At 44.2% G+C, this 115,343-nt stretch carries 109 protein-coding genes, 1 tRNA gene and 1 pseudogene; 92 read left to right on the top strand and 19 right to left on the bottom strand.

Translation table 11 applies throughout. The annotated features are described in order from the left end of the window. Positions 1-127: 127 nt before the first annotated feature. The 36 genes from VB077_RS12690 (at position 128) to VB077_RS12515 (ending at position 34,644) form a co-directional block, all read left to right on the top strand. On the top strand, positions 128-979 hold the full coding sequence (locus VB077_RS12690; protein WP_323415617.1) for a bifunctional 5,10-methylenetetrahydrofolate dehydrogenase/5,10-methenyltetrahydrofolate cyclohydrolase: 852 nt from the start codon (positions 128-130) through the stop codon (positions 977-979). Continuing rightward, complete coding sequence (locus VB077_RS12685) at positions 979-1,614, top strand: cyclodeaminase/cyclohydrolase family protein (RefSeq protein ID WP_323415616.1); 636 nt, start codon at positions 979-981, stop codon at positions 1,612-1,614. Before VB077_RS12690 ends, VB077_RS12685 begins: the two co-directional genes overlap by 1 nt. Positions 1,615-1,860: 246 nt before the next feature. Continuing rightward, positions 1,861-2,088 carry a chaperone NapD gene (locus VB077_RS12680; protein WP_323415615.1) on the top strand — a complete coding sequence of 76 codons (228 nt, stop codon included), beginning with the start codon at positions 1,861-1,863 and terminating at the stop codon, positions 2,086-2,088. 37 nt (positions 2,089-2,125) lie between these two features. Next, positions 2,126-2,674, top strand: coding sequence for a 4Fe-4S dicluster domain-containing protein (locus VB077_RS12675; protein ID WP_323415614.1), 549 nt, complete (start codon positions 2,126-2,128; stop codon positions 2,672-2,674). Between the two features lie 33 nt (positions 2,675-2,707). Next, complete coding sequence (locus tag VB077_RS12670) at positions 2,708-3,010, top strand: hypothetical protein (RefSeq protein WP_323415613.1); 303 nt, start codon at positions 2,708-2,710, stop codon at positions 3,008-3,010. Positions 3,011-3,035: 25 nt separating this feature from the next. After that, positions 3,036-5,297: a nitrate reductase gene (locus VB077_RS12665; protein ID WP_323415612.1), complete on the top strand. Its 2,262-nt coding sequence runs from the start codon at positions 3,036-3,038 to the stop codon at positions 5,295-5,297. A 4-nt stretch (positions 5,298-5,301) separates the two neighbouring features. After that, a complete protein-coding gene (locus VB077_RS12660) occupies positions 5,302-6,684 on the top strand; it encodes a 4Fe-4S binding protein (protein WP_416337060.1) in 1,383 nt (460 codons plus the stop codon). Between the two features lie 115 nt (positions 6,685-6,799). Next, complete coding sequence (locus tag VB077_RS12655) at positions 6,800-8,473, top strand: c-type heme family protein (protein ID WP_323415610.1); 1,674 nt, start codon at positions 6,800-6,802, stop codon at positions 8,471-8,473. After that, positions 8,470-9,171: a response regulator transcription factor gene (locus VB077_RS12650; RefSeq protein ID WP_323415609.1), complete on the top strand. Its 702-nt coding sequence runs from the start codon at positions 8,470-8,472 to the stop codon at positions 9,169-9,171. Before VB077_RS12655 ends, VB077_RS12650 begins: the two co-directional genes overlap by 4 nt. A 181-nt stretch (positions 9,172-9,352) precedes the next feature. Further along, entirely contained in the window at positions 9,353-9,892 is a 540-nt protein-coding gene (locus VB077_RS12645) for a cytochrome c3 family protein (protein ID WP_323415608.1), read from the top strand. Next, complete coding sequence (locus tag VB077_RS12640; protein ID WP_323415607.1) at positions 9,889-11,097, top strand: ammonia-forming cytochrome c nitrite reductase subunit c552; 1,209 nt, start codon at positions 9,889-9,891, stop codon at positions 11,095-11,097. Before VB077_RS12645 ends, VB077_RS12640 begins: the two co-directional genes overlap by 4 nt. A gap of 171 nt (positions 11,098-11,268) precedes the next feature. Beyond that, on the top strand, positions 11,269-12,219 hold the full coding sequence (locus VB077_RS12635; protein WP_323415606.1) for a magnesium transporter CorA family protein: 951 nt from the start codon (positions 11,269-11,271) through the stop codon (positions 12,217-12,219). 45 nt (positions 12,220-12,264) lie between these two features. Continuing rightward, a complete protein-coding gene (gene xseA / locus VB077_RS12630) occupies positions 12,265-13,473 on the top strand; it encodes an exodeoxyribonuclease VII large subunit (RefSeq protein WP_323415626.1) in 1,209 nt (402 codons plus the stop codon). A gap of 17 nt (positions 13,474-13,490) precedes the next feature. Continuing rightward, positions 13,491-13,751: an exodeoxyribonuclease VII small subunit gene (xseB, locus tag VB077_RS12625; RefSeq protein ID WP_323415605.1), complete on the top strand. Its 261-nt coding sequence runs from the start codon at positions 13,491-13,493 to the stop codon at positions 13,749-13,751. A 6-nt stretch (positions 13,752-13,757) separates the two neighbouring features. After that, positions 13,758-14,621, top strand: coding sequence for a farnesyl diphosphate synthase (locus VB077_RS12620; RefSeq protein ID WP_323415604.1), 864 nt, complete (start codon positions 13,758-13,760; stop codon positions 14,619-14,621). 8 nt (positions 14,622-14,629) lie between these two features. Then, on the top strand, positions 14,630-15,073 hold the full coding sequence (locus VB077_RS12615; RefSeq protein WP_323415603.1) for a divergent PAP2 family protein: 444 nt from the start codon (positions 14,630-14,632) through the stop codon (positions 15,071-15,073). A gap of 33 nt (positions 15,074-15,106) precedes the next feature. Then, positions 15,107-15,703: a hypothetical protein gene (locus VB077_RS12610; protein ID WP_323415602.1), complete on the top strand. Its 597-nt coding sequence runs from the start codon at positions 15,107-15,109 to the stop codon at positions 15,701-15,703. Then, the gene (dxs, locus tag VB077_RS12605) at positions 15,690-17,585 is read left to right on the top strand and encodes a 1-deoxy-D-xylulose-5-phosphate synthase (protein ID WP_323415601.1); all 1,896 of its coding nucleotides are present in this window, start codon (positions 15,690-15,692) and stop codon (positions 17,583-17,585) included. Before VB077_RS12610 ends, dxs begins: the two co-directional genes overlap by 14 nt. Then, positions 17,578-18,387 carry a TlyA family RNA methyltransferase gene (locus VB077_RS12600; protein ID WP_323415600.1) on the top strand — a complete coding sequence of 270 codons (810 nt, stop codon included), beginning with the start codon at positions 17,578-17,580 and terminating at the stop codon, positions 18,385-18,387. The genes dxs and VB077_RS12600 overlap by 8 nt, the downstream gene beginning before the upstream one ends. A gap of 5 nt (positions 18,388-18,392) precedes the next feature. After that, positions 18,393-19,208 carry an NAD(+)/NADH kinase gene (locus VB077_RS12595; RefSeq protein WP_323415599.1) on the top strand — a complete coding sequence of 272 codons (816 nt, stop codon included), beginning with the start codon at positions 18,393-18,395 and terminating at the stop codon, positions 19,206-19,208. Next, positions 19,201-19,782, top strand: a complete 582-nt coding sequence (locus tag VB077_RS12590; RefSeq protein ID WP_323415598.1) for a class I SAM-dependent methyltransferase — start codon at positions 19,201-19,203, stop codon at positions 19,780-19,782. Before VB077_RS12595 ends, VB077_RS12590 begins: the two co-directional genes overlap by 8 nt. Beyond that, positions 19,779-20,231 (top strand): arginine repressor, encoded by a 453-nt coding sequence (argR, locus tag VB077_RS12585; protein WP_323415597.1) that lies wholly within the window; start codon positions 19,779-19,781, stop codon positions 20,229-20,231. The genes VB077_RS12590 and argR overlap by 4 nt, the downstream gene beginning before the upstream one ends. Before the next feature lie 29 nt (positions 20,232-20,260). Further along, entirely contained in the window at positions 20,261-21,928 is a 1,668-nt protein-coding gene (gene recN / locus VB077_RS12580) for a DNA repair protein RecN (RefSeq protein ID WP_323415596.1), read from the top strand. Between the two features lie 270 nt (positions 21,929-22,198). Then, positions 22,199-23,452 (top strand): SpoIVB peptidase, encoded by a 1,254-nt coding sequence (gene spoIVB, locus VB077_RS12575; RefSeq protein ID WP_323415595.1) that lies wholly within the window; start codon positions 22,199-22,201, stop codon positions 23,450-23,452. A 142-nt stretch (positions 23,453-23,594) separates the two neighbouring features. Next, entirely contained in the window at positions 23,595-24,419 is an 825-nt protein-coding gene (gene spo0A, locus VB077_RS12570) for a sporulation transcription factor Spo0A (protein ID WP_323415594.1), read from the top strand. A gap of 189 nt (positions 24,420-24,608) precedes the next feature. Continuing rightward, entirely contained in the window at positions 24,609-24,983 is a 375-nt protein-coding gene (locus tag VB077_RS12565; protein WP_323415593.1) for a nitrite reductase, read from the top strand. Positions 24,984-25,046: 63 nt separating this feature from the next. Beyond that, on the top strand, positions 25,047-26,825 hold the full coding sequence (locus tag VB077_RS12560; RefSeq protein ID WP_323415592.1) for an aminopeptidase P family protein: 1,779 nt from the start codon (positions 25,047-25,049) through the stop codon (positions 26,823-26,825). A 20-nt stretch (positions 26,826-26,845) separates the two neighbouring features. Continuing rightward, a complete protein-coding gene (locus VB077_RS12555; RefSeq protein ID WP_323415591.1) occupies positions 26,846-27,400 on the top strand; it encodes an NUDIX hydrolase in 555 nt (184 codons plus the stop codon). Beyond that, positions 27,393-28,559: an endonuclease Q family protein gene (locus tag VB077_RS12550; RefSeq protein ID WP_323415590.1), complete on the top strand. Its 1,167-nt coding sequence runs from the start codon at positions 27,393-27,395 to the stop codon at positions 28,557-28,559. The genes VB077_RS12555 and VB077_RS12550 overlap by 8 nt, the downstream gene beginning before the upstream one ends. Before the next feature lie 74 nt (positions 28,560-28,633). Beyond that, positions 28,634-29,233 carry a stage II sporulation protein M gene (locus VB077_RS12545; protein ID WP_323415589.1) on the top strand — a complete coding sequence of 200 codons (600 nt, stop codon included), beginning with the start codon at positions 28,634-28,636 and terminating at the stop codon, positions 29,231-29,233. 59 nt (positions 29,234-29,292) lie between these two features. Then, positions 29,293-29,478 (top strand): hypothetical protein, encoded by a 186-nt coding sequence (locus VB077_RS12540; RefSeq protein ID WP_323415588.1) that lies wholly within the window; start codon positions 29,293-29,295, stop codon positions 29,476-29,478. 226 nt (positions 29,479-29,704) lie between these two features. Beyond that, positions 29,705-30,661, top strand: coding sequence for a site-specific tyrosine recombinase XerD (gene xerD, locus VB077_RS12535; protein ID WP_323415587.1), 957 nt, complete (start codon positions 29,705-29,707; stop codon positions 30,659-30,661). A 35-nt stretch (positions 30,662-30,696) separates the two neighbouring features. Continuing rightward, positions 30,697-31,869 carry a phosphopentomutase gene (locus VB077_RS12530; protein WP_323415586.1) on the top strand — a complete coding sequence of 391 codons (1,173 nt, stop codon included), beginning with the start codon at positions 30,697-30,699 and terminating at the stop codon, positions 31,867-31,869. Between the two features lie 42 nt (positions 31,870-31,911). Further along, the gene (locus VB077_RS12525) at positions 31,912-32,748 is read left to right on the top strand and encodes a purine-nucleoside phosphorylase (protein WP_323415585.1); all 837 of its coding nucleotides are present in this window, start codon (positions 31,912-31,914) and stop codon (positions 32,746-32,748) included. Between the two features lie 58 nt (positions 32,749-32,806). Beyond that, positions 32,807-34,108 (top strand): pyrimidine-nucleoside phosphorylase, encoded by a 1,302-nt coding sequence (locus tag VB077_RS12520; RefSeq protein ID WP_323415584.1) that lies wholly within the window; start codon positions 32,807-32,809, stop codon positions 34,106-34,108. A 59-nt stretch (positions 34,109-34,167) separates the two neighbouring features. Further along, on the top strand, positions 34,168-34,644 hold the full coding sequence (locus VB077_RS12515; protein WP_323415583.1) for a CoA-binding protein: 477 nt from the start codon (positions 34,168-34,170) through the stop codon (positions 34,642-34,644). Positions 34,645-34,650: 6 nt separating this feature from the next. Here the strand turns inward: VB077_RS12515 and VB077_RS12510 are convergent, their stop codons facing one another. Together VB077_RS12510 and VB077_RS12505 are read right to left on the bottom strand one after the other, a co-directional pair. Next, positions 34,651-35,421, bottom strand: a complete 771-nt coding sequence (locus tag VB077_RS12510; RefSeq protein ID WP_323415582.1) for a YdcF family protein — start codon at positions 35,419-35,421, stop codon at positions 34,651-34,653. A 45-nt stretch (positions 35,422-35,466) separates the two neighbouring features. Further along, entirely contained in the window at positions 35,467-36,006 is a 540-nt protein-coding gene (locus VB077_RS12505) for a DUF2284 domain-containing protein (protein ID WP_323415581.1), read from the bottom strand. A 135-nt stretch (positions 36,007-36,141) separates the two neighbouring features. Between VB077_RS12505 and VB077_RS12500 the strand changes: the two genes are divergently transcribed. After that, a complete protein-coding gene (locus VB077_RS12500) occupies positions 36,142-37,560 on the top strand; it encodes a B12-binding domain-containing radical SAM protein (protein WP_323415580.1) in 1,419 nt (472 codons plus the stop codon). Between the two features lie 3 nt (positions 37,561-37,563). Here VB077_RS12500 and VB077_RS12495 read toward each other — a convergent pair whose 3' ends face one another. Continuing rightward, a complete protein-coding gene (locus tag VB077_RS12495) occupies positions 37,564-38,994 on the bottom strand; it encodes an NAD(P)/FAD-dependent oxidoreductase (RefSeq protein WP_323415579.1) in 1,431 nt (476 codons plus the stop codon). Positions 38,995-39,186: 192 nt separating this feature from the next. Between VB077_RS12495 and VB077_RS12490 the strand changes: the two genes are divergently transcribed. Next, positions 39,187-40,359: a D-alanyl-D-alanine carboxypeptidase family protein gene (locus tag VB077_RS12490; RefSeq protein ID WP_323415578.1), complete on the top strand. Its 1,173-nt coding sequence runs from the start codon at positions 39,187-39,189 to the stop codon at positions 40,357-40,359. Here the strand turns inward: VB077_RS12490 and sigF are convergent. The 3 genes from sigF to VB077_RS12475 are packed head-to-tail and all read right to left on the bottom strand — an operon-like array spanning position 40,336 to position 41,918. Next, positions 40,336-41,133, bottom strand: coding sequence for an RNA polymerase sporulation sigma factor SigF (gene sigF / locus VB077_RS12485; protein WP_323415577.1), 798 nt, complete (start codon positions 41,131-41,133; stop codon positions 40,336-40,338). The genes VB077_RS12490 and sigF overlap by 24 nt on opposite strands. Positions 41,134-41,145: 12 nt before the next feature. Then, positions 41,146-41,583 (bottom strand): anti-sigma F factor, encoded by a 438-nt coding sequence (gene spoIIAB, locus VB077_RS12480; RefSeq protein ID WP_323415576.1) that lies wholly within the window; start codon positions 41,581-41,583, stop codon positions 41,146-41,148. Further along, complete coding sequence (locus tag VB077_RS12475) at positions 41,580-41,918, bottom strand: STAS domain-containing protein (RefSeq protein ID WP_416337059.1); 339 nt, start codon at positions 41,916-41,918, stop codon at positions 41,580-41,582. The genes spoIIAB and VB077_RS12475 overlap by 4 nt, the downstream gene beginning before the upstream one ends. Positions 41,919-42,112: 194 nt before the next feature. Between VB077_RS12475 and spoVAC the strand changes: the two genes are divergently transcribed. The 7 genes from spoVAC to VB077_RS12440 are packed head-to-tail and all read left to right on the top strand — an operon-like array spanning position 42,113 to position 48,688. Continuing rightward, positions 42,113-42,583 (top strand): stage V sporulation protein AC, encoded by a 471-nt coding sequence (gene spoVAC / locus VB077_RS12470; RefSeq protein ID WP_323415574.1) that lies wholly within the window; start codon positions 42,113-42,115, stop codon positions 42,581-42,583. A 27-nt stretch (positions 42,584-42,610) separates the two neighbouring features. Continuing rightward, a complete protein-coding gene (spoVAD, locus tag VB077_RS12465; RefSeq protein ID WP_323415573.1) occupies positions 42,611-43,618 on the top strand; it encodes a stage V sporulation protein AD in 1,008 nt (335 codons plus the stop codon). 16 nt (positions 43,619-43,634) lie between these two features. Continuing rightward, positions 43,635-43,997, top strand: coding sequence for a stage V sporulation protein AE (spoVAE, locus tag VB077_RS12460; protein WP_323415572.1), 363 nt, complete (start codon positions 43,635-43,637; stop codon positions 43,995-43,997). Between the two features lie 41 nt (positions 43,998-44,038). Next, complete coding sequence (locus VB077_RS12455; RefSeq protein ID WP_323415625.1) at positions 44,039-45,520, top strand: spore germination protein; 1,482 nt, start codon at positions 44,039-44,041, stop codon at positions 45,518-45,520. A gap of 13 nt (positions 45,521-45,533) precedes the next feature. Next, positions 45,534-46,598, top strand: coding sequence for an acyl-CoA dehydratase activase-related protein (locus VB077_RS12450; protein ID WP_323415571.1), 1,065 nt, complete (start codon positions 45,534-45,536; stop codon positions 46,596-46,598). Continuing rightward, positions 46,540-47,679 (top strand): CoA protein activase, encoded by a 1,140-nt coding sequence (locus VB077_RS12445; RefSeq protein WP_323415570.1) that lies wholly within the window; start codon positions 46,540-46,542, stop codon positions 47,677-47,679. The genes VB077_RS12450 and VB077_RS12445 overlap by 59 nt, the downstream gene beginning before the upstream one ends. Next, on the top strand, positions 47,666-48,688 hold the full coding sequence (locus tag VB077_RS12440) for an acyl-CoA dehydratase activase (protein WP_323415569.1): 1,023 nt from the start codon (positions 47,666-47,668) through the stop codon (positions 48,686-48,688). Before VB077_RS12445 ends, VB077_RS12440 begins: the two co-directional genes overlap by 14 nt. Position 48,689: 1 nt before the next feature. Here VB077_RS12440 and VB077_RS12435 read toward each other — a convergent pair whose 3' ends face one another. Both VB077_RS12435 and VB077_RS12430 read right to left on the bottom strand, forming a co-directional pair. Beyond that, positions 48,690-49,115 carry a hypothetical protein gene (locus VB077_RS12435; protein ID WP_323415568.1) on the bottom strand — a complete coding sequence of 142 codons (426 nt, stop codon included), beginning with the start codon at positions 49,113-49,115 and terminating at the stop codon, positions 48,690-48,692. A gap of 86 nt (positions 49,116-49,201) precedes the next feature. After that, complete coding sequence (locus VB077_RS12430) at positions 49,202-49,522, bottom strand: hypothetical protein (RefSeq protein ID WP_323415567.1); 321 nt, start codon at positions 49,520-49,522, stop codon at positions 49,202-49,204. Between the two features lie 169 nt (positions 49,523-49,691). Here VB077_RS12430 and VB077_RS12425 point away from each other — a divergent pair, with 169 nt between their 5' ends. From VB077_RS12425 to VB077_RS12385, 9 genes are all read left to right on the top strand, one after another. Then, positions 49,692-50,990, top strand: coding sequence for an LCP family protein (locus tag VB077_RS12425; protein WP_323415566.1), 1,299 nt, complete (start codon positions 49,692-49,694; stop codon positions 50,988-50,990). Positions 50,991-51,293: 303 nt separating this feature from the next. Further along, positions 51,294-52,328: a DUF1646 family protein gene (locus tag VB077_RS12420; protein ID WP_323415565.1), complete on the top strand. Its 1,035-nt coding sequence runs from the start codon at positions 51,294-51,296 to the stop codon at positions 52,326-52,328. Between the two features lie 140 nt (positions 52,329-52,468). Beyond that, complete coding sequence (locus tag VB077_RS12415; protein WP_323415564.1) at positions 52,469-52,810, top strand: hypothetical protein; 342 nt, start codon at positions 52,469-52,471, stop codon at positions 52,808-52,810. A 167-nt stretch (positions 52,811-52,977) separates the two neighbouring features. Next, on the top strand, positions 52,978-55,533 hold the full coding sequence (locus tag VB077_RS12410) for a CBS domain-containing protein (RefSeq protein ID WP_323415563.1): 2,556 nt from the start codon (positions 52,978-52,980) through the stop codon (positions 55,531-55,533). After that, a complete protein-coding gene (locus VB077_RS12405; RefSeq protein ID WP_323415562.1) occupies positions 55,534-56,187 on the top strand; it encodes a site-2 protease family protein in 654 nt (217 codons plus the stop codon). A gap of 1 nt (position 56,188) precedes the next feature. Beyond that, positions 56,189-56,965 carry a segregation and condensation protein A gene (locus VB077_RS12400; protein WP_323415561.1) on the top strand — a complete coding sequence of 259 codons (777 nt, stop codon included), beginning with the start codon at positions 56,189-56,191 and terminating at the stop codon, positions 56,963-56,965. A 3-nt stretch (positions 56,966-56,968) separates the two neighbouring features. Next, positions 56,969-57,532: an SMC-Scp complex subunit ScpB gene (gene scpB, locus VB077_RS12395; RefSeq protein ID WP_323415560.1), complete on the top strand. Its 564-nt coding sequence runs from the start codon at positions 56,969-56,971 to the stop codon at positions 57,530-57,532. Between the two features lie 65 nt (positions 57,533-57,597). Continuing rightward, entirely contained in the window at positions 57,598-58,401 is an 804-nt protein-coding gene (locus VB077_RS12390) for an MBL fold metallo-hydrolase (protein WP_323415624.1), read from the top strand. Between the two features lie 93 nt (positions 58,402-58,494). Further along, a complete protein-coding gene (locus VB077_RS12385) occupies positions 58,495-59,145 on the top strand; it encodes a DUF2953 domain-containing protein (RefSeq protein WP_323415559.1) in 651 nt (216 codons plus the stop codon). Positions 59,146-59,194: 49 nt separating this feature from the next. Here the strand turns inward: VB077_RS12385 and VB077_RS12380 are convergent, their stop codons facing one another. From VB077_RS12380 to VB077_RS12370, 3 genes are read right to left on the bottom strand one after another with little or no spacing between them, the layout of a single operon-like run. Further along, on the bottom strand, positions 59,195-60,061 hold the full coding sequence (locus VB077_RS12380) for a C-GCAxxG-C-C family protein (protein WP_323415558.1): 867 nt from the start codon (positions 60,059-60,061) through the stop codon (positions 59,195-59,197). A gap of 35 nt (positions 60,062-60,096) precedes the next feature. Further along, positions 60,097-61,650, bottom strand: coding sequence for a nickel-dependent hydrogenase large subunit (locus VB077_RS12375; RefSeq protein WP_323415557.1), 1,554 nt, complete (start codon positions 61,648-61,650; stop codon positions 60,097-60,099). Further along, positions 61,651-62,601: a hydrogenase small subunit gene (locus VB077_RS12370; protein WP_416337058.1), complete on the bottom strand. Its 951-nt coding sequence runs from the start codon at positions 62,599-62,601 to the stop codon at positions 61,651-61,653. Positions 62,602-62,901: 300 nt separating this feature from the next. Between VB077_RS12370 and ytfJ the strand changes: the two genes are divergently transcribed. The 6 genes from ytfJ to VB077_RS12340 all read left to right on the top strand — a co-directional run bounded on the left by ytfJ (position 62,902) and on the right by VB077_RS12340 (position 67,702). Beyond that, the gene (ytfJ, locus tag VB077_RS12365; RefSeq protein WP_323415555.1) at positions 62,902-63,363 is read left to right on the top strand and encodes a GerW family sporulation protein; all 462 of its coding nucleotides are present in this window, start codon (positions 62,902-62,904) and stop codon (positions 63,361-63,363) included. A 154-nt stretch (positions 63,364-63,517) separates the two neighbouring features. Beyond that, a complete protein-coding gene (locus VB077_RS12360; RefSeq protein ID WP_323415554.1) occupies positions 63,518-64,099 on the top strand; it encodes a nucleoside recognition domain-containing protein in 582 nt (193 codons plus the stop codon). Beyond that, entirely contained in the window at positions 64,096-64,635 is a 540-nt protein-coding gene (locus VB077_RS12355; RefSeq protein WP_323415553.1) for a spore maturation protein, read from the top strand. The genes VB077_RS12360 and VB077_RS12355 overlap by 4 nt, the downstream gene beginning before the upstream one ends. A gap of 48 nt (positions 64,636-64,683) precedes the next feature. Further along, complete coding sequence (locus tag VB077_RS12350; protein ID WP_323415552.1) at positions 64,684-65,451, top strand: glycosyltransferase family 2 protein; 768 nt, start codon at positions 64,684-64,686, stop codon at positions 65,449-65,451. Continuing rightward, positions 65,436-66,881, top strand: a complete 1,446-nt coding sequence (locus VB077_RS12345) for an ArnT family glycosyltransferase (RefSeq protein WP_323415551.1) — start codon at positions 65,436-65,438, stop codon at positions 66,879-66,881. Before VB077_RS12350 ends, VB077_RS12345 begins: the two co-directional genes overlap by 16 nt. A gap of 77 nt (positions 66,882-66,958) precedes the next feature. After that, positions 66,959-67,702 carry a pseudouridine synthase gene (locus VB077_RS12340; RefSeq protein WP_323415623.1) on the top strand — a complete coding sequence of 248 codons (744 nt, stop codon included), beginning with the start codon at positions 66,959-66,961 and terminating at the stop codon, positions 67,700-67,702. 16 nt (positions 67,703-67,718) lie between these two features. Here the strand turns inward: VB077_RS12340 and VB077_RS12335 are convergent, their stop codons facing one another. Beyond that, positions 67,719-68,234 carry a hypothetical protein gene (locus tag VB077_RS12335; protein WP_323415550.1) on the bottom strand — a complete coding sequence of 172 codons (516 nt, stop codon included), beginning with the start codon at positions 68,232-68,234 and terminating at the stop codon, positions 67,719-67,721. Positions 68,235-68,380: 146 nt separating this feature from the next. Here VB077_RS12335 and VB077_RS12330 point away from each other — a divergent pair, with 146 nt between their 5' ends. The 5 genes from VB077_RS12330 to VB077_RS12310 all read left to right on the top strand — a co-directional run bounded on the left by VB077_RS12330 (position 68,381) and on the right by VB077_RS12310 (position 73,634). Further along, the gene (locus VB077_RS12330; protein ID WP_323415549.1) at positions 68,381-68,845 is read left to right on the top strand and encodes a hypothetical protein; all 465 of its coding nucleotides are present in this window, start codon (positions 68,381-68,383) and stop codon (positions 68,843-68,845) included. Between the two features lie 378 nt (positions 68,846-69,223). After that, positions 69,224-70,876: a lactate permease LctP family transporter gene (locus VB077_RS12325; protein ID WP_323415548.1), complete on the top strand. Its 1,653-nt coding sequence runs from the start codon at positions 69,224-69,226 to the stop codon at positions 70,874-70,876. Between the two features lie 89 nt (positions 70,877-70,965). Next, on the top strand, positions 70,966-71,664 hold the full coding sequence (locus VB077_RS12320; protein ID WP_323415547.1) for a FadR/GntR family transcriptional regulator: 699 nt from the start codon (positions 70,966-70,968) through the stop codon (positions 71,662-71,664). A 165-nt stretch (positions 71,665-71,829) separates the two neighbouring features. Further along, on the top strand, positions 71,830-72,540 hold the full coding sequence (locus VB077_RS12315) for a FadR/GntR family transcriptional regulator (protein ID WP_323415546.1): 711 nt from the start codon (positions 71,830-71,832) through the stop codon (positions 72,538-72,540). A 68-nt stretch (positions 72,541-72,608) separates the two neighbouring features. Continuing rightward, entirely contained in the window at positions 72,609-73,634 is a 1,026-nt protein-coding gene (locus VB077_RS12310) for a 4Fe-4S dicluster domain-containing protein (protein WP_323415545.1), read from the top strand. A gap of 38 nt (positions 73,635-73,672) precedes the next feature. Here the strand turns inward: VB077_RS12310 and VB077_RS12305 are convergent, their stop codons facing one another. Then, the gene (locus tag VB077_RS12305) at positions 73,673-74,542 is read right to left on the bottom strand and encodes a phosphatase PAP2 family protein (protein WP_323415544.1); all 870 of its coding nucleotides are present in this window, start codon (positions 74,540-74,542) and stop codon (positions 73,673-73,675) included. 3 nt (positions 74,543-74,545) lie between these two features. Then, positions 74,546-74,830, bottom strand: coding sequence for a carboxymuconolactone decarboxylase family protein (locus VB077_RS12300; protein WP_323415543.1), 285 nt, complete (start codon positions 74,828-74,830; stop codon positions 74,546-74,548). Positions 74,831-74,981: 151 nt separating this feature from the next. Between VB077_RS12300 and VB077_RS12295 the strand changes: the two genes are divergently transcribed. The 9 genes from VB077_RS12295 (at position 74,982) to VB077_RS12255 (ending at position 85,664) form a co-directional block, all read left to right on the top strand. Next, the gene (locus VB077_RS12295; RefSeq protein ID WP_323415542.1) at positions 74,982-76,241 is read left to right on the top strand and encodes an NAD(P)/FAD-dependent oxidoreductase; all 1,260 of its coding nucleotides are present in this window, start codon (positions 74,982-74,984) and stop codon (positions 76,239-76,241) included. A gap of 42 nt (positions 76,242-76,283) precedes the next feature. After that, positions 76,284-76,757: a hypothetical protein gene (locus VB077_RS12290; protein ID WP_323415541.1), complete on the top strand. Its 474-nt coding sequence runs from the start codon at positions 76,284-76,286 to the stop codon at positions 76,755-76,757. A 197-nt stretch (positions 76,758-76,954) separates the two neighbouring features. Then, on the top strand, positions 76,955-77,395 hold the full coding sequence (locus VB077_RS12285; protein WP_323415540.1) for a HutP family protein: 441 nt from the start codon (positions 76,955-76,957) through the stop codon (positions 77,393-77,395). Beyond that, a complete protein-coding gene (gene aroH / locus VB077_RS12280) occupies positions 77,388-77,750 on the top strand; it encodes a chorismate mutase (RefSeq protein WP_323415539.1) in 363 nt (120 codons plus the stop codon). The genes VB077_RS12285 and aroH overlap by 8 nt, the downstream gene beginning before the upstream one ends. Positions 77,751-77,814: 64 nt before the next feature. Continuing rightward, complete coding sequence (gene aroF, locus VB077_RS12275; protein WP_323415538.1) at positions 77,815-78,843, top strand: 3-deoxy-7-phosphoheptulonate synthase; 1,029 nt, start codon at positions 77,815-77,817, stop codon at positions 78,841-78,843. Continuing rightward, the gene (locus tag VB077_RS12270; protein ID WP_323415537.1) at positions 78,843-79,724 is read left to right on the top strand and encodes a prephenate dehydrogenase; all 882 of its coding nucleotides are present in this window, start codon (positions 78,843-78,845) and stop codon (positions 79,722-79,724) included. The genes aroF and VB077_RS12270 overlap by 1 nt, the downstream gene beginning before the upstream one ends. An 8-nt stretch (positions 79,725-79,732) precedes the next feature. Continuing rightward, positions 79,733-81,025 (top strand): 3-phosphoshikimate 1-carboxyvinyltransferase, encoded by a 1,293-nt coding sequence (gene aroA, locus VB077_RS12265; RefSeq protein WP_323415536.1) that lies wholly within the window; start codon positions 79,733-79,735, stop codon positions 81,023-81,025. Positions 81,026-81,822: 797 nt separating this feature from the next. Then, a complete protein-coding gene (locus tag VB077_RS12260) occupies positions 81,823-83,538 on the top strand; it encodes an L-lactate permease (protein WP_323415535.1) in 1,716 nt (571 codons plus the stop codon). Between the two features lie 389 nt (positions 83,539-83,927). Continuing rightward, on the top strand, positions 83,928-85,664 hold the full coding sequence (locus tag VB077_RS12255; protein ID WP_323415534.1) for an L-lactate permease: 1,737 nt from the start codon (positions 83,928-83,930) through the stop codon (positions 85,662-85,664). 61 nt (positions 85,665-85,725) lie between these two features. Here the strand turns inward: VB077_RS12255 and VB077_RS12250 are convergent, their stop codons facing one another. Further along, positions 85,726-85,860 (bottom strand): hypothetical protein, encoded by a 135-nt coding sequence (locus tag VB077_RS12250; protein WP_323415533.1) that lies wholly within the window; start codon positions 85,858-85,860, stop codon positions 85,726-85,728. Between the two features lie 252 nt (positions 85,861-86,112). On the opposite strand from VB077_RS12250, the gene VB077_RS12245 reads away from it, so the two are divergent. The 13 genes from VB077_RS12245 (at position 86,113) to VB077_RS12185 (ending at position 98,914) form a co-directional block, all read left to right on the top strand. Next, a complete protein-coding gene (locus VB077_RS12245) occupies positions 86,113-86,799 on the top strand; it encodes a CPBP family intramembrane glutamic endopeptidase (protein ID WP_323415532.1) in 687 nt (228 codons plus the stop codon). 95 nt (positions 86,800-86,894) lie between these two features. Continuing rightward, positions 86,895-87,560, top strand: coding sequence for a (d)CMP kinase (cmk, locus tag VB077_RS12240; protein WP_323415531.1), 666 nt, complete (start codon positions 86,895-86,897; stop codon positions 87,558-87,560). A gap of 10 nt (positions 87,561-87,570) precedes the next feature. Next, positions 87,571-88,161: a lysophospholipid acyltransferase family protein gene (locus VB077_RS12235; protein WP_323415530.1), complete on the top strand. Its 591-nt coding sequence runs from the start codon at positions 87,571-87,573 to the stop codon at positions 88,159-88,161. 109 nt (positions 88,162-88,270) lie between these two features. Continuing rightward, on the top strand, positions 88,271-90,283 hold the full coding sequence (locus VB077_RS12230; protein ID WP_323415529.1) for a bifunctional 4-hydroxy-3-methylbut-2-enyl diphosphate reductase/30S ribosomal protein S1: 2,013 nt from the start codon (positions 88,271-88,273) through the stop codon (positions 90,281-90,283). A 116-nt stretch (positions 90,284-90,399) separates the two neighbouring features. Then, complete coding sequence (gene ftsW / locus VB077_RS12225; RefSeq protein ID WP_323415528.1) at positions 90,400-91,578, top strand: putative lipid II flippase FtsW; 1,179 nt, start codon at positions 90,400-90,402, stop codon at positions 91,576-91,578. A 13-nt stretch (positions 91,579-91,591) separates the two neighbouring features. Further along, the gene (locus VB077_RS12220; protein ID WP_323415527.1) at positions 91,592-92,173 is read left to right on the top strand and encodes a hypothetical protein; all 582 of its coding nucleotides are present in this window, start codon (positions 91,592-91,594) and stop codon (positions 92,171-92,173) included. After that, positions 92,170-93,507 carry a DUF512 domain-containing protein gene (locus tag VB077_RS12215; protein ID WP_323415526.1) on the top strand — a complete coding sequence of 446 codons (1,338 nt, stop codon included), beginning with the start codon at positions 92,170-92,172 and terminating at the stop codon, positions 93,505-93,507. The genes VB077_RS12220 and VB077_RS12215 overlap by 4 nt, the downstream gene beginning before the upstream one ends. Continuing rightward, entirely contained in the window at positions 93,500-94,825 is a 1,326-nt protein-coding gene (gene der, locus VB077_RS12210) for a ribosome biogenesis GTPase Der (protein ID WP_323415525.1), read from the top strand. The genes VB077_RS12215 and der overlap by 8 nt, the downstream gene beginning before the upstream one ends. Before the next feature lie 9 nt (positions 94,826-94,834). Continuing rightward, positions 94,835-95,422 (top strand): glycerol-3-phosphate 1-O-acyltransferase PlsY, encoded by a 588-nt coding sequence (gene plsY, locus VB077_RS12205; RefSeq protein ID WP_323415524.1) that lies wholly within the window; start codon positions 94,835-94,837, stop codon positions 95,420-95,422. Positions 95,423-95,438: 16 nt separating this feature from the next. Next, positions 95,439-96,470: an NAD(P)H-dependent glycerol-3-phosphate dehydrogenase gene (locus tag VB077_RS12200; RefSeq protein ID WP_323415523.1), complete on the top strand. Its 1,032-nt coding sequence runs from the start codon at positions 95,439-95,441 to the stop codon at positions 96,468-96,470. A 236-nt stretch (positions 96,471-96,706) separates the two neighbouring features. After that, entirely contained in the window at positions 96,707-98,191 is a 1,485-nt protein-coding gene (spoIVA, locus tag VB077_RS12195; protein ID WP_323415522.1) for a stage IV sporulation protein A, read from the top strand. A gap of 124 nt (positions 98,192-98,315) precedes the next feature. Continuing rightward, the gene (locus tag VB077_RS12190; protein WP_323415521.1) at positions 98,316-98,762 is read left to right on the top strand and encodes an ACT domain-containing protein; all 447 of its coding nucleotides are present in this window, start codon (positions 98,316-98,318) and stop codon (positions 98,760-98,762) included. Positions 98,763-98,837: 75 nt separating this feature from the next. Next, a tRNA-Pro gene (locus tag VB077_RS12185) sits at positions 98,838-98,914 on the top strand. On the opposite strand, the pseudogene VB077_RS16640 reads toward VB077_RS12185, so the two are convergent. From VB077_RS16640 to VB077_RS12170, 4 genes and pseudogenes are all read right to left on the bottom strand, one after another. Continuing rightward, a pseudogene (locus tag VB077_RS16640) lies at positions 98,893-99,297 on the bottom strand (tyrosine-type recombinase/integrase); the annotation flags it as partial. The gene VB077_RS12185 and the pseudogene VB077_RS16640 overlap by 22 nt on opposite strands. A gap of 723 nt (positions 99,298-100,020) precedes the next feature. Then, positions 100,021-100,977 (bottom strand): hypothetical protein, encoded by a 957-nt coding sequence (locus tag VB077_RS12180; RefSeq protein ID WP_323415520.1) that lies wholly within the window; start codon positions 100,975-100,977, stop codon positions 100,021-100,023. Between the two features lie 261 nt (positions 100,978-101,238). Continuing rightward, entirely contained in the window at positions 101,239-101,565 is a 327-nt protein-coding gene (locus tag VB077_RS12175) for a hypothetical protein (RefSeq protein ID WP_323415519.1), read from the bottom strand. Continuing rightward, positions 101,562-102,944 carry an AAA family ATPase gene (locus VB077_RS12170; protein ID WP_323415518.1) on the bottom strand — a complete coding sequence of 461 codons (1,383 nt, stop codon included), beginning with the start codon at positions 102,942-102,944 and terminating at the stop codon, positions 101,562-101,564. Before VB077_RS12170 ends, VB077_RS12175 begins: the two co-directional genes overlap by 4 nt. 542 nt (positions 102,945-103,486) lie before the next feature. On the opposite strand from VB077_RS12170, the gene VB077_RS12165 reads away from it, so the two are divergent. The 5 genes from VB077_RS12165 (at position 103,487) to VB077_RS12145 (ending at position 115,041) form a co-directional block, all read left to right on the top strand. Beyond that, positions 103,487-104,719: an IS110 family transposase gene (locus VB077_RS12165; RefSeq protein WP_323415517.1), complete on the top strand. Its 1,233-nt coding sequence runs from the start codon at positions 103,487-103,489 to the stop codon at positions 104,717-104,719. Positions 104,720-105,692: 973 nt separating this feature from the next. Then, complete coding sequence (locus VB077_RS12160; RefSeq protein ID WP_323415516.1) at positions 105,693-108,815, top strand: DUF499 domain-containing protein; 3,123 nt, start codon at positions 105,693-105,695, stop codon at positions 108,813-108,815. Beyond that, positions 108,812-109,360 (top strand): DUF3780 domain-containing protein, encoded by a 549-nt coding sequence (locus VB077_RS12155; RefSeq protein ID WP_323415515.1) that lies wholly within the window; start codon positions 108,812-108,814, stop codon positions 109,358-109,360. The genes VB077_RS12160 and VB077_RS12155 overlap by 4 nt, the downstream gene beginning before the upstream one ends. A gap of 13 nt (positions 109,361-109,373) precedes the next feature. Next, positions 109,374-112,253, top strand: coding sequence for an anti-phage-associated DUF1156 domain-containing protein (locus VB077_RS12150; RefSeq protein ID WP_323415514.1), 2,880 nt, complete (start codon positions 109,374-109,376; stop codon positions 112,251-112,253). Positions 112,254-112,272: 19 nt separating this feature from the next. Further along, the gene (locus VB077_RS12145) at positions 112,273-115,041 is read left to right on the top strand and encodes a phospholipase D-like domain-containing anti-phage protein (RefSeq protein ID WP_323415513.1); all 2,769 of its coding nucleotides are present in this window, start codon (positions 112,273-112,275) and stop codon (positions 115,039-115,041) included. The last annotated feature ends 302 nt before the right edge of the window (positions 115,042-115,343 follow it).

Here is a 115,343-nt window from a genome sequence, read left to right as displayed (position 1 = left end):
GGCAAGAGCATGATACACGATTTAACAGAATTTAGGAGACATTTAATCCTAAGCCTAAAGGATTTGTTTCTATAGATAGAGAATAAGAAACAAGCCACATTATCATGTTAAAAGGAGAGTGAAGGGATTGTCAGAGTTACTCGACGGGAAAGCGATCGCAAAGGTCTTAAAAGAAGAAATTAAGAATGAAGTCGCGGAGTGGAAAGCCCAAGGTGTAGATCCTAAACTGGCGGTAATTTTGGTTGGAGAAGATCCTGCATCAGTCGTTTATGCAAAGTCTAAGCAAAAGGTCAGCGAAAATCTGGGTATTGGGTTTGAACTCCATACGCTGCCTGGGGATAGCCCGGAAAAAGATGTTTTGGCCCTCATTGAGCAATTGAATACCAATGAAAAAATTCACGGAATTATGATTGAGCTGCCTTTACCGAAGCATATCTCCAAAGAAAGGGTAATGGCGGCTGTTCGCCCGGATAAAGATGTCGATGGCGTTCATCCGATTAACCGGGGTTATATTCTGAGCGGGGAAGAAGGACTATTCCCGGCAACCCCTCAGAGCTGTATTGAAATCCTGCTGCGCTCCGGTGTACAAATTGCAGGGAAACACGTTGTCATAGTGGGACGGGGAGAGACTGTGGGCAAGCCGCTCGTATTCTTGATCCTCAAACATAATGCAACCGTAACGATTTGTCATTCAAAAACTCCCGATCTTGGGGCTTTCACACGGCAGGCCGACATAGTGATAGCTGCGGTAGGCAAAGCAAAATTGATCAAGGGAGATATGATTAAACCCGGCGCGATTGTCGTCGATGCGGGAATCAATGAAACTCCGGACGGAATTTGCGGTGATGTTGACTTTGAAGCGGTTAAGGAAAAGGCCGGCTTAATTTCTCCGGTTCCGGGAGGAGTCGGGTCCTTAACAACGGCATTGATTATGCGGAACGTTCTCAAAGGAATTTCACTCCAAAGGGGGAAAAACTGATGTCGGAACAAGATGTTTGGCAATGGACGACTGCTGAATTTCTGGCTCAAGGGGCAAGCTCAGCACCTACTCCGGGCGGCGGAAGTGTATCCGCATATGTCGGCGCGTTAGCGGCTTCGATGGTCTGCATGGTCGCGAATCTGACCGTAGGTAAAGAAAAATACAAAGATGTAGAACCACAGGTTCAAGAGATATTGGCACAGGGACAGCGCCTTCTTGAAGATTTGAAAAAGGGGTTAAGCCGGGACATTACCGAGTTCTCAAAATTCATGGCCGTGCTTAAATTGCCGAAGGATACAGCGGAACAAAAAGCGGCCCGTGAGGAAAAAAGGCAAGCTGTGCTCGTTTCAGCAACGAATACACCGATTTCGATTGCCCAAAACTGTTTTGCGGTTTTAAAGCTTGCCCAAGAGCTTGCACCAATTGGCAATAAGGGCGCAATCAGTGATGTCGGTGTAGCCGCATATTTAGCGGAAAGTGCGCTCAAAGCAGCGATGTTTAGTGTCGATATCAATCTGCCCCAAGTTAAAAATGGGGATTACCAGTCGCAAGTAAAGGCTGAGCGGGAACGTCTCTTTAAGGAAGCCGGAAAAATTAAGGAGGAAACTGTTCAGGTTGTTCAAAGTAGATTGTAAAGTCATATCTTATATCTAACTATAGTGATTTAGGGGCTGTCGCAAAACGGCTCCTTTTTCGTGCGCAAAAGACCCGAAACGACACGATCATAAGTCCCGTTTTAGTGCACCACGCACGGCGATTCGGTTTTGATTAATAATTTGTTAATAACTGATTAACGAATTGATAAGTACTTATTAACTGGGTTTTAAGAACTCCTTGTTAAACTTATAACAAGTAAGATGTTAAATTTAGGGGGAAGTTTTGTGATTTCAAGTGTTATCGTTAAATGCTTGAATGGAGCAGAGAAGGTCTTGCCAACAGATTTAGCTCAAATTCAAGGAGTCTCAGTGGAAAAAATCTATAATGGCGATATTATCTTACTCCTTGAAAGCCCATCAGTGGAACATGCGACCCAGGTTCTCCAACAACAGATTGCCTTGTTGCCCGGGGTCTCGGGAGCGTATCCGGTGTATATCAGTATGGAGATGTAAATGACCAAAGTAGGTGTGAAAATTGGGGAAAGAAAATGTGCTTATCAGTCGCCGTGACTTTTTTGGAAGCCTATGGACAGATATGAAGTATTTTGCGGGAACGGCAATAAAAACTATAACGCCGGAGAGAACTCTGATCAGACCACCGGGGGCTATAGAAGAAATCGCCTTTCTTGCCGGTTGCCGACGCTGTGGTATGTGCAAAGAAGTTTGTCCGGAGAAGGCCATTAGAATCGCAGGTCCCCAAATGGGGAACTCCTTCGGGACACCATATCTCGAACCGTCGGAAGTCCCATGTTCATTCTGTCTTAAATGTGTCGAAGTATGTCCAAGCGAAGCTCTTTTAATTCAAAACGATGATGTCTCTCATGCAATCGGGGTAGCTTCCATAGATCCGGAACGATGCCTTGCTTATAATCAGCAGCTTTGCAGTTCATGTGTCTATGCGTGCCCCACAGATATAAAAGCCATACGTCTCGAGGATTTCCAGTATCCGAAAATTGATCAAGAAAAGTGCATTGGATGCGGACAATGTGCCAGGATCTGCCTTGCACCGGATTCAGCGATCAAAGTCGTACCTCGTTGACGATTAATATGAATGATAAAGGAGGGAAAATTCATGACTAATCCAAAGAAATTTTTAGACGGTAAACTTTTCCTTATCATGGTTCTTACTTTGAGCTTAGTCGGGATAACCGGCTGCGGAAGTCAATCAACAAGTGTTGGTACTTCTCAAAATACATCCGGGACTGTGACAGCCGGGGAAACAGTTCCCGTGGGTTATCCGCCGCAAATTCCTCATTCTCTTGAGGAGAGAAGTCAGTGCCTCGTATGTCATCAAGAAGGTGAGGCCGGTAATGCACCCAAAACCCCTCACCCGGAATTAACCAATTGTCGGCAATGCCACGTTTTAATAGAATAAATTAATTTTGTTGGGAGGTTAGATCATGGAATTAGGCCGTAGAAGCTTTCTAAAAGCCTGTGCAGTTTCTGCTGCAATGGTAACGGCAGGGTGTTCGAAGCAACCAAAATCCGCCCAAACCACCGGTGGCAATTCCCAACAGACCGATGCAGATGAGTGGGTTAAATCGGTTTGTAGATATTGCGGAACCGGATGCGGGGTGCTCATAGGGGTAAAAAAAGGTAAAGTGATCGCTGTCAAAGGGGATCCTGATAATGAAGGCAATAAGGGACTTCTTTGCGCAAAGGGATATTACCTACCACAGGTTATTACGCATAGTGAGCGTGTTACTAAACCGCTGATCCGTAAAGACGGTAAATTTGTCGCAAGTACCTGGGATGAGGCTATGGAGCTTATCACTTCAAAGTTTAAAGAGGCGATTGAACAATCGGGACCCGATTCTGTGGCGTTCTATGGTTCAGGTCAGGCTTTGGCCGAAGAAGAATATGTTGCCAACAAGTTGTTTAAAGGGGGAATTGGAACCAATAACGTTGATGGTAACCCCCGGCTTTGTATGGCTAGTGCCGTAGGCGGCTATCAAGCAACCTTTGGGGCTGATGAACCGATGGGTGCGTATGATGATTTTAACTATGCCGACGTATTTTTCTTTATCGGTTCGAATTTGGCGGAAGCCCACCCTGTTCTATTCGCTAAATTAACCGACAAGAAAAGAAAAGATCCCAATACAGTGATTATCATTGCCGATCCGAGGAAACACCGTTCCCACGAAATCGCCGACATCTCTCTGCAGTTCATTCCGGGCACGGATTTAGCCTTACTGAATGCAATGGCGAATATTATCGTTGAAGAAGGACTAACGGACGAAGAGTTTATAGCTCAACATACAAGCTTTTCGGATGGTACGAAACCCATAACGTATGAAGAATATAAAACCTTTCTGAAGAAATTTACCCCTGAATATGCTGAGAAGAAAACCGGAGTTCCTGCCGCAAAGCTTAGAGAGATGACTCGAATTTTTGCTGCAAAAGGGAAAAATACGATGTCCATGTGGACCATGGGTATTAACCAGCGTACTACCGGGGTCTGGGCCAATACTTTAATCCATAATCTGCACTTGTTAACAGGGAAGATCTGCAAACCGGGTTCAACTTCTTTTTCTTTAACAGGTCAGCCCAGTGCCTGTGGCAGTGTTCGGGAAACGGGGGCCTTGTCCCATCTTCTCCCGGCTCACCGTATGGTCGCAAACGCTAAACACAGGGGAGAAATCGCTAAGATTTGGGGAATACCTCCCGAGCATATGAGTGATAAAATCGGTCTGCATACCATGGAACTATTCAAAGCGTGCGGGGATGGCCGAGTAAAAGCTTTATGGGTTATGTGTACAAACCCCGCCCATTCCTTACCTAATGTCAGTGCATATCGGGAAGGATTCGATAAGGTATTCATGGTTGTTTCCGAGGTATTTCATCCGACAGCAACGACCCAATTTGCGGATGTTATTCTTCCTGCCGCCTTCTGGTGTGAAAAAGAAGGAGTATATGGGAATACGGAACGTCGTACTCAACATTTAGCTAAAGCTATCGATCCCCCAGGTGAGGCAAAACCGGATTTAGATATGCTTTTAGATTTTGCGCGCCGCTTAGGATATGGCGATCTTTTCCCCTTTAGGACACCGGAAGATGTCTGGAATGAATATCTCAAATGTACGGACGGTACCGATATGGAACTTGCCACTTATCCCGCCCTTAAAGAAGCGCATGGTATTCAGTGGCCGGTGAAAGGTCATGAAGGAACAGAAGGAACGGTTCGGCGTTACGTTGCGCCGGATGACCCTTATGTTAAAGAAGGAATTGACTTTTATGCCGCACCGAATCATAAAGCCGTGATTTTTGCACGGCCGGATAAGGGGCCTGCGGAAGTTCCCGATGCGGAATATCCTTTCTACTTAACGACAGGGCGGGTGCTTGAGCATTGGCACACAGCAACGATGACAGGAAAATGTGATGCCTTAATGCGGGCGGTTCCCGAACAATATGTTGAAATAAATCCGAAAGATGCAACTAAGTTAGGCATTAATGATGGGGATAAAGTTCGGCTCGTTTCCCGCAGAGGTAAGGTCGAGATACTTGCAAGAGTAGGCCATGCCGGTGTCCCGCAACCCGGTTTATTATTTGCGCTTTGGTTTCAGTCTAATCCCTTGGTGAATGAGGTGACCATTGATGCAGTTGATCCCGGTTCGAAGGAACCGGAGTTTAAGATCTGTGCGGTTAAGCTAGAGAAGGTGTAATGATATTGTGAAATTCTCATGGAGACTGCTGCGTCATTTTGTCCAGGCTGGGATGATTATCCTGTTTTTATTGCCTCTTGCCGGATGCTACCAAGTCATCGGAACGTTAAGCTCCAGCCGGATATTGGGAATAACATTCACAGATCCCTTGGCATTTTTGGAAGTTATGCTTGCTTCCAAAAGCCTGACTTTTAGTTTCCTCTTGGGGGCGCTTTTGATTGTTTTTCTTTATATCCTTTTAGGAAAGGCGTTTTGCAGCTGGATTTGTCCTGTGGGATTTTTGATTGAAGGAGTGGACAGCCTCAAAAAGAGTTGGAAAAAGGACGACCAAAAGCAATATTATTGGGCTTTGCCCCTTTGCCTAATCCTTAGCTTCACTCTGGGGATTCCCGTCTTTCAGGTAGTATCTCCCTTAGGAATCATCTACCGAAGTCTGCTCTTTGGCGTGGGACTTGAAATATTAATTTTTCTCTTCATTGTGGCAATGGAGTTCGCAGGACACAAAAGGGGATGGTGTCGGATCCTTTGTCCGATCGGAATATTTTATACCCTAATGGCACGCTGGAGTCCCCTAAAGATTCATTGCGATAAGGAAAAGTGCGTTAAATGCTTAAAATGTGTCAAGAAATGTGACTATACTTCGGAGGGGCTTAAAAAGACAGTTCTCGGGACCGACGAATATTTTTCTTCAAACTTATGCACGCGATGCGGACGTTGTATTGATGTCTGTCCGGCCAAGGCTCTCCAATTTTCTTGGAAGCATCGGATACCTCAAGAAAATAACAGGATTGATGTTAGTGAATCGGGAGCAATCTCTCGGCGGAAAGTCATAGAAGGTGCCGGAATCCTTGCCGTTGCAGGAATTATTTATCCGCATTCTCAAGCTTTGGCTGCGGTAACCCCGGGTGTCCTTCGCCCCCCCGGAGCGGTTCAAAAGGATGAATTTTTAGCCAAATGTATACGCTGTGGAAAATGCATTGAGATCTGCCCGGATAAGACCTTGTTAAACGCGCACCTTGACCAAGGGTTGAATTTAGGGACACCTTATTTTATCCCCAGACAAACTCCTTGTTCACTCTGCATGAAATGTCCGGAGGTTTGTCCGACGGGTGCTCTCAAGCCCTTGGACATGCGTGAAGTAAAAATTGGAGTCGCGGAAATCGATAAAGACCGTTGTTATGCTTATAAGGGGGACGTATGTCGATCGTGTTATAATAACTGTCCCCTGATCGATGAAGCTATTCAAATGGAATCATTTCAATATCCTGTAATCAATTCTCAGATCTGTACCGGGTGTGGAATTTGTGAGTATTACTGTGTAACCGATCCTCCGGCAATTCAGATTAAGCCACTGAAAGATAGTCCGCATGTCAATCTTATTGGGTAGGAACCTATATGATTAAACATGCGGACTATCCGCATGTTACACTTTCTTGCTATACGGAAATCGAAGGTTATGTTAAGATGAATTTGAATTTGAAATGCAAAAGTAGGTAGCTGAAATGAAGGATAGCCTAATTTATCGATTTATGTTCTTTACAACCATAGTGGTAGTGGTCATCATGTCCATGAACTTTATTTGGGATTATAAATCAAAGAAAACTCAAGCCATAGTAGAAATGCATGAGAAAGCGGAAGTCATAACCGAACAACTTATCGCTACCCGTGAAGTTATTGCCAAAAACCAAGATCTCATTAATTATGATTCGCAAGGGAATTTTGAATTTAAGCATTTAAATCCGGCAGCTGTCGGTATGGAGATTTGTGAAGTATTTGGGAAATCAACGAATTATTCCATTAAACAAACAAGGATAGATTATCGTAATGAAAAGAATGCACCGGATTCATACGAAATTCAAGGGCTGAAAACGTTTCAGAACGATCCGTCCCTAAGGGAAATCTGGGGCGAAGATGTAATAGAAGGAAAAAAAGTTTTCCGCTATATGGTTCCCCTTGAAATCAAAGAGGAATGTCTGGATTGTCATGGGGAGCCCGCAGGAACATTAGATATTTCCGGATATGAAAAAGAGGGCTATCAGGTAGGAAATCTAGGAGGGGCTATCAGCTTAGTTATGCCGACGGATATCTTCGTAGCGAATATCCGTACCAATGTTTATCGACATTTGGGATTTTCACTTTTACTTATTGCTGTAATTCTTATTTCAATGTATTTTCTGGTCACTCGACTTGTTCTGAGATCATTGGATCAATTGCAAGCGGCTACGGCACAAATCGGTCGGGGAAATCTTGATATTGACATGAGTCAAATCAAGGCCCAAGGTGAAATTAAGCAGCTTGCGGAGCATTTTCAGGTTATGGCAAGTCAGCTTAAAGATTTATACACGAACCTTGAATCCAAAGTTGAACAGCGAACAAAACAATTTGCGGAGGCTAATGAAGGTCTAAAGATTAAACAGCAGGAGTTGGAAGCCGCAAACATAAAGCTGAATGAAGTGAATAAGCATAAATCAGAGTTTCTGGCCATTATGAGCCATGAATTACGAACCCCTTTGACCTCGATCATGGCTTTCACTGAGCTATTATTGAATGATGTCCCTAAGGAAAGAAAACTTGAACGTCATAATCTGGAAGAAATTATGGCAAACAGCGAAAATCTCCTTAAATTGATTAACAATATTTTGGATTTGGCAAAGATTGAGGCAGGACGTCAAGAATTGATGCTGGAATATGTGGATATGGCCGATGTTCTGGGTTCGGTGGAAAGCGTCATCGCCCCGCTTGCGCAAAAGAAAGAATTAATTTTTAACACTCAGCTTGATCCCAATGTCCCCTTGATCCATGCAGACCCTGAAAAAATTAGAAGGGTAATCGAAAATCTTGCGGGAAACGCAGTTAAGTTTACTCCGCAAGGAGGGAGGGTTGAGATACTCGTAGATAATATTCCCGATGAAGAGTCTATTCTGATTCGGGTCATTGATACGGGAATTGGAATTCCCAAAGACGTTCAAAACGAAATCTTCGAGCGCTTTACCCAACTGGATAGTTCCAATTCGAGAAAATACGGGGGAACGGGTCTGGGATTAGCCTTAGCCAAGGAGCTAGTTCTTCTTCATCATGGAAAAATCAGTGTCAAAAGTGAAGTAAATGGAGGAAGTACATTTATGATACAATTACCGATTTGTCCTTTGAATAAAATGGAGGAGGGCAGGACATGAACCGTACTAGTAAGGTTTTGTTAGTCGATGATGAAGAAAGTATCCATATGGTTATAGAACAAGCCTTAAAGAAGGAAGCATATCAAATCCTTTATGCGGAAAATGGGGAAAAAGCTTTAGAGTATTTCCACAAAGAATCGCCGGACTTAGTGATTCTCGATATCATGCTGCCGATTATTGACGGTTATGAGGTTTGTCGTTTAATACGGGAAAAAAGTAATGTACCTATCCTGATGCTATCCGCTAAAGGGGATATTGTGGATAAGAGTATCGGGTTTAACTTTGGCGCAGATGATTATGTTGTCAAACCATTTAGCCCGGTTGAGCTCTCTTTGCGCGTCAAGGCTTTGCTGCGGCGATCGGGGGATCATGAACAGGATACCAAGCTTCCATGTTCACAATCAATCATAAAAGGCGAATTGGAGATTAACTGTGAAAGACATGAGGTATTTATTCGCGGCAAGATGATTTATCTTACCCCAAAGGAGTTTGAACTCCTTTGTTTTATGGCGGAGCATCCCGCCCGTGTATTTACCCGTGAACAGCTTTTTTCTCAGATGTGGGGAGAAGAATATATAAGTGATCCCAGTACGATAACTGTTTTTATTCGTAAATTAAGAGAAAAGATAGAAAGAAATCCCGCTAAGCCGGAATATATTCGAACAGTTTGGGGCGTTGGCTACAAGTTTTCTGATTAATAATTTGCTAATATCTTATTAAGAATATTAAAATGATTGACTAACTGTCTCTTAAGAAATACTTGCTATATTAAATTAGCAAGTATTTTTTGGTCTAACAGGAGGTGAATCAAATAAAGGATAAAAACACCGGGAGGTGAGATGCTTCAATATATTATTACGAAGGAAGGGAGGCAAGGATTTGAGTATCCAGCCAGTTAGAACTATGCCCCAATGGTTAAAAAAACCCTTTGGTTTATTGTTACCCCTTTGTGGTTTGGCAGCTGTGCTGTTTTTTGGGGGAAGTGCAATTCACTATACCTCTCAGACCGAATTTTGTATGTCTTGTCATGAGATGGACAGCGCTGTAGAAAGCTGGCAAACCTCATCTCACGGATCAAATGAAGTGGGTATTACTGCTGAATGTAAAGATTGCCATATTCCTCTTGGCGTTGCGGGAACATTGACGACTAAAGTTCAGAAATTAAAGGAACCTTACGTTCATTTTATAAAAGCTCCCACACAATTTCAATTTTCATTGATGCAACCTGACCTGTCTGCCAAGGCTAAGGCTGAGGTCAAAGATGAGAATTGTCTGCAATGCCATAATCTACAAGATATGAAACCAAAGAATCAGACTCAGATAATGGCTCACTCTACTGCAGTGGGTACTGCAAATTGTGCATCTTGTCACAGTACGGTTGGGCATAGTAAAGTTCAGAAGAAGGAGGGAAAAAATTGAAGAACAGAAAGGTTTTATGGGCTCTTGTAGGTGTGCTTATTATTGGCGGCGTTGTTCTATTATCAATGTCCAGTAAAAGCACCTATTTGCCCGATGGCATGAATAGTGCTCAAGCAAAGGAATTTGAAAAATTATATCAAGAGAAAACCCCGATGAAATATCAAATGTGGAAAGATAGCGCCCATGGACAAAATGGTGTTACCTGTGTGAACTGTCATGAAGACGGTAATATGGATGAGGAAGATCTTAAATATGAAAACTTTGCGAAGGTCAAACCGGAGACCTGTGCAAAATGCCATGAAAAAGAATTTGAAGGATGGAAAGATACTCGCCATGTTAAGGCCGTAAGCTTTTCGCAGAACAATGTTCGTTACAAGTTGTTAGATGGATGGCCGGCAATGCAAGAGCAAGGCTGTGATAATTGCCATGTTAAAGTCGGTGAAACGTGCACAAGTTGTCACCAAGGTCACACAACAGCCTTACCTAAACCTCAGACAGCTGCACATAATGGAGAAAAGGTTACAAACGATCCGGTCAACGGTTGTGGAAACTGTCACATGGGACCTGATCATCCGCAAAAAGAAGCTTATGAATCCAGTGTTCACTATCAGGTTGCTCAAGCCACCGGCGGACCGACTTGTGTGACTTGTCATACTGATCCTGATAATAACCATGAAATCATCCAGTTAAAAGATGAGAATTCGAAGGAAGGCCGAGACAAACTCTGGAGCAACTGTTTGCAATGTCATACCCAAGAATATACAGATAATGCCAGAGCAAATGTCGAAGCTATTAAGAAAGAAACTCTACGCGTAGAGGATGAAGCAAGGAAGATTATTAAGGATCTGTATCGAGACGGACTCCTTGAACCGAGCCCGGGATCCCTGTTAGACAAAGATGGGACACCGCTACTCAATGGTAAAGGCACAAGTTATAGTCAAGTCAGCCATATTGAAAGCTTGATGTTTGAACTCTTTAAGTACTCTGAAGCAACAACCATTAAGGGAGCACAGCACTTCTCGCCGGATTACACGCACTGGCATGGAGCGGCAGATCTTTGGAGTAAATATCAAGAGATTAAAGATGAAGCCGAAAAAATGAGGACAGAAGCCAAAATCCAAGAAAAGACCGGTGTTGTAGAAGAAAAATTGCCGATGTATCAATATGAAAAATCGACAGGAAAAGAGCTAGAAACGCTTAAATAGTGAATAATCGGAAGTAACAAGAAAACGTGTTTTAAAACCGTGCGGCTTATGTGGCCGCACGGTTTATTAAATTTATTCAATAAAAAATCGTGTGTGACGAAAGAATTGACTGTCTCTTGTGAATAGAGTATATTGGGCTTGCATCCAGTTTGTCCAAAGGGGGGAAACCCAATGTTGAAGGTTATAAAAAATGATGGGGAGAACTATCGCGAATTTGATTTAACGGATCTGATCAAAAATTCTTGGATAAAGCTTGTCAACCCAAACTCGGAAGAACTTATTGCTGTGTCCGGGGCAACCGGAGCACCGCTGGATTTTTTAAAGGCGCCCCTTGACGAAGAAGAACGTTCCCGGATTGAACTTGAAGAAGAACATATCCTCGTGCTCACAGATATTCCTGTAATGTATAATGAGACAAATTATGACACACTGCCTTTGGGAATTATCCTGACTCAGGACTATCTTATTACTGTATGTTTAAGAGATAATCCTGTCCTTACCGAATTTAGCCCTATCAGTTGTCGAAGTTTTAATACAGCAAAGAAAACCCGTTTTGTTTTTCAAATTCTTTATAAATCTGCAACTTACTTTCTGAAATACCTGCGGCAAATCAATCGGCGGACAGATCAAATCGAAGTTGATTTGCGTAAGTCTCTGAAGAACCAGGAGATTTTTCAACTCATGGATCTCCAGAAAGGCTTAACCTACTTTACATCTTCTTTGCGCTCCAATGGAGTGGTGATGGATCGTCTCCTGCGCTTGCGTTCTAATAGTCAAGCTCAACATTTAATTAAAATGTATGAAGAGGATGAAGATTTGCTGGAGGATGTCATTATTGAAAATAATCAGGCGATACAAATGGTAGAAATGTATACAAATATCCTCAGCAGTATGACCGATGCCTTTGCCTCAATTATCTCCAATAATTTGAACATGGTCATGAAATTTTTGGCGTCGATGACGATTATTTTGGCCGTCCCGACCATGATCGCGAGTTTCTGGGGGATGAATGTCAATGTCCCCTTCATGAATTATCCGTATGGTTTTCTCATTGTCTCACTTATGGCGGTCGGAGTTGCCGGCGTGAGCGCATTTCTTTTATGGAAGAAAAATATGTTTTAAGTCTCCTCTGCGATTAAGGGGGATGAAGGACCCGAGGTGAAGTTTGTGCCAAGAATTTGGACTGTGGCAGAATTGACGACAGAAATCAGCCGTACGCTGAGTGATAATGATGATCTGGCGAGCTGTTGGGTGAGCGGCGAAATATCCAACTATAAGAATCACCGCCCGTCAGGACATTGGTATTTTACTTTGAAGGATCACTCTTCAAGCATTAAAGCGGTAATGTTTCGCAGCCGTGCAGAGCGCGTACGCTTTATTCCCCAGGATGGGATGAAGGTCCTGATCAGGGGAAGTGTTAAAGTCTATGAACGGGATGGGAATGTTCAGCTCTATGTTGATGAAATGCAGCCGAGCGGTGTCGGTGCCCTTTATCTTGCTTTTGAACAATTAAAGCAGCGTTTGGCGGCAGAAGGTCTTTTTGATCAGGAACGTAAAAAGCTTATTCCCAGAATTCCGCGCCGCGTAGGGATTGTCACAAGTCCCACCGGAGCGGCTATTCGTGATATTTTAAAAGTAATGGGGCGCCGTGATCCCCATCTTTCGTGGATTTTAGCCCCGGCGGCGGTTCAAGGCGATCAGGCTCCTTACGAAGTGGCCCAGGCGATTGAACGCTTAAATCGTTACGGCAAGGTTGACGTTCTGATCGTCGGCCGGGGGGGCGGTTCCTTAGAAGAACTCTGGGCCTTTAATACCGAGGAAGTAGCGCGGGCAATTGCCAATTCGGCTATTCCGGTTATTTCAGCTGTCGGTCATGAAACAGATGTTACGATTGCTGATATGGTTGCCGATTTACGGGCGCCAACACCCTCTGCGGCCGCAGAACTAGCAGTACCGATTTTTCTTGAATTGCGCCACGATGTCGAGGATCTGGGTGCTCGGCTTCAGTCGGGAATGAAAGCCCAAATGGGTCGAAAAAGAGAGAAAATCAATAGCCTGGCAGCGAGCGGAGCGCTGCAAAACCCGATGTGGCGAATCGAGCAAAACCGCCAGCGCCTAGACAATGTCAGCACGGCCCTGGAACAAAAGATGACTAGATTTGTTTCGGATAAAAATGGTATACTAAAATTATTGGCAACTCAGCTCGATTTACTCAGTCCATTGGCGATTCTTGGCAGAGGCTACTCGCTGACCTATAACTCAGAGGGGCAACTTCTCCGTTCAAGTCGCGGAGCTAATCCGGGGGATCAAGTTAAGGTTCGTCTCCATGAAGGGGCACTGACCTGTCAGATCCTCACGACAGATAACGAGGGATAATCGTAAAGAGGGGATAAATGATGACTGCTGAAAGACAAGAGATGACCCAAGAGGTTACGTTTGAAGAAGGAATCGGCCGGCTTGAGCAGATTGTTCGGGAACTTGAACAAAAAGAGGTCCCCTTAGAAGAGGCCTTAAACTTATTCCAACAAGGAATTCAAATGGTTCAACAGTGTAACCGTTTACTCGATCATGCTGAAAAACAGATGGAGATTTTGCTGGAGGGACCGGATGGGGACCTCGAAGTTCGACCGGCTGATTTCGTTGCGGAAGGATGAGCGTAAATGTTTTGTACTTCTGAATCCTATGTAGAAAAAATTGAAGCTTTTTTGGAGAACCTGCCTTGGAATAAGGATACGATGGGGCAAAGCATGCGCTACTCGCTGATGGGGGGCGGAAAACGGATTCGCCCGGTGCTGGCTTTAGCTGCCGCCGATGCGGTGGGGGGCGAAGCAGATCAAATTCTCCCGGCTGCCTGTGCTTTAGAATTGATTCATACGTATTCTCTGATTCATGATGATCTGCCGGCAATGGATAATGATGATTATCGCCGGGGTCGTTTAGCTAACCACAAGGTATTTGGTGAAGGAAAAGCAATCCTTGCAGGGGATGGCCTCTTAACCTATGCTTTTGAACTGATTGCACGACCGCTACCCGTACCTGCGGAAAGACAATTGCGGGTTATTCGGGAAGTGGCTCAGGCAGCAGGCCCGGAAGGGATGGTCCTGGGGCAAGTTTTAGATCTCGAGGCTGAAGGAAAAATCTTAAACCTTGAGGAAATCGAACGAATTCATCGGCATAAAACCGGAGCGATGCTGGTTGTATCCGCGCGCATGGGAGGAATTCTGGGCGGGGGAACAGCAGAACAGATTGATGCCTTAACGCGTTATGCCCAGGCGTTGGGTCTCGCTTTTCAAATCAAAGATGATATTCTCGATATTGAGGGAGACAGTGCAACTTTAGGAAAACCCATCCGGAGTGATCTTGCTCAGGAAAAGTCGACTTATCCCTCCCTATTAGGGTTAGCCGGGGCGAAAGAACAGCTTGCAGCCAAGGTTAAAGAGGCCCATGAGGCGCTGGCCGTTTTTAATTATCCTGTGGATTTCCTGCATTCTTTAGCCGATTACATTGCTGACCGCAAGCATTGAGGTGGGCTATGACAATACTTTCCGAACTTTTTCAAAATACGATTTTGATTTCGGCGATCACTGCATGGTTAGCTGCTCAAATCATCAAGGTATTGATTAATTTCAGTATCCATCATACGTTCAATATCTATTTTCTGGTGAGCTCGGGGGGATTTCCCAGTTCCCATGCGGCTACGGTTAGCGCGTTAGCTGTTGGCATTGGTAAATACTATGGATGGAACTCTCCAATCTTCGCTGTTGCCGCAGTACTGGCGATGATCGTTATGTATGATGCGGCAGGTGTAAGGCGCGAGGCCGGAAAACAGGCCGAGGTTATCAATCGGCTTGTGGCAGGGTTATATCAACAGATGTCAGATCTATCTCAGGAGCGTTTGAAGGAATTGATTGGGCATACGCCCTTAGAAGTTTTGGCTGGGGCTATTGTTGGGATTATTGTCGGAATTATCGTTTAATGTTTTTATCTATTGAGGAGGTTTAAGGTCTCTTTGGCACGTAAACGGAAAAGTTGGAAACAAACTGCCTTTGTTTTCATACTGAGTTTTATGATTGCAATTGTCGCAGGTTTTGGTTCAGAACTTTTGATGAGAAATTCTACGATTGCGGTTTCTTGGATTCTACTTTTGGTTATTATCGTTATTAGTATTATCTTTGATATTATCGGTATAGCGGCAACCGCTGCTTCCGAAAAGCCCCTTCATGCGAAAGCGGCGAATAAGGTGCCCGGAGCAAAACAGGCTGTTTACCTGTTGCGTAATGCGGATTTTGTCGCCAATTTCTGTAATGATATCATCGGGGATGTAGCGGGAACCTTGAGCGGAGCGATGGCGGCCTCGATTCTGATCGATCTCATTCACTACTATCCTGCCTTGGGTGAACAAGAGATCATTTGGAATACACTTTTGCTGGCCCTTGTTGCTACATTGACGATTACAGGCAAAGCGTTAGGAAAGACAGTAGCGATTAACGAGGCTGATGAAATTATCAGTAAGGTTGGAATTCTGATCGCGAAGTTCGAGCAGATTACGGGTCACTCCTTCACGGATATGAAAAAGAAAGGGGGGAAGAGAAATGGGGATTCTTAATAGGATTAAACAGCCGCAGGATTTAAAGACACTAAACGCTCAGGAACTTAAACTTCTGGCCCGGGAAATCCGTGAAGAAATGATTGATGTCGTTTCTAAAAACGGAGGACATTTAGCTCCGAATCTAGGGGTGGTTGAACTGACCATTGCTCTTCACCGAGTTTTCGATACATCTGCGGATAAGATTGTCTGGGATGTGGGTCATCAGACGTATGTGCATAAACTCCTGACAGGGCGGCAGAAGGAATTCAAGACACTGCGTCTGCATCAGGGGCTTTCTGGGTTTCCCAAGCGTGCGGAAAGCATTCATGATTGTTTTGAAACAGGCCATTCTAGTACGTCGATTTCTGCTGCTGTGGGATTCGCCAAGGCGCGCGATCTTCGCGGCGAAAACAACTACTGCATTGCGGTAATCGGGGATGGTGCTATGACGGGTGGGATGGCCTTCGAGGCTTTAAATCACGCAGGACATAGTAAAACGAATTTAATCGTCGTTCTTAACGATAACGAAATGGCAATTTCAGCGAACGTAGGAGCCATGTCGTCCTATCTAACCCGCCTGCGGACTGATCCCCGCTATGCTCGGAGCAAAGAGGAAATCGAAGCGATCCTGAACCGCATTCCGAGAATTGGCAAAAGGATGGCCAGGGCCGCGGAAAAGGCAAAGGATGGCTTGAAATATCTGCTCGTTCAAGGTCTGCTCTTTGAAGAGCTGGGATTTACCTATTTGGGCCCCATTGATGGTCATGACGAACTGCTGATTGAGCAAACACTGGAACTGGCTAAGCAAAGGAAAGGGCCGGTGCTCGTCCATGTTATCACGAAGAAGGGTAAAGGCTATTTACCCGCTGAAGAGAATCCCGATATCTTTCATGGGGTAGGGCCTTTTGATAAAGAAACCGGCAAGGTTAAGAAAAAGTCCTCGATCCCAACGTTTACACAGGTGTTTGGAGAGACATTGTGCCGCCTGGGAGAAGAGAATTCGAATATCGTGGCCATTACCGCCGCAATGGCAAGTGGTACTGGGCTAAAAGGCTTTGGTGAGCGTTTCCCGGAGCGCTTCTTCGATGTGGGAATTGCGGAACAACATGCGGTTACCTTTGCCTCGGCCTTGGCTTTTGGCGGGATGAAACCGGTGGTTGCGATTTACTCAACCTTTTATCAACGGGCCTATGATCAAGTCCTTCACGATGTTTGCCTATCAAATTCAAATGTTGTTTTAGCGATTGACCGAGCCGGTGTGGTCGGCGATGACGGACCGACCCATCACGGTATTTTTGATATTTCCTTTTTACGGGTGATTCCTAATTTAACCTTTATGGCGCCTAAAGACGAAAATGAACTTCAGCACATGCTTTATACGGCGCTTTGCCTTGAAGGCCCGGTTGCTTTGCGTTATCCGCGTTCAGTGGGGCAAGGGGTTGAGCTTGATAAAGAATTGAAGGAATTGCCGCTGGGTAAAGCGGAGGTTCTCCGAGAGGGCAAAGATGTGACACTCATCGGCGTTGGGCCGATGGTTTATACCTGCCTGGAGGCCGCTCAAGTGCTGGCAAGCCGAGGGGTTGAAGCAAGCGTGATCAATCTGCGTTTTATCAATCCTCTGGATAAGGAGACTATTCTGCGTTTCGCCCATTTGACAAAGCGTATTGTGACGATTGAAGACCATATGTTAGATGGCGGTATGGGAAGCGCGGTTCTCGAAACGTTAGCTAACGCCGGGATGACCGATGTCGCTGTCGAACGTTTAGGATATGATAATTATGTCGAACAAGGTCCGATCCCTGTTCTCCAACAGGAAAACGGCTTATCGGTCGAAGGAATACTCGGGGCAGTGGAACGGCTCAATGTCCTGCAGCGGCTGGAAGGGAGAAACCATGGCTAAAGGGAAGGAACGCTTAGATATCCTGCTGGTGCAGCAGGGACTTTTCCCAAGCCGTGAAAAAGCCAAAGCAGCCATTATGGAAGGAATCGTTTTTGCGAACGACCAACGTGTGGATAAACCGGGCATGGATTTTCCGGAGAGCACTGTTTTTGAAATCCGGGGAAGTACGCTCCCTTACGTGTCTCGGGGGGGGTTAAAACTCGAAAAAGCCTTAAAGGTTTTTCCTATTGATCTGACACAGGGTGTGATCGCGGATTTTGGTGCCTCCACGGGTGGTTTTACGGATTGCGCCCTGCAACATGGAGCCCAACGCGTTTATGCTATCGATGTCGGTTACGGCCAGCTGGATTGGAAGCTAAGAACGGATTCTCGCGTCAATTCCATGGAACGGGTTAATGCCCGCTACCTTACTGCAGAAGATCTGCCGGAAAAAATGGATTGGGTTGTTTCTGATTTAGCGTTTATCTCGGTTACGAAAGTTTTTTCGGCAATGCGATCAATCCTTAAAGAAGACGGACAAGTGGTCGCCTTAATCAAACCTCAATTTGAAGCCGGTCGTGAACACGTCGGCAAAAAAGGGGTGGTGAGAGATCCCGAAGTTCATGCCCAAGTCATATATACAGTGCTTGGCGAGGCGGAGAAACAAGGTTTTACGGTGCGGGGTCTGGACTATTCGCCTATCCGCGGACCGGAAGGCAATATTGAATATCTGGTCTGGTTAGCCGTGCGCGGTGAGCAGGGTATTGATTGGCAGTCTAAGGTTATGGAACTCGTTAAACAAGCACAAATCGGAACGGAGTGAATCAGGTGGAGCGAGTCGGGTTATGGACCAATCACAGCAAACCGGAATCCCAGGCGTTGGCTTTACAACTGACGCATTGGTTTCGATCTCAGGGCTGGGAAGTTTTATGCGAGTGGGAGGAAATTAAGAATCAAGGGGTAGAATTTTTAATCTCGCTCGGAGGGGATGGAACGCTCCTGGAAGCGGCTCGTGAAGCAGCCCCCTATAAAATTCCTGTGCTCGGGGTAAATCTTGGCCGCTTAGGGTTTTTATGTGAGATCGAGCGTGCAGAGGTGTATGTTGCTTTAAGACGTGTCTTAAACAAAGAATACAGCGTTCAGGAACGGCTTATGCTGGAAGCACTGATTAAGCGAACCGATAAAACCGAATTAAAGTATACCGTTCTAAATGATGTCGTCTTTCATCGGCAAAAAGAGGATACCATGGTTACGCTGCAGGCAAACTTATCGGGGGAACCGTCGGTCAGCTATCCATCGGATGGTTTGATTATTTCTACGCCTACCGGATCAACGGCCTATGCCTTATCTGCAGGCGGACCGATCATAAGCCCTGATGTGCGGGCGATTTTGCTGACCCCCTTAGCGGCGCACTCCCTATCGGCACGTCCGATGGTGGTCTCAGACCGGGAATTGGTTGAAATTCTCTTAGCACGGGGAAAGGAATGCCAGATAACCTTTGATGGCCGAGATAATTTAACCTTGAGATCGGGCGAAATGGTACAGATCAAGACCGCTCCGCTGAAGGCCTTGCTCATACGGTTAGGAAGACGGAGCTTTCCGAGCGTTGTTCGTGAAAAGTTGAGGGATCGTTGGCATGAATGAAAGGCTTCAAGATATTCAGGGTTTTTTACGGGAAATTCTTGTTCCCCGGATAGAACGGGGCGATACTGTTTTAGATTTAACGTCCGGATTGGGCCGTGATACGCTGTTTCTGGCTCAAGCGGTCGGCCCCCATGGCAGAGTCCATGCCTTTGATATTCAAGTGGCAGCCCTGGCGGAAACCCGTCGCTTATTAGAAGAAGAGGGTGTTGCGGACAGGGTGGTACTGCATGAAGCAGATCATGCGCGGGTGCGGGAATTTGTCACTGAACCGGTTAAGGCTGCAATGTTTAATTTAGGGTATTTGCCGGGGTCGGATCATTCGGTGACAACGCAGGCGCGATCGACTGTACGGGCCCTTCAAGGGGTATTGGAGCTTCTAATGGAGAAGGGAGTCCTTGTTCTTACGGTTTATCGGGGTCATCCCGGCGGAGAAGAAGAAGCCGGCGCAGTGGAGAAATTTTTGACCGCCCTGCCGCGCAAGATATATAGTGTACTGGAAGGCCGGTATATCAATCAAGGAAATAATACGCCATATTGGATATTGATTCAAAAAAAGAGAGGAGAGCTCGGATGAAGGCCCGAAGGCAAATGAAAATTCAGGAGATTATCACTCAAGAAGCCATTCATACTCAGGAAGAATTGGCGGATCATTTACGGCAGGCAGGCTATGATGTAACCCAAGCGACTGTTTCGCGCGATATTAAGGAAATGGGACTGATTAAAATTCCCACTCCGGATGACGATTATCGTTATGCCAGCCCCGGAGCAGCCCAGCCTGCAAATTCTTCCGAACGTTTGAAACGCAGAATGCGGGAAACAGTTGTCACCGTTAATGATAGTGAGAATTTGATTGTGATTCGGACCATCTCCGGGAATGCTCAGGCTCTGGCTGATCTCATTGATAAAGCGAATTGGAAAGAAATTATCGGTACTGTTGCCGGAGATGATACGGTTTTACTGATTATTAAGCCGCTGAGTGCGGTCGCAGGGGTCCGCAAACGGATTGCCGACATTATGGGATAAGGCGTTTGAGGAGGAAAGAGGGGACTTAAATGCTAACGGAGATGCATGTCGAGAATTTTGCACTGATGGAGAATGTTCGCCTGAATTTCCATGCGGGGTTAACGGTCTTCACCGGAGAAACAGGAACAGGGAAATCGATGCTGATCGATGCCCTGGGTATTTTGCTCGGGGGAAGGGCCAGTACGGAGTTTATACGGCATGGTCTGGAAAAGGCACGCATCGAAGGTATTTTCGAAGATTTACCTTCAAATGTTATGGAGAGGCTGGAGGAAGCGGGATATCCTGCTGAAGATGGACAGCTTTTGCTTTATCGTGAAATCAATGCAAATGGGAAGAATGCTTGCCGGGTCCAAGGTCGGACTGTCCCGCTCAGCCTTTATAAAAGCCTTTGCCAAGGCTTAGTAGATATTCATGGGCAGATGGAACACCAGTCTTTGTTTCAGTCGGAAACTCATCGGGGTTTGCTGGATGCCTTTGGCGGTGAGGACCATTTACAGCTTGTCAAGCAGGTCAATGAGTCGGCTCACCAATACCGGGACTTACTTAATCAGGAGAAAGAGCTTCTGTTATCAGAGCGTGACCGCGTAAAGCGCGAGGAAATGCTGCGTTTTCAGATCGAGGAAATAGCGACCATCAATCCTCTTCCCGGCGAAGAAGAGGAATTGCAGGCGGATAAGAAACGACTGGGCAATCGTGAGAAGATTCTCAATCTTACTTCCCAGCTTTATGCTAACCTCTATCAAAGTCCTCAAGGACAATCCGCCTATGATCTCTTAGGGGGAAGCCTAAAAATCATTCAAGATCTGGCCCGTTTTGATGATCAGTTTCAGAATATGATTGAATCGTTTGAATCGGTATATTATGCCGTCGAGGACTTAGTAGAATGTGTTCGGTCTTACCAAGATACTTTAGAATTTGAACCGGGACGACTCGATCAGATCGAGGAGCGCTTAATACAACTCCATCGTTTACGTAAATATGGTTTTACTGTTGAAGAGGTTTTAGCGGCAAAAGACAAAATGAGTTTGGAATTGCAAAGAATTACGCATTTGCAGGAAGAACTCGAACACCTTCAAAAGAATAAAGAACGTGTTCTTACTGAATTTAACGGTCAAGCCGAGAAATTATCCCAGAAGCGGGCGATTGTGGCGAAAAAAATGGAAATGGGTCTTCATGAAGAACTGTCCGGCCTCGGCTTGGAAAAAAGTCGATTCGAGGTTCATTTTTCCCCGGTTAAAGAGCCGCATACCGGCGGCGCAGAAGAGATTGAATTTTATTTTACGGCGAATCCGGGAGAACCCCCGAAACCCTTAGTCAAAGTAGCATCCGGCGGGGAAATGTCACGCCTCATGCTTGCCTTAAAAAGCCTGCTCGCGAAGATCGAAAGTGTCGGAACTTTTGTTTTTGATGAAGTGGATAGCGGAGTCGGTGGGAGAACGATACAAAAGGTTGGGGAAAAGCTGGCTAAGATCGCTCAGACCAAACAGGTTTTTTGTATTACGCATTCGGCACCGGTAGCCGCTTTTGCGGATGAACATTTCGGAATCATTAAGGAAATCAAGGGTGAGAGAACCCGAACTCTGGTTAATTGTTTAAATGAGCCGGAGCGAATTGATGAGTTAGCTCGGATGCTGGGCGGCTCGGCGGAAATCTCGCACCAACATGCCGAAATGTTGTGGAATGCCCAAAAAAGATAATAAATAAATTGGAATAAATAAAATGGAATAAAAAATGAAAAGATAAGAAGGTTTTGTACCTTCTTTTTTCTTTGCAATGATTTGTAAAATCAATGATGTCAAGTTTACGACTTTTTTATATTGGAAATCATGGAACGTATTATACAGGATTGAAAGCATGTAAAATGGACAATTTAACATTAGATTTCGTTTAAATATTGTTTTTCGCCTAAAACGGTGAAAATAACGAAATTTAGGGGACAGAGTTAAAGACTGGAGGGTGATACGAGAGTGAAAACGAGAAGAACAGTAATCTTCACGAGTCTTCTACTCTGTACCTTCCTTGGAGCCCAACCTTTATTTCAGCAGCTTGCGGCGATTCCGGAGCTGAAAGAGCAAAGTGATGCTTCCATTTCTCAGGTTTCCGGGATTTTATCACATGTCGTCCAAGCTGAACCTCTTTTAGAAACAGATGCAGTAATGGCCTCGAACATGGAAACTTCCGATGTGATTCAGGTATCCTATAAGCTCTTCGGAATTTTTCCTCTCAAAACCAGTCAAATTGAGGTTATGCCCGACATCAAACTACTGCCCGGCGGGCAATCCATTGGAGTCAGTCTCCAAGCAAAAGGAGTTATGGTTGTCGGACAGGCTGCAGTCACAGGATCAGACGGCAAACAAAGTTTCCCGGCAAAAGAGGCGGGAATCGAGGTTGGGGATGTCATCTTAAAAATTGAAAACCAAGATGTAAAAACAGATCAGGATGTAGCCAATGCGATTCATCAAGCCGGACAAAAACAAGGATATGCGGACATTTTATGTTCGCGCAATGGACAATACCTTCAAAAACGGATTACAACCATTTATTGTCCGGAAACCCATCGTTATCGTGTTGGACTCTATGTTCGAAACGAAGCTGCCGGTGTCGGGACATTAACATTTTATGATCCCCAAACCGGGAAATACGGAGCATTAGGTCATGTGATCAACGATGCGGATACGAATCAAAAAATCGAAGTGGCCAATGGGAGTGTCATAGCTTCTTCTATCTATGCAATCGAAAAGGGTCGTCGGGGACATCCCGGAGAAAAAGTGGGTTCTTTTGTCAGCCAATCATTATTTACAGGAAACATTGAGAGAAATTCCATCTCAGGGATCTTTGGAACTATGCAAGGAAAAGTAACCAATCCTTACTTTAATGACGCTGTTTCAGTGGCCTGGGAAGCGGAGATTAAAGAAGGACCGGCAAAGATTTATACGGTGCTGGATGGTGAAAAAATCGAAGAATTTGATGTCCAAATTGAACGCGTCATGCACAATCGTACCGATAGTAAAAACATGGTTATCCGTGTTGTCGATCAGCGATTATTAGATAGAACCGGCGGGATTATCCAAGGAATGAGCGGAAGTCCCATTATCCAGGAGGGAAAAATTGTCGGAGCAGTAACTCATGTTTTTGTCAATGACGCAACTCGCGGCTATGGAGTGTTTATTCAAAACATGCTTAATGAGACAGGGTTAATCGGAAAAACGGAAGCAGCCTAATCAAAAAAGATATATTATGGAAGGTGGAAAACTCCCCACTTTCCTTTTTTTATAATATTCAAGCAGGAAGTTTATTATATATGTCGAAATAGTAAATATTTCCGGTGGAGGAAAAGTGAGAGAACTCAAGGGGGAGCAAAATATGCAAAGACCCATCCGCGTATTGGTCGCAGATGATAATCATGAACTCGTGGAAGTCCTGAAGGAGTATATTAATCGGCAAGAAGATATGCAGGTGGTTGGGGTTGCATATCATGGAAATGAGGCTTTGGAATTAATTTATCGTGATCAACCCGATGTTGTCGTTCTGGACATCATAATGCCCCATCTTGATGGTTTAGGGGTACTTGAAAGATTACAGAAAGATATTCAAAAACCTCGTGTGATCATTTTAACGGCCTTTGGACAGGAAAGTATGACCCAGCGGGCAGTTCAGTTAGGGGCTGATTACTTCGTCCTAAAACCCTTTGATTTGGATACCTTGGGCAAGAGAATACGCCAGCTTCAGGGCAGGGATCTATCCGGGTCCAATATGCCCAATGTAATACTGCCCAGCTCACCCAATCAAATACCCACTCCTTATTCCTCAACTGCTCCTTTAAGTGAAGTTGACGCGCGTAATTTGGAAGTTGAAGTAACGCGAATGATTCATCAAATGGGCGTGCCCGCACATGTTAAAGGGTATCAGTATTTGAGGGATGCCATTGTCAGCGTAGTCCAGGAAGTATCCCTCTTAGGAGCGGTTACCAAAGAATTATATCCGATGATTGCGGAGAAATACGGAACGACTGCAAGCCGAGTCGAAAGGGCGATCCGCCATGCCATTGAATTGGCTTGGGACCGGGGCAATATTGAATTTATGAATCATTTCTTTGGCTATACCATCAACGTTGATCGGGGAAAACCGACCAACTCCGAGTTTATAGCCATGGTCGCCGACAAATTACGGATGGGAAATTACCGCTAAGAATATTAAAAGATAAAAAGCAAAAAATAGAAAGCGAAATGCCTTCCTTTTGTCGCTTAGAGAGCATGACAGGAAGGCTTGCTTTCGTTTTTCTATGAGCACTTTCGAGAATATTCATAATGAACTATAAATTTATTTCTAAGTGAGTTCGCTGTATAATATATAAAAATATGTTAAGAGGTGTAACAATTGTCGCTGCTCGAAACGGATACCAAAGATAAGGATAAGATGATTGAAACCTGCCGGGCCATTTTGGAATCGTGTGATAAACCCTTTGTGTGGGAAGAGGAAGATTATAAAAAACCGTTTAATCTTTTGTTTCCGCATCCCCGGATTGAGGACGAATTGAATAAACTGTTCGAGAAATTCTCTAACAGTAAATATTTATTTGATCAAATTGAAGCAACGTGTACCTTGGATGCGGAATGGTTTGAAACGGGAACTTATGGTTTAGACCGAAATATAAATATGTATTTTAAGAGATATTCCCTTAAACCGGAATATGTTGCGGAAATCAAAACCTATTTTAATAAGCGGCTTGCCGAATTACAGGATTTATATTAATTGCGCTTTAACAGTGCAATTATTTTATTGTGGGGATTTTATTGTGGGGAGTGAATTGAAACTATGGATGTAAAAATGAGAATTGAAAACTTAAGACGATTAATGAAAGAAAATAAGATGGATGCTTATATTATTCCAACTGCAGACCCGCATCTCAGTGAGTATATCGCAGACCATTTTAAGAACAGAAAATGGATATCGGGCTTTACAGGTTCGGCAGGTACGGCCGTTATCACTCAGGAAGCGGCCGGGCTTTGGACCGATGGCCGTTACTATATTCAAGCTGAAAAAGAACTTGAGAACTCGGGAATTCGTTTGTTCAGAGCAGCCGATCTCGGCGTTCCTTCCTATACAGAATGGTTATTGACGGTTCTCAAGGAAGGAAGCTGTGTCGGCTTTGACGGCAGCGTTTTCGCAGCGAATTCGGTTAAGAAAATGGAAAGTGAGTTTAAAACTAAAGATATAACCTTAAAGATGGATCAGGACTTATGCGGAAGGCTGTGGCAAGATCGACCCGCGTTACCGGCTCAGCCGATTTTTATTCATGACGTTAAGTATGCGGGTAAGTCCAGAGTAGAAAAATTAAATCAGATCAGAGCGGAAATGAAGATTAAAGGTGCAAACTATTATCTGCTGACCACGTTAGATGATATTGCTTGGCTTCTCAATATACGGGGTGATGATATCCCGAATAATCCGGTGACCATCGCCAACGTTGCAGTGACCTTGGATAAGTGCTATCTATTCATCGAAGATTCAAAGGTTTCCAAGGCGGTTAAAGCCGAATTAATGGCGGATAAGATTATCTTTAAAGATTATCGGGAAACCGCCCAGTTTCTGCAAGAAATCGAAGACAGTGATTCGATCATGCTGGACCCTGACATGACGAATGCGTCACTTTACAATGCCATTAATCCCAAGGCATCAAAGATTGAATGTCCTAATCCTACGCAACTGCTCAAGGCTGTGAAGAATAAAACAGAGCTTGAGAATTTAAGAAACTGCGAAATTGTCGATGGCGTGGTTATGGTCAAATTTCTAAAGTGGCTGAAGAGTACTGTCGGGAAACAAAGGGTAACTGAGCTTTCAGTAGGAGAAAAGCTGGAAAAGCTGCGCAGGCAGAACGAACTTTGTGTGGGTTTAAGCTTCGATACGATTGCAGGGTATAAGGACCATGCGGCGATGATGCATTTCAAAGCAACCCCGGAAAATACCTATACTCTCAAAAACGAAGGGCTATTGCTGGTCGATTCAGGCGGGCAATACTACAATGGAACAACAGATATTACCCGGACGATTGTCCTCGGTCAGCTTACCCCGGAAGAGAAAAGAGATTATACTTTGGTGTTAAAAAGCCATATTACCCTAGCTACAGCCAAATTCCTCTATGGTACAACAGGTCCCGTCCTCGATGGATTAGCGCGGCAGCCGATTTGGAAATATGGATTGGATTATAAATGCGGAACAGGGCATGGTGTAGGATTCTTCCTAAATGTTCATGAAGGACCTCAACGACTGACCCAAAGGCCGTCGAATAGCATAGCGCTGGAGGAAGGGATGCTGATGACCAATGAGCCCGGCATCTACACCGAAGGAAAGCACGGCATTCGCACGGAAAATATGATGGCCGTTGTCAAGGATGAGGAAACGGAATACGGCCAATTCATGAAGTTTGAAACGATTACCTACTGTCCGATAGATCTTGCCGGAGTGGATGAGACATTGCTTACCGAAAGTGAATTAAAATGGCTAAATGAGTATAATAGAATGGTGTATACGAAACTTTCTCCTTATTTGAGTGCTGAAGAGAAAGAATGGCTGGTACGGGAGATCAATCTTTAAGATGCTGCTGGGAGGTTATTATGTCCGATCAAAAAAAAGATCACAAGGATTTGCGTGAGGAATGTGTACGTCAGGAGACCATTTTTCAAGGACGCTTGCTTCGATTGAATCGTGACAGCGTTCGCTTACCTAACGGCGTGGAAACAACACGGGAGGTTATTTACCATCCCGGGGCGGTAGCCATCGTAGCGCGGGAAGGAGACGAGCTGTTACTGGTGAGACAATACCGCTATGCACTTGAGCGGGAAACGTTAGAAATACCGGCCGGAAAACTTGAGCCGGGGGAAACACCTGAGGCGTGCGCCCAAAGAGAACTCCGTGAAGAGACGGGGTATCAAGGAAAATTGACTTACCTTGGGCGTTTCTATTCCACACCGGGCTTTTCGAATGAACTTATTTATCTGTTTGGGGCAGAGGATCTCGTTTGGGCTCCGCTCACCGCGGATGATGATGAGTTTTTAGGAGTGGAAAGGATGCCTTGGGAGGCAGCGATTCATAAGGCTCTGCAGGGTGAATTTCAGGATGCTAAAACAACTTTAGGTATTCTTATGCAGGCAGGTAAAACACGTGATTAAAGCTTTTGCAGATTTGCATATTCATATCGGGCAGAGTTTAGATGGGAAAGCGGTTAAAATCACGGCTTCACGTTCCTTAACGCTGCCCAATATCCTTCACTATGCACGAGAGGTGAAAGGGTTATCCATGGTAGGAATAATTGATGCCCATTCTCGCGGCGTACGCCAAGATTTTCAGACAATGATCAGTGGGGGACAGCTCAAACCCCTTGAGGGCGGGGGCTACCAATTCGCTAATCTTACGGTGATTCCGGGAATAGAGCAGGAATTAAGTCTAGGCGAAGGAAATGCCCATATGCTGGCCTATTTTCCAACGCTTGAACACATGGAGTGCTATATTCAAGCCATCAACCCCAAAGTTAAAAATTGGCAGCTGAGTTCTCAGAAGGCCTATGTCCAGGTCGAAGATTGGCTGAGTGCGGTGGCTCTGGGTGATGGAATTTGGCTGCCTGCACATGCCTTTACGCCCCATAAGGGGATCTATGGCAACTGCTGCAAATCTATGCTGGATGTCTTGCCGGGCTTGCCTCCTGCCCTGGAAATCGGCCTCAGCGCGGATCGGCAGATGGCGAAAAGCTTATCCGAACTAGAGCATGTTACGCTGTTCAGCAATTCGGATGCCCATTCATTGCCGAAAATTGCCCGTGAATACAATCTATTGGAGTTAACGGAAAGTTCGTTCACCGGATTGGCAAAATTGGTCTATCGAAAACAGGGTCAGGTCATAGCCAATTACGGACTTCCCCCCAGGGTGGGAAAATACCATCGAACCTATTGTTTGGTCTGTGAAAAAATTGTTTCCGGGGAGCCACCCTTGCTGAGCTGTCCTCAATGCGGAAGCTCAAAGGTTGTGACCGGTGTCCTGGACCGCTTGGCAAGTATCGCTGATCGTCCGCTTAGTTTTTCCTCCGATTCGCGGTATATTTACCAAGTTCCGCTCAGTGATTTACCCGGTGTTGGGCCGAAGCTGTATAAGCGTCTGCTTAACACTTTCGGTACCGAAATGGCAGTACTCCATGAGGCTAGCCGGGAGGAACTGGTGAGTCTTGCGGGCGAAAAAGTTGCCGAATGGATTTTGGGCTCGAGAACGGGAAAATTAATATTTCAGGCAGGTGGAGGAGGAGTTTATGGCCGGGTAGTGGACATACTTTCCCCCTGATGCGAATAAATCTTTACTAGGGTTGTACAAGGTTACAGCTTAGTAAAGATTTTTTTCAATTAGGGGGAAGCCATATGCGCAGGATTCTTAAGGAACATATCCGTCAATATTGGGTGATATACCTGACGTTGACGGCTGTCTATTTAGCGGGAATCGTTTTCGGAGCTATTGGAGTGAGTGCTTTGAGCGGCAAAGAAAGCAGTCAATTAACCCAATTCCTGGATACTTTGTTGGCGAATCAGCCCCAATCTTTGGATTCTGATTTTTTGATGCAGTTGGCACGTGAACAATTCATTATTATGGGCGGAATTTGGCTCTTAGGATTGACCGTAATCGGAACGCCGCTTATTTATCTGATCGTTTTTACCCGGGGATTTGTGTTTGGCTTTACGATTAGTTTTTTCATTGGGGTGAAAGGTCTTTGGGGGTTAGGTTTGATCATTATATCTGTTATACTTCCCGCTTTTGCCGGTATTCCGCTGCTTCTTTTAGGGGCCGGTTTAGCGACTATCTTTTCCTTCTTCTTGATCAAAGGAAAAATGACAGGGGAATCTTTGCGGCGCGAATTTTTTTATTATTCCCTGGCTACAATTCTGATTTCGTTAGGAGCAGTGGCTGTTGGGGTATCCCAGGGGTATTTTTCACTCCTGGGGGTAAAATTTTATAATCTTTAGTGACGCAAGAATTCATGGAGACAATCCCTAGGCGCATACGCTTTAGGGGAGGGAAGCGTATGTCGAAAAAAAGTTGGGGAGAATTTTTCTTCTATATTGCCCGTGTATTAATTCTGCTGGTCCTTCTCGCTATACTTTTACCCAAAGTTGTGAATGTCTGCAGCCTTTGGATTTCTTCGCATACTCAGGACGAACGTCTGCCCAGCGGGAACCCAATGCGAGTTGAAGATACGCTGCATCATTAAAGACAACTAAAAAAGCGCAGGAGAATCCCTTCTCAATGTAGAATGACTTAATTGATCCGATGACTAATTGCCACTAAGACGCCCACTTCCTATGTGGGAGATAAGTGGCGCTAAGTCCCTGGATAAGTCAACTAGACTTCAGAAACAAGTGCGATAGTTCCACTGGAACTATCGGGAGTCAAAACTCCACCTGAAGTAAGTTTCCTTTATAGGGGAGGGAGGCTTGATGAAAATCCAGGATTCAACTTGGATTCGCAGATATTTAACCTACCTTAATGTTGAACGCGGGCTGTCGCTTAATACGCGCCGCAGCTATGAACGGGATCTCAAAAAATTATACTCGTTTTTAAAGGTCAAATCTAAAAGTTTCGAAAACTGTGACGGTGACGATCTCTCCTTGTTCCTATTGGAAGAGAAGAAACAAGGAAGATCGGCACGGACGCTTGCCCGTTATCTTGCAACGATGAGGGGGTTTTTTTCTTTTCTCCTCTCAGAACGGGTGAGGTCAGACGATCCTACGGAGTACTTGTCAACGCCGAAGCTTGAACAAAATCTTCCGTATGTGTTGTCTGAGCAGGTAATGGACAAACTATTAGACAGTACTCCGCGAAGTATCACGCAAGATATCAAAAGAGAAAATGATATTGAGACCGGAAATAAAAGCAAAAGCCTTGCTTTAGAACTACGCGATCAGGCTATCCTCGAAATACTGTATAGCTGCGGATTGCGGGTATCCGAATTGACAGGGCTTTCCCTAAAAGACTTAACTTTAGACACGGGATACTTGCGCTGCCGCGGAAAAGGGGATAAGGAACGGATCGTTCCACTCGGGGAGCCTGCCGAACAAGCTTTGCAAAACTATCTCCATGAAGCAAGAGGACACCTTTTGGGCAGGCAAACTTCGGAGTTTCTCTTCCTCAACTCTCGCGGAGGGGAACTTTCGCGGCAAGGGGTCTGGGAAATTCTCAAAAAGCGGGCAAAAAGACAAGGCATTAAGAACAATGTCTATCCGCATTTGATGAGGCACAGCTTTGCCACGCATATGCTGGACCATGGAGCGGATCTGCGTTCTGTCCAAGAAATGCTGGGACACGTGGACATTTCAACGACTCAAATCTATACTCATGTATCACGTCAGCATTTGATTGATGTTTTTCGAAAGTCTCATCCGCGGGCAGAGTAACAGCTTAGGATAGTGAATAAAGGAGGTGAAGCTGTTTGGGAAAAAGAGCGATTATCATCGTCCTAGACAGCGTTGGTATCGGTGAAATGCCGGATGCCGCAGACTATGGCGATCAAGGGAGCAACACTCTGGGTAATATGGCCAAGGCAAGGGGAGGTTTGAATTTACCCCATTTGCAAACACTGGGATTGGGCAATATCGCTCCAATACTCGGTGTAGATCCGGTATCAGAACCTAAAGCCTGCTTCGGAAAAATGGCGGAGTTATCACCGGGCAAGGACACAACAACAGGACACTGGGAAATCGCAGGCGTTATCCTTGAAAAAGCCTTTCCTACCTTTCCGCAAGGGTTTCCGGAGACCTTTATTCAGGAGTTTGAAGGGAAAATCGGCCGCCGCGTTCTCGGAAATGAAGTAGCCTCAGGCACAGAAATTATCCAGCGCTTAGGTGAGGAACATGTGAAAACAGGTCGGCCGATCGTCTATACGTCTGCCGATTCGGTTTTTCAGATTGCCGCTCATGAAGAAGTTATTCCGCTTTCGGAACTGATGCAGATCTGTGAAACAGCTCGGAAAATGCTTGACGGTGATATGCGGGTGGGGCGTGTTATCGCTCGGCCGTTCTTGGGCGAACCCGGTCATTATTATCGGACGACGAACCGTCACGATTTGGCTATTGAGCCGCCTCATAAAATCCTTCTGGATTATGTCCAAGAGGCAGGCTTGCCGGTAATGGCGGTTGGTAAGATTAAGGATATATATTATGGGCATGGTGTCACTGATTTTGTCCTAACCAAGGGAAATCAAGAGGGGATCGATAAGACTCTCGATTATCTCAAGAAAAGTGAGCAAGGTCTTATTATGACGAATCTTGTAGACTTTGATATGTTATATGGCCACCGGAATAATGTTGAGGGGTATGCTAAGGCTTTAGAAGAATTTGATGCACGTCTGCCGGAGCTTCTGGAACAAATGCATCATGATGACCTGCTTGTGATCACAGCAGATCATGGATGTGATCCGACGACTCCGAGTACGGATCATTCTCGGGAATATGTTCCGCTTTTAGTTTGGGGTCATAATCTTAAGAGCAGCGTTAATTTAGAAATTCGGAAAAGCTTTGCAGATCTTGGACAAACGATTGCCGACTTTCTTGGAACGACTTCGCTGCCCCATGGACAGAGCTTTCTACAGGAGGTAATCCATTAACTCCATCCAAAACCTATAACTTATGTGAAGGAGGATGACAAAATGACACTAATTAAAGAATCCGAGTATACCCAAAGGCTTGCTTGGGTTCGGCATTATCTTAATGAAAATGTAAATATTCAACCGGAAATTGGAATTATCCTGGGTTCCGGGTTAGGTTCCTTTGCCGAGGTGATTGAAGAAAAAGTTATAATTCCTTATCGGGAAATTCCCCATTTCCCTATTTCTACAGTTGAAGGACATAAAGGACAACTCGTTTTTGGCAAAGTCATGGGAAAATCCATCGTGGCTATGCAGGGACGGTTCCATTATTATGAAGGCTACTCGATGCAAGAGGTGACTTTTCCGGTACGGGTTATGCAAGTTCTTGGGGTGAACGGGCTGATTGTTACAAATGCAGCCGGCGGAATTAATCCGTCCTATCGTCCCGGGGATCTGATCGTCATCAAGGATCATATCAATTTAATGGGTGCCAATCCTTTGCGGGGAGAAAATCTCACAAGCTTAGGACCGCGTTTTCCTGATCTGAGCGAAGGGTATGATTTGGAATGGCGGCAAAAGGCCTTGGCAGTGGCCGGAGAAATCGGAATTCATCCTCAAGAAGGCGTCTATGCGGCGATGAGTGGTCCAAGCTATGAGACTCCGGCTGAGATTCGCTTTCTGCGGACCATCGGAGCAGATCTTGTAGGGATGTCGACCGTTCCGGAAGTGATTATTGCGAACCAAGGCGGAATGCGAGTCCTGGGTATCTCTTGTGTGACAAACATGGCCGCGGGAATTTTGCCGCAGCGTCTCAGTCATGCCGAAGTTATGGAAACAGCGGAACGGATTGAAAAGCAGTTTGTTCGGTTTGTTCAGGCTCTCATCAGAATACTGTAGGGTGAGGTTTTCCCTTCGGCAGAATCGCATTCCTTTGTGAGAGGAGAAATAAAGTCAGATGCGGATGGTCGATCTTATCGAAAAAAAGAGAGATGGCGGAATACTGAGCCGTGAGGAGATTCGTTTCATTATTCAGGGATATGTCGAAGGACAAATCCCTGATTATCAGATGTCCGCTTGGGCTATGGCCATATACTTCCGGGGAATGGTGACAGAGGAAATTGCGGAATTAACACTTGCCATGGCTGAGAGCGGTGATGAAATAGACCTGTCGGTATTAGAAGGCCGATTTGTGGATAAACACAGTACAGGCGGTGTAGGAGACAAAACAACCCTTCTTTTGAGTCCGATGGTGGCTGCCTGTGGAGTACCTATTGCCAAAATGTCAGGCAGGGGCTTGGGTCATACCGGGGGAACGATTGATAAATTAAGCGCCATTCCCGGGTTTAAGGTCGAACTCGAGCGTGAAGAATTTTTGCGGCAAGTTAAGGATGTCGGTCTGGCTGTAATTGCGCAGTCCGGTAATATTGTTCCGGCTGACAAGATGCTTTACGCCTTAAGGGATGTTACCGGAACCGTTCCCTCTATCCCCTTGATTGCATCTTCTGTAATGAGCAAAAAAATTGCCGCAGGGGCCCAAGGCATTGTTCTTGATGTTAAATTCGGTTCGGGTGCGTTCATGTCAACTCTTGAAAATGCCCGCGAACTGGCAAAAACCATGGTGGGTATCGGCAAAACCTTAGGCCGGGATACGATTGCGGTCTTGAGCGCTATGGAACAACCTTTGGGCAACGCTATCGGCAATGCGATTGAGGTTCTTGAAGTGTGGAAGGCTCTGCAAGGGAAAGGCCCGCAGGATCTCGTTGGGCTTTGTATTGAATTGGGCGCATTGATGCTGATAGCCGGCAGAAAGGTTAATGACATCGATGAGGGCCGCGGGCAGGTTCTCGCAACGTTGGAAAACGGACAAGCCATGACCAAATTCCGTGAGTTTGTAAGGGCCCAGGGAGGAGATCTAACAGCTTTGGAACAAGGAAGCTTGCCGCTTGCGCCTCTTCGAGCAACGTATTGCGCCCCGATTTCCGGGTATGTTCAACAGATTGATGCCCGCAAGATAGGTCATCTTTCGATGGTACTGGGAGCAGGGCGTGCTGCTAAGAATAGCGAGATTGATTTGGGCGCGGGAATTTATCTGCATAAGAAACAGGGAAATTGGGTGGAAGCGGGAGAACCTGTGCTTGAGCTGTATACCTCAGCCGAGAATAAATTAGCGGAGGGTTGGAAGCTGGCCGAGAAATCTGTTTTGTTAGGCCCTGATAAACCTGTTTGTACACCGCTGATCGCCGAAGTCATTCGTTAAGTCATAGGACTGCACTTTCTTACGTATCTTTTAGGTAAGGAACCTAAGGAGTGGGAAAGATGCGTGAAAAAAAGATTTTTACATTAGCCGGGGAATTAAATACGGCGATGAGTTATGCAATTCTCGGTGATTCTGAGCGGTTTCTCAAGCATAAGCATGCCGGGAAAGCTTACCAAACGCTGAAAGAATTCGGCTGTATAACCTATCCGGTCGCCGAGGGAATAGGACGGCTTGAGGGGAGCAAAGTTTATCCGAACCTGTCAGCACTGCAGGATAAGGTGGATGTCGTTGTGCCATGCTTACGTCCTGAGAGACTGCCTGATCTTATGACAGAAGTTCAAGCGTGCGGCGCAAAAGCGGTTTGGTTCCAGGAACAAAATTGGACTCCCGAGTATCAGAAACAGGCTGATGATCTCGGTATACAAGTTGTGAGAGGATGTATTTTGAAGCACAAAATCTATCCTCGTCCCTTTGGCTTTTTTAATCCGTGCTACTGGCACGGGCTGCATTCCCCAAAAGTGCCGAAGAAAAGATAAAGGAAACTATCGGTCAAAGACGAGGGATTTCACGACTGCAAAGTACTCACGTAGGTAAACATTCGGCCGCAGATACCAAGGCGTCGGTGACGGAACCCCGACGGGATTGATGCCATTACGTCTGGCCAGAATTTTTGAACGAAACATATGGAAATCATTCGTAATCACCAGAACCGGCTCAGAAGGGTCATAACTCGGTTGTTGCTCAAGGAGCTTTCGCGAATACCTAAAATTCTCCATCGTGCTCGTCGATTTTTCTTCTTTAAGAATCCGTTCCGGTGCGATGCCATGTTCAACCAGATAACGCTGCATCGCTTCGGCTTCCGTAATCCATTCTCCCGGCCCCTGCCCGCCCGAGACGACGACCCGCATCTCTTGGTTATCCTGAAGAATCTTTAACCCCTTATCGACTCGTTCCCAAAGCGTCCATGAGAGTTGCTCCCCATTAAGGCCCGCCCCCAAAATGATCAGGTAATCGACTTGACTTGGTATGGGATCCCTAGTGTGATACAGAAGCAAACTCTCAATCACGATAAATGAAGCAAGAAGCAGCAAAACTCCTGCGCGGAGCAAGCGGCGGAGCCTTCGATAGCGATCCTTAAGGACATGCTGCTTAAGATAATTTCCCGCCAACCCCCAAAAAACCAGGGCTATTCCTAGGACTCCAGGCAGTAGAGTCCCTAGATTCAGACCTCCATTAAACCCTAAAACGCAGATCGTATCAAGAATTCCGATTATTCCTATTAAAATGCAAATCCTCGAGACGCGGTTGTTCATATGAAACGATCACCTCACCATCTCTTGGGCTTAAGTTGCTTTTTTTCAAAAGAAGATCATACTAAAATAAGTGACGGTATTAGGACCATTGTTGTATTGGAGATGACAATAAGGTGCTTGTTGGAGCACCATAATGCCATACCCCTCTGTAGCAGGAAACATCCGCTGAGGGAATCGGCAAAGGTTTTCCGGGTACGTACAATGGGAGCAAAGCGTACATCCTTCAGCGGAAAGAATGAGAGCTTTCGGAAATTCCGCCCGGAATATCTGGGCTGTTTTCTCTGTTATAGACTCATGAACAATACGTGCTTCGCGCCATCCCGCAATATCATACTTTTTCTTCAGTTGAGAAACGGAACTGAAAATAAACGCATTATCATAGGCAGCACATCTTTTTTGACATTCTTCAACCGTTCCTACGGCAGGAGGACAAGCCCAAGAAGTTCCATACATTCCGCAGGCATTTTTTTCGCACAACCTTCTGGCCTCCTGTGAAAAGATGACCTCATGAGCTTTCATAAACGCATATTCATGAATTTTTAAGTTCTCTTTTTCTTGAGCGATGAGCTTATCCAGATTTTTCATTGTATCCGCTCCCATTCGTGCATACTAAATCACGTTCATTCAATGGTTTTTTTGCTATAATAAAATTATAGTCTAAGAAAGGCAATAGATGAAGTGAATTTTTAGGAGGGTAACATTTAAGAAGGGGCGACCAAAATGAAAGTAATCTTTATCGTACCGGCCGGTGATGTTCGCCGAACGAAGGTTTATAGGGCGGGGAACAACCTCTATGGGCATACAAATTCGGTAACAGGTCCTCTTATTCTAGGTCATATCCTCAAAGATGCCGGTCACAAGGTGGAAGTTTATGAGGAACTGTATACGGATTTAGATTTTTCTGCGCTGAAAGATGCCGATGTTTATTGCTTATATACGATGACATCCAATGCGCCGCGGGCTTATTTTCTAGCGGACAAGCTCCGCCGTGAAACGAAGGCCGGGGTCATCATCGGAGGCATGCATGCTACGGTACGGCCGGAAGAAGCGGCAGAACATGCGGATCATGTCGTTGTCGGCGAAGCCGAGACGGTTATCCGCGACGTTGTGGAAGGTAAATTATCCGACAGAATTGTTCATGCATCGTGCGTTATGAATCTTGACGAAATTCCTTTTCCGGATTACTCTCTTTTAAAGACGCCCTGCGATACAGCCAATGTGATGGCCAGCCGGGGATGTCCTTTCTGTTGTTCATTCTGTACGACGTCCCGGATGTTTCACCCTTACCGCAGGCGCAGCGTGGACAGTGTTATTAAGGAACTTCGTTATTACAAGACACTTGGTTTTAAATATATGAATTTTGAAGACGATAATTTTACGGCAGACAGAGAACGCGTCAAGGAAATCTGTAATCGAATGATTGCTGAAAATCTTATTTTTAAAGAAACTTTTTTCTTTGGACGCACCGATCTTGCGAAAGATGAAGAGATGCTCAGCCTTTTGGAGCAAGCTCATCTCAACCGTGTCTTAGTGGGAATTGAATCGCTGAATCAGGAATCGTTGGATTTAATTAAGAAACATCAAAGCATTGCCGATATTGAAAATTGTGCAAAAGCGCTCCGGCGTCACAAGATTCGTTTGATTGCCAGCCTTGTCCTCGGAATTGATACGGACGGGCCGGAAGATATCAGACGGGGTGTGGATTTTGCCAAAAAAATTAATGCATATCAGCTTCAGCCGGCTATTATGACACCGTTCCCGGGAACAGCCGTTTACGAGCAGCTTGAAAAAGAGCAGCGCATGGTGACCCAAGACTGGAGTGTCTTTGATATGATGAATGTGACCTTTATACCGAAGAAAATGTCGGCCTGGGAGCTCCAGCAGGAGTTTCTCCGGGCAATACGACATTTCTATACCCTCCCGTCCTCACTTAAGATCGCAAAGACATTTGGAATTAACTTCGGACTAAGGCGATTCGGTCTGGCATTGATTATACAAATCGGAGTTTTAGGCATTAATCTGCTTTCCGCATTCAAGAAAGATACCTATCTGTACAAGCTAAGGCATCTAAATTCTAATCAAAAGCAAAAGCGGCATCATAACTGGCATCACCGGAACAGAGCTATCCTTGGAGGATAACTCTTAGAATTTTGCGCTGATGTTTCGGGCAATGGCAATCCCGCAGGCACTGGCTTGGGCGAGTCCGCGGGTGACGCCTGCGCCATCGCCGCCGGCATAGAGCCCGGAAATTTCAGTTTCAAAAGCGTTCGTGAGTTTGGGGCGGGAAGAATAAAATTTCGCTTCAACACCGTAGAGAAGTGTATGCTCCGAGGCTATTCCCGGGGTCACTCGATCTAGGGCTTGAATCATCTCGATAATGCTTTGCATTGTCGTATAGGGTAGGGCTAAACAAATATTGCCGGGAACCGCTTCTTTGAGCGTGGGTTCAATAAATCCTTCACGAATTCTTTTTTCCGTCGAGCGGCGTCCTTTGAGAATATCCCCAAAGCGTTGGACTAAGACGCTGCCATTTGATAAGTCGTTGGCAAGGCGTGAAATGGCCTTAGCATATTCGTTAGGCTTATTAAAGGGATAAGAAAAATTATGAGAGACAAGTAAAGCAAAGTTCGTATTATGGCTGCCCAGGTTTTTATCCTTAAAAGCATGGCCATTGGCTAACATGACACCGCTATGGTTTTCAATAACGACATGACCCGAGGGATTACTGCAGAAACTTCGGACAGATGTTCCTACAGAAGTTCGATAAATAAATTTTCCTTCATACAGATTTTCATTAATATCTTCCATGATTGTGTCTAAGGTTTCTATCCGGACACCGACATCGACCTGGTTGCTTGTCATTTCTAAGTTGTGCTTATTAAAAACGTGGGTAAGCCATTCGGAACCATCTCGACCCGGAACAAGAACAACATAAGGGGCACAAATCTCATGACCTTGTTCATCGATAACACCGGTTATGCGGAGATGTCCTATTTCTTCTACAGTCAATAAATCCGCAATTTCTGTTTCAAAAACCATGTCAATTTTAGTTTTTAGGTGTTCATAAATACTTTTCATGATCTCCAGATTTTGTTCGGTACCTAAATGACGGACTTGAGCCCTAAGAAGTTTTAGCCCTGCGGCTAATCCCCTGCGCTCAATTTCTTTAACCATAGGTGTTGTTGGGTCTGTGAGTTCTGCCGTTGCCCCATGGCTCAAATTAATTTCGTCAACATAATGGATAAGGTTCAAAACTTCTGAGGGTGATAAATATTCGGTCATCCACCCGCCAAATTCTGTGGTGATATTGAATTTACCGTCAGAATAAGCACCTGCTCCGCCAAAACCATTGGTAATTGAGCAGGCGGGAACACAGCCTGCGTAATCTTTTTGTTCGGTTGGTGGCGGACATTTGGAAAGCGTCTTTTTTAAGATGGGGCAATATCGTTTATGGATATTACGGCCTTTGTCTATAAGCAGGATGGAAAGATCAGGATGCAGGTTTGTTAGCTCATAAGCGGTGAAAATACCGGCGGGGCCGGCTCCGACAATAATGACATCGTAATTTTTCAAGTGTTTAACCCCCTATGATTTCACTGCTTTTGAGCAGTTAGCATTAAGCATTAAGCATTAAATCCAATTTTAATTATAACGCTTCTAAAAATAAATTACACTCGGTTAAAGTAAAACTAGACCGAGTGTTTTTTTCTTTTCTGGGAATAATACAACAAAACGATGAAATTAAATTCTCAAGGGGGATTAACAATGCGAAAAGGATTGACATTAATATTAGCCTTGGCGTTAGTCTTAGGAAATTTCGGGACCGTCCTGGCTGCGCCGTCAACTTCGCAATCGGCTGCAGCCGCTCAAGGAGCAGAATTAGAAACCGAGGCTATCAGTGCAATTTTAGTGGATGCCGAATCGGGCCGGATTCTGTATGAAAAGGAAGCCCACAAAGAGCTTGCCCCTGCCAGTGTAACAAAGCTGATGACGATGCTTGTTGCCGCAGATGCTATTGAATCGGGACGTGTTAAACTCACCGATAAGGTAACCGCAAGCGAGAATGCTTGCAGCCTCGGGGGTTCCCAGATTTATTTAGAGCCTGGTGAAACGTTTTCCCTTGAGGAAATGTTGATTTCGATAGCCGTCGGTTCAGCTAATGATGCGTGTGTTGCCGTAGCCGAGCATATCTACGGAACGCATGAAGCCTTTGTTAATGAAATGAATAAAAAAGCTCAGGAATTGGGATGTAAAAATACGCACTTTGCAAATGCCTACGGATTACCGGCTGAAGGGCACTATACGAGTGCTTATGACCTGGCATTGATGGGTCGGGAAGCCCTAAAATATCCGCTGATTAGAAAGTTAACTGCGATTAAAGAGTATGATTTACGGGACGGCAAGTTTAAGCTGTGGAATACGAATAAATTATTGTGGTGGTATGAAGGCGCAGATGGGTTTAAAACAGGATGGACAAACGAAGCAAAATATTGTCTGGCATCGACGGTAGAACGGGACGGACTTCGTCTGATTGCCGTAGTCATGGGAGTTCCGCAAGTGCGGGGCCATTTCGCCGAGTCCATGAAAATCTATAACTACGGATTTGCTAAATATGCCTATAAAGAATTTGCACCCGCAGGGCAAAAACAAGGAGTCATCACCGTCCATAAAGGAACGGAAAATGAAGTAACGGCTGTGACGGAGAAATCGCTTGGCGTAACGGTTGAAAAAGGGAAAGATAAAAATATCTGGGTCGAAACAAAGCTCAACCCAGATGTGGAAGCTCCCGTTCAGCAAGGACAACAATTAGGGGAAGTCCTGCTTTACCGGGATAATGAAGTTATAAATCGTGTGAATTTGGTTGCCGAACAGCCAATTGCCAAAGCCAGCCTATATCAACAGATGACTCGGACGTTACAAGGAGTCTTTGGGTTCTAATGGAGTAACCTGAAGGAGTTGACGAATATGGTGAAGTGCTGCCCGCTCGATTCGCGAGATCTGAACCTGGGAGAGATGGAGCTGGGCAGCAATTTCACTTTGTGTCTTATCTTCAAAGAATCGCATCATAATAACATGTTTTTCACGTTCGGGCAGTTTGTCCAGGACCTCTTTCAGGGCAATCTTTTCAAACCAGCTGGGTTCTAAGTCCTTATCTATGGGAAGCTGATCTAAGACATAGATGGGGTCGGAGTCGTCCTGGTAGAGTGTATCATGAATAGAGGTCAGACTTTGAACGGCTTCAAGAGCTGAAACGATTTCCTCACGCTCGACTCCGATCTCTTCGGAGATTTCACCGATGGTCGGTTCGCGGCCAAGAGTGGCGGAAAGTTGTTCGCGGGCGCGGTTGACCTTATAAACGAGTTCCTTATATGAACGCGGCACTTTAATCGGATGATCGTCACGCAGAAAGCGGCGGATTTCGCCGATAATCATCGGTACCGCATAGGTCGAGAATTTGACACCATAGCTGAAATCAAATTTATCAATCGCCTTAATCAAGCCGATAGTGCCGATTTGAAAGAGATCTTCAAGCTCATATCCCCGGTGCGAAAAACGCTGCACGAGGTTAAAAATCAATTTGAGATTGCAATTGACCAGCTTTTCGCGTGCTTCCTCATTGCCTTCTTGAGCCTGATGCAAAAGCTCCATCATTTCTTCATCCGAAAGCAGGGGAAAACGGGGAAGATTCATTTCCGTTAATCTTTGAATCATGTTTGCTCCCTCCTAATTTAAGGAGGGATTATTTTTGTGCAGGGTTTTGACCATGGTGACGGTTGTTCCTTGGTCTAAAACAGAGTCAACCTTTAATTCATCCATAAAGGATTGCATAAAGACAAATCCCAGCCCCATCCGTTCGGGGTCAGTGCTGTAGGCCGGCTGCATCGCCTGCTCCACATCAGAAATTCCGCACCCTTCATCACGAACCGTAATTTGCAGTTTTTCAGGATTATATTCGATTTCCAGGGTAACATTCTTTTCCGGGTTATTTTGATAGCCATGAATGATCGCATTGGAGACGGCTTCGGAGACGACAACCTTTAACTCTTCGATATCATTGAGCGAAAGATCAAGTTGCGCACCGATTGAAGCAATAAGCATGCGTGAAATACTTACATTTTCGGCAATACTAGAGAAGGTAAGCGTTAAAAAATTGTTTTTCATTGAGCATTTCCCGTCCTTCCTACATCTGTGGATTCATTTTCAAAAGGGATAATTTTGGGTAACCCGGACAGCTCCATAATTTTATAAATGTGAGGGGGGGCATGCTTGATGATGATTTTGCCACCCAATGGAAGCAGCTTTTTATATCGCCCAAGTATCACCCCTAACCCCGAACTGTCTACAAATGTGACATCGTGAAGGTCCAGGATTACGGTTCGTATGCCGCGGCGGTCAATTTCTGTATCAATGGTTTGACGCAGATTTTCTGAAGATCTCATATCGAGCTCTCCCGATAAACTCAAGGTCAATGTCTGGCGCTCTATTTTTTTATCCATGAGCAAGCCTGTCCCCCTTATCCATGTTCTCTTGGATTCAATTCGACGTTATCCAGAATTTCCCTCCCCACGGAATAGGGAAATTAAGGAAGAAAAAATGAGAATCTTTGAAGCGTGAATAAATTATGGGTTTGCGTTTAATACTAAGCAGTAACGACTAATTTAGGTTGCTTTTAAAGAGAGGAGAGGTATCAATGCCCGGGGAAAAATTAAGGCCGCCCAATGTGAACATTACCCTCGAAGAATATAAAAATTTATCAACATCGATGACGCCTAAGCCAACCGCACTTCGTAATTCGGTACGCGCTTTTTTCGTGGGAGGACTGATCTGTCTGATTGGGCAGATGATGATCAATTTGCTTGTCATAGCGGGTTTAGAAAGAACAGAGGCTTCAACAGCGACTACGGCTATTTTAATTTTCTCGGGGGCTCTTCTTACCGGACTGGGGGTTTATGATGAAATCGGCAAGTTTGCCGGAGCAGGTTCAATCATACCCGTTACCGGTTTTGCAAATTCAATTGTTGCTCCCGCTTTGGAGTTTAAACGTGAAGGATATGTTTTGGGAGTGGGAGCTCGGCTTTTTACCGTGGCCGGTCCGGTTTTAGTCTATGGGATTATGACATCAATTGTTGTTGGAATTATTTATTACTTTCTGCGTTTTTAATTGTAAGGGATTGGGGCTGAGATTGGAATGATTTATAAACGCCAAGGGAATCAAACCGTGGTTTTTGAAAATCCGCCGGTGATTCTTTCGTCCTATTCAGTCGTTGGACCGAAGGAAGGAAAAGGACCGCTGGGCAAAACATTCAGCAAAGTTTTGCCGGATAGCCTAAACGGAAATAAATCTTGGGAAGTCGCGGAAAGCAAAATGCTTGAGGCGGCAATGCAAGGAGCCCTTGAACAATCTCGTCTAAAGTCGGATGAGATTGATTATATGTTGGCCGGGGATTTGCTCAATCAAATTATTTCTTCTAATTTTGCGGCGCGGACGATGGGGTTACCGTTTATCGGACTTTATGGGGCTTGTTCAACAATGGCTTTAGGGATGGCTGTCGGTAGTATGTTGATCGATGGAGGGTTTGCCCGCAATGTTCTTGTCGGAGTTTCCAGTCATCATGATACAGCTGAGCGGCAATACCGTTCACCGACAGAACAAGGAAACCAACGAGCGATGAGTGCGCAGTGGACTGTCACCGGGGCGGGGAGTCTAGTGCTTGCCCAATCAGGGACAGGACCGCGAGTTACGGCGGCAACGATCGGACGGGTCCTCGATTTTGGCGAAAAGAATGTCAATAACATGGGAGGGGCTATGGCACCGGCGGTAGCGGATACGATCTTAAATCATATGAACGATTTAAAACGAACGCCCGCGGATTATGATCTGATTGTTTCGGGAGATCTAGGGCAGGTTGGCTTAATGCTTGCCAAAGAAGTCTTAAAACGCAGCGGTGTAGAAACAGCAAATCAATTTAACGATTGCGGGGTCATGATCTATGACTCCGGCCAGGATGTGCACGCCGGCGGTAGCGGTTGCGCCTGCTCAGCCGTTGTTTTTGCGGGTGATATTATGCAGAAGCTCAATTCTAAGCAATATAAACGGGTGCTGCTTGCCGGAAGCGGAGCCTTGCATAGCCCAACCTCTTCTTTACAGGGAGAGTCCGTCCCGGGAATCGGACATGCAATCGTGATCGAAGCATGAAAGGAGAGCAATGCGGATGTTTGAGCAGGTAATTCCGGCGTTTATTGTCGGCGGTCTGATTTGTGTGGCGGGTCAGCTTCTGATGGATTTAACAAAACCAGCCTTTACGCCGGCCCATGTTTTAGTCACCTTTGTGACAGGCGGAGCCATTTTGGGCGCGTTAGGGCTGTATGGCCCAATGGTCAAGTTTGCGGGAGCGGGAGCGAGTGTCCCACTCTCCGGATTCGGTTATTTACTGTCTAAAGGTGCGATGGAGGCTGTTGACAAAAGGGGCTTGTTAGGCGCTTTTTCCGGAGGGGTAGAAGCGGCGGCCGTTGGCATCGCAGCGGCGGTGCTCTTTGGATATCTCGTATCGATTGCCTTTACTCCTAAGGGATAGAGGGAGGAATAGCTTTGGCTGAATCTAATGAATCGAAGAATATGAGTGAAGAAAATGTAAAGGTCAGCAAGTTATATCAAGAAAATATAGACTACATGAACAAAGAACTGGGCGTGCCGGATAACTATGATATCATCCTGCGTGAAATGTCAATCGGCGGTAAGAAGGTTGCGATTTACTCGGTCAATGGTATGGTCAATACCGAGGTTTCCAGTATTATCCTCGAATCTTTAGTGGAGTTAGAACGTGCGGATTTAGTGGTCAATACCTTAACAAAATTAGTTAAGGGAAGAATTGTTAATTTACAGGTTTCCGAAGTTGAAACCATGGATAAAGTATTCTACTTTCTATTGTCCGGGCCGATGGCTATTTTCGTCGAAGGCCAGGAAAAGGCAATTATTGTTGATGTTAGAACATTTCCGGCCCGTGCTCCGCAAGAACCGGATATTGAGAAGGTTACCCGAGGGTCACGGGATGGTTTCGTGGAGACCATGGTGTTCAACACGGCCTTGATTCGCCGAAGACTGCGGGATCCAAAGCTGAGAATGAAGCTTGTCCAGGTCGGAACACGATCCAAAACAGATGTCTGTATTGCCTATATCGAAGATGTGACCAATCTAGAGCTTGTGCGGAAAATTACGGAAGAACTGCAGGGAATTGTAGTTGACGGAATTCCCATGGCTGAAAAAAGTATTGAAGAATTCATCTTAGGCAGTAAGTTTTGGAATCCGTATCCCCGTGTAAGGTACACGGAAAGACCGGATGTAGCGGCTACCCATCTCCTCGAGGGACACGTGATTCTAATTGTGGATACCTCACCATCCGTTATTATCGCACCTGTAACCATTTGGCACCATCTGCAACATGCCGAAGAATATCGGCAAGAACCGATTGTAGGTGCTTATCTGCGTTTAGTTCGGTTTTTGGGAATTTTTGTATCTGTCTTTTTATTGCCCTTGTGGTTAGCTGCGGCCTTAAATCCAAACGTTCTTCCGGAATGGCTTCAATGGCTGGGAATTTCTGAACCGGGTAAGGTTGGGCTTTTGCCGCAAATTCTGGTTGCGGAATTTGGTGTGGATTTGCTGAGAATGGCCGCGATTCATATTCCGTCGCCGCTTTCCACTGCCTTAGGATTAGTTGCAACATTTATGCTGGGAGATATCGCGATTAAGGTTGGACTATTTACACCGGAAATCGTTTTGTATATAGCGATTGTTTCCGTAGGTACCTTTGCGACCCCGAGTTATGAACTTGGCCAAGCCAATCGTTTGGCCAGGCTGTTTTTAGTGATTGCGACGTTTATCGGAAACTTTATTGGTTTCGGAATTGGCATTCTTGCAGTGTTTATATTGCTGGTACGGACAAAATCGTTTGGTATCCCATACCTTTGGCCGGTTTTCCCATTTGACGGGAAGGCCATAGGAAAGGCTCTTTTCCGCTCGCCGGTAACCCTTCAAAATACGAGACCGAGTATTTTGAAACCGCAAGATGAAACACGGCAACCGAAAAAACAAGGAAAATAGGGGGTTATTGAGCTTGAAGCTTGGTTATCCACGTGCGCTAACCTATTATGATTATTATCCGTTTTGGGCAGGATTTTTACAAGAATTGGATATCGAACTCGTGAGTACGCCTCCGACCAATCAGACCATGATGGAAATCGGCTTGAAAAAGGCACCGGCAGATACGTGTTTGCCGGTCAAGATTTTAGTCGGTCATCTTAATTCATTATCCAATGTGGATGCAGTTTTTCTGCCGCGTTTAGTCAGTATGGAAAAAAACACGTACCTCTGTCCAAAAATGTTGGGGATTCCCGAAAGCCTGCTTGGAACAATCCCTGCCGGACTGGAAGTAGTCACCGTAGACATCAATCGGCGGGCCGGGGTTCATCAAGCCCACAAGAGCTTGATTCAATGGGGTAAAGGCTTGGGTAAAAATAAACATCAGGTTCTGCGCGCTTATGCCGAAGGAGAGCGTTGGCTTAAAACGTATCAAGACATGCGTAAACAAGGTTGGGGCTTTGAAGAAAGCATGGAGTGTTTTGAAAATCTTGCCGAGTCCGGTAAGCTCGAAAATCTGGGACTTACTCCGCGTCAGGTGCAAACGGTTGTCCAAGAATCAGACGAATATCGGCCGACGATTGCGCTTCTCGGGCATAGCTATTTGACGTATGAATCATATGCTAATCTTAATCTTCTCTCCAAAATAGCCCGCAAGGCAAATCTGAGGGTGGTTGAAAATGTTCCCTTAGAAATTACGCAAGAAGAGCAGAAACATCTTCGCAAAAGCATTTTTTGGAGCCATGCTCGGAAAATTTATGGGGCCGGAGAGTCTTACCTTGAAGACCCGAAGGTCGATGGAATCATTTACCTTTCGTGCTTTGGCTGCGGGACGGATTCATTAACGAATGATCTTCTTGCACGACGATCAAGAGCCGAACAAAAACCTTATTTGGTCCTTACACTTGATGAACATACCGGTGAAGCGGGCTTGGTTACCCGCTTAGAGGCATTTCTGGATATGCTGGAGAGGAGAGTCGGTCATGAAGGTCACCTTCCCGCACATGGGGAATTCGTGGATTGTCATTCAAGCCCTGTTTGAATCCTTGAACATAGAATTTGCGGTTGCACCATTTAATAGCAAACAAACGTTAAATATTGGGACGAAACTCGCGCCGGAATCGGCCTGTTTGCCCCTTAAGCTTAATTTGGGAAACTATGTGGAAGCAGCGGATATGGGGGCGGATACGGTAGTTATTACCGCCGGAAAAGGCCCTTGCCGTTTTGGATATTATGGTGAAAGCGAACGGCAAATTCTTAAAGATGCGGGATTTAATTATGAATTCATTCTGCTGGAACCCCCTGAGGGACGCTTATTAGGATTGCTGGAGCGGATTCGCTATCTAGCGGGAGCGCATAACTCATGGACTAAAATACTAAGCGCCGCTATGTTTGCCTATCGTAAATCAGTGGCCATGGATCGGATTGAAATGCTTATTCACGGATTTCGTCCACACGCCCAAAATCCGCATGAAGCCAATGGGCTGTATGAGGAAGCCAAAAAAAGACTTGTGTTGGCGATGACTGATGAAGGCATTGAAGGGGTTGTTCGGTGGCTCCAAGCAAGGATTCAGGAAAAGCAAGCCGAGCATCCGGAAAGTCTGGAAATTCAACCTTTAAGAATTGCCGTGATCGGGGAAATCTATACGCTTTTGGAGCCGTTTAGCTCCTGTGACATAGAAAAAGAGCTGGGAAACTTAGGAACATATGTTGATCGCTCGATCTATCTATCCGGTTGGGTCGGACAACATGTTTTTCAAGGTTTTAAGCAGGGATGTCGTCCTTTGAAACCTTATTATCGTTTAGCCAAACCCTATTTAAACCATTTCGTAGGCGGTCACGGAATTGAAACCATAGGCTCAGCGGTTCATTTTGCACGCCGGGGATATGATGGAATCATTCAGATTCTACCTTTGGGGTGTATGCCGGAAATCGTAGCTTCGAGCATTCTTCCGCAGATTCAAGAAGACTATAATCTTCCTATAATGACGTTAACCTTTGATGAACATACAGGACAGGCAGGGATTCAGACCCGTTTAGAGGCTTTTGTTGATCTGCTTGAACGATCTCGTCATAAAGAACAAGGATCAAATCTAGGAGGGCCGATACGTGCATACTCATAACTATTTCTTAGGTGTAGATGTTGGCTCAGTCAGCACCAATATTGTGCTGCTGAGGGATGATAATACTGTAGCCGAGGCAATGTATCTTCGAACTCAGGGGCGCCCGATGCAAACCATTCAAGAAGGTCTAAAGCTTCTGCGTGAAAAAATAGGAAAATCGGCCCAGATCATCGGTGTGGGGACGACAGGAAGCGCCCGTCAACTTGCGGCAACCTTATTGGGTGCGGATGTTGTCAAAAATGAAATCACGGCACATGCCGTAGCGGCTTCCCGAGAATATCCCGGGGTGAAAACGATCTTGGAAATCGGCGGACAGGACTCCAAAATTATTATTCTGCGTGACGGTGTTGTAGTTGATTTTGCGATGAATACGGTCTGTGCTGCCGGAACAGGTTCATTTTTGGATCAGCAAGCGGCACGACTCGGAATTCCGATTGAAGAATTCGGGCCGATTGCCTTACATGCCCAACACCCGGTGAGAATCGCCGGCCGCTGTTCCGTCTTTGCAGAATCGGATATGATCCACAAACAACAGTTAGGACATCCTTTGCCCGACATTCTCGCGGGGCTATGTCAAGCGATGGTACGCAACTACTTAAATAACGTGGGAAAAAATAAAGAAATCCTGGGTCCGATTCTTTTTCAAGGGGGAGTTGCGGCTAACCCCGGAATCTGCCGGGCCTTTGAAAAAGAACTTGGCCAAGAAGTGATTGTACCTCCCCATTTTTCAGTGATGGGGGCCTTGGGCGCGGCTTATCTTGCCCAAGAAAAGGCCGCTCAAAAGAAAAGCTATACCAGTAAATTCCGGGGCCTTCAACTTACGGATACCCTTTTTGAAGCGCGCAGTTTCGACTGCAGCGGCTGTGCCAATCACTGTGAAGTTGTAGAAATAAGGCAGGAGAATCAGGCTCTGGCGCGTTGGGGGGACCGCTGCGGAAAATGGTCAAGCACAATCACCGAAAAACGCGATGCTAAAGGTGCAGAAAAAGCTGCCGCATCAAATTCTTAATTTATTCCGGGAGCTTTTTCAATGGGCGAACAAAGATGAGGTCCAATGAAACGAGAACAAGTATTGCGATTAGGACGGCTTCCAGGCCGTGCTCAGAGCAGCTTCTGGAATACTGCATAACAGGCAAATAAACGGGAGAATAGGGAGGAAGATTCTCGGGATAAACAACAGGTGCAGGCATATTCGGATAAGGACGGCCGGAATAGGCTTGGGGCACTGAAGCAGCATGATAAGGGGCGGTATAAGAATAAGAAGCAGGTACGCGATAAGAAGCAGTTGTAGGATAAGAAGCGGGTGCAGGATAAGAAGCAGGAGATGGAACGGAAGAAGGAGGAGGATAGGAACCATATGATCGTCGTAAATTCTGGTTATAGTAGGTAGGACGAGGGTAGGATGGAGCCCTTGGTCCAAAGATTCCAGAAGACATAAGCGAGTTTCCTCCTTTGATGTCGTGCGTAAAATTCGTACAAAGAAGAGGCAGAGGGGCCGTGTATTGATGACACGGCCCTATAATTATTGGGAGTCGGAAGGTGAGGCGATTTGTTCCTCTGTTGTGCTCCATGGTCTGTGAAAGAGCTTGATGGGTTGATATTCCGGCGCCCAAGCCTCATTTTCAAAGGAGGCTTCAGGACCAGTGTAAAGGTTTTGACTCCGGTGAAACTTGCCGAACAGAGTTGAACTCTGGGTTTCATAAGAATAATTTTGTTCAAGTGCATTGTTTACGTTTTCTATCATTTCCGCAGGAATGTCTTGCTCTAAGCTTGGGGTATTTATAATTGGTGTCGGCTCTTCAGCTCGTAAATTTATAAAGGGTAATTTCTTTAGGAAAAACATTGTAATCCCTCCTTTGACACCTATTTACTGGTATTATATTCCACCGGCAAAGGGGTGTTACAAAATATACCAAAGCCATTTCCAAAAACTAACGATACTTATATGGGTATAAATAGGTTTAGATTGTCGAAGCTATTGGTGATATTTTATTGATCGGAGTTGAGACAGCATGTCCAAAGACAAAAATAAAGCGAGTTTACAGGAGTTCTTCAAAGTATATGGATTTATTGCCATTTTAGGTTTTGGGCTGGGCGTAGGACTCGTCTTTTTGATTCTGTTTTTGGGCGGACAAGGTCAACTGAAAGGAAATGTCTCAGGGAATATATCACGGTCTCAAATCTTCAATCAAACGGGTAGGAATTCAGAAGTTTCTCAGCAGAATTTAGCAAATCAAACAGGAGAAGAAAATAGCGCGGCTATTTATCGTGATAAGCTCGATGGTTCAAGCCTTACTTTTCTTTTAATTGGGATGGATAATCGGCCGGAGGATGTCACTTTAAGCAATACGGATTCTTTATTTGTTGCCCGCATTGATCAAATCCATAAAAAAATGATTTTGCTCAGTATTCCTCGGGATACTCAAGTCAATTTGGAAGGAAAGGGAATTCAAAAGATTAATGCTATTGCCCGCCTGCAAAAGGGGTTTTCCTCAACCCAAAAGTATATTGAAACAATGATCGGTTTTCCGATTGATGGTTATGTCGCGACAAACTTTAATGGCTTTAAAAGTATCATTGACAGTTTGGGTGGGGTAACTTTAAGCGTTGAGAAGGATATGCATTATGATACAGGAGACAATCAAGACCGCTATATCGATTTAAAAAAAGGAACCCAACGCCTTAATGGGAGCCAGGCCCTTCAATATGCGCGTTTTCGCAACGATGAAATGGGGGACATTACGAGAACAATCCGTCAGCAGGCAGTCATGAAAGCTATGGTTAAGGAAGCGGTGAATATTAAAAATTTGCCCAAGCTTCCCTTTGTTATTCCCAAAGTGTATCAAGCCGTGGAGACAGACCTAAGCATAGGTCAGATATGGTCCCTCGCGACCTTATTGAAAAAAACGGAAGATTATCAGATAATAACTCAGACCCTTCCCGGAAAATTTTCGACCGAAAAGGGAATAAGTTACTGGAAGGTCAATTCTGATGATGCTAAAAAAGTAGTTACGCAATTATTTATGGATGGAAAAACGACCTCATATTTCACGCAAAATGCAAATCAGACTTTTTCCGCAAAGCCTTCTTCAACAAATCCTTCTCCGACAAAGCCTTCTTCATCAAAGGCCTCCTCCGTTTCGCCTAATTCGTCAACTCCGAAAAATCAAAACGAAAACCCTGTAAAAAAAGAAGCCGGCAATAGCGTGACAGAGCAAAATGCCCGTTCGGAAAAAGAGGCTGAGGAAAATTTAGCTGAAGGAAATCTAAATCAAGGGATTCAATTTGAGGTCATTAAAAATGAGAAGTAAAAGTATCTCTATAAATCTATAAAAATGTTTGATATAATGTAATTTAGTCTCTGGACATACGAAGCTTGCTTGCCTTGCAAGCTTGTCCTCTGTGGGGATAAGTCAACTAAACTTCAGAGGGAGTCAAAACTCCACCTGAAGTAAGTTTCCTTTATAAGCCCATAATGTCATTGATTTTACTATATTTGTATAAATTCGATCTATTTCGCAAATTAACCTTTAATATTACATAATATAATGTTAAAATGTGAAATGTGGTTCAAATAAAAATAGATAATAGATAATTAAGGGGGAGTGATTTGATTGCCAGATAATCTTATGCTCGGTGGGTTAATTTCCATTGTGTTGTTAGTATTAGTCCTTCCTTTCACGGTAAAAAAAGTGGAACATAACCTCGAAATATTTCTATTTGTTATGGGTTTAGCGTCGGTACTGATATCACAGTCGTTAAGTACCGGACTGGTATTAAAAGCTTTAGAAGAACCGATTATGATTACAATCGCCGTATTTGCTTTCGGTGTACTTTTTAAAGTTTTCAAAGTGCAGATCAACACGGCTATTCAATCTATTCAGAACCACATACCGGCTAAAATACTTATGTTTCTGATCGTTGTTATTTTAGGCATTATTTCAAGTGTAATTACAGCGATTATCGCTGCCCTACTCCTCGTCGAAATCATTTATAATTTGAAGATGGATCGCAAAAACGAAGTTAATCTTACAATTATTAGTTGTTTCTCGATTGGCTTAGGAGCTGCCTTAACTCCAATCGGTGAGCCTCTGGCTACGATCGTCATATCGAAACTCAATGCTGACTTCTGGTATTTGTTCGTAAATTTTGGGGAATTTATTATTCCTGCGATTATCGGCCTGGGAATTTTGGCTGCCTTCCTTATCCGGCCTGATCAACAATCCGGTCTTGGTTTAGAGGGTGATCAACAGGAAGAAAGCTATAAAGAAGTTTTTTTTCGTGCCTTTAAAATCTATCTTTTTGTCATGGCTTTAACATTTTTAGGTACAGGCTTAAAACCAATTATCGATAAATTCATTCTTGGCTTGCCCAGTCAGCTCTTATATTGGATCAATATGATTTCAGCGATATTGGATAATGCGACTCTAGCTGCCGCCGAAATCAGCGATAAGATGTCCTTAGAACAAATCCGGGCTATTTTAATGGGCCTTTTAATTAGCGGCGGAATGTTGATCCCCGGTAATATCCCCAATATTATTTCCGCAAGCAAACTTAATATTGAGAGTAAAGAATGGGCAAAATTGGGTGTTCCCCTTGGTTTAATTATCATGTTAGTTTTCTTTGTCGCCATTTTCTTTGTTCTATAGGAGATTGTTCAAAAGACAGATGTTTGCAAAGTAGAACATCTGTCTTTTATTGCACCAACGGATTTAGCTTGTTATTTCTTGTAAACTAAGATATAATTTTTAAGGTCCTTTAGGAAAATATGATGGAGGTTTTTTATTAAATGGAACAGTTATTTGAAAAGATTAAAGAATATTTACATATGGAGACAGAAATCCCTTTCGATGAATTCTCAGATTATCATAAACAAGTCACTCAAGCGCTCAATGAAGGCTTTGAGGACATGAATCAAGAAATGCGCCTTAAAGCACGTTATGTCTGTTCGATTGTTCAAGCTAATGCTGATTCCCGGGCCAAACGGAGTAAGAAAAATGCTAAAGGCTATAAAAAAATCAGTGCTAAATCGGGTTTCTGGATGGATGCAATCAATTATCGCTTAATTAAGGACGGAATGACTCAAGCTGAGATTGACAGCAAGACAGAGGAGATTAACGAAGCAATTTAATGGTTTAAAACCCAGATGATACCGAAGCTGCCCAAATAGGCGGCTTTTTTTTACTAACTGAAAGTAATCACAAAACTTTGCTTAGTTACAAAAGGTAATGATATAATTTATTATTATTATCCGATAATTCACAGTGTACAATTTCGAAGAGTTAAGGATGAAGGCAAATGATTTTGATTCTTGCCCATCGGCAAATGGATTTTGATGCTTTAGCATCAATGGTTGCTGCCAAAGTAATATATCCCAATAGTATTTTGGGGGTTGAGGGTAAACCGAATTCGTATGTTCAGGATTATATTACCTTAGCTAAAGATAACCTGCCCTTTATAAAACTTAAGGATGTTTCTTGGTCACAGGTAAGCAAGGTAGTTTTAGTGGATACCCATGATTTCAGCCGGGCAGCGGGGCTGAAGGAAGTGGAAGCGCTCAAGCAGATGGAAGCCGTAGAAGTGGAAATCTACGATCATCATCCCTATTCCGAACCGATAAAACCGGGAATGCATATTGAACATACGGGTGCGTGTACAACAATTCTCGTGGAGCAAATCCGGAATAATAAAATCCCGCTCAGCAGTTTTGAAGCAACACTGCTGGCTTTGGGAATATATGAAGATACCGGGAGTCTCCTTTTTGACAGTACAACGGTTCGAGATGTGAAAGCTGTTGCCTTTCTATTGGAACAGGGTGCGAACTTAAGTGTCGTTTCCAATTATTTGCGCAAACCATTAACAGATGAGCAAAAAGCTTTACTCCATGAATTGTCGGATCACGGTCAAACCGAATGGTTTGGGGGGGTGTCCGTATACATCTCTTCCGCGGTCAGCACGGATTATATTGGGGGGTTAGCTTTGCTTGCCCATCGTGTCGGCGAAATGGAAGAGGCCGAGACCCTCTTTCTCGTGGTGGGAATGGAGAATCGGGTTTACGTTATTGGTCGTTCACGGGGCAGGGGATTACCGGTTAACCATATTGCCCAGGCTTTTGGGGGTGCCGGTCATGAAAAAGCAGCCTCGGCAACATTAAAAAATACAACGGTCCAAGAGACGGTTGATAAGCTTCGACAAGAGATTAAGCAACGCGTACGAAGCCCTCATTTAGTCCGCGACATCATGAGTTATCCCGTTAAAACGGTGACGCCGGAGACAAAGCTCGAAGAAGTACAGCAAATTCTTCTTCGCTATGGCCATACGGGTGTTCCCGTTGTTAAAGAGGACAAGCTTGTTGGAATTATTTCACGCCGCGATGTGGAGAAAGGCCTTAAACACGGGCTGGCCCATGCACCTGTTAAAGGGTTTATGACGAAAGACGTTGTGACAGTAGATGGCGGTGCAGGGTGGGAAGAAGTCCAACGTTTAATGGTTCAGCGGGACATCGGCCGTATCCCGGTCTTAGAAAATAATCAACTGGTTGGGATTGTCTCACGTTCTGACGTTTTGCGTTTAATTCATGGGGGCTCTGTTCCGACAGAGACTAAATTGACACGTGACCGAAGCCTGGCCATGCGCCAAGATATCCTAAATCTCTTAGAGAATTTACCGGAAAAGACGCGAAATTTATTAAGGGCCGGCCAAAAGGTTGCCGATAATTTAGGATTTTCCGTTTATATTATCGGGGGATTTGTTCGGGATCTTCTTCTGCTGACGCCTACACAGGATTTGGATTTCGTGGTCGAGGGAAGCGGGCATATTTTCGTTCAATCCCTTTTTCACGAATTGGGCAGCGGGCAATTAACGCTCCATGAACAATTCGGAACCGCTCGAATTGAATTCCCCGATGGAACCCATTTAGATGTCGCAGGGACGCGCTGGGAATATTACGAATATCCGGGGGCTTTGCCGCAGGTCGAAGAGTCGCGGTTAAAGGATGATTTATTCCGGCGGGATTTTACGATCAATGCAATGGCCTTGGCGATCAATTCGGAACATTATGGTGAGCTCGTCGATTTTTACGGGGGTTTGCGGGATCTTAAACAAGGGCAGATCCGTTTTATTCATCAGCTTAGCTTTATTGAGGACCCGACACGCATTTTACGGGCGGTTCGCTTTGCCGAACGCTATCGTTTTCAAATATCAAAGGAGACACTGGAGGGTGTGGCAACAGCTCTTAAAGCCGGCGTTTTAAAGAAAGTCAGTACAGAACGTTTTACGCAGGAGTTACTCCTGATGCTGCGTGAAAAGCAGTTTCCGAAAATGGGAAAGTGTTTGGTCGAATTGGGGGTTCTTGAAGAATGGTTTGGCGAGAAATTGCCTTGGAATTTTTCAAGCGTTGCCGAGAATGAGAATCTTTCGCTTGAAGAAAGGTGGCTTATTTCGGTTTCCGCGTTTAATACTCACCAGATTGAGGTTGCCTTGACCTTAAAGTTAACAAAGGAACTGAGAAAAGAAACGGTAAAATATATGGAAATCAAAGCCGTACTTGATGATCAGCCTTCCTTAACGATGGAGGTCTTGGATCAACAGCTGACCGGGGTTTCAAGGGAAATAAGGAATGTGTTAAGCTTGGATTCTGTTTACCAAAAAGCCGTTACAAATTATGAAGCTGCGGCAGCTCAGCTAAAACTTACAGTAAACGGCAAGGCCCTTCAAAAGCTCGGGGTACCCAAAGGACCGGAAATCGGGAATATCCTGAGGAAGGTACGCTTAGCCTGGCTTGAACAAAGAATTAAAACTCCGGAGGAAGAGAATGAATTCGTGCTCCGGCTCGTGGAGCAAAGGAGGATGTAAATGTCAGGGTTAAATTTAACGACAATTATTGCAAATGTACCGGCCTTACTCATAGGATTTGCTTTTCACGAGTTTGCCCATGCTTACGTTGCCGACCGGTTAGGTGATCCGACTCCCCGCAGCCAAGGGCGGCTTACCTTGAACCCTTTTGTTCATTTAGACCCGTTCGGGGCTTTAATGGCCGTATTTTTCCAGTTCGGCTGGGCCAAACCGGTTATAACTCATCCTCAGTATTTTAGAGGGAATCCGACTCGGGGCCACATGCTGGTTTCCCTTGCCGGACCCTTGATGAATTTAGTGCTTGCTTTTATAGCAATGGTCATCTGGGTTTTATCTCTCTCTTTGTTCGGAAATTCCAGTTGGATGCAGATGGTTTCAATGATTTTAAGAGCGCTTGTGATTATGAATTTAGGCCTAGGAATTTTTAACTTGCTGCCGATTCCGCCTTTAGACGGGTTTGCTATCTTAAGATGGGTTGTGCCCGGCCGCTATGCTCATATCCTTCAAGTCGTCGAGACTTATGGCATGATCATTCTGATGCTTGTTCTTTTTACCAATATTTTAAATACCGTTCTTTACCCACTGATGCGTGGACTGTTTATCTTATATCAAAAGGGAGCAATTGCGCTTTTGACTCCGTTTATGGGTTCGTAACATGAAAAAAGAAGTTCTTGCAAAACCCGGTCCCTATATTGAATTACCGGCCTTTCAGGGTCCGCTGGATTTGCTGCTCCATTTAATTCAACAGGAAAAGATTGATATATATGATATTCCAATTGCCAAGATAGCGGATCAATTTATTGACGCCGTACGCCAAATGGATGATTTAGATATGGAAGTTACAAGTGAATTTCTTGTATTAGCGGCTCAACTTCTTTATATCAAGTCCCGTTATCTTTTACCGAAGCTTCCCAAAGAGGAGGCTGAGGGGGAAGCAGAGGATCCCCGCCAGGAATTAGTGGAACGCTTGATTGCTTATCGCTCCTTTAAGGAAGCTGCCCTGATCCTTGGAGAGTTAGAGGTTTCCTCCGGTAAAAAGTATTTCCGAACAGTAGATATTAACGAGATCCGCAGTCAATTCAAGGAAGAGGGAGACCCTCTCGAAGGTGTGGCTTTTACGGATTTATGGGAAGCTTTCAGTCATGTTATTGTGCGAGCTGAGCAAGGCGTAGAGACGAAAACGGTTGAACCGGATGAGATATCGATTGATAAAATGATGGACGATGTGTTACGGCGGGTGATTCTCCATCCGCATGGGACTCGCTTTAGTCAACTGATTCGAGGCAATTCACGAATGGAAGTGATTATGTCGTTTTTAGCATTATTGGAGCTTCTGAAAGAGGGGAAAATTCGCTGTGAACAAAGTGCTCCTCAACAGGATATTCATTTGTTGCCAACGGAAAAAGCGTGGGAATTCACTGAAGGAGAGTAGAGAATGTTGTTTCGGGAAACAGAAATTGCGGGGCTGGAAGCTTTATTGCTTGTGGCCGGTGAGCCTTTAACGATTGAACATCTTGCGAACATCCTGGATTTGAATTCCCCCGACATATTAGAACTGCTGTCCGAGCTTCGGCAGCGGTATTCGAGCCCTGCCTGCGGATTTATGATTTTTGAAGTTAATGGCGGTTTTAAGCTGGGAACCAAACCGGAGATGTCCCATTATATTGAAACCCTCTATCACCAACCGACTCAGGGATTATCAGGGGCGGCGCTTGAGGTTCTGGCCATCATAGCCTATAAGCAGCCTGTAACCAAGGGCGAAATTGACTTTTTGCGCGGGGTCCAATCGGATCGCGCATTGGCAACTTTAGTCGAAAAAGGCTTAACAAAGGAAATAGGACGTAAAGAAGGCCCCGGACGCCCGATCCTTTATGGAACAACGGAGCAGTTTTTACTCCATTTTGGACTTAAGTCGCTGAAGAATTTGCCGGAACTGGATTTTGAGAAGATGAGGGAAGAGGCAAGAGAAGAGTTAGATGAAGAATTAGATAAAGAGTAAGGAGTAAAGACTAAGGACTAAAGACTAAAGACTAAGGGGTAAAAACGAAGATGGAAGAGACGAAGATCGAAAAACTCATTGTCTTAGGAACCGGACATGCACTAACGACAAAGTGTTATAATACATGTTTTGCCCTAGCGGAAGAAAATAAATATATCTTAGTGGATACAGGCGGCGGCAATGGAATATTAGGGATACTGGAAAAGGCGGATATTCCTTTTTCTAAGATTCACAATGTCTTTATTACGCATAGGCATACTGATCATGTTTTAGGTGTTCTCTGGATTATTCGCAAAATATCGGGGCTTATCCGCTCGGGCAAATATGAGGGAAATCTTAATTTCTACGGTCATGCCGAGTTAATTCAGAATATCCAAACGCTTATGGAAGTCACCCTCGATACGAATATTCTTCAAATGATCGGGAAAAGGATCATGCTTATCCCTGTTGCCGATGGCCAAAAAGAAAGCCTGGATGGTTTAGATTTTACTTTTTATGATATCCATTCCACGAAGGCTAAACAATTCGGTTTTACGGTTAAATTGAAAAACGGAAAGACTTTAACCTGTATGGGAGATGAACCGTATAATCCCTTATGCCGGAAATATGTAGAGAATAGTGACTGGCTATTGGGAGAGGCTTTTTGCCTTTATCGTGACCGTGAAATATATAAACCTTATGAAAAACATCACAGTACTGTTAAGGATACTTGCGAACTCGCCGCACAACTTAATATTAAGAATTTGGTTCTATGGCATACTGAAGATCAAAATATCTTAGATCGGCAGAAATTATATATCGCGGAGGGAAAGAGATATTATAGCGGGAACTTATATGTTCCCAACGATCTTGATGTGCTTGTCTTGTAGTGTCCACTTAGTAAATTTTGTATATTATTCAAACCCGCCGGAAATCCTAGCATTTTAGGAGTGAAATATCTTTTAGCGTTCGGGGGGATATGCGTGCGGATTCTGGCGCTTCTACTCGCCGGTTTACTGGGATCAGTCATAATCTTTTTCATTCGGGCAACGGTGGATTTTTATTATCGCCGGCTGGAAGAAAAGGATCATTTGGAAATCCATTTGTCTGCCATCGGCGGTCTATGGAAATTTAAGTTCCAAATCCCAACGGCTCGGCTTATGTGGGAAAAAGGGCCTGAATTCGAAATATCGGGAGAAGCTAAAACTGAAACAGGTGAAGAACAGGATACAAAACTCGACATCCGTTTCCGTTTCTTTTGGAGACATTACTTTTATCATCTCTGGCCAAGAATTCCAAGCATTTTGACTCGGCTTAATCAGGTTAAAGTTAAGTTATATAAGGGGATTCATTGTACTTTCCTCGATTGGAGGGTTAATATCGGCTGTAAAGATGCCGCCTATACGGCGCTTGCAGCCGGAAGTATCTGGAGTATGTTGGGCTATTCCTTAGCGAAGCTCTATTGTCAAGTCACAATAGATGTTGATCAACCCCATCTTTCGGTGGTTCCTAATTTTAGGCAGCCTGGGTTTTCTTGTGAGTGCCGTTGTGTTTTTAAACTGCGAATCGGACATATAATGATCGCCGGTTTGGACTTATTGCGATTATTAATGCACGAAAAAAGGATGCTTTAACAGCATCCTTTTTCTATAGCGTGCCACGCATGGCGATTAATTGAATTTCTTAATCTTTGATATTCCACGCTTTTTTAATGTGGCTTAATAAATCAGAGGGATTAACATCGGTGTGGCAATCGACACAATCCATCTTGCCTCTGGCGTTTTCTAAGGATTTGCCTTTACCGTGACAGGACATACACTCATTCCAGGATTCGGGTTGTTTATAGACGGGTACAAACTTCTTTTCATGCCATGCATTTAAGATTTCAACGGTTTTAGCGGCAACATCTGCGGTCACCCTGCCGCAGCGTTCGCTGCGTTGTTTCCCTTCGGCTTTAAAACCCGAAACATCGCACCATTTAGCAACTGAAACGTGGCAAAGGGGAGAGCCGGATATACTGCTGGGAAGCGCGCCCTTGACACGAGCCTTATCATCGGGGGGCAAATACGTGGGAAAACTATAGTCTGTGTACCAACCGAGAATTTCGGCCACAACTGACATCATATCTTCTTGCTTAGGCCCGACGATAAAACCAAGCGCCGTATTGGCACCACAGAGTGCACCGCATAATGTCCCCCAGCCTGCACCGCCGCCTTCGCCCCAGGCGAGGATTTCCATAGGAATCATCGTATAAGGATAACCGATTTTGTCCTGAAGCTGTTTAATAATAGCGTAAAAGACTCCATAGGAACATTTGCGTGCATAGTAACCCTCATAAGCCAAAGCCTTAGTTGCTTCCGGATCAAGGGGAGTGTACGGCCATGGCAGGCCCATCGGTTCGTTGGTGCTTGTTGGGTCTGTCGGGCTTGCTATGGCGACATTTTGGTCAAAAGGTGCAAGAACACCGGCTCCGACGGCCACTGCCCCGGCGGTTAATAAACCGCCTCGTAGAAATTTTCTCCTTGAAAGCTCTTTTCCTTCATCAGACATTTTTAAGTTCCTCCCTTTCTCTTATTTTTGTCACGTTAAAGTTTTACAATTTTCCCGCCGCTCGGGGTCAACAAATGAACGGCACAGGCTAAACAAGGGTCAAAGGAACGGATCACGCGAACTAAATTTATTGGATTATCTGGGTTGACTTCAGTATCAATCAGAGCTTGTTCAATGGGACCCGGAACTCCGTTCTCATCGCGCGGAGAGGCATTCCAGGTTGTAGGAACAACCATTTGGTAGTTTTTGATTTTATGATCTTCAATTTTTACCCAATGACCCAGTGCCCCTCGGGGCGCTTCGTTCAAACCCACCCCTTGTCCCGATTCAATAGGTTCCCAAGAAGAGGAATCGTGGATCTTGGTCGCAGAGGTACGGGAGGTGACTTCGTGGGCTAAATCTTCCAGCCAGCCCTGCATTGCTTTAAGAACCAGGTCGGTTTCATATGCCCGGGCAAGATGGCGTGTAACGGTACCCGGCTGCATAGAATACTTTTGCATTGTTGTTAGCAATCTTTCGTTTTTGCTGACCAGCATTCTGGCAAGCGGGCCAACCTCGGTTGCAAAGCCATTATATCTTGGGGCTTTGATGAAGGAATAAGCATTTTCTTTATCCAAGTCAACTTCGGTAGCACCCGCCCAGGGGTGAGCAGGGGAGGTTTCTTGATACCATGAGTATGTTACAGCTTCGGTGATTTCTTTTTGATCCACAGGTTGAGGGCTTTGAAGTCGATTTTCTGAAATAAAGCCTCCGCCCATCAATTTTCCGTCGCCGGAATCTGTCATGGGGAAAGCCCCATAGGCCAGATAATTGCCCGGGCCTTTTCCGAATTCGGAGCGCGCCAAAGACAAAAGCGGGCCTGTGGCAAAGGCCTCCACATCCGGTATATAGATTTTAGTGATAAAGTCAGCAACTTCCTCAAGCAATGTTTTAAACTGCTCAAGCTGTTTCTCAGTCGGACATAGGGTTACTCCCCCCAGAACGATGCTGGACTGATGGGGTTGTTTTCCCCCCAGAATAGCGGACATCTTTTTGGCTATGCCTTGAATTTTAAGGGCCTGTATGTAGTGCGCGACCGCACTTGTGACCATTTCCGGATTTTTTATGGAATAATCATCCGGTTGGTATCGTGGAGTGAAGGGGGCCGTATCGCCGATTTGAACCAGCTTCATGATCTTATCCTTTACTCCCAGAAGGTCTTTATCATGACCTTGGTAATCTTTAATGGCCAAGATGTCGAGATAATCTAAGGCTGATAGATGATAAAAATGAAGGACATGGTCATGAAGCCAGAGGGAGCCGACGAGAAGATTGCGAATCAGTCGAGCTACCCGCGGCAAGTTCGTTTTAAAGGCATCTTCAAGTGCCAGTGCGGAAGTCCAGCCGTGCGATCCCATGCAAACACCACAGACGCGTTCGGTAATATAAATGGCGTCGCGCGGATCTCTGTTTTGGACAATTTGCTCTATGCCCCGAAACATGGTTCCTTTCGTCCAGGCGTTAACGACAATTCCATTTTCAACTTCGACCTCCAAGCGTAAATGTCCCTCAATTCTCGTGACAGGATCAACAACGATTTTCGTGCCCATTTATTTTACCTCCTTAGGGTTTTGAAATAAGGGGGCAAGTTGATCATAATATTCGGGTTGACTACAGCCGGCGCAAGGTGATCCGGCAAAACCGCAGAAGCTTACCCCATCATTCCAGAAATCACCGCCGCATGTCGTAAAGGTCTCTTGCCCTTTGCATCCTTTTTCATAAAGACACCAATCAGCGGTATCGGGGTTATTCCAGTCTTGTAAAAATTCACCGGATTCATAATGGAGCCGTCTGAAACAACTATCATGGAGTGTATAACGGTAATAATTGACGGGGCGTCCTTCTTCATCCAAACGGGGCAGCGCATTGTTGCTTAAATAATATAAAAGGGTTCCAACCAGCCGAGTTGGCTTAACGGGGCAACTGGGCAGATTAACCAGTTTTACACCCTTTAGAATGTCTCTGGCTCCTTTAGCCCCCGTAATCCCTGCCCGAGGAATTCCTCCATAGCTGGCACAAGAACCCACGGCTAAGACAAGTTCGGCCTTTGCAGCTGCGTTTTTGAACAAATCGAGGAAGGATTGATTTTCAACCATGCAATACCTTGGGTCTGCTGTCGGGATAGCGCCCTCAAGCACTAAAATGTAGCTTCCGTTTTTGATGCACTCATTTAAACCATCGACTGCATCAGACCCGGAAGCTGCCATCAAGGTAGGATGAAATCTTACGGATAAAACGTCAAGCAAAATTTGTTCCGGGCTTGGATCTAGTGAGCTGAGCAAGGATTCGCTGCATCCTGTGCAACTCAATCCCTGCATCCAAATGATGGGTTTCTTAACGAGATTTTCGGTTGCCGCATCAGCCATTTTGGGTGCCAGAACAGGATCAATACCAAAAGCTAAGCATGTCATGGATATAAGCTTAATGAAATCACGTCTGGATATTCCTTTCCGTTCTAGCCGTTGATAACCTACTTCTGATAAACTTTGACCTTTTTTCAAATCTCTCACCCCTTTTTTAAAATAGCAGTATGATAGGATTGCAAGTACACATAATTTACTCATTATAGCTATGATGTTCTAAAGATAACTTTCACATATATATTTTAAGCGAAATATTCCGAATATGTAAAATACTATATTCTTATTCTCACAATAGGTTATTCCTATAAAATACAAGCTCTTGATGACTTGTGAAAATATAATCGTGCATATTATCTTGTAAATCGGACATATTAGGCTCGAAGGTTTTATTTATGTACGGTTTTTATCCGGTGATGGTGATAAGGAGGAATACTTTATATGGGGAATCATCCGATTGAAGCGTTAATGAAGACGGCTATGGAAAGTATTCAACAAATGGTTGATGTAAATACGATAATAGGCGATCCCGTCGAGGCTCCGGATGGGTCGATAATCATTCCGATCTCTAAGGTAGCATGCGGCTTTGCGGCGGGTGGCAGTGAATTTCCGCCGCCGGATGGCGAGAAAAATAACGACGATGACAAAAGCAAACAGGCTTCTACCCCTTTACCGTTTGGTGGAGGAAGCGGCGCAGGAGTATCGGTTCAGCCGGTAGGTTTCCTGGTGGTGGGTCATGGACAGATTCGACTGCTGCCCGTTGATAACAATATGATTGTGGATCGAATCATCGATGAAGTTCCGGGGATGTTTGATAAGGTTGCGGCCGTTTTAAAGAAAAGGGGGTCCCAAACGAAGTCAAACGACGAGAAAGAAGAGGATATCATTATTGAAAAAGACTAATCGTATAAACGTCAGATGAAGTCAAAATTTCATCTAAAGTAAGTTCCTTTAAAGCCGGTACAAGTGATTAAATCATGGGTACCGGTTTTCTATATGGATTAAACGGTCTAATCTCTCTTGTCCAATCATAAGATTTGACAAGGGGGAGTAGGGTATGGTTAACGCGATTTGGCTGTTTATGTTAGCGACGGGGATAATCGTGGCTGCAATTAATGGACGAATTGATACGGTGACAGCATCTGCTATGCAAGCCGCAGAACTTGGGGTAGAGACTGCCCTTGGCCTCATTGGAGTAATGAGTCTTTGGTTAGGGCTGATGCATTTGGCAGAGGAAGCCGGCTTTATTCAAGGACTGGCACGGCTTTTCGGTCCTGTTATTCGCCGCCTGTTTCCAACCCTAAAACCGGACAGCCCGGCTTTAGGGGCAATCATTATGAATTTAACCGCGAACATCTTAGGGTTAGGAAATGCCGCGACTCCCTTCGGACTTAAGGCAATGCAAGAGCTGCAGAAGGAAAATTCCCATCCGGAAGTGGCCAGTCAGGCGATGATTACCTTTTTAGCTTTAAATACATCTTGTATCACGCTGATTCCGGCGACAATTATCGGAGTCCGGCTAAAGGCGAATTCGGTCAACCCCACAGAGATTATCGGTACGACAATTTTTGCAACAGGGTGTGCCATGACGGTAGCCATTATTGTGGATTCTGTGATTCGCCGGAGGAGTAAAGCATGAGGCTTATTGCTGAGATTTCACGGTGGGCGATACCCTTTTTGCTGCTCTTTATCCCTATTATTGCCTATCTGCGCAAAGTTCCGGTTTATGAATCCTTCGTTACGGGAGCAGAAGAAGGTTTTAAGACCGGCGTAAAAATTATGCCTTTTCTCATCGGTATGCTGGTTTCGATTCGTGTTTTTGTTGATTCCGGAGCATTAGAAATTCTTTCACGATTCTTGCAGCCTGTCTTTGTATACTTTGGTCTGGATCCTAATCTTACAGCCATTATTCCGCTTGCGGTGATGCGTCCGTTAAGTGGTTCGGGAGCCCTTGGCGTGGCCACGCAATTGATTGACCAATACGGTCCTGATTCAATGATTGGACGAATTGCCTCCACATTACAAGGAAGCACGGATACGACCTTTTTTGTTTTGACCGTATATTTCGGATCAGTTGGCATTAAGAAACACCGCTACGCTTTAAAGTTGGGTTTGATGGCTGATGTCATCGGTTTAATAGCCTCGATTGGGATTGTACTTTATACGTTTTATTAAGGCTAAGAATGCGCATACTACGAAGAGACCAAAGGAGGCGGTCGTAGTATGCTTTTTATTGTTTTGCCGGCTTATAATGAACAAGCCTGTTTGGGCGATCTGCTTAAAGATCTTGATTCTGTGTTGAAAGAGGAACCTCATCGCATTCTTGTCGTGAATGATGCCAGTACGGATCAAACATCAGCTGTAGCGGAGGAATACGCCCAACGGTTAGGGAATATTCAAGTCCTCAACCATGCGGAAAATAAGGGACTCGGCGGGGCTCTGATGACAGGGTTTTCCTATGTTTTAAATGGTTCTTCGGTGAATGCGGAACAAGATATTATTATTACCTTAGATGCGGATAATACTCATCCCGCGGATCGAATTCCGCTTCTGCTCCAAAAGATAAACGAAGGGTACGATTTGGTCATCGCTTCAAGGTATGCCGCGGGAGGACAGCAATTGGGTCTCAGCTCTTTTCGAAAACTATTGTCTTGGGGCGCGGGCCATGTTATGACATTCTTTTTTCCGATTCCGGAGGTGAAAGATTACTCTTGTGGTTACAGGGCTTATAGACTTTCGGTTCTGAAACGCGCCTATCTCCATTATGGAGATCAGTTGATGGAAAGCCGGAACTTTTCGGCAATGGTTGAACTGCTCGTAAAAGTAGTTCCGTTTTGTCATAGTATCGCTGAGGTTCCATTAATTTTACATTATGAAAAAAAACAGGGAAAAAGTAAAATGAAAATCGCGTCAACGATAAAAGGGTACTTTACGCTGATCTATCGATTAAAAAAAGGAGCGTGGAGCTCGGTAGAATGGGTGGAAGAATAAAGCAATCCCCGATGCGCTGGCTTTTTCTGATGATTCTCGTAGCGGGGGCTTTGCTGCGATTGAGAGGAATCCATAATCCGCTTTTAGATGATCAGGGCTGGAGACAAGCGGATACAGCAAGCATGGCCTATCATATGCTGGGTAAACTTTCGGATATTCCTCAGGTCTGGTTTCCTACGTTAAGCTATGATGGAATGGTTCCTCAAAAAGTGGAGCTGGAATTCCCTTTTCTACCCTATCTTTTGGCCTGGACGTGGTCTTGGTTCGGCTGGTCTGATCTCTGGGGCAGGGTTTGGAGTATCCTATTTTCCTTACTGACGATTTGGGGAACCTTTGTGCTTGGGAAAAAGTGTTTCTCCGAGCCGGTGGGTTTTTGGGCTGCGGCGATTTATGCGCTTGCCCCCCTAACCGTTTATTATGGACGAGTTGTGATGCCGGAACCGGTTGCCCAGGCGTGTTCGGTCTGGGCTTTGAATGTTCTCATCCATTGGCAGGATAAACCCGGACGGCTGCGGCTTGTGGGAGCGGGGTTGATGATGGCCTTAGCAATTTTAGCTAAGCTTCCTCAGCTTATGATTTTTCCGGTTGCGGTAATGATGTGTTTTTGGCCCTTGAACAAGAATATAAGCCGGCTGATTCTATATTCCGGAATTGCCCTCTTTCCTCCCATGCTTTATTACAGCTGGGTCCATGCGGGGGCGACTCACAATAGTCAGTATGTTTCCGGGATCGTTACCGGGCAAGTCGTTGAAACAACGGGATTATTTTGGTTTGAGCTAACGGATCATCTGCGTGAAGGAATTGGATTTCCTGTTTTAGTTTTAGCGGGGCTTGAATTCGCTTTCCTATTTCTTAAGATCGCCGGAATTAATTTAAAAGCAGTAAAGACGGAGAGCAATAGGAATGAGAAGGAAACTTTATATGGATTATTCCTTTGGTGTATAATTAGCTTAGCCTATATTTTTATTATTTGTACCCGAATTTCCCTTGATTATTATCTCGTACCGGTGATGCTGCCTGTTGCTCTTCTGGCGGGGAAGGCCCTTGTCAAAATTAAAGAAACTCCGGGGGCGGTTATCGGAATACTTGTCTTGTCTTTGTTGTTGGTTAATAGTACTCTGACTAATGAGAGAAAGTATGTTTGGGAAGAGCAATATCTTACCCAAGCCCTATGGCTGCGTGATGCTACGCCGCAAGGGAGTATCCTGATTCTCAGCGATGCTCCGCCCATGACGTTTTACTATGCACACAGAGTCGGTTACCGTCTGGACCCTTCTAAAAATAAAGAGCCTTGGCAGGAGCTTACCGGAATTCCGGGGGATTATTTTATCGAACTGCCAAACACTAAACAAAGTCCTGAGTTTCTCAATAAAGTTCGGGCCCATTTTCCCGAAATCGCCCCGGGTGTCTATCAGCTCAAAGAAGAGTGAATAAAACAGAGAAGTGGAGAAAACGTGTGAAGAGAACAGAAAGACCTAATGATCAAGAAGATAAACTTGATGATGCGATCGGTGCCAAAGGAGTGCGTTTGCAGAAATTATTGGCTCACGCCGGAATCGCCTCGCGGCGGCAGGCTGAACAAATGATTCTTGAGGGTCAGGTCACAATAAATGGCAAAGTAGTAACAGTCCTTGGAACACGGGTTCAGCCTGAGGATAAGGTTGCCGTTCAAGGCAAGGGGGTTGCCGTTCCTGCAGAGACTTTAGTTTACTATATCTTACATAAACCGACCGGTGTTATTACAAGCGCCAAGGACCCTCAAGGACGAAAAACCGTTGTTGATCTGCTGCGGGAGGTTCCCCAGCGAGTATATCCGGTTGGACGTTTAGATTATGATTCATCCGGTATTCTCCTTATGACAAATGATGGAGAATTAGCGAATCGCCTTATGCATCCTCGTTATGGTGTGGAGAAAACGTATCGTGTCGGGGTTAAGGAGAAATTAACGGGAGAGGCATTGAATCAACTGCGAAAAGGGGTTGTTCTTGAGGACGGAAAAACAGCCCCCGCCAAAGTGCGGGAAGTCTCCCGTTCCGGTGAGGGCTCACTCTATCTTGTTGATATTACGATTCACGAAGGCAGAAACCGGCAAGTCAGGCGTATGTTTGCTAAGGTCGGTTATCCGGTTCTTATGCTCCAGAGAATCCGCTTTGGTCCGCTTGAATTAACTCCCCGCTTGTCCCAAGGAAAGTATCGTGCATTGAGTGAGAGGGAAGTTCAAGAATTACGGCGAGCGGTTCAATTAATTTAGTATGTGCGTATCTGCTTTAGTGTCTGCTGTAGGTAGGGTGGTCGAGTTCCTTATTCCATTTTTCGATATCTCGTCCCCCAAATTTCTGCAGGGCGTTGGCTACGGAATTGACTTTTTCTTGTTCGGTTTGGATCAGAACGAGAAAATGTCCGCTCCGGGCTTCATGTTCATAGTGACGCGCACGTTCTTCGGAAATACCATAACCCAATAAGGCTTCCCCCAATCCTTGATCGTGCGGACGATGAAGTAAATCATTGGCCAAAGGACCGGCTATGACACATTCGCCGAGGTTCGGAATATCTATCGGCGGAGCTTGGACAAGCCAAGCATTAAAAAGATCAAAATTGATTTCCGCAGGATGATAGGCTAATTCGTTGGCCAGTTCTTCTTTGATATTTCCTTGGTGTAAATATTCGCTTCGGACCAAGACCGAAATAAAGCTGTTGGCAAGAGATTCGCCTTGGATTTCTTCGATAGCTTCTTTTGTTTGCTGCGGCCCTTTAAAAATCGCTATGACAGATCGAGTAGTCATCCTTTATCCCCCTTGTTGTCATTTTCTTGATAGACTAATCTTCACTAGTATATCCATAAAATACGACGTTACACCTTCGTATTGCAGGAGAATAGAATTAGAATGACGAATTTTAGGTTAACGAACTTAAACATGGAGAGATGCTGATGAAAATAAAGATTGGCGACGAAGTTTTGACAGAACATATGCGTGTGCGCGTACGACTTGATTTTAAGGGAGTAGGGAAAACGGGCCGCTTCTTCTTTGGGGGCAAAAGTAAAGAGGAAATGGCTGAACAAACGCGAGAACAAGAAGTCGCCTTATTGAGAAATATTCCTCTCCAAGGAATTGTGATTGAAGAATTTGATTTGAGTCTTGATATCTATACAGTCAACGAATTTGACGGACGCCGCAATAAGGAAACGGCTTATGCCCCGGTGATACTTACTTTGCGTTTGGAAAATTTAGATGATTTGTTACCCCTTGTTTTGAAACCGGAGTTTCGGAAGATTGAGTTTTTAAGTCCGGAGTACTTAAATATCTATCGCTTAGATGCGGAGCGTCTTCTATTCCGAATCCATCAAATGATACATGAAGAAGTTAAGAAATTAGAGTTGAAATACCAAAGCTAAAAGACCGCTGAGGCGGAAGTAAAGTCATGAAATAAGAAGGGGACTGTGTCGCAAAACAGCCCCTTTTTTTGTGCGCGAAACTACACGCATTAACAATTTCTAGGAGTGTTTTGTGAAAATTTTATTTATAAAGCTAATCTATTGCCTAATTCTAATATTTAGATTATTATGTATATGGCTAAACGGTCTGACAAGCTGACTGCCAAGTATGCATACAACATCTTTATAGAGACAAGAAATGGAGGAATGAATACTTATAGTTTAAGTCCATGCTCCGAAGATAATAGGGGTATTCATTTTAGACAAAAACAAAACAAAGAAAGCAAAAACAAAAAGTAAAAACAATAAAAGCAGAAGAGGAGAAAGGTGGTTCTTTATATGCCATGGACTCATAATTATGCTGCCATTGGTAACAGCTTAGCTCTTACCTCCCTAGTTGTAGCAATTCCTATTTTATTTTTGTTTTGGGCTTTAGCGGTTAAAAAAATGAAAGGCCATGTTGCCGGAATTTGGACCCTCATTATTACATTGGTTGACGTTGTTCTTGTATATAAGATGCCTGTTGGAACAGCATTATCTGCTGTTGGATTAGGTGTGGTTAATGGATTATTTCCTATTGCTTGGATTGTACTGACGGCTGTTTTCTTATACAATTTAACGGTCGCCTCCGGTCACTTCGAAGTGATTAAGAGTTCTATTGCTTCACTCTCCAATGACCGCCGGATTCAAGCTTTGCTCGTGGCATTTTCCTTTGGAGCATTCTTGGAAGGGTCAGCGGGATTTGGAGCTCCGGTCGCCATTACGGCAGCTCTTTTAATCGGTTTAGGTTTTGAACCTTTATACGCCGCCGGAATTTGCTTAATTGCAAATACTGCTCCCGTAGCTTTCGGTGCGATCGGTGCGCCAATTGTTGCGGCAGGAGCTGTCACGGGTATGGGAGACTTTGTTATTGCTCAAGCAATTGGCCGTCAGCTTCCGTTCTTATCCGTTCTTATCCCTCTATATTTGGTTGTTCTCATATCAGGCTGGAAAGGCGCTAAAGAAGTAATGCCTGCAATCCTGGTTTCAGGAATATCCTTCGCATTAGCTCAATTTTTGTCCTCAAATTATCTTGGAGCTTATTTGCCGGATATTATTTCTTCACTCATTTCTCTGATTGCGACAGCCGTCTTCTTAAAATTCTGGAAACCTAAACATGAATTCCATTTTCCCAATGAAAAAGTTTCTGCTGAACAAACACACTATACAGCAGGTCAAACGCTCAGGGCTTGGTCTCCGTTCATTATTTTAACCGTAATGGTTGCGGTTTGGGGAACACCGAGCTTCAAAGCTTGGGTGACGGATATGGGATGGTTTGTTAATATCGCCCATTGGCCCGGCTTAGACGGTTTAGTTTATAAAGCGGCTCCAATCGTAGCCAAGCCCGCCGTATACGCTGCTTCTTATAGATGGGATTTCTTTAGTTCAGGTGGTACTGCTATTCTCATCACAGCGATCATCAGTATGTTTATTCTCGGTGTTTCTCCTAAAAAAGGACTTAAAGTCTTCGGTGAAACCTTAAATCAACTTAAATACTCAATTTTAACAATCGCCTCTGTTCTAGGATTTGCTTATTTAGCAAACTATTCCGGACTTTCGTTTACACTGGGTCTCTTACTCGCTTCGACCGGTAAAGCGTTCCCGATCCTTTCGCCGCTTCTTGGATGGTTGGGTGTATTCCTAACGGGTTCTGATACATCCTCCAATGCTTTGTTTGGAAAACTTCAACAAGTTACGGCTGAGCAAATCGGAGCTAACCCTGTGCTTACGGTCGCTGCCAACAGTTCCGGCGGTGTCGTAGGGAAGATGATTTCACCTCAATCGATTGCCGTTGCAGCTGCTGCAACTTCGCTGGTCGGTAAAGAATCTGATCTTTTCCGCTTTACTTTAAAACATTCCTTTGTTCTTTTGGCTGGGGTTATCATTATCATAGCACTTGAAGCCTATGTTTTCCCCGGCATCGTTCCAACGCTGGCCGCTGTTGCTAATTAAATAAACCTCTTGCATTGTTTGGGCTGTTCCACTATGTTTATAGTGAACAGCCCATTATATTCTGACAATATAAGAAGGAGAATCTTTGTATGGAACTTAAACCGATCAAAACTCGTAAGATTTATGAAGAAATTGTGGAGAGAATAAGAGAGTTTATAACCTCCGGTGAACTGCAACCCGGGGATCGCCTTCCCTCCGAGCGTGATATGGCAGAACGCTTGCAGGTCAGCCGAGCCTCTGTTCGAGAAGCCTTCAGTGCTCTTGAAATGTTAGGTTTGCTTGAAATACGAACCGGTGAGGGAACCTATATTCGACAAGTCAACATTGAATCGGTGATGTCATCTTTAACATGGGTTCTCTATATGGAAAAGGACGCTGTGCTTGAGCTTTTGGAAGTCCGTAAAATTCTTGAAGTTCAAGTGGCTGCACTTGCTGCCCAACGGGCGAATCCGGAAGACTTGCAAAATATAGAAGAAGCGCTTAAACAAATGTACCAGGATTTACAGAAGGTACGACTGGGGGAACATGCGGATGAACGTTTTCATTTTGCTATTGCCCAGGCAACTCATAATAAGATTCTGATTCATTTAATGAGTGCCCTGTCAGATACAATGGAACGCACCTTGAAAGTCAGCCGGAGCAAGCTTTATGAAGGAAAGGATATGCCGGAACGACTTTATAAAGAACATGCTTTGATATATGAAGCAATACGGCAACAAGAACCTTCGGAAGCATCTGAGCGTATGTTTGCACACCTTGCGGGAGTTGAAGCCAGTTATTTGGTATAAAAAATTTACTAAAAGTTATTAGAAAATACGAAAATAATATAAAAGAAGGTCAATTTGAATAAATCGAAATGTTTATAGCATTTCGAAGATTAGCATGTTAAACTAATTACATGAATCGATTCCAAATGATATAAAGAGGATCAGATAAGCGGAGGAGTATTAGTAGTGGAACTAAAACCTATTAAGACCCGTAAAATTTATGAAGAAATTGTTGAACAGATTCGGGAGCTTGTGGTACGCGGCGAACTTAAACCCGGGGATAAGCTTCCCTCTGAACGAGATTTAGTGGAGCGTTTAAAGGTTAGCCGCGCTTCGATTCGCGAAGCTCTAAGTGCTTTGGAAATGATGGGGTTATTAGAGGTAAGAAGCGGTGAAGGTACTTTTATGCGCAGATTAAAACCCGAGTCGGTTATTGCCCCGTTAGCATGGATGTTGTCCATTGAGAAAGGGACAGTTCAGGAACTTTTAGAGGTTCGGAAGATTCTTGAGGTTCAGGCAGCTAAACTGGCCGCCCAAAGGGCTCAGGCAGATGATCTCCGTGAACTGGAAGATGCGTTGGAAAATATGCGCCAGGAGATTGTAAATCCTGAATTAGGCGGTGAAAAGGCGGATCTCCAATTCCATTATGCGATTACACGAGCAACGGATAATAAAATACTGATCCTTATTATGGATGCAATTTCAGATATGATGCAGCAAATGCTTAAAACCAGTCGGGAAAAGCTTTACCAAGGAAAGTATACCCCGAATATTTTGTACTCTGAGCATGCACAAATCTATGAAGCCATCAAGAGGAAGGATCCTAAACAAGCGAGTGAATATATTTTAGAACATTTAAGCGGCGTTGAGGAAGAATTAAACTCCCATATTGAGTAACATTTGTGAAGGAATTAAGTAAGTTTAATCGAATTGAGATGTATAAAGTTACATTATAGAGGTGGATTATGTTTAATACATGTCAATTCGTTTATCACCGCGGCAATTGCCTTAATAATAAGAAACCGTTTGCAACCCCATGCAGGTTATGTATTGATAACTGTCCTCATCAAGCGATTACGAAAGATTATGACATAAAAGCGAAGTTATGCACCGAATGCGGGGCTTGTACGGCAATTTGCCCCAGTGATGGCATAGTTGATCACGATTCGGATAAGTTATATGACTACCTGAGTACTGCCGAGCAGATTCAATTGAATTGTCCTCAGGCCATTCCTACAGGCTTTGAGATTCCCTGTCTGGGAGTCATGGATCAAGATTTATGGATGGCTTTAATGCTTGAGGCACAGAAGAAAAAGGTGGAAATCACGACCGGGGAATGTTCAAGGTGTCCGGATAAAAAAGCCTGTGCACAAGGGGTTAAAATGTTTACCGAGGTGCATAAGTCTTGGCCGGACCATTCTCCTGTTGTGATAACGGTTGCCCCCGATGACGGAAAGAGTAAGTCTTTGCCGTTAAATAAAAAGATAGCGCCTTCTTCCCAATCGGAAAAAACAGGCTGGCGAAATTTAGGCCGGGAGAAACTTGAGGAAATGTTCCCGGGAATGACTTCGGACGAGGCTTATCCGATCCCCCATTCAAGGCTGTTCTTCGTTGAATCCTGGGAAACAAAGAATGAAATACTCCCCCTTCCTGCTTTGAACATAGGGGAAGGTTGTACCAATTGCGGGGTATGTGCGGCAATTTGCCCGCAAGGAGCCCTTACGAAGAAAGAAAGCCATGACGAATTAACGTTGATTTACGAACCATTTAAATGTGTGCGCTGTCAGCGTTGTGTGAGCGTTTGCCGTTTTAAAGCGCTGACTATGGAAAATAAGCGATTATCCTTTAAACTTTTCACAGGAAAGATTCTTCTTCATCAGGGAAAATATCGTTATTGCATAAAGTGCGGAAGGCAAGTATTTGATAATCAAGAGCCGCCCTTATGCATAGCATGTGCGACAAGCGATCCTAATTTTCAACCTTTAACGTAAAACGCATAACGAAAGGGCCGTTGAACAGTGAATGAAAATCATTGTTCAGCGGCCCTTTGAGCATTGTTTTCCCAACCGAATTTTCGAAAAAAGTAAGGAGCCCCAAAAGAGGTCCAGAAACCTGCCAGAAAATATACCGGAAGATTGAAAGCGATTGAAAAATCAGTAAGCGGCCTGCAAAGCAGAAGCCAGATTAGGAGAGAAGTCGTGCCGAGGAGAAATTTATATAGGGAAGGTAAAAAATGCGTCCGTTCTTGGTAATCCAAATAGGTATCTTCTAAAAAATAGCCTGACGTGTAGCCGATGATAAAACCAACCAGTTGAAAGCCTTGGGTCGTGTGATAGAAGAGAAGAGCAAGCAGGGGCAGGACGAGTGAGATGGTTAATTTTTGGATCAATGTAAAAGGGATCTTAAATAGTCGTTGATCGATATGAATAAACCCAAAGACAATGATCAATCCCAAGGTTAATCCGGAAAGAACATCTCCCGGCCAGTGTACCCCAAGATAAAGGCGTGAGAAACCAATTCCTAATACCATAAAAGCAGCGAAGATTTTCCAGCGCAGATCCTTCCAACGGGTTAAAAGATAGGGATAGAAAGTAGCGGCGGCCTGGCTGTGTCCGCTGGGGAAGGCATACCCGCCGGCGGAGGAAAGATAGAGGGAACGAATTCCCTCTTGCCCAATGGGACGGGCAAAGTGAAATAAGTCCTTAAGCCACGAATTCACGGTCATTGAAAAAAGAAGAAGTACCCCTAACCGAAAGCCAAAGCGTTTATCGACATTCCAGAAAAGAATGGCAAAAAGAATGATGTAGATGGGGACGTTTCCCAGAAAACTGAGAAGAATGAAAAATCCATCCCAAAAAGGATTATGGAACCCTTGTATCAGGGCATAGAATTCCAGCATAATTTAGGCGTGGTGTCCACAGTTGCAATTTGGGCCATGAACGTGATCAGGGGTCGGCTTTTGGGGGTTACGGACAGGTTCGCGAAGGAGCTGATCCAATAAATGACGGGCATGAGACTGTGGCTGTTCCTGAACGTCTTGGGCAATTTTCACAATTTGACGGATTTCCTCGGAAGAAATCCCTTGCGCCTTGGCATCTGTCACTGAGCTGCGCAAAGCGGCTAGGGCATTTGTGGCTACAGCGGCGGAAATCTGTACAATTAAGGTTGTGCGAGTATCGAGCTCCATAGTTTTCCTCCTGCAATTAGATTATAACTACTATAGCATAAAGAATAAGACGGGGCAAAATAGCCGTGAATTTTACCCATGAAGAAGAGTATGATAAAATATTGGAAATATCTACAGAAGTAGTTGTCGCTATTCATAGAAAGGAATTCATATGCGTGCAAAAGATGTAATTGTTATCGGTGCGGGTGCAGCCGGTCTGATGGCAGCCGGTCAAGCCGCTAAGGCAGGCTCAAGGGCGCTGCTCCTTGAAAAGAAAGAAATGCCGGGGCGTAAAATTGCCATTTCCGGAAAAGGGCGCTGCAATATCACCAATGCCGAAAATGTCACAGATTTTATGGACCATTACCCGGGTAACGGTCGATTTTTAACGGGAATTTTACGGGAATTCGATAATGTAAGGTTAAGAGAGTTTATGGCGCAGTATGGTGTCGAAACGAAAGTGGAGCGGGGAGGACGTGTATTTCCCGTATCCGATGATGCGGAAGCCGTCGTCCAAGCCCTATTAGAATTCATTAATGAAGCTGGTGTGGAATTAAAGACGAATCACACGGTTGCAGAGATTCTTACCAAGGATGGAAAGGTTGAAGGGGTTAAGCTGACAAACGGTACACTGCTCCAAGCGGGTGCGGTAATTGTTTGTACCGGCGGAAGCTCCTATCCGGGAACAGGTTCGACAGGGGATGGTTACTGTTTTGCCGAACAGTTAGGTCACCGCATCATCCCGCCGCGAGCTTCTTTAGTACCCCTCAGAACAGCGGAAAAGTGGGTTCAGGAAGTACAGGGATTATCGCTTCGCAATGTCGAAGCTTCCTTATGGTATGGAGGAAAAAAACAAAGGACCGAATTCGGCGAAATGCTTTTTACCCATTTTGGAATTTCGGGTCCGATTATTCTTACCCTCAGCCGATGGGCGGGAGAAGCGCTCCTCAGGGGAGAAAGGGTTGAATTACAGATTAACCTCAAGCCGGCCTTAACTTCGGAACAGTTGGATCTCAGGCTGCAGAGAGATTTTCAGAAATTCAGCAATAAACAATTCAAAAATGCCCTGGATGAACTTCTGCCGCAAAGTTTAATTCCGGTGATGATTCAGCTTTCGCAAATTCCGCCTGAACGTGTTATCCACCAGGTTACCCGCGAGGAACGTAAACATCTGGTTCAACTCATGCAATGCTTGAAATTAACCGTTACCGGGACACTGCCTATAGCATCGGCAATTGTCACTGCCGGTGGAGTGGATGTTAAAGAGATTAACCCCAAAACGTTGGCTTCAAAACGTATTGACGGATTGTATTGGGCAGGAGAAGTTGTGGATGTCGATGGAGTAACCGGGGGATATAACTTGCAAGCGGCTTTTGCTATGGGCTATCGTGCCGGCCAGGCAGCCGCAAAGTATGCTATGGATGGGGTCTGATTTAGAATAATGGCGCATACACTGGTTTTGAGGTGATCATGTATGCGCGGTATTCAGTCCACGCTGGAACGTAGTTTAATCCGTTTTTTGGTTTTAGCCAGCGCTCTTTTAGTCGTAGCCCAAATTGGGTTGGGACTGGTTCGAGATCCTGTTGATTTTTATATGGCAATGGCACAGAAGATCGAAGCGCCTCCGATTGCGGTTCAATCCATGTCGGAAGTTACAGCTCCCGAGAAAATTGAGAATAAAACCGCACCGCAGACCTGGAATATTACCTTGAAGGCAACGCCGGCAGCTCCTGTCCGCGTGCTTCAAAATGGGAAGCTGCTTGGAACTTTAACCCGTGGAGAACTTGCAATCCCTGCTCAGTCCGGAACAGTGCAGCTCGATGGAACAGCTTGTTCCCAAATTGTTCGTGTACAGGTTACAGTCCGGGATCCGAAACTTCACGAACCGCGCTTAAATCAGAGCTTCGTTGTTGAAAAAAATGTACAGAACGTTCGTGTTTCACCTTGAAAAATAGGGCCCGAAAGGCTATAATGCTATCAACATAACCACGGGTTATGTTTTGTAGAATGGGTGGTATACCGGGAAATTATCAAGAATGGGAAAACATATAGGGAAGGATGGTGCTACGGTGGATGTGGGTTTAAAAGACGCCGCTGTTCGGGGTCTTTTTCTTCGTTTAAACGGTTCCGAAAGGTAGGATTAGTATGAATGCAGAAAGTAAAAAAATCGCTGAGGCAGCACTCCGCATGGCAATGACAGAAAGCCGTGAGGAAGAGGCTCATCTTAAAGGGGATTTTGCCAAACAACAGATTAAAACGGTTGCCGTGGATTATGGCGGTGAGTATATTACCGCTGCGAAAAAGATTATTGAACGTGCAGTCGTGGCTGCAAAGCGTGAAGGGGTAATTCTGGAAACGCATGTTGACGAAGGGGCAGTTGCGGGGGCGGCTCGTGAGGCGCTTAGTCAAATCATGCCTAAGGCCATGGGCCTGAATATCGGCGGAAAAATCGGAATTGCTCGGCGTAATGAACATCTGAGTGTCGCCGTATTTTTTGCGGTGGGATTATTGCACTTAGATGAAGTCGCCGTGGGGCTTGGGCACCGCGCTGCACCGAGAGAGAGTGATGAATTAAGACATGTTTAGAGGGATTCGCGGAGCGACAACGGTCGAAGAAAATACTGCAGAACAAATTGATATCGCTACCCGGGAAATGCTGCAGACGATCATTGAAGAAAATTCCCTCAAAGTAGAGGATATTGTCAGTGCTCTATTTACGGTTACCCTGGATTTGAATGCTGCTTTCCCCGCCGCGGCGGCCCGGAAGCTTGGTTGGCAAAGTGTCCCGTTGATGTGTTGTACGGAGATTCCCGTACCGGGATCACTGCCTTTTTGTATCCGCGTTTTACTTCATGTTAATACCGAGAAAACGCAAGAGGAAGTACGCCATGTTTATTTACATAAGGCAGTTCAATTGCGTCAGGATCTGCAGAACAGTTAAGTGCCTATGAACTTATTAGATTGTGTTTTATTATGTGTAGGATGGTAGGAAGGGGTAGATAAAGATGATTATTGTTCTTAAAAAAGGTGCGCGTGAGAAAGAAATCCAAGAAATTACGGAGAGACTGAGTGAAAAAGGTTTCAAGGTTCATCTTTCTCAAGGCGTTGAAAAAACGATTATTGGAGCAGTAGGGGATCGGAGCCGTTTGAAGGAATTAGATCTGGAAGCATTATCATGGGTCGAAAAAGTCGTTCCCATTCTTGCACCTTATAAATTGGTAAGTCGTGAATTTCATCCGACAGATACGGTGATAAAAATCGGGCAGCACGAAATCGGGGGTTCTCAGGTTCACGTCATGGCCGGACCGTGCAGTGTGGAAAGCCGTTCGCAAATTCTCGAAACGGCTCATGCGGTCAAAGCTGCGGGAGCTACATTTTTGCGGGGCGGTGCTTTTAAACCGAGAACCTCACCTTATGCGTTTCAAGGGCTGGGGGAAGAGGGTCTTAAACTTTTAGCCGAAGCACGGGAAGAAACCGGCCTGGCCGTAGTCACCGAGGTTGTCGATGTTCGGGATGTGGAGCTTGTTGCGTCCTATACCGATATCCTGCAGATCGGGGCACGTAATATGCAGAACTTTAATCTTCTCAAAGAAGTGGCAAAAACAGATAAACCGATCATGCTGAAGCGGGGCCCATCCGCTACTTTAGAAGAGTGGATGCTGGCTGCAGAGTATATTTTGGATGGCGGCAATACTCAGGTCATGTTTTGTGAGCGGGGAATCCGTACGTTTGAAAATTATACGCGCAATACGCTTGATCTCAGCATGGTTCCGGCACTTCACAGTCTTTCTCATCTGCCGGTCATTGTTGATCCGAGTCATGGTACGGGGCGCTGGGAGCTCGTTGCTCCTATGGCTAAGGCTGCCCTTGCAGCGGGAGCGGACGGATTGATTATTGAGGTTCATCCGCAGCCTGAAAAGGCTCTTTCTGATGGAAAGCAGTCTTTAACTCTTCCGAACTTCCAAAAAATGATGACGGAATTGAGTCAGATTGCTAATGTTCTGGGACGTCCTCTCAAAGGGGGAGAACAGTAATGGAGGATCCTTTTTTTTCACCGGGTTGGCTGGGGAAAAGAAAACCTCAGGCCTGGGTTATTGGACTGGGTTTGATTGGAGGGTCCTGGGCGGCTACGTTGTCGCGCTTGGGCTGGCAGGTAAGTGCGCTTGATAAACAATCCGAAAGCTTGCGTTGGGCAGAATCTCAGAATTGGATTCAAGAAGGTCAAACGCAGTGGCCGGAGAAGATTGAGGCCGATCTGGTGATTTTAGCCCTGCCAATCCAGCTTATAAATCAAGGATTAGAACAAGTTCTTGAGCGCGTGGGCGAGGGAGCTATTATTACCGATGTCGGGAGTGTCAAAACCGATGTATGTCAGAGTGATATTCAGAGAAGACATGTATATTTTATCGGCGGACATCCTATGACAGGATCAGAGAAGTCGGGAGTACAAGCGGCGAATGGAGAGCTGTTCAGAAATTTTCCCTATGTTCTTGTTCCTCGCTCGACTTGCCCTCAACTGGTTGTGGACAAGATGGAAGCGCTCCTCCGCCAAATTGGGGCTAAAGTTGTATTGCGTACACCTGAGGAACATGACCGCCAAGTAGCCTTGGTGAGCCATCTTCCGCATCTATTTGCAGTGGCCTTAACTCTGGCTATTTTGGAAGAGTCACCCAATGAAACATCGTCGATTGAACTTGCGGGGCGGAGTTTTCGTGAAATGACCCGGATTGCCGACAGTTCCCCGGAAATGTGGCAGGAAATCCTCATCCGCAATGCTCCGGCAGTGTTGGCCTCGTTAGATGTTTGGCAGAGAAAACTGAATGAACTCAGGGCTTCTCTTGAGCAAAATAATGGTGAAGAAATTGCCGGCGCATTTCGCAAGGCACATTCAGTAAGAATGGGTTTAGGAGGTTAAATGGATATATGACCGAAACAGAAGGGGTTTTTATTCAACCTCGGCGTAGAATTAACGGTGATATAACCGTTCCCGGTGATAAATCAATATCTCATCGTGCGGCATTATTCGGGGGAATGGCACACGGAAGAACGCATATAACAAATTTTCTCCCCGGTCAGGATTGTTTAAGCACGCTCAACTGTTTAAAAGAACTTGGAGTCAGGTGGGAACGCCGCGAAACAGAAGTCTGGATTGAAGGGCAAGGGCTCGAAAATTGGAATGAACCGCAGGAAGTTTTGAATGTCGGAAATTCGGGAACAACGTTGCGGCTCATGCTTGGAGTTCTTGCGGGCAGTCCTTTTACTTCGACGTTCACAGGAGACAGCTCTATTCGGAAGCGTCCGATGAGACGAGTCACAGGCCCTCTGGCGCAAATGGGTGCGAAAATTCTTGGACGCCAAGAGGGAAATTTTGCCCCTTTAACCCTGCAAGGCGGAAATCTGCAAGGAGATTTCTTTCAGACTCCTGTGGCTTCCGCCCAAGTTAAATCGGCAATTCTTCTGGCCGGTCTAAGGGCAAGAGGGGTTACGACGGTGCTTGAACCCGCATTATCCAGAGATCATACAGAGCGGATGCTGCGCGGATTCGGTGTTAATGTCTTGAGTGAGGAAAATCAAGTTAAAATTACGGGTGCCAGTATGCTATCAGCTCAGGATGTGTCAGTACCGGGAGATATATCTTCAGCAGCTTTTTTCCTTGTCCTGGGCAGCTTAATAAAAAAGGGTGAGCTGCTTATTCGCAATGTCGGTGTAAATCCGACGAGAACAGGAATTCTCGAAGTCCTCCTCAAGATGGGTGCTGATATTCAAGTTGAGAATTGTACCGAAATCTGCGGAGAGCCGAGAGCTGACTTAAGGGTCAGGCCGGCGGAACTTCATGGAATTGAAATCGGAGGGGGAATTATTCCCCGCTTAATTGATGAAATTCCTATTATAGCCGTTGCCGCGAGCCTAGCCGATGGAGAGACGGTGATCCGTGACGCATCAGAGCTCAGAGTAAAAGAGTCTGACAGGATTAAAACTGTAGTCGAAGGGCTTCAAACTCTGGGGGCCGATCTTGAGGAACTTCCGGATGGTATGCGCATTAAGGGAGCCAACAAATTGCTTGGGGGACGGGTGAACAGCCATGATGATCATCGCTTAGCAATGGCCTGGACGATTGCAGGACTTCTGTCGGAAAACGGGGTCAGTCTTGATGGCATTGAAGCAGCCTATGTTTCTTTCCCGGGCTTCTTACCCTTGATTAAGCAAATGACTTAACATAGATATAACAAAATAAAGGTAAAAAGACTAAGGGACTGTTGCAAAACAGCCCCTTTTTTGTACGCACTTTTTGTGCGCATATAATTATAGACTAACCCAAAAGACCCGAAAGCGTAGTTTCGCGCATAGAAGTGAACGATTCGCGGAGGGACGTGCAGGTGAACAAAGCTTTCGTAGCCGAAAGTCCGTGAAGGGGTTTCGCGCTTTAGCTTAGCGCAGCCAGTGGTTCACATCAGGTATTGCCCAGAGTTTTGGCACGAAAGTGTCCAGTGGACATTTTCGCCCAAGGCGGCATTCTACAAATGATTCTTATCCGCCGCAGGTAGCTGCTACGAAGGCGAAGTGAACCAGTCCCGGAGCGCTAGAGTACGTGAGTCTCCGGTGGAGATTCACGCCCGAAGGTACGGATATGCGCGAAATTATACGACCATAGGTTTTGCGACAGCCCCAGGTCTTTTTTATCGCAAGCCAGTCATTCTCTGCCATATGAGAATCAGATAAAGTCATAAAAATTTAATATATAAAAGTATTCAAAAAATTAGAAATGATAGCAGGAATTCGACAAAATACGTAGAATTTATAGAAATTAGAATTGAAAATCAATTTTGACTATCTTGAATATTGAAAGTAGTGGTCTAACCAGCAGATGTTTTTTCATGTCACGTGTATTTTATATCATCTGTTTTTAAATAGCTGGCTAAGAAATTAGAAGAAAGGAGGATAGGTTACGTTACGTTATCATACTTATTTAAGCTCAAAAAAGTAGAGCAGAGGATTAGGAAGGAGAAATTTTCATGGAGAAGTATTTTCAAAACTACAACCCCACGGGAAGTGTTGTTTTATCAACTTTCTTAGCAGCACTGCCAATTCTTGTTTTATTATATTTATTAGCGCTCCATCCACATAAAGATAAAAATGGTAAACGCATTATGGGAATTTTTGCTCCTTATGCGGCAATATCCGCAGCGATTGTCGGCCTTTTAGTTTCAGTTTTAATGATGAAGATGCCGGTTTCTACCGCGGTAGCTGCGTTTGCCTATGGTGCCGCAAATGGTCTATTCCCGATTGGTTGGATTGTCTTTGGTGCGATTTTCCTTTATACATTAACCGTTGTTACAGGTCAATTTGATATTGTAAAAAATTCAGTCGCTTCGATTACTCCGGACCGTCGGTTACAGGCATTATTGATTGCTTTCAGCTTTGGTGCATTCATGGAAGGGGCTTCTGGTTTTGGAACTCCGGTTGCTGTTGCCGGGGCATTGATGGTGGGTGTCGGTTTTAAACCAATGACCGCAGCTGTGGTTTGCTTGATTGCTAATACGGCCCCTGTGGCTTGGGGATCAATTGGTACGCCAATTCTTACCTTGGCGAGTGTTTCGGGAATTGATGCAAGTCTTATTAGTATGCAAGCAGGTCGTCAACTTCCCTTCTTTTCGTTAATTGTTCCTTTCTGGTTGGTCGCAACCTTGGTCTTTATGGATAAAGGTTCGTGGAAAGATGTTTGGGAGGTTTGGCCGGCTACCTTAGTTTCAGGTCTTTCCTTCGCGTTAACCCAATTAACAATGTCGCAATTTGGTAATGTTGAGTTGGTCGATATTGGTTCCGGTATCGTGAGTATGGTTATTACAACTCTCTTCTTAAAAGTATGGCAGCCCAAGCATCTTATGACACATGAGGATGCACATGAGAACGTAGGCAACAAGAAATTGGAAATTCCGAAGTACACAGGTCGTCAGCTTGCGAAAGCATGGGCTCCTTGGGCCTTAATGGCGATTGCTGTATTTACCTGGGGCCAAACGTCCTTTAAGAATTTCTTCAACGGCATCTTTGCTCCGAAAATTCCTGTTCCATTCTTGCACGGGGTTGTATTCCGGACCGCTCCGGTCGTTCCTCAGCCAACGATGGAAGGTGCCATTTATACCTTCAATTTCCTTACATTCGCCGGAACTGCTTTGATGCTCGCATCATTTGTCGCAGGTATCTTTATTCTTAAAGTTACAGCTGAACAGTGGAAAGAAACCTTTAAGATTACGTTCTTCCGGATGCGTGTTCCTTTGACAGTTATTTGTACAGTTCTTGGTTTGGGTTATATGACTCGTTATGCCGGTACTGATGCTATCTTAGGTCTGGCCTTCACGAAGACGGGTACTGCTTATCCGTTCTTTGCGGCAATGCTCGGTTGGTTGGGCGTGTTCCTCACCGGCAGTGATACCTCATCAAATGCAATGTTCGGAAGCTTGCAGCATATTACGGCAGATCAACTTAGTTTAAATCCTGTACTCATCGTTACGTCGAATAGTACGGGTGGTGTTATGGGTAAAATGATTGATGCCCAAAGTATCGTCGTATCAACAGTAGCTTGCTATGATAATCATGAAGAAGGAATGAATGCGGTTGGACCAATCTTCAGAAAGGTTTTCCCGCACAGCCTTGCTTTAGCTATCCTGATGGGTATACTTGTTTGGCTGCAAGCCTATGTCTGGACATGGATGCAAGTTCCCTTTAAGTAAAACCAAACACAAAACACTAAAAACGGTAAAAGGTTACTCTCCTCGGGGGGTAGCCTTTTTTTATACTGTCAATTATCTTTATCCTTCTATATTAAACAATAGTAATATTAGAAATAGTAAAATAATTCGAAATACGAGAAGGAATTTAGAATTGTTTGTAGAATTAAGAAGGGGTATTTTATAAAATACTTTCTGTAGGATTCAATCTCTAATGGTCTTACCAGCAGATAGGGACACTGGCTGTCTACCTTAGAAACTGGTAAAGAAAAGTTGACGGAAAGGAGGATTTTAGCGGGCACTAACAGCGTAGGCTCGTTACCGCATTTATTATATTTTTTTATGAGCTCCGTTCGAAAGAAATCAGCAGAAGATTTGGAAGGGGAAATAATATGGAAAAGTATTTTCAAAACTATGATCCCACAGGGAATGTTGTTTTATCTACATTCCTAGCTGCGTTGCCGATTCTTGTATTACTGTACCTTTTGGCACTTCATCCGCATAAAGATAAACAAGGACGGCGTCAGCTAGGAATTTTTGCACCTTATGCGGCAATAGCCGCGGCAACCGTAGGGATTCTCGTCTCTGTTTTTATGATGAAAATGCCTCTTCCCACTGCCCTGGCAGCCTTTGGTTATGGAGCTGCTAATGGTCTATTCCCAATTGGCTGGATTGTTTTTGGCGCTATTTTTCTTTATACCATGACTGTTGTTACAGGTCAGTTTGAAATCGTCAAGAACTCTGTGGCTTCGATTTCCCCGGACCGCCGCTTACAGGCGTTATTGATTGCCTTCAGTTTTGGTGCGTTCATGGAAGGGGCTTCGGGTTTCGGAACTCCGGTAGCTGTTGCGGGAGCATTGATGGTGGGTGTCGGTTTTAAACCGATGACGGCTGCTGTTATTTGTCTGATTGCCAATACCGCACCTGTAGCTTGGGGATCGATCGGTACGCCGATTCTTACGCTGGGAAATGTTTCCGGAATTGACCCGAGCCTGCTCAGTATGCAAGCAGGGCGTCAGCTCCCCTTCTTTTCATTGATTGTACCGTTCTGGTTGGTGGCAACATTAGTTTTCATGGACAAAGGATCATGGAAAGATGTATTTGAAGTATGGCCGGCTACCTTAGTTTCAGGTCTTTCTTTTGCAATTACTCAATTTACCATGTCACAAGCAGGCAATGTTGAGTTAGTCGACATAGGTGCCGGTATTGTGAGTATGGTTGTTACTGCTCTTTTCTTAAAGATTTGGAAGCCAAAGCATCTTATGACACATGAGGATGCACATGAGAATCAAAGTGCCGCAACCGCAGGCCTGGGGCGTAAATCATTGGAAATTCCCAAATACTCAATGGGACAGCTGGCCAAGGCTTGGGCTCCATGGGCCTTAATGGCGATTGCAGTATTTACATGGGGACAATCCTCCTTTAAAACTTTCTTTAATGGAATTTTTGCCCCGAAAATTCCGGTTCCTTTCTTGCATGGGGTTGTTTATCGGACAGCGCCCGTATCTCCGCAGCCAACAATGGAACCTGCATTTTATACCTTTAACTTCTTAACATTTGCCGGAACGGCAATGTTGGTGGCGGCATTTATCGGCGGAATATTTATTCTCAAAGTAAGTGCGAAGCAATGGAAAGAAATCTTCAAAATTACGTTCTTCCGGATGCGTGTTCCCTTGACGGTGATTTGTACGGTTTTGGGATTAGGCTACACAACCCGTTATGCAGGTACGGATGCTATTATGGGTCTTGCCTTCACGAAAACAGGAATGGCTTATCCGTTCTTTGCCTCAATGCTAGGCTGGTTGGGTGTGTTCCTCACAGGAAGTGATACTTCATCAAATGCAATGTTCGGAAGTTTACAGCATATTACTGCCGATCAGCTTGGTTTAAACCCTGTGCTCATCGTTACAGCGAACAGTACGGGGGGAGTTATGGGTAAAATGATCGATGCCCAAAGTATTGTTGTTTCAACCGTTGCTTGTTATGAGAAACATGAAGATGGCATGAATGCCGTCGGACCGATTTTCCGAAAAGTATTCCCGCATAGTCTCGCTTTAGCCATCCTGCTGAGTGCTCTTGTTTGGGCTCAAGCCTATATCTGGCCATGGATGCAAGTTCCATATAAATAAGAATACAGTGAGTTTGAAAAGGTTACTCTCTTTAATGAGGGTAACCTTTTCAATTTGTTTTTTACTCAATTACCGGATAGCGGACTGCAGCATCGAAAAGAAGAAAATTCTCATCTTGCTCCTTACGGACCATTCCGATAATGCCGGGGTCATTTAGCTCGCTCATCCCAGGGATCTGTGAACTCTGGAACGGCATTCAGATTGCAGCCTCCTTAAAGTTTAATTTTATGTTAGTATATACTATGAGTGATTCTGGCACTCCAATATAGGAAACTTACTTCAGGTGGAGTTTAGTTGACTTATCCCCACAGAGGACAAGTCAGCTAAGCTTGCAAAGCAAGCAAGCTTCCTATGTCCAGGGACTTAGCGCCATTTATCTCCAACTTAAGAAGTGGGAATCTCAGTGGCGGTTAGTCATCGGATAAAGGTTTGGAAAGGTGAGAAATAGATGGAGGAAAAAGAGCGACATTTGGGTTGGATTGATCTTTTAATTGCTGTTGCCGGAATTATCGGTTTGTTTATTATTTTAGGCATTGCGACAGGCTGGATTGCAAGCTGGTGGCCACATGACAGAATCTTGCTTTATGTGAATGGTTTTGTTACCCAGCTGACGTTTTTTATCTTGCTTTGGATATTAACCCGAACGCGTCACTGGAGTTGGTCGGATTATGGGTGGAGAAAAATTGAAACCTATAAATATTTCGGAACCGTTTTGAAAATTTACGGCCTTACCTGGATCATTAATATTATGTATAGTGTTACCCTTTTTGAGAAAGGGATAACACCATCAACCACAGATGTTTACACTCGATTACTGGGGAGTACGACTGCCCTTTCCTTCATCCTTAATCTAATCCTCGCAGGAATTTTAGCACCCCTGCTTGAAGAAACTCTTTTCAGGGGAGTTATTTTTGGCGGGCTGCAGACTTACTTCGGAAAGTGGACTTCAGCGGTTCTCAGTGCTGCATTTTTCTCGGTACTTCATCTTCAGGCATACGGATTTATACCCCGTTTTGTCTTAGGATTGATGTTAGCCTATCTCTATGATAAATATAAATCCATTTATCCCTCAGTTGCTCTCCATTCTTTGAATAATATAGTAGCCTTGACGTTAGTAGCAATATCAGGTGTATAATTAGCCTTACATTACTTTAGTTTCCTTTATTAGTTTGTTTAGGCTTGGGACATTATGGTATAATGAAACGAATATGATTATTTGAGGTAGAACACGTGAATGAACAAATTAAAGTCGCTGTAGACGGACCGGCAGGAGCCGGAAAAAGTACCATTGCCAAAGCAGTAGCCAAACGTTTGGGGATATTTTATGTCGATACAGGTGCAATGTACCGTGCCATTGCTTTAAAGACCTTACGTTCGAATATTCCTATTGATCATGAAGACGAAGTGGGACAAATGGTGCAGGAGACCGAGATTGTTTTAGATCATTCGGATGCACGTCGTGTTTTTTGTGACGGAGAAGATGTGACAGAAGCTATCCGCAATCCTGAGGTTTCGCGAGCCGTTTCGAAGATTGCGGCATATCCGATAGTCCGTGAACGCCTGGTTCAGCTTCAACGCCGGGAGGCAGAGCGTGGTGCGGTAATTATGGATGGCCGGGACATTGGAACGGTTGTTTTGCCCCAAGCGGATCTTAAGATTTTTTTGACGGCATCCCCTGAGGAGAGAGCTTATCGACGCTGGCTGGAGCTCTATAACTCCGGCAAAGAACTCTCTTTGGATGAGGTGAAGCAGGATATGCAAAGACGGGATAAACAGGATTCAGAGCGCGCTGTCGCACCGCTTATACCTGCTGCGGATGCCCTAATCCTTGATACGACGGGCTTATCTGTACAAGAAATCGTAGATCAGATTATCAAATTAACGGCTGATCTATAGGAGGTTCACTATGTCTTTATATCAATTCGCTAAAGGCTTATTTCGCCTTCAATTTAAAATAATGGGATGGAAGATAAAAGGCCTTGAAAATATGCCCGCTGAAGGACCGGTTATTCTGGCAATTAACCATGTTAGCTTATGGGACCCAATTGTTGCGGCGTGTAGTGTTCCGCGACCTGTTTCTTTTATGGCCAAAGAGGAACTGTTTGCCAACCCTTTGTTAGGGCCTCTCATTCACCGCTTGAATGCTTTCCCGGTTAAACGGGGACAGGGGGATATGAGCGCGATTCGGCAATCTTTAAAAGTACTTAAAGATCAAAAGGTTTTGGGAATATTTCCTGAAGGAAGGCGTTCGCAATCGGGTGAGTTGCAAAAAGGTTTACCCGGAGTGGCCCTCCTTATGGAAAAAGGAAAGGCAACGGTCATTCCGGTTAAAGTTACGGGGACCCAAAATTTATTGATCAAGGGCTGGGGCAAGCTTGAAGTAGTGCTTGGTTCTCCTTTAACTCCGGAAAAGATGAAGCCCCCTGCCGGAGTTGCTAATCGCCGGGAGTGGGTCACTGAACAAATTATGGAAGCTCTTGCTTCCTTAGAAACGTGATATTCCATCGGTATGTTTTTTTTCGGAGAGGGTAATTTATACTATACATGAAGGATTTTTGCCCAAGTTGGCGAAAATATTCGTTATGCCAAACTAAGGAGGATCTAAATTGGAGGTTATCCAAGCAGAAAAAGCAGGTTTTTGCTTTGGAGTCAAACGCGCATTGGATAGGGCAGAACGTACGGTTCAAAATTCAGCGACGGTCTCTTTTGGCCCTTTGATCCATAATCAGCAGGTCGTAGATCGCTTGGAGAAACAAGGCGTGCGTGTCATCGAAGCTGTTGATAAGGTTAAGCCGGGAGAAACGATGATTATCCGCTCGCATGGGGTTCCTCCGGAAATATATCAAATGGCCAAAGAAAGAGGAATCAAAGTCGAAGATGCGACTTGCCCTTTTGTTCAAAAAGCTCAAAAGCTTGCTGCGGAAGCTTCACTAAAAAGTCAGGTTATTGTTGTGGGGAACAAGCATCACCCGGAAGTTCAGGGAATTTTAGGCTGGGCCGGCGGTAATGCCTTTGCGATAGAAAAGCTGGAAGAAGCTCAGGAACTTCCTTTTTATCAGCATTTGTCCGTCCTTGCTCAGACGACGCAACTCCATGCTAATTTTCAGAGGATTGTTGATGAATTGCGTCACCATACTCAGGAATTAACCGTTTACAACACAATATGCAATGCCACTGAGGAACGGCAAACGGTAGCGCGAGAGCTGGCCGGAAAAGTTGATGTTATGATCGTTGTTGGCGGCAAAAACAGCGCAAATACACGAAAGTTAGCATCGATCTGTTCTGAGCAAACTCAAACTTATCTTATCGAAACCGAAGAAGAATTGAATGAAAACTGGTTTAAGGGAATTCAAAAGGCGGGTTTAACCGCCGGAGCCTCGACACCAGATTGGATAATTGAGGAGGTAAAAAAGAAGATGTCAGAAATCGAGGAAAAGGATTTAGTCACTCAAAATGATGCAGAAATGAATAGCAACGAATTAAGCCTGGAGAACTGGGCAGATCATATGCTGAAATTGCACCGGGGTGCGGTTGTGACCGGAACCGTTGTGAAGATGACGCATGATGAAGTATATGTTGATTTAGGATGGAAATCAGAAGGAGTTATCGAATTAAAGGAGCTATCTGCCGCAACGATTACTGATCCAAGCGAAGTTGTCGCTATCGGAGATAAAATTAAAACCGTAGTGCTGCGTGTCGAAAACCAAGAGGGAAATCCGGTACTTTCCAAACGCAGAGTGGATGAAGAACTGGCCAGTGAGCGCCTTGAACAATTAGCCGAGTCAAAACAAGAGCTTCAGGCAAAGGTCACGGGGGTGGTCAAAGGCGGCTTACTCGTGGATGTTGGAATGCGGGGGTTTGTACCTGCTTCACAGATTCAAATAGGGTACGTTGCGGATTTAAAGCAGTTTCTGGGACAAACGCTGCGCTTGCGCGTTATTGAATTTGATCCGCAAAGACGGAAAGTTGTCCTTTCCCAGAAGGCTATTCTTGCTGAGGAACAGGAAAACAATCGTAAAAGAATTTTTGAAACACTGCAAGAGGGTGAAATTGTTACAGGTACCGTTCAGCGGCTGGCTGATTTTGGTGCATTTATTGATATCGGTGGGGTTGACGGACTTTTACATATTTCGGAAATGTCGTATTCCAGAATCAAGCATCCTTCTGAAATCGTCAAAGTCGGGGACGAAGTCGAGGTACAAGTCTTAAAAGTTGACAGGGAACATTCCAAGATTTCTTTAGGGTTAAAACAGCTGAAAAAGAGCCCTTGGGAAAGCGCTTCCGAAAAATATGCGGTGGGTACCCTTGTAACGGGCAAGGTTGTTCGTTTGGTTCCTTTCGGAGCATTTGTTCAATTGGAAGACGGCATTGATGGGTTGATTCATATTTCTCAGCTGTCAGAAAAGCGTGTGGCTAAAGTTGAGGATGTAGTTAAAGTGGGGGATATGGTTCAAGCTAAGGTTATTGAGTGCAAGCCGGAAGAAAAACGGATCAGCCTCAGCATTCGCGAAGCAATCACTGAAGCGCAGGTTGCCCAAGAAAAGGAAATGCTTGAATCACAACCGGATATTCCTGAGGTTACAATCGGGGATGCCTTTAAAAAGGATTCGGATCAATAAGTCAAGATAGGATTGAGCGAGATATGACTTCTTGCATGATTTGCAGGAAGTCGTTTCTTGCCCGTATCGAAATGTATAAGCTTTTACAGCATTCTCAAAAAAGTGAGTGATAGGCGATGCCAAGGCAACGAAGAGATATAGGGGGAAAAAATACCTTGCCTAAACAAGGTATTGACTTTCCTCTCATCATAATGACTTTAGCTATCTTGGCTTTTGGTTTAATTATGGTGCTTTCGGCTGGATCTGTCCGAAGCTATAACAATACAGAAAATCATAATTCCTTTTTCTATGTGATACAGCAAGCTAAGTGGGCTATCCTCGGCGGGGGAGTAGCCGTGATCACGGCGAATTTACCTTATAAAATTTGGCGGCGCCTTTCGGGTCTGGGGATCATCATCAGTATTTTGCTGTTAGTCGCCGTTCTCTATACAGATGCAGGGTTTGCAGCTATGGGTTCGGCAAGGTGGCTGAAAATCGGACCGATCAAAGTACAACCTTCGGAGATCTCTAAATTGGCCCTTATTTTATTTTTAGCCTATGTTCTCGATCGATATCCGGTTAGAAAATTACGTGACTTCGCTATTGCGGGTGTATTTGTGGTTTTGATATTAGGGTTGGTTTATAAACAGCCGGATTTAGGGACAACGATGGTCTTAGGGATTACAGTGGCAGCGATGCTTTGGCAAACAGAGCTTCCGACGCGTTGGTTTGTGATAGCGATTCCCTGTGTTTCTATTCCCCTCATGTATTTAATCCGCCATACGGAATATCAGTGGAATCGGATCCTGGCATGGCTTGATCCGTGGAAATACGCAAGTACCCTGGGTTACCAAATTACCAATGCCCAGATCGCTTTTGGCTCCGGCGGAATTTTTGGGGTAGGGTTGGGTCATAGTATGCAAAAATTCGGTTTTCTTCCTGAAATATATACCGATATGATCTTTGCGGTGATTGGAGAGGAACTTGGACTTATCGGAGCACTTATTTTATTGAGCTTGTTCGTTGTATTCTATACGCGTAGTTATTATATTGCTCAAAGGTGCGAGGATCGGTTCGGTCGATTATTGGCTTTTGGCATTACGACCTCACTTGCTGTCCAGACTGTAATGAATTTAGCGGTGGTGACAGGGGTGATGCCGGTTACCGGAGTTACTTTACCCCTCGTTTCGTATGGGGGAAGCTCATTAGTGATTACTTTAGCAGAGATCGGAATTTTAATGAATATTTCACGTTATTCACGTCTCAATACGGATTTGAAGGGCATAATAGGGGGAGTCAAGTCAGTAAGTCAATAGGGGGTGAAAAAACTTGACTTTCCCTATTGGTGAATACGTCATCTTTGGTATAGGGCTATATTATTTAGGATGTGGCAACACGCGCCGATCGAGAATATTTTGGGGAGGGGTGTGGCTTTCCTGGCTGACAGGATGGATATTGGAAAGCATTTTTCCGTGGAATAACACTTGGCATTGGCATTTTTCAAGGGTGATGGTCTTGGGTTTCTTTGCCGGTATGGCTTGGCAAAGGACAAAGGGACGAAAGATTCTGCCTGTCTTAATAACTGCCTCAGCATTTGCCGCACAAAATCTGTTTATCGTGAATGAGCCGAGTATATTTAAAGGAGAACAATTTTTTTTAGGGGCAATGGTTTTAGTTACAGTCGTGTTAACCACCCATGATTTCTGGGGAATGGGACTTGCCCTAGCCGGTGGAATCCTGGCCGATTTAGGAATATCCATATTTTTATTTCAAGGGATAGTGCGGCATTATGATTTGCCGGATCCTTTTTTCTGGAACTTAAGTGTGCTGTTTCTGGCAGGAGCTGCGGGCGTGCGAATGATTTGGAAGAAAAGGAACGATGTATTGACAGAAATGAGTGAAAAGGAATGAAGACTGTGCCTAAAGGCTTAGTCGTAGCGGAAATTCAACCGGGAAGCATAGCCGAGGAAATGGAGATTGTTCCGGGCGATCGGATCTTAGCTGTTAATGAACAAGAGCTTGAGGATATCATTGATTTCCAGTATCTTACGGCTGATGAGGAATTTACCCTTTGGGTCGAGAAGGAAAATAACGAAGTCTGGGAACTGGAGATTGAGCGTGATCCCGGAGAGGAGCTTGGTCTTGAGGTAAAAGCGGTTAGTGCTGATGGACTGAAACTGTGCAAAAATAACTGTCTTTTCTGTTTTGTTGCCCAAATGCCGAAAGGAATGAGGGAAAGTCTCTATGATAAGGATGACGATTATCGCCTTTCCTTGACTCAGGGAAGTTTTATTACCCTTTCTAATTTAAGTGAGACAGAATTTGAGAGGATTGAGCGTCTGCATTTAAGTCCGCTCTATATTTCCGTTCATGCTTGGAGATCAGAGGAACGGGTTCGCTTAATGAAAAACCCTAAAGCGGGCGATCTATCCGCACAGTTGAACAGATTAGCCGCGGCGGGAATTACTATTCATGCGCAGATTGTTCTGGTTCCGGGCTATAATGATGGCGACGTTCTTAAGGAAACAGTAAGTGAGCTGGGAAAGCTCTATCCGGCGGTTCAATCGATCGCTGTTGTACCGGTCGGCTTGACCCGATATAGGGAAGGACTTCCTCAATTACGGGGTTTTACAACGGCGGAGTCTCAACAGATCCTGGAACAAGGGCAGTGTTGGCAGGCTAAGTTTCTTGAAATAACGGGGCGGCGCTTAGTTTATTTTTCGGATGAGTTTTATGCTCAAGCCGGCTGGGACTTCTCCGGGGTCGAAGTTTATGATGATTTTCCGCAGTTGGAAAATGGTGTGGGGATGGCCAGCAAGTTCCGCGCAGAGTTTGAAGAGGCTTTCCGCAGCCTGCCAAAGGATTTGCCGGAACGTAGGGTTCATATTCTGACCGGGACCTCAGCGACCCCGTTCTTTCGAAAAATCATTCAACGCTTCGAGAAGTATGCGAGTTTGCATCTGATTTTACATACGCTGGAAAATCGTTTTTTTGGAACAACCGTTACGGTCGCGGGGCTCTTAACCGCTCAAGATATTGCCGAGCAGCTTCCGGACCTAAACGGGGAATTATTCTTAGTTCCCAGTGTGATGCTCAAATCGGATGAAGATATATTCTTAGATAATCAGAGTGTGACTTGGCTCGCCGAAAAGGTCCATGGAGTTCCCTTAATTGTGGAAAACCATGGTGCTGCATTTGTTCAAGCAGTAACCGGCGTAGTTTTGGAGGGAGAAACCATTGAGTAAACCTGTTGTAGCAATTGTAGGGCGTCCCAATGTCGGAAAGTCCACTTTATTTAATCGGTTAGCCGGCGGACTAGTGGCCATCGTCGAAGACCGGCCCGGGGTGACGCGTGATCGTCTTTATCGTGATTCGGAATGGCTGGGGCGGAAGTTTACGATTATTGATACCGGCGGAATCGAATTTAAAAACGAGGAGACATCAATTCCGACCCAAATGCGAAGACAGGCAGAGATCGCGATTGAAGAGGCGGATGTCATCGTTTTTGTTCTGGATGCACAGGTGCCGCTCACGCCCGATGATGAACTGATTGCACAAACGCTGCGTCGGTCCGGTAAGCCTGTTGTTATTGCCGCCAATAAGGTCGAGAATTTTGCTAAGGCTGAGCTCTATGAGCTTTACAGTCTGGGTTTAGGCGAACCGATTCCGATTTCTGCTGTTCACGGAATGAATATCGGTGATTTACTGGATGCAGTAGTCGCCCATTTTCCTGAGCAAGAAGAAGAAGAGTATGATCCGGATATCATTAAAATCGCCGCTATTGGCCGTCCTAATGTGGGAAAATCCTCTCTCGTCAACGCCCTGCTGGGCGAGGAACGCGTTATTGTCAGCAATGTGCCGGGAACAACCCGGGATGCGATTGATACCGCTTTTGAACATGAAGGCAAGCATTATATCTTAATCGATACCGCGGGTATGCGGCGCAAGGGCAGAATTGATGAATTGACTGAACGTTACAGCGTATCACGTTCCTTGCGTGCAGTCGATCGCTGCGATGTTGTCCTGATGCTGATTGATGCTACAGAGGGAGTCACCGAGCAGGATAAAAAAATTGCGGGCTATGCCCATGAAGCGGGTAAAGGAATCATTCTTGTTGTTAATAAATGGGATCTCATTGAAAAAGACGATAAATCGATGAATCGTTATGAAAAGGAAATACGCGAAGAATTAAGTTTTATGCTTTATGTTCCCACTCTCTTTATTTCCGCTAAGACAGGACAGCGGGTTAACCGATTGCTTGAGCTTGTTGATTTTGTAGCTGAACAGAATGCAACAAGAATAACGACAGCGACGCTTAACAGCTTGGTTCGGGAATGGGTTCATCTTAATCCTCCGGCTACGGATAAAGGCCGACGTCTTAAAATTCTCTATATGACTCAGGTCGGGGTAAAGCCTCCGACGTTCGTTTGCTTTGTCAATGATCCTGAGCTGTTGCATTTTTCCTACAAGCGTTACCTTGAAAACCAGCTGCGGAAAAGTTTTGGGTTTGAGGGCTCACCAATCCGCCTTGTGATCCGCCAAAAAGATGAAGAAAAGGAGTAATATTAAGGTATGGGACAGTATGGGATTTTTATCATTGCCTATTTTTTAGGCGCTATCCCTTTTGCCTATATTGCAGGACGGTTTAAGAATATCGATGTTCGTAAACATGGAAGCGGAAATATGGGGACAACAAATGCATTTCGCGTGTTGGGTGTAAAATGGGGAATTGCGGTTCTGCTTGGGGATGCTTTGAAGGGAGCTATGGCAGCATGGCTGGGGTATCACTTCTTTGGTCCCTGGGGTGGCATTGTCGGCGGATTGCTGGCGATGGCCGGACATAGCTGGAATCCCCTTTTTGGGTTTAAACCGAGTGGCAAAGGGGTTGCCTCCGGCTTGGGCATTATTCTTGTATTGATGCCGAAGATTACTATTTTAGCAATCCTCGTGTTCGCAATCGTTGTTTTCTTGTCACGTTATGTTTCCCTGGGATCTGTTTTCGGAACGATAACGGTCCTTATCTCTGTTTTTGTTTACGATAAGCCGGTCGCTTATAAGGTGTTTATCGTAATCGCAGCTGCTTTAGTGCTGATTCGTCATAGGACAAACTTTCAGCGAATTTTAAATGGAACCGAGAGTCGGGTCGGTCAGAAAAAATAGAAAGGGTAAGGCACGAATGAAGCAAATTGCAGTTTATGGAGCGGGAAGCTGGGGAACAGCTTTGGCAGTCCTTATGGCTAAAGCAGGACATCCTATTTCCTTAATTGGGCGCAATCAAGAGGAAATCCGGCAGATGAACGAACGCCGAGAAAATCTTCGATACCTTCCGGGTGTCGTTTTGCCGCAGCCACTCGAACCGACAACGGATATTAGTCGGTGCAATGCTGATCTGCTTATACTCAGCGTACCTTCTCACGCCGTGCGAAGCACAGCCCGTCTTATTCGCCCGTATTTGCGCAAGGAAACGCTGATCGTCAATACGGCCAAAGGTTTGGAAGAAGGAACGGAAAAGCGCCTTTCTGAAGTCTTAAAAGAGGAACTGCCCGACTACCCGATTGTTGTACTGTCCGGACCCAGCCATGCGGAGGAAGTCGGTCGGGATATGCCGACAACGGTCGTCGTTGCTTCAGATAACCTTGAAGCGAGCGAAAAGGTTCAAGAACTGATGATGACACCGAAATTCCGAGTGTATACAAATCCCGACCTGATTGGGGTCGAACTGGGCGGGGCCTTGAAAAACGTTATCGCCTTATGCACAGGGATCGCCGAAGGGCTTGGCTTTGGGGATAATACAAAGGCAGCATTGATGACCCGCGGACTGGCGGAAATTGCCCGCTTGGGGGTTGCTATGGGAGGCAATCCATTAACCTTTGCGGGTTTATCCGGTGTAGGGGATTTAATCGTAACGTGTACGAGTTTGCATAGCCGTAACCGTAGGGCCGGGGTTGCCTTGGGTCAGGGCAAATCCCTGGAGAAGGTTCTGGAGGAGGTAGGTATGGTTGTAGAAGGTGTCAAAACAACAAAAGTTGCCTATGCCATGAGCCGGGAGCAAAAAATTAGCATGCCGATTATTGAACAGGCGTATCACGTTCTTTTTGAGGGCAGTGATCCCAAAGTCGCCGTTTCAAATCTCATGATGCGCGGCAAAAGGCACGAGCTTGAAGAAGTGGCCCAGATTGCGCTTGCTCAAAGAGCTTATGAGAACTAAGTCAACAATTTTTCAATTATAATCATCCCAGTTAAATCTATACAATTTCATTTAAAAAAAGCAGCCGTAGGGAAAACCTGCGGTTTTTTTTTGACATATTTGCGCAATGTAGTCCATATATTTATACTGCGTAACGTGCTAGTCCAGTAATATCTTGCCACTGGGAGGTGGAAGGGAGAGAAAAGGTGGGGCCCTTCCCCGGTTTTGGGACAGCACTCAATAAGGGGGGAATTTTAGTGGAAAAAGTGGATATTTTTAAAGATATTGCCGAGCGTACAGGTGGCGATATCTACTTTGGAGTCGTTGGGCCGGTCCGCACTGGGAAGTCCACCTTCATCAAACGGTTCATGGATCTCCTGGTCTTGCCCAATATTACGGATGTGTTTGAGCGGGAACGGGCTAATGATGAACTGCCTCAAAGTGGTTCAGGCAGACAGATTACGACGACTGAACCTAAGTTTATTCCTTCAGATGCCGTCGATATCGTTATTCGTGATAACATTCAAATGAAGGTTCGCTTAGTGGATTGTGTAGGTTATGCGGTAGACGGAGCGATCGGCTATGAGTCAGAGGATGGAGAGGAACCTAGATTAGTCCGGACTTCTTGGAGTGAAGAACCCATTCCTTTTCAAGAGGCTGCAGAGATCGGAACCCGCAAGGTTATTACCGATCACTCGACCCTTGGAATTGTCATAACGACGGATGGATCAATCACCGATATTCCAAGAGAAAACTATATTGAAGCCGAGGAACGCGTCATCGCTGAACTGCGTCAGCTCGGGAAACCGTTTGTCATTGTACTCAATACAACACGGCCTTATGCGGAACACTCAATTGAAATGGCTCGGACATTGGAAGAACAATATGGTGTGCCGGTCATTCCCGTGGATTGCTTAGAAATGACCATCGAGGATATTACTCAAATCTTAGAAGAAGTATTATATGAATTTCCAGTGGCGGAGGTCAATATTGAAATTCCGAAGTGGGTGGAGGAACTCGATCCAAGCCATCCGGTACGGGCAAGTTTTGAGGAGGCAGTGCGACAATCCATTGAGGGAATCCGCCGTGTCCGTGATATTGATCAAGCCCTGGATAAATTAACAGAATGTCCGCAGGCTCAAGATGTCCTGTTAAGACAGATGGAACTCGGAACAGGAATTGCAGATATCGAAATGACCGCGATAGATGGGCTCTTTAAGAACGTGCTCGAAGAAATGACAGGGGTCACGGTTGAAGGGGAACATACACTTCTGCGTTTAGTCATGGATTACAGCAAAGCCAAAAAAGAATGGGATAAAATGGCCCCGGCGATTGAAGAAGTTAGGACCAATGGCTATGGTGTTGTGACACCGGTTCTGGAAGAAATGTTCCTTGAAGAGCCGGAGCTTGTTAAATCCGGCGGGCATTACGGAATTAAGCTCAAAGCGAGCGCACCATCCCTCCATATTCTTCGAGCTGATGTGACCACCGAAATCACGCCGCTGATTGGAACTGAGAAGCAGGCTGAAGAACTTGTCCGTTATATACTCGATGAATTCGAATCCGATCCCAAAAAAGTGTGGGAATCAAATATCTTCGGCAAATCGCTGCATGATTTAGTCCGTGAGGGAGTGCAAAATAAGCTTTACCGGATGCCGGAGAATGCTCAGCATAAACTTCAGGATACCTTGCAGCGGATTGTTAATGACGGAAACGGCGGGTTGATTTGCATTATTATTTAGGATAGGTTTACGAGGTTGAAAAACCCTGCATCAAACGCGATGTAGGGTTTTCTGTGATGTTTGCTAATTTGCACACATTTGATATAATTGTTCTAGATTTGTAAGACAGTAGGTGAGAACGCACATGACTAATCGTACCAAGGATTTTTTAATGGTCAGTAAAGATATTTTGCCCGATGCTATCGTGAAAACGGCTCAGGCTAAGGAATTGTTGGCAAAAGGGGACTGCGCAACCGTTAATGATGCGGCTGAAAGGGTCGGCATCAGCCGAAGTGCGTTTTATAAATACAAGGATGGGGTTTTCCCTTTTTATGAGGTGAGCAAAGAGCGAATTATTACGATTTCTCTAATCCTTGAAAATATTGCCGGGGTTCTTTCGAATACCTTGAATTTTATTGCGGGCTTTCGCGGCAATATCCTAACGATAAACCAAGGCATTCCGCTTCAAGGGGTAGCCAACGTTTCAATCGCTTTTGATACTGCCGACATGATTGATACACCCGAAAAATTGCTGGCTGGTTTGAGCGAGATTGAAGGCGTGCGCAAGATCGAGGTTATCGGGCAAAACTAAATTTTTACTTGCAATTTTAACGTGTATATGTTAATTTATATAAGTCCCTTGAAATGAAGGGACGGATTATTAAGTCGGGGCGTGGCTCAGCTTGGTAGAGCGCTACCTTGGGGTGGTAGAGGTCGCACGTTCAAATCGTGTCGCTCCGACCAGTCATATCAAGCATCTTAGGCTTTCGGATATTATCAAAACCCTCATGTAATGCAGTGTAATGTATTTTAAAGTAAATATGCACCGTTAGCTTCTCGCAAGAGGGGATTTTTCTTGTCAGCAAGTGGTCCAGATTAGTGACCGCTTGCTTTTTTATTTCTGGCATAACGTGAGCGTAAGTGTTTCCGGTTGTTGAAATGTCGGCGTGGCCTAAAAGTTCTTGAACCGTTTTAAGACTTTCAACGCGTTCGAGCAACCGGGTTGCATAGGTGTGGCGGAGGCCGTGTAAGTTAACATCACAGGGTAAGCCTGTACGATCTCTTAATTCATAGAACTTCCGTGTAAAATTTCGGGGAATGATATGGGTTCCTTTTTTCGAGCAGAAGACTAGGTTTTGCTCTTAAACTTAAAAGTCTTTTCCCGCTATAAGTTTCATTCTGCGTTGTGACATTCTGTGCAGCCGCAAGGGAATAACTACTTCTCGCGGTAAGGGAATGACTCGTTTCGATTTTTGCTTTTAGGTGTTTTCACCACCATAAGACCTTTGGCAGTAGTGCGTGCTAATGCATGTTTAATGGTAGGAATCCTATTCCTTAGGTCGATGTTATCCTAGGTCAGAGCGAGTACTTTTCCTTCGCGTAATCCTGTGCCCAATGCAAGGGGGAAGGATGTTCGCCAAACTGTGGTTAAATTCGGATCCTGTAGTTGGATCAGGAGGAGATCCATTTCATCTTTCGCCATAGCCCGGGCTTCATCAGCCTCCAGTTTAGGGAGAGTAACCCCTTCGGAGGAATTACGGCTAATTAGATGGGTGACCTTTGCGTTGTTTAGGCGGGAATAGATGATGCGTATTCCGGTGAACCGTGGCTGGAACTTTCCCTAGTGCAGTTCCCGCCAATCAAATATATTCGTCAAATAATGCAAAAAAGCCATAAGCATGACTTCTTTGTGTAGAAAAGCTAATGAACATCAACGATGTCATATTGGGATCGCTTTTCAAACCGATGAGAGTGCTACATTGATATTAAGTAGTCTTATGTAGTAGCTTTGCATAGAAAATAAAGGCGAAGAAATCGAATTTGCAATTTCTTCGCCTTTGAACTCAGAATCAAGCAGACTTAAATCTATCGGGGTATAAAAGTAGATCTAATTCGTGGTCAGACATAAAGTAATTACCATTAGCAAATGCTCTTTCTCGTTCGAGACCGAAACGCCGCATTGTATCAGGGTTGGTATAAGCAAAGTTGGCTGCCTGTTGCTTCCATTGGACACCGGTAAATTCAATGGATTTTATTTCTTTCTTTTTAGGGGGGAATAATTTATGATGACCGTTTCTTAACTCGCGTTCATAGCATAGTTCTGTATGGTTATCTAAATGATAGCGTTGCCTAAATTCGAGTAGAAATTTACTGACGTAACTACTAGTGCCAAAATGATAGGTTCTGCTGACAAAGGACTTGGGGGCGAGCAAAATAGGTTGTCCATATGCAACCGGGGAAAGCCATTGTCCTTCCTGCCACTGGCTGCTTTCAATGTCCCAGAAAAATCCTTTGCGAATACCACTCAAGGTAATGCCGTGTCTTACACATTGTTGCTCTGTGAATTGACTGAGTAGATTACGTAGAATATTTGTGAGTACATCTGACATTCTATCCTTGTCAAAATTGGGAGCCAAAACGTAGACATCACTTGGATGAATAACTGCGTTTCTCTCAAAAAGTCCTTGATCAATTAAGCCTGAGAACATCGTTAAGAGTATTTCTTTCGAGGCTCCTCGTCCTTTTGAATGTGCTACTGAATTCCCTAAATGAGTCTCATTAGGCTCGTTGCAGTGACTCAATAACTCGGTAAGTTTTGAATGGTCCCTTGCCTGACAACAATGAAATACAGAATCAAAATAGGACTTGATGACGGCCATGCAATCTATAGAAAAATCATCTGTTCCAGCCTCTATTAAACCAGGGTCAAGAAATAATTTTACGTCTCTATCAACAGGCACATCGACAAATTCGATTTCCTTATGTGTAAAAATAGGCAAGTTAAAATGCTTGGAAAAATTATTCATTATATCCCTCCATTAAAATTCCGTGTATTTTTTCATCTTGACTTTTTGAAGGGATAAGCTATACTAACTACATTGCATTTTGTGTTGCATAGCGTATCCTCCGCTAACATTTGTATTATAGCACCGGAAGCACTGTGCAAACGTCATATCCCCATTGGATTCTAGGAAAATCTGATGGGGATATTTTTCGTTTAGTTTGCAACTCGCCGAACTCAGCCATGTTAATCACCCCCTTACAATAATAGCTATTTTATTATAATATCAATCGTTATTAGTGCTGTATTTTTGTTGTAACCACTCTAAAAGCTCTTCAAAAGTAGGAAAACTTTTTACATTTTGGGGTAATGCCATATTTAACTCTTTGCTACTCAAAGGAATAAGCATTGCAATTGTATCAGAGTTTTTCGAGAATAGTGGACTTTTTTTTAGATTTTTGATTCTTTTTTCAATATTGCTAAAGTTATCACAAATTACGATTCGAATACAAAGGTTAAGCTCTATAGCGCTGCAAGATAGCTTTTCTTGATATTTATACTCTGTACCCCTATTAACACAGCACCATATAATTGGCTTGCACCGTCGTATCATAAATCTTCCTCGTCGATAAAAGATATAAGCTCTGGTATTGCTCCGTAGCGACCACTTAAATAAGCGGATTCAATTTTTATGTCACCACGGGCAAGTGTCCCAGTATTCTCAGTATCCTCCATCTGGTCAAACCGCCAAATATTAGTTACTCCTTTTCTTTTTTCCGCAAACCATATTTCATCACGGCGTAAATGATTAGTGTTTAATAATCTGGATTCATGCGTTGTAACAATCAATTGTATATTGCGTTCCTTAATTTTAGAAAGATACTCAGATATAAAAGCGTTTGTAAGAAGAGGGTGCATGCTACGATCGATTTCATCAATGATATAAGTAATACCTTCTTCTTCGGATAATAAAACCTCAACAAGTTCAAGAATACGTCTTGTGCCATCTGATTCCTCAGATAACAGATACTCTCCAAGGTTACCATGCTGCATTTTTACTACTTGAAAAGTAATATTTCCACTTAAATCAAAACCAAAAGAATATAAGTCTTCGCCATTAAATAAAAAGTTACTATGCTCATTATTCATGTCTCCACGCCGTTTTTTGGCTAATGAGTGTTCAATATCAGATAGAATTTCCTTTTTAATTTTATCCGGGATTGAACCTAGAACATTATCTACACTAGTCTGTTCATATTTATAGTCTGATATATCTAAGCCAAATGTCCTTAGTTTAGAGATTAAATTACCTTTTTCTGTTCTAAATGTAAATGAGTATCTGTTGGGGTCTCCTGCCTGAGGATAAACAAATACCAACTTCTGTGAAAACCAATGATAAATATCACGCAAAAAATTAATGCTACTAACTTCCTTGTATATTTCTTTTTTCTTACGGTTCATTTCAGACAAAAATAAGGTTTCGTGATCATCTTTAATATCATCGAAATAGATGCGTATGCGTTTTTCAGCATCTCCTCTAATTGGAAGGTTTAATGTGGTTTTGTTATCAAAGCTACGCATAAAAATAAGCTTTGAACTATTTGTATTATCGTATAACCACTCTTTTTCAAACATTTGAGATGCAAGAAGTAGCGAAAAACCGTAAATATACCTCTTTTTATTTAGCAAAATCTCAAATTCGAAAGTGCTTGGTTTATTTATATTGGTTGACTTTACTCTATTGTATGACATGGTATATCCATGAGGTATACCTCCTCGGCCAATGATAACGTTTCGTGCAAAATCCATTGCTTTCACGAAATTCGATTTCCCTGCTGCATTGGCACCATACATTGCTGCAAACTTGAGCGTGCGCGAATATCTAGTTACCACTAAATGATCCCGTTTTCCTCTCGCTCGGCCTGCTTCCATAGAAAAGGATACTGGAGTATCGAAAGAGGAAAAGTTTGATACTTTAAAATTTGATAACATAAGAATTCCTCCTCGTATAATTAGATTTGTTCCTAGCTCCTCGAGTCCTTTAAATGGGAACGGGGAGCTTTTAAATTGAACCAGATTCAACTGGAAATTCCCTTGAGCAATAAGGTGCGCGCAGTATAACGCATACCCCATGCAGTAGTCGAAGGTGTGCGGGGCGTGCCGTTGTGGAAAAGCTCTTTTAACACTACCTCAAATGGCTTTTCCACATAAGGCACACACGCATGCCTTACTCCCCAAAAAAGTATTTAAATTTGCTGGTTTTACAGGCACAATGGAACCGTAAGGTTACATTCTGGGAAGGTATTATCCTCCTTGAGGCTTGACCTCTGAAAAAGTCTGACCCCCAGCCCACAGCTTGAACTTTTAACGCGAAGGTTGCACAACTTGATGGTCCTCCTTTCGATAGTAGCAGGTCGTTTGGATCAAAGGTTCCAACAAGAAAGTGCTGATTCGGCGAGGTTGTTGACCGGTTGTGGTGCCTGGTGCCCAGCAGTAATTTTTACATATCCCTACTGGAAAGCGAGGTGATTTTTATGAGTTTATTTGTCGGTATTGATGTTAGTTCTAAGGATTTCAAAGTAAAAATGATGAATGATCAGGGTGATGAGGTTGCCGAGCGTTTTCATGCTTCTAATGACCGCCTAGGCGTACAGTCTCTAGCCTCGTATCTAGTTAATGCTTGTAAGACCCATTCCGAAGATCGCCTTGTTGTTGGGATGGAGGCTACTTCTGTCTACAGTTGGCATATCCAGATGTTCTTGGCCGAAGAACCAAGCCTTGCTCCCTTTAACCCTCAAATCTACTCTTTTAATCCTAAAATCGTGAGCAAGTTTAAAGAATCTTATTTGGATTTACCTAAGAACGATTGGGTTGATGCTTGGGTTATTGCAGATCGTTTAAGGTTTGGACGTCTTCCGAAGAATTGCCAAGTTGATTTTCGCTTCTTGCCTCTCCAGAGATTAACCCGCTTTCGCTGTCACTTGGTAGAAACAATTACCCGAGAGAAAAATTACTTCTTAACCAACTTGTTTTTGAAGTTTAGTACTTTAGCTCAAGGCGAGGTCTTTAGCAACACTTTTGGAGCTACTTCTGAATCCCTTATTCTTGAGTTTTTCTCTCCCGAGGAAATTGCGGCTCGACCGCTTGATGAATTAATTGAGTTCCTCGTGGATAAAGGGAAAAGCAGGTTTAAGGATCCAGAAGGGACCGCCACTGCACTTAAGGAAGCAGCGCGCAAGGCGCATCGTCTCCGGGGTAATCTACTTCAACCCGTAAATCTGATTCTAGCGACAAGCTTCGAAACCATTAGAACGTTACAACTCCAACTCAAGAAAATTGATAAAGCAATTGAAGCTGAGCTTGAACATTTTCCTAACACCCTCTCTTCTATCCCGGGGATTGGTCCGGTCTTTACCGCCGGTATTATTGCCGAAATTGCAGACATTCGACGTTTCCCTAATGAAGCCGCCTTAGCTAAATATGCAGGCCTTACATGGAAAACTCATCAATCGGGTGATTTTACAGCCGATGACACTCCTTTAAGCAACTCCGGCAATCGCTACCTGCGGTCTTATTTTGTCCAAGCAGCTAACATGGTTCGGTTGAACGAACCAGAGTATAAGGCATTCTACTCTCGTAAATTCACGGAAAGCAAAACCCATCATCATCGCCGTGCTTTAGTGCTTACTGCACGTAAACTCGTACGTATGGTTGATGCTCTGCTACGCACTAACCAAATCTACCAGCCGAAAGGTAATTGGGGGTGATTATAATCCAATACCCAAAAGTCCAGATTCCATTTTTGTAACTTGTTTCCACTTTGTTTTGGGAATGGGTAGGTTTTTTGTTGCCTTTTTTAAGATAGCTACTGCCAGAAAACAATGACCATTATATTTTATGGTCTTGACATATTACCGAAGGACTTGTTAGCTATATTATACTTAATCAAAAGTGAATGTCAAGCATAAGTCGCTTTTTAAAAACGTAATTTACGCAGTTGTTTACAAAAGGGTGATTTAGTTAAAGAAAATTTGTGTTATAAAAACAGTAAGTTAACAATTGATAGCTGAGTTGAATCACGTTAAGGATGGCATGCCTCTTACACCGCCAGTTCGGTGACATGCTTCAATCGGGCCATAGAGATAAGAACAAAGGCTAATGTTTACCTAAGTAATTTACTTTGCATATTTGCTAAGGCATTTGACATGAATTAATCTTCGCATTTGTTGGAGATAGTAGAAGGTTATAGACGGGTATACTCACGTTAAAGGAATTACCTGGAATCTATCGAATATTGAATGTTAATAATCTATTTTCTATAATTTTGGTGTCAGAGAAATGCACGCTAGTCTACTCGACTAAAATAAACTTCCTTTATATAATAAAGTTTAGACCCTTGCATTCAGTTTAAGATACTTTTCATACTGACATGTAGGCAAGGGCATGTAATACCTTTATTCAGGAGATAGTTACATAAGTTGACAATTACTCAAATGAAACCAATACTTAGATAATAAGCCAAAGTAGTAAATACATCTGGTAAGATGAAAGAAATGATCAAAAGGTGGCAATGTAAATAAGGAATAGGAAAATATCCTTTAGTTAGAACAGAATCTACTTTTTTGTGCTAATAGAAAGTAGAAAATTGGTCATTACCCGAACATGAATAAAATGAAGATTTCTTAAGCTTTAATCAGCTTCGAAGGATTATAATAAGGAATAGATAAAGGGTGGTTAGCTATGCAAACTGTATTTGAGCTCTGCAAACCTAGGGCGAGCGTATTTGTGGATACGACCAGAGATGATGTTTTGAACCTCAGCGATCTTGTTGAGGATAGAATTGATCCAGACAAATTTTTTGATGAAAATTTCCAGACAAAAGGGATGGAAATTCTCCTAACCACTGCATTTAAGCGTTTTAAAGGGGAGTCGAGCACAGGGGTAGTCAAGTTAACTCAAGCTATGGGTGGCGGTAAAACTCATAATATGCTGGCTCTGGCTTTATTGGCTAAAAATAACGTATGGCGTAAAAAGATTCTGGGTAAAGAATACGATGAAATCGGTGATATTAAGGTGGTTGCCTTCTCCGGTCGTGAAAGTGATGCGGATTACGGAATATGGGGCAGTATCGCCGAACAGCTCGGTAAAAAGGAAGTCTTTAAAGATCTATATATCCCTCTCAAAGCCCCTGGCGAAAGTGCCTGGGTAAAACTTCTCCAAGGGGAAAAGACATTGATCTTATTGGATGAACTACCGCCATACTTGGAAAATGCAAAATCAATTGCGGTGGGAAATTCTGATCTGTGTAAGGTCACTATTACTGCCTTATCAAACCTGTTCTCTGCACTAGGTAAGGAACAGCTTGCTAATGTTTGTTTAGTCTTTTCCGATCTAAAAGCCACATATGAATCCGGTAGTGAAATGCTGCAATCCAGCTTTAAAGAGCTTGAAAATGAGGCGAATCGTTCAGCAATCAATATTGAACCAGTGGCACTTAATTCAGACGAGATTTATGATATTTTGAAAAAGAGATTGTTTGAAAGCTATCCCTCTCATAATTCATCGACTGTGAATGAAGTAGCTGTAGGATTTAAAGAAGCACTGACCCGAGCCAATAAGATGGGGCTCACGAATTATACTGGCGAAAAAGTCTTTTTGGGGATCAAAGATTCCTATCCCTTTCATCCGTCGATCAAGGAACTTTATGCCCGATTTAAGGAAAATCCCAACTTTCAGCAAACACGAGGCCTCATTAAATTGATGCGTCAAATTATCCGACAGTTTTATGAAAATGGCAATGCTGAATCAAAATATCTGATCAATGTTTTTGATATCAATCTGAACGATCATAATATGTTGTCCTATATCAAGCAAATCAAGCCTTCCCTGGAGGCGGCGATCAGTCATGATATCGCCGAGGGGGGCAAATCAATTGCTGAAAGCATTGATGCTGAAAATGAACCTAGAAAAATAACTTATGCTCAGGATGTCGCCAAATTGCTTTTAATGTCCTCCTTGAGTGAAGCAACGCATGGGTTAATGGGACTGAACGATTCGGAAATCCTTGGATATTTGTGTGAACCCCAGATTGAATTGAATGATTATAAAAAAGCGTTGGAAGAGCTTAAGACCCAAAGCTGGTATCTGAAAATGGATAACCGCGGTCGATTGTATTTCCAAAATACGAAAAATATGATCGCAGAAATGAATACCCTCGTTGAGTCTTACAGTAATGAAAGTGCGAAGAAAGAGCTGAAGAAATTCCTCGACGAAAATTTCAAACCGATAACTAAAAACTGCTATGAACTTCTTTATGTATTGCCAGCAATTGATGAGATCCAACTCGATCTGAATAAGATCTCCCTTGTTATTTTTGAACCTTATGCCGGTAATAAGCTTCATCCTGATTTACAGGCCTTTTATGATAACGCCTCGTTTAAGAATCGGGTCATGTTCCTTTCTGGGCAACGCAATGTAATGGAAAAATTATACCATAATAGCAAACGTTTGACCGCTATTCGTCAAATTATCGAGGGGATGAAAGCAGAACATGTATCGACGACTGATCAGCAGTATAAGGAAGCCGATAGCCAACAAGATAAAGTGATGCAAGCCCTTTTGCAAAGTATCCGTGAAACCTTTATTACCTTATATTTTCCGACTAAGAAAGGAATTGTCTCCGAAGATTTCAAATTGGAGTTCAAAGAGAATGCCTTTAAGGGCGAAGAGCAGATCGTTAAAGTCCTAGCAAGTCAACAGAAATATATAGACTACCAAGCAGATGACCGCTTCATGGAAGAAATGCGTGAACGTTGTGAAGATCAGTTATTTACCCAAAAAGAGATGACGTTTAATCAGATCAAAGAGCGGGCTGCCACAGAGGTCCGTTGGCCGTGGTATCATCCATCCCAGCTTGAGGATTTAAAAAAGGATTGTTTAAAAAAAGATAAGTGGCGGGAAAACGGCGGTTATCTGATGAAAGGGCCTTTCCCCAAAGAGCCTACCTCAGTAATGGTCGAACAAACCAACTATGATCCAAAGACTGGGGAGTTTACTCTTAAAGTGCGTGGGGTACGAGGAGATAAAGTGTATTATGATATTGGCGCCGAGCCGACATCTGCTTCAGCAGAGGCCCCGGCGGTCTTCGTGACCAAAGAACTTCTGCTCAACTTCATTTGTGTGGACACATCAAATGAACATCCTACCGGGCTGGTGAAAGAATTTGTGTGTTCTGTTCCCCTTAAGTATGAGCAAAGAAGGAGCGTTAATGGCAAGGTTCTTGAGCTACAAACCCATAAAGATTTTGAAATCCGCTATACAACAGATGGCAGCAGTCCCAGGGAAAATGGCGGTATTTATACAGGTGAAATCGTCCTGCCTCAAAATTGTAAATATGTAAGAACAACGGTTACCTATAAAGGTAGACCTATTGAGGAAAGAGATATTGCCATTGCTGAGACTCTAGCGGATAACAGCGACATCAAGATCGATGACAATGCTCCCTTGGAGTTTGAGTGGAGTATCCAAAAAAAGTGTAAGGATACGGAATCAACATATTGGGAGTTCGAAAAGCTTAAAAAACTAGAAGGCTTATTTATTCGGCATTTTACGGTAGTTATCTCGGAAAAAGAGAACAACCGTAATTATATGGAACTTTCTACGGCTACAGTCCCTTATGATGCTGATAACTTGCAGGCAACTGTAGACCTTATCCGCGACACTGCTTTTAAGAATAAAGAAGTCATCGTCGAATTTGATTATAAAACAATCCTGTTTACGAGTGGTCTGCAGTTCAAAAAGTGGATCGAGCTGAATAAATATGACATCACGGAAATTAAAAAAGAGGGAAAAACTAAACAATGAGTGCTAGAGAAGTAACCTACGGCTTCGGAGTCAATCCAAAGTTGAGTGAGAATCATTTCTACGTTATTATACCGTCTAATAAAGATGAAAAAGTCCAGATCTATGAACGGTTTCAATGGACGGACGGCGAGGAGCAAAAGCTTGCTAAGTCTGATCGTCTACGCATCGAAATTTCAAGGTACAAATGGGGTAAAGTCAGTGCAGACTTAACTGCAGAATTTAATGTGCGTCTTAAAAAGGATAAATTAAAAATTGGGCGCTTTGTCATCGGCGGAACCCCAGTTGAAAAATTATTTGGTAAAGAATTGATGGTTTTGCTTTGGGGGATCGAAGACTGTGATCCTTCGGTCATTCCGACGGCAATCAGAAACTGGAAGGGTCTTATGCCGGAGGAACGCTGGTGGCTCTATACGATGACGAATGCCAGCACGGGTCATATCAAAGATAAGAAAGGGTGGCGTATTGCGCTCAGATACGCCCTATGTGAAAACCCGATTGAGGAAGATCCGCAACTCAGCTTGTTTGATATGTTAACGGAAGAATAAAGGAGAAAAATTGATGATTTCTTTTATTGAAAAGCAATTTCCTGTTTCAAAAGTTAGTAAAGAAAGCTATAAAGAGCGAAAAGCAAATAATGGACAAACCTTGACAGGCCTAGGAAAATGGTGGGGCCGGAAACCTTTAGTTTTGGTGCGTGCTGCTATCCTTGGTTGCTTAATGCCCGCAAGTGATAATCCAAAGCGGGATATGGACATCTTTCTTAAAATTATGAGCATGGACCATACGGGGCTTGAACTGCGCAAAGAAAAATCCTTTTCTGCAGTCGAAATGTATAATATTGCTGAGAAAAATAAAAAATTACGAAGTAGAATTAATGAATGGTTTGATCTCACTGGAGATAAAATCAAGCTTAACCACGATGTAGATAAAAAGGAAGTAGAACTCGCTGTTTTTAATACTCTTGGTTATGATGAAAAATTGACTAAGTGCATTCGTCCAGAGCAATTAGAAAATCTGAGTGAACAAACGTGGAATGAAATTAATCATCATCTTGGTACCTCTGCACAAAGTCTGCAAGAGTTAATCGAGCAGTTATCTATCAAGAGATATGGACGAAATGTCATCGTCGGTGATTGCTTTTGCGGTGGTGGGAGTATCCCCTTTGAAGCAGCAAGAATGGGATGTGATACGTATGCCAGCGATCTCAATCCAGTGGCAGGACTTCTTACTTGGGCAAGTATCAATATTTTGGGTGCAAGTGAAAAGGAACTGGATGAAATTAAACAGTTTCAGAAAGATGTTTTTAATAAGGTTAATCAAGAGATAACTAAACTTGGGATTGAACATAATGAACAGGGTGACAGAGCGGTCTCCTATTTGTACTGTGTTGAGGCTAATTGCCCTGAATGTGGGAAAAAAGTTCCGCTTGCACCGAGTTGGGTCATCGGAAAAGGAACCAAAACGATAGCCAAACTCGTTGAGACGGACAGCGGATTCGATCTGGTAGTCAAGATGGGGGCTAGTCTGGCCGAAATGAAGGAAGCAGAGAACTCGGGTACAGTCGGGAAAAATGTGTTAATCTGTCCTTCATGCGGTAAAACCACCCCGATATCTTCATTGCGCCGAGACCGAAAAGATGACGAAGGAAATACGATCTATGGACTAAGAAGATGGGAAAAAACTGAATTTGATTTCCGAGAAGATGATATTTATAACGAAAGGCTCTATGCCATCAAATATGAAACGCCAGATGGAAAACGTTATTACTGTCATCCTGATGAGATAGATGTGCAAAACGAAGGAAAGGTTAAACAAATTGTTGCCGAAAATATTATTGCTTGGCAGGGGCAGGGATTAATACCAAGTATGGAAATTGAGAGCGGCATAAAAACAGATGAGGTCATTCGTAATCGAGGTTGGTCTTATTGGAATCATCTTTTTAATGCGAGGCAGTTACTAACCATAGGCACCTTTGTAGATGTTATAAATAAGGAAAAATATAATAAATTACTTAAAATTGCAGGAATATTAGGTATCAATAGGTTAATTAACTTTAACAGTAGATTATCAAGATGGAATCCGGCTGCAGGAATAGAAAAGGTAGTTGATATTTTTTATAATCAAGCTTTAAATACTTTATTTAATTATGGTTGTTTAGGATTTAAAAGTGTTCATAGCACTTGGGCATATAATATAAATAGCTATCTAACCAATAAAGACAATGCTGAAGTGCTATTAACAGATGCAAGAGAGACGAAAAATATCTGCCATTTTTGGATTACGGATCCGCCTTATGCGGATGCAGTAAATTACCATGAACTATCTGAAATATTCCTCGCTTGGGATAAAAAACTTATGCAGGGAACTTTTCCCGCGTGGTATACAGATAGCAAGCGAATTCTTGCTGTTAAAGGTGATGAACATTTTTCTAAGAGCATGATTGATATTTATATGAATCTTGCCAATCATATGTTTGACGATGGGATGCAGGTGGTTATGTTCACTCATTCTGATCCGAGTGTCTGGGCACAGCTTGCTTTGATTATGTGGAAATCCGGGCTAAAAGTTACAGCCGCCTGGAATATAGCTACAGAAACAGAAAGTGGTGGTCTCAAAGATGGAAACTATGTAAAAGGAACAGTTTTACTAGTTTTAAGAAAACAAACTGATAATGGAGCCGCTTACTTAGATGAAATCAATATAGATATTAAATCTGAAGTTAAAGCGCAGATTGAATCTATGCAAGCCTTGGAGGATAAGGAAGAACCCAATTTCGCTGACCCGGATTATGTTCTTGCTGCTTATGCAGCATCATTGAAAGTGTTAACCTCTTATAAAAAGATTAGCGGGCTTGATCTTGACTATGAGTTAGATCTAGCGATTAATAGCCCGGCTGATTCTAAGGTCGTAAAAATCATTGAAAATGCAAAAAAGATTGCCTACGACTGCATTATTCCTGTAGATTTTGATACGTACTTATGGAAAGATCTTTCTCTTGCCGAACGGTTTTATATTAAAGGATTGGAAGCTGAAAAGCATAATAACTACCAGATTTCAACGTATCAAGAGTATGCCAGAGGGTTCTCGATTGGCTCCTACGGTCAGCTGATGGCTAGTGAAAAAGCCAATACGGCACGGTTGAAAACAGCTACCGAATTTGCTATGAGAACCGTCAGTGATAATCCAGACTTTGAAAATTCACTATTGCGTACCATTCTAGCCGGAATTTACATCGCGATTAAAGAAGATGGAGTGCCGGAAAAAGGTTTGTTCCATATCAAGCAGCATGTTCCGGACTATTGGGGAAGCCGGGATATGATCAAGCAGTTGCTGTTGGTTCTAAAGGATACGAAAGATATTGAGAATATGTCCCATTGGGCTGAAAGTGCGGATATGGCAGATCACTTATTCGTGTTAGTTGATAACGATCATATCTAAGTAGGAAAAGAGTGAGCAGATGATCAACAGGTATTCTTCGAGACGGAGTAAACTTAGTCAAGCTTTTTTAAATGAAAAGTTAAAAAATGCAGCCGGTTATGATCGGATTGCTGGATATTTCTGCTCATCCATTCTCGAAGTTGCTGGGGAGAGCATAGAAAATATCTCTGGTAAAATCAGGATTATTTGCAATTCTTCTTTAAACCCTGCGGATGTCCAAACCGCTGCCTATGCCAATATGAAAATGAAGCAGGAATGGTGCGAGTATTTACCCGAAGAAAAGTATTCTGATGAGAGTTCGGCACAAAGACTACGTAAACTATATAATTTATTATCGGCAGGGAAACTTGAGATCAAAGTGATACCCAATGAAATCTATGGGCTAATGCATGGCAAGGCCGGAATCATTACTTATCTGGATGGAAGCAAGACTTCTTTCTTAGGCAGTGCAAATGAAACTAAAAGCGCCTATACCGTTAACTATGAAATGCTTTGGGAGGATGACAGTGCGGAGTCTATTCAGTGGGTACAGGAGGAATTCGATTTCTTCTGGAACAATAGATATGCTGTCCCGCTTTGCGATTTCGTGGTTAAAGATATTGATCGCATCGCTAAACGTGTCGTGATTCCCCTTAAAGATTGGCGCGAGGACAGTGACGATGTTGTGCCTGCTGTAGCTGTAGAAGAGCCGGTTTATCGCCGAGAGTTTGGGCTGTGGGAGCATCAAAAATATTTTGTCGAGCTCGCTTTTCGCGAACATAAGCAAAAAGGCGGAGCTCGCTTTTTGCTGGCAGATATGGTGGGTCTGGGAAAAACGATCCAGCTGGCTATGTCCGCCAAGCTGATGGCTTTATATGGAGATAAACCGATATTGATCATTGTACCGAAAACCCTAACGTATCAATGGCAAGACGAACTAAAAACGTTGCTGGATATGCCTAGTGCCGTATGGACTGGCAGAGGATGGAGCGATGAAAACGGCTATGAATACCCCGCGGATAGTAATCAGAGTATTTTGAAATGCCCGCGCCGAGTGGGTATTGTATCCCAAGGCCTGATCACTCGGAAATCCGAAGCTGCGGAGTTGCTGAAACAGTTGAAATATGAATGTGTGATCCTGGATGAAGCCCATAGGGCAAGGAGGACTAATGCAACGAAAGATCCGAATGTGAATAAGGCACAGCCTAATAATTTACTGGCATTTTTAAATGAGATCACCTTCCAAACGAAAAGTTTATTGCTAGCAACAGCGACCCCAGTACAGATTAATCCAATTGAAGCTTTTGACTTAGTTCATGCGTTAGCCATGCCCAATGAAGCGACTAAAGTGATGGGAGATAAGCATAGTATTTGGCGAAAACGACCACAAACAGCGCTTGATTATATCTCTGGAAATGCTGATATTCCAACTATGGAATCAGAATTATGGGAAATTATCAGAAATCCTTTTCCTCCCAAAAATGAGCATAACCGAAGGATTGAGATTATTCGTAATCAGTTGGATATTTCCGATGATACCTATGTATTACCGCAGAGTCTCTATTCGGAATTGCGGCTATCCCAAAGACAAAAGATTCGGGAATTGTATTTTGATGATAATTTTATCCAAAATCATAATCCTTATATACGGTCCATTATTCGCAGAACAAGGAAGTTTTTAGAAGAGACCATCAATCCAGAAACGGGCGAATATTACCTGGAAAAGATTGAAGTTGAACTCTTTGGTGAAAATAATGAAGAAGCACTTGAACTTAAGGGGTATTTGTATCAAGCCTATTCAATTGCTCAGGAATTTTGTGTCTTGCTTACTTCGCGAGTAAAAGGCGGCGGGTTTATGTCGACCTTGATGCTTAAACGTATTGGTAGTACGATGCTTGCTGGAGAAAATACGGCAAAAAAAATGCTGGCTTGGACAATCGAAGGAAAAGAACGCCTTAAAGATTTGTACGAAGATCTATTTGATGAGGATGAAGAAGACGAGAGTAACGAAGAAGGGCGCAGTGAAATCAAAGAACTCACCCATGAGGAAGTTCGCTGTTTGGAAAGATTGGTTAAAGTATTAAAAAACAATAAAGATACCGATCCTAAATATGAAAAAGTACTCAACATCCTTCAAAATGGTGCTCGTGACGAAGGTGCATGGAAAGATAAAGGGTGCATTATTTTTTCCCAATATTTTGATAGTGCTCGATATGTAGCAAAGCTATTATCCAACGACCTTAAGGATATGAGAATCGGACTATACGCTGGCGGCGATAAATCCGGAATTTATGAGAAAGGCAGTTTCCATAAAAAAACCAAGGAAAATATCAAGAAGGCAGTTAAAAATCATGAGATAAAAATCTTAGTAGGGACGGATGCTGCATCAGAAGGACTAAACTTACAAACGCTTTCAACGCTTATCAATCTCGACTTACCCTGGAATCCTACACGGTTAGAACAAAGAAAAGGACGTATTCAGCGCATAGGTCAGATTAGCAACAAAATATTGATTTATAATTTGCGCTATAAAGATTCGGTTGAAGATAAAGTGCATGTCAAATTATCCGAGAGATTAAAGAGCATTCACGACATTTTTGGACAGATCCCCGAAGTTCTTGAAGATGTTTGGATTGCTATGGCTCAAAACGATGAAATACGAGCTGAAGAAGCCATAAACAAAGTTCCCAAGAAACATCCTTTTGAACTAAAATATGAGCAGAATATCCCTAAGACAGAAGATTGGGAATCGTGCACTTTTGTCCTAGATAAAGAAGAAAAGATGAAAGAATTATTGAAGGGGTGGTAAGCACTGATTTTTTATTATTCCTCTGAAGTTCTGCTTTAAGGAGATATGATTTGAGTGGTTATTCTACCCCGTTTTTCTAAATGAAGAAACTTTTCTTAAGGCATCTTTAAGTTTGTCTAGAGCAATCATTTTTGGATTAAATGCCTGTTTTAGGATAGTAATAACTGAAGTTTCGCACCCCTTTAGGTGCTATTAGGTAAAGTTTTTGCAAACTCAAAATTGTAAATTACAACTCGTTATTACTTTTTAGCTAGCCTTTTCAACGTTTTTTAGCTGATTATTTAAAAAAGAATTCTCGAAAA

The sequence above is a fragment of the Desulfitobacterium sp. genome (assembly GCF_034927245.1).
Taxonomy (GTDB): Bacteria; Bacillota; Desulfitobacteriia; order Desulfitobacteriales; family Desulfitobacteriaceae; genus Desulfitobacterium_A.
Note: the sequence above shows the minus strand (reverse complement) of the source record. Positions and strands in the feature narration are given on the sequence as shown.

Bases quoted from the DNA above. Each gene is read 5' to 3' on its own strand.
- spoVAD (WP_323415573.1), top strand. From the start codon at position 42,611: ATGATTTATAAACGCCAAGGGAATCAAACCGTGGTTTTTGAAAATCCG.
- VB077_RS12335 (WP_323415550.1), bottom strand. From the start codon at position 68,234: ATGACTACTCGATCTGTCATAGCGATTTTTAAAGGGCCGCAGCAAACA.
- spo0A (WP_323415594.1), top strand. From the start codon at position 23,595: ATGCAAAGACCCATCCGCGTATTGGTCGCAGATGATAATCATGAACTC.
- VB077_RS12635 (WP_323415606.1), top strand. From the start codon at position 11,269: ATGTTGAAGGTTATAAAAAATGATGGGGAGAACTATCGCGAATTTGAT.
- VB077_RS12670 (WP_323415613.1), top strand. From the start codon at position 2,708: ATGACTAATCCAAAGAAATTTTTAGACGGTAAACTTTTCCTTATCATG.
- VB077_RS12560 (WP_323415592.1), top strand. From the start codon at position 25,047: ATGGATGTAAAAATGAGAATTGAAAACTTAAGACGATTAATGAAAGAA.
- aroH (WP_323415539.1), top strand. From the start codon at position 77,388: ATGTTTAGAGGGATTCGCGGAGCGACAACGGTCGAAGAAAATACTGCA.
- VB077_RS12590 (WP_323415598.1), top strand. From the start codon at position 19,201: ATGAATGAAAGGCTTCAAGATATTCAGGGTTTTTTACGGGAAATTCTT.
- VB077_RS12330 (WP_323415549.1), top strand. From the start codon at position 68,381: ATGAAAATAAAGATTGGCGACGAAGTTTTGACAGAACATATGCGTGTG.
- VB077_RS12380 (WP_323415558.1), bottom strand. From the start codon at position 60,061: ATGTCTGATGAAGGAAAAGAGCTTTCAAGGAGAAAATTTCTACGAGGC.
- VB077_RS12310 (WP_323415545.1), top strand. From the start codon at position 72,609: ATGTTTAATACATGTCAATTCGTTTATCACCGCGGCAATTGCCTTAAT.
- VB077_RS12295 (WP_323415542.1), top strand. From the start codon at position 74,982: ATGCGTGCAAAAGATGTAATTGTTATCGGTGCGGGTGCAGCCGGTCTG.
- VB077_RS12600 (WP_323415600.1), top strand. From the start codon at position 17,578: ATGGCTAAAGGGAAGGAACGCTTAGATATCCTGCTGGTGCAGCAGGGA.
- VB077_RS12250 (WP_323415533.1), bottom strand. From the start codon at position 85,860: ATGCCGTTCCAGAGTTCACAGATCCCTGGGATGAGCGAGCTAAATGAC.
- VB077_RS12505 (WP_323415581.1), bottom strand. From the start codon at position 36,006: ATGAAAAATCTGGATAAGCTCATCGCTCAAGAAAAAGAGAACTTAAAA.
- argR (WP_323415597.1), top strand. From the start codon at position 19,779: ATGAAGGCCCGAAGGCAAATGAAAATTCAGGAGATTATCACTCAAGAA.
- VB077_RS12430 (WP_323415567.1), bottom strand. From the start codon at position 49,522: ATGTTTTTCCTAAAGAAATTACCCTTTATAAATTTACGAGCTGAAGAG.
- VB077_RS12545 (WP_323415589.1), top strand. From the start codon at position 28,634: ATGCGCAGGATTCTTAAGGAACATATCCGTCAATATTGGGTGATATAC.
- VB077_RS12620 (WP_323415604.1), top strand. From the start codon at position 13,758: ATGTTTTGTACTTCTGAATCCTATGTAGAAAAAATTGAAGCTTTTTTG.
- VB077_RS12170 (WP_323415518.1), bottom strand. From the start codon at position 102,944: ATGTTATCAAATTTTAAAGTATCAAACTTTTCCTCTTTCGATACTCCA.
- VB077_RS12345 (WP_323415551.1), top strand. From the start codon at position 65,436: ATGGGTGGAAGAATAAAGCAATCCCCGATGCGCTGGCTTTTTCTGATG.
- xerD (WP_323415587.1), top strand. From the start codon at position 29,705: ATGAAAATCCAGGATTCAACTTGGATTCGCAGATATTTAACCTACCTT.
- VB077_RS12500 (WP_323415580.1), top strand. From the start codon at position 36,142: ATGAAAGTAATCTTTATCGTACCGGCCGGTGATGTTCGCCGAACGAAG.
- sigF (WP_323415577.1), bottom strand. From the start codon at position 41,133: ATGATTCAAAGATTAACGGAAATGAATCTTCCCCGTTTTCCCCTGCTT.
- VB077_RS12655 (WP_323415610.1), top strand. From the start codon at position 6,800: ATGAAGGATAGCCTAATTTATCGATTTATGTTCTTTACAACCATAGTG.
- xseB (WP_323415605.1), top strand. From the start codon at position 13,491: ATGATGACTGCTGAAAGACAAGAGATGACCCAAGAGGTTACGTTTGAA.
- VB077_RS12445 (WP_323415570.1), top strand. From the start codon at position 46,540: ATGAAGGTCACCTTCCCGCACATGGGGAATTCGTGGATTGTCATTCAA.
- VB077_RS12490 (WP_323415578.1), top strand. From the start codon at position 39,187: ATGCGAAAAGGATTGACATTAATATTAGCCTTGGCGTTAGTCTTAGGA.
- ftsW (WP_323415528.1), top strand. From the start codon at position 90,400: ATGCCAAGGCAACGAAGAGATATAGGGGGAAAAAATACCTTGCCTAAA.
- VB077_RS12350 (WP_323415552.1), top strand. From the start codon at position 64,684: ATGCTTTTTATTGTTTTGCCGGCTTATAATGAACAAGCCTGTTTGGGC.
- VB077_RS12400 (WP_323415561.1), top strand. From the start codon at position 56,189: ATGAAAAAAGAAGTTCTTGCAAAACCCGGTCCCTATATTGAATTACCG.
- aroA (WP_323415536.1), top strand. From the start codon at position 79,733: ATGACCGAAACAGAAGGGGTTTTTATTCAACCTCGGCGTAGAATTAAC.
- VB077_RS12455 (WP_323415625.1), top strand. From the start codon at position 44,039: ATGAGTGAAGAAAATGTAAAGGTCAGCAAGTTATATCAAGAAAATATA.
- VB077_RS12355 (WP_323415553.1), top strand. From the start codon at position 64,096: ATGAGGCTTATTGCTGAGATTTCACGGTGGGCGATACCCTTTTTGCTG.
- VB077_RS12270 (WP_323415537.1), top strand. From the start codon at position 78,843: ATGGAGGATCCTTTTTTTTCACCGGGTTGGCTGGGGAAAAGAAAACCT.
- VB077_RS12555 (WP_323415591.1), top strand. From the start codon at position 26,846: ATGTCCGATCAAAAAAAAGATCACAAGGATTTGCGTGAGGAATGTGTA.
- VB077_RS12165 (WP_323415517.1), top strand. From the start codon at position 103,487: ATGAGTTTATTTGTCGGTATTGATGTTAGTTCTAAGGATTTCAAAGTA.
- VB077_RS12685 (WP_323415616.1), top strand. From the start codon at position 979: ATGTCGGAACAAGATGTTTGGCAATGGACGACTGCTGAATTTCTGGCT.
- dxs (WP_323415601.1), top strand. From the start codon at position 15,690: ATGGGGATTCTTAATAGGATTAAACAGCCGCAGGATTTAAAGACACTA.
- VB077_RS12435 (WP_323415568.1), bottom strand. From the start codon at position 49,115: ATGTCTTCTGGAATCTTTGGACCAAGGGCTCCATCCTACCCTCGTCCT.
- VB077_RS12155 (WP_323415515.1), top strand. From the start codon at position 108,812: ATGAGTGCTAGAGAAGTAACCTACGGCTTCGGAGTCAATCCAAAGTTG.
- VB077_RS12525 (WP_323415585.1), top strand. From the start codon at position 31,912: ATGACACTAATTAAAGAATCCGAGTATACCCAAAGGCTTGCTTGGGTT.
- VB077_RS12415 (WP_323415564.1), top strand. From the start codon at position 52,469: ATGGAACAGTTATTTGAAAAGATTAAAGAATATTTACATATGGAGACA.
- scpB (WP_323415560.1), top strand. From the start codon at position 56,969: ATGTTGTTTCGGGAAACAGAAATTGCGGGGCTGGAAGCTTTATTGCTT.
- VB077_RS12190 (WP_323415521.1), top strand. From the start codon at position 98,316: ATGACTAATCGTACCAAGGATTTTTTAATGGTCAGTAAAGATATTTTG.
- VB077_RS12540 (WP_323415588.1), top strand. From the start codon at position 29,293: ATGTCGAAAAAAAGTTGGGGAGAATTTTTCTTCTATATTGCCCGTGTA.
- ytfJ (WP_323415555.1), top strand. From the start codon at position 62,902: ATGGGGAATCATCCGATTGAAGCGTTAATGAAGACGGCTATGGAAAGT.
- VB077_RS12665 (WP_323415612.1), top strand. From the start codon at position 3,036: ATGGAATTAGGCCGTAGAAGCTTTCTAAAAGCCTGTGCAGTTTCTGCT.
- VB077_RS12180 (WP_323415520.1), bottom strand. From the start codon at position 100,977: ATGAATAATTTTTCCAAGCATTTTAACTTGCCTATTTTTACACATAAG.
- VB077_RS12260 (WP_323415535.1), top strand. From the start codon at position 81,823: ATGGAGAAGTATTTTCAAAACTACAACCCCACGGGAAGTGTTGTTTTA.
- VB077_RS12425 (WP_323415566.1), top strand. From the start codon at position 49,692: ATGTCCAAAGACAAAAATAAAGCGAGTTTACAGGAGTTCTTCAAAGTA.
- VB077_RS12405 (WP_323415562.1), top strand. From the start codon at position 55,534: ATGTCAGGGTTAAATTTAACGACAATTATTGCAAATGTACCGGCCTTA.
- aroF (WP_323415538.1), top strand. From the start codon at position 77,815: ATGATTATTGTTCTTAAAAAAGGTGCGCGTGAGAAAGAAATCCAAGAA.
- VB077_RS12235 (WP_323415530.1), top strand. From the start codon at position 87,571: ATGTCTTTATATCAATTCGCTAAAGGCTTATTTCGCCTTCAATTTAAA.
- VB077_RS12510 (WP_323415582.1), bottom strand. From the start codon at position 35,421: ATGAACAACCGCGTCTCGAGGATTTGCATTTTAATAGGAATAATCGGA.
- VB077_RS12520 (WP_323415584.1), top strand. From the start codon at position 32,807: ATGCGGATGGTCGATCTTATCGAAAAAAAGAGAGATGGCGGAATACTG.
- VB077_RS12410 (WP_323415563.1), top strand. From the start codon at position 52,978: ATGATTTTGATTCTTGCCCATCGGCAAATGGATTTTGATGCTTTAGCA.
- recN (WP_323415596.1), top strand. From the start codon at position 20,261: ATGCTAACGGAGATGCATGTCGAGAATTTTGCACTGATGGAGAATGTT.
- VB077_RS12325 (WP_323415548.1), top strand. From the start codon at position 69,224: ATGCCATGGACTCATAATTATGCTGCCATTGGTAACAGCTTAGCTCTT.
- VB077_RS12360 (WP_323415554.1), top strand. From the start codon at position 63,518: ATGGTTAACGCGATTTGGCTGTTTATGTTAGCGACGGGGATAATCGTG.
- VB077_RS12145 (WP_323415513.1), top strand. From the start codon at position 112,273: ATGATCAACAGGTATTCTTCGAGACGGAGTAAACTTAGTCAAGCTTTT.
- VB077_RS12175 (WP_323415519.1), bottom strand. From the start codon at position 101,565: ATGATACGACGGTGCAAGCCAATTATATGGTGCTGTGTTAATAGGGGT.
- VB077_RS12285 (WP_323415540.1), top strand. From the start codon at position 76,955: ATGAATGCAGAAAGTAAAAAAATCGCTGAGGCAGCACTCCGCATGGCA.
- VB077_RS12515 (WP_323415583.1), top strand. From the start codon at position 34,168: ATGCGTGAAAAAAAGATTTTTACATTAGCCGGGGAATTAAATACGGCG.
- VB077_RS12300 (WP_323415543.1), bottom strand. From the start codon at position 74,830: ATGGAGCTCGATACTCGCACAACCTTAATTGTACAGATTTCCGCCGCT.
- VB077_RS12150 (WP_323415514.1), top strand. From the start codon at position 109,374: ATGATTTCTTTTATTGAAAAGCAATTTCCTGTTTCAAAAGTTAGTAAA.
- VB077_RS12215 (WP_323415526.1), top strand. From the start codon at position 92,170: ATGAAGACTGTGCCTAAAGGCTTAGTCGTAGCGGAAATTCAACCGGGA.
- VB077_RS12320 (WP_323415547.1), top strand. From the start codon at position 70,966: ATGGAACTTAAACCGATCAAAACTCGTAAGATTTATGAAGAAATTGTG.
- VB077_RS12160 (WP_323415516.1), top strand. From the start codon at position 105,693: ATGCAAACTGTATTTGAGCTCTGCAAACCTAGGGCGAGCGTATTTGTG.
- spoIIAB (WP_323415576.1), bottom strand. From the start codon at position 41,583: ATGAAAAACAATTTTTTAACGCTTACCTTCTCTAGTATTGCCGAAAAT.
- VB077_RS12650 (WP_323415609.1), top strand. From the start codon at position 8,470: ATGAACCGTACTAGTAAGGTTTTGTTAGTCGATGATGAAGAAAGTATC.
- VB077_RS12375 (WP_323415557.1), bottom strand. From the start codon at position 61,650: ATGGGCACGAAAATCGTTGTTGATCCTGTCACGAGAATTGAGGGACAT.
- plsY (WP_323415524.1), top strand. From the start codon at position 94,835: ATGGGACAGTATGGGATTTTTATCATTGCCTATTTTTTAGGCGCTATC.
- VB077_RS12245 (WP_323415532.1), top strand. From the start codon at position 86,113: ATGGAGGAAAAAGAGCGACATTTGGGTTGGATTGATCTTTTAATTGCT.
- VB077_RS12255 (WP_323415534.1), top strand. From the start codon at position 83,928: ATGGAAAAGTATTTTCAAAACTATGATCCCACAGGGAATGTTGTTTTA.
- VB077_RS12200 (WP_323415523.1), top strand. From the start codon at position 95,439: ATGAAGCAAATTGCAGTTTATGGAGCGGGAAGCTGGGGAACAGCTTTG.
- spoVAC (WP_323415574.1), top strand. From the start codon at position 42,113: ATGCCCGGGGAAAAATTAAGGCCGCCCAATGTGAACATTACCCTCGAA.
- VB077_RS12615 (WP_323415603.1), top strand. From the start codon at position 14,630: ATGACAATACTTTCCGAACTTTTTCAAAATACGATTTTGATTTCGGCG.
- VB077_RS12475 (WP_416337059.1), bottom strand. From the start codon at position 41,918: ATGGATAAAAAAATAGAGCGCCAGACATTGACCTTGAGTTTATCGGGA.
- VB077_RS12290 (WP_323415541.1), top strand. From the start codon at position 76,284: ATGCGCGGTATTCAGTCCACGCTGGAACGTAGTTTAATCCGTTTTTTG.
- spoVAE (WP_323415572.1), top strand. From the start codon at position 43,635: ATGTTTGAGCAGGTAATTCCGGCGTTTATTGTCGGCGGTCTGATTTGT.
- VB077_RS12305 (WP_323415544.1), bottom strand. From the start codon at position 74,542: ATGCTGGAATTCTATGCCCTGATACAAGGGTTCCATAATCCTTTTTGG.